Genomic DNA, 115,074 nt, shown 5'->3' with positions numbered 1-115,074 from the left:
ACATTTAGAAAATTATCTCGTAACAAGCGTTTCTATATTTCTCATATCACGGCGATTGGTCCAGATGGAATTACTCGTAAATTGCCTACAGCAATGGAAATTATTGTAAAATAATGAATAGATTTAAAATGAAAATGAAGAAACTCTTATTCATATTTCTGATGGGATGTACATCGATGACTGTCTGGGCACAGCCTACAGCTCGTCGTCAGGCTCAGCAGAAAACTCAGACGAATGCAAACAATATTACGACTCGTGCTCGTTTGGATTTCCCAACAGCTGCTCCAATGGAAGAAAATGTGGTTTGGCGTAGAGATATCTATCGTGAAGTAGACTTGATGCTCGATCCCAATGCTGGTCTTTACTATCCAACAGAGTCAATAGGTAATCAGATGAATCTGTTTACTTATATCTTTAAGTTATTTATGACGGGTAATATTAATGTTTATGAGTATCGTTTGGATGGTAATGAGTCTTTTGTTGATGCAGCAAAGGTGAATCCGAAGGCTTTTCTAGATAATTATCATATTTATTATGAGCGAACGGATAGAGGTATTCATATCGATGATAGTGATATTCCATCTAAGGAGGTTAAGGGATATTATGTGAAGGAAAGTGCTTATTTTGATCAGGTATCTGCTACTTTTCATACTAAGGTGTTAGCTTTGTGTCCTATTATGCAGCGTGAGGATGATTTTGGAGATGGCTCTCAGAAGTATCCTTTGTTTTGGGTGAGATATGATGATCTAGCTCCTTTTCTCGCTAAGCAGCAGATTATGACAAGTAATCTGAATAATGCTGCCACTATGAGCATTGATGATTTTTTTACAAGGAATCAGTATCGGGGTAAGATTTATAAGACCACTAATATGTTGGGCAAGACTCTGGCTCAGTGTTGCAATACAGACTCAGCTTTGACAAAAGAGCAAAAGCGTATCGAAGCAGAGCTTGTGGCTTTTGAAAAGAATATTTGGGGAGATCAAGCTAAGAAAGATTCTCTAGATAGCATTGCTAAGTCACGTGTAGATGTGAAAAAGAATAAGGTGGCAAAGTCTAAAAATAGAAGAGATAAAGTTAATTCTTCATCAAAGCGTTCTCGCGGAGAATCTTCTACTGGAAGTAGTGCTCGTGTAACAGTCCGTAGACAGCGTCATTAGTGTAAGTTTTTATTTAAAGATAAGGTATAATGAAAAAATTATTTTCTGCATTGTTGGTTGTCATGTGTTTGATGGCAACTTCAGTAAATGCTCAGACTAAGTTTGGTATAAAGGCTGGTATCGATGCTACGAGTATGAGCTTGAATAGTGAAGAAGTTTTTAAAGCTTCTAATAGAGCAGGCTTCTTTGTAGGTCCAATGGTTAAGTTCACGCTTCCTATTATAGGTTTAGGTGTTGATGCTGCAGCTTTGTATGATAACCGAACTTCAAAAGTAGCGAACGAATCAGCGGCATCTTCTGAGTCTATCAAGCAACAGTCTATATTGATTCCTGTAAATGTGCGTTATGGAGTAGGCCTAGGTGATGCAGCTAATATATTCCTCTTTGCTGGTCCTCAGTGGGCTATTAATGTTGGCGATTCTGAATTTAAATGGAATAGCACAGATAGCTATTCTTTGAAGAAGTCAACATTCAGTATTAATGTTGGTATTGGAGCAACTTTGTTGAGTCATATTCAATTGACAGCTAACTATAATATTGCTTGTGGCAAATCTGCTAATTTGGATGTATGGGATGCTGTATCTAATGCAACCAAGAGTTATAATAGTCGTAATAATACTTGGCAGATTGGTGCTGCTTATTTATTCTAGGAATTATAAGCATCCTCATATAAAATGCAGACAACCTCTTCGTTGTCTGCATTTTTTTGTTTACCTTTGTTCATTATGAAGTATGTTGATGTTATTTTACCACTTCCTCTAGAGGGGCTTTTTACCTATGGTATTCCAGAAGAAATGATGGATAGGATAGCCGTAGGTCAGCGTGTTTTGGTGCCATTGGGGAAAAGTAAAAAGTATATTGCTATAGCTTCTCGTTTGCATCATGATGATCCATCATTTAAGGTACGTCCAATACTTGATATTTTAGATGATCAGCCAATATTGTATCCAGAACAGTTAGATCTTTGGCAATGGATATCTTCATATTATATGTCACCGATAGGCGATGTTTATACCGCAGCGATTCCTGGTGGCTTGAAAAGCCTGGATAAGTATAAACCTAAAATGGAAACTTATGTGGGACTGGCTGAAAACTATCAACATGAAGAAACGCTACATATAGCTTTGCATACATTATCTCGTGCTTTTAAGCAACAAAAAGCCTTTATCGAATTTTTAGCCTTGAGTCATTGGGATTCTTTAGAAGGTGATCAGCCGCGTGAACCGATTAAAGAGATTACGCGTGAAGAATTGATGAATGCTTGTCCTTGTACTTCTACTGTTGTTAAAGCTTTATGTGATAGAGGAATTCTGCGTATTTATGAAAAGGAAGTTGGTCGACTAAATACTTCTTATTCATCTGCTTTATTACCATTAAAGCAATTGAGCGATGCTCAGCAAACAGCCTATCATCAGGTACTTCAGCAATTTGAACAGAAAGATGTCGTACTTTTACATGGCGTAACGTCAAGTGGTAAGACGGAATTGTATATTCATCTCATCCAAAAAGCTATTAATGAACACAAGCAAGTGTTATATCTTCTTCCTGAAATCGCATTAACCGTGCAGATTATGGAACGTTTGAAAAAGATTTTTGGCAATAAATTGGGTATTTATCATTCTAAATACAGTGATGATGAGCGAGTGGAAATATGGAAAAAGCAGATATCTGAACATCCATATGACGTTATATTGGGTGCACGAAGTGCAGTCTTTCTGCCATTTCAGCGTCTAGGTTTGGTTATTGTTGACGAGGAGCATGAAAGTTCTTTTAAGCAACAAGACCCTGCTCCTCGCTACCATGCTCGCAGTGTGGCAGTAGTGCTGGCAAAGCGGTGTGGAGCTAAAACTTTATTGGGAACAGCTACTCCTTCCATGGAGAGTTACTATAATGCTGTTCATGGTAAATATGGTTTTGTGGAGCTTAAAACACGTTTTCAAGGTATACAATTGCCTGAAATACAGGTGGTAGATATTAAAGATTTGCGTCACCGCAAGATGATGAATGGTCCTTTTTCTCCTCAACTGTTAGCGGCTGTAAGAGCCGCATTGCAGTCAGGACAGCAGGCTATTCTCTTTCAAAATCGAAGAGGATTTGCTCCGATGATAGAATGTAAGGTATGTGGATGGGTTCCTAAATGCTTGAACTGTGATGTGTCTTTAACATTGCACAAGAATCTGAATTTGTTGACATGTCATTACTGTGGTTCTACTTATCCTGTACCATCTGAATGTCCAAACTGTGGAAGTACAGAGATAAAAGGTAGAGGATATGGTACAGAGAAAATAGAAGACTATATCCGTGAAATATTTCCGGAAGCTAAGGTAGCCCGTATGGATCTTGATACTACGCGTACTCGAAATGCATATGAACGCTTAATAGGTGATTTTTCTGCTGGAAGAACCAATCTGCTTATAGGTACCCAAATGATTAGTAAAGGACTGGACTTTGATCGGGTCAGTGTGGTCGGTATATTAGATGCAGATAGTATGCTTAATTATCCTGATTTTCGTGCTTATGAACATGCTTTTATGATGATGTCTCAAGTTAGTGGTAGAGCAGGAAGAAAAGGAAAACAAGGATTGGTGATTTTACAAACCAGAAATACAGATCTGCCGATTATACAGCAAGTTGTGCATCATGACTATACTTCCTTTTTTAAAGGTCTTTTATCTGAGCGACAAATGTTTCATTATCCACCATTTTATCATTTAATTTATGTGTATATGAAACATAAGAAAGATAATGTTGTAGAAATGGCTGGACAGGAGATGGGATATACGCTCAAACAGTGGTTTGGTGAGCGTGTGTTAGGTCCAGATAAACCTTCTATATCTAGAATTAAGGATATGAATATCCGTAAAATCGTATTAAAACTCGAGAATGGTATTCATCTTAATAAAGTACGCGAGTACCTTCGGTTTGCTCAAGAGCACATGTTGAAGGACTCGCGTTACGGAGCTTTGCAGATCTTTTATGATGTAGATCCGCTATAAAAATCTTATCGTTGCAGTTTCGGGTATGGATTAGAATTTGAAGTCGACACCAACACCGAATACATGGTTGGTACGGGTGTAATCAGAATTATATGATAATTTAGTTGTACCCAAAGTCGATTCTTCACTAGTCTTCTCATGACCATATAGTGTTGTGAAGTAAGCCAGATTCAAATCTAATTTATTTGTAAGATGAAGGCAAACACCTGCACCAATGGAATTAGAACTGGTAACAAACGATTTGTCTTCCATATATTCTCGTGTGAGGCCGTAGTTTGTATTTTGCCAACCTGCACTTACTGTAACAAGTTTACTAGCATCATATTCGACACCTGCATTTAACTCAATTGTTCCACGAGAAAGTTTCTCGTTTTTATTGTTATATGCAGTAGCTTGCTTATCCCAAAAATAATGGTAACCAACATTGATGCGCAATGGATCTATAGGGCTATAGCCTACACCCAAGGTTAATAATGCCGGGATATCGCATGCTATGCTCTTGCCATCTGCATATTCACCGATAGCTTCATCCAGCTTTTGGTCAAACTGAGTCTTTAAACTTACCATGGCATCTGTTACGTTCTTACTATTTAATATTGCTGCACTTGTATTTTCATCGAAACCATTTGCAGAGAACGCTGAGGCTAGGTTTGCCGGTAAATTACCAATACTTGGAGTTCTGTTAACCGACTCATTTTTAAGTCGCATGCGAGTTTTAAACTCATATTTAGCACTAAAATTCCAATGACGGAGTTTGTAGTCAATAGCAATAATTGGTGTAAATCCCCAACCATTTTGATCACAATTCAATTCAATATCTGCTGAATTCGATTTGCTCGGATCTAATACTTGATATAGTGGCATATTACCAACTTTTATATCCTTTACGTATCCATAGTAGTTGCAGGATGCATAAACAGTACGAAGACCTCCATATACACTCCAATTAGAATTCAGCTTATAAGCTGCACCAACAGAAAGTCCAAAATAATATTGGCGACCACGCATATAACTGTTGAAACTGTATGTGCCTTTTGTGCCAAACATTGCGTCGTTCGTAAAAATTTGCATTCCTGTTGTTTGCAGTGCTTGGTTAATAGTGCCGTCAATAGCATTAGCTAGTCCAACTGCCCCCATGGCAGTTTCAGAAACTATCTTTTCAAAACTTCCTAAGCCATCATCGAATTTACATTTACCACCACCACCGGCTACTGCAAAGTTAGCTTGTAATGAAAGATTGTTTTTGTTATATGCAAACTGGAATGAAGGGAGTACAGGAGCAAATGCTTTTCCCTTAAATTGACGTTGTGCTGTAGGGTTATTGGTATTATTATTAAATAATGCGTACTCATTCTCTATGGTTCTGGTCTGTGCTACGGTCTGCCAGTTGATAGAAAAATATGTACCATCATCCATAAATGCTACACCGGCTGGATTATAATACACACCATCAATGCCTATAGAAGCCTCACGGCTCATCATACGATTAAATGCTATATGCTGATTGGTGTTAGTAAGTAATCCACCAGCAAAAGCAGGAGAACATGCTGCTATACTGATAGCAGTAAATGCCAATTTCATTTTATTCATCTTAAAATATCTATAACAAATTGGTCGCAAAGTTACTTATGTTGTTCGATTTTACCTAATTTGCTAATCCTATTTAAAGTATGTTAACAATAAACGAAAAGAATCTTGCACAAACTATAACAATTGTGCAAGATTCTTTTGTGAATTTATGTGATAATCTTATGCTCTTGTATTCTGAGCTTTTTTGAGTTCTGGATATTGGATTCTTGTGTGATAAATGGCCTTGAGACGGTCTATCAGTACGTTTTTGGCAAGATAAATATCGCGGAAAGTAATCGGACATTCTTTAAAGAAACCATCTGCTAATTGACCATCAATTAATTTATTTACAAGATTGCTAATGCTTTCTTCTGTGTATTCTGATAAAGAGCGTGAAGCAGCTTCTACAGTATCTGCAATCATTAATATAGCCTGTTCTCGAGTGAAAGGATTAGGACCTGGGTATTGGAATATAGTTTGGTCTATTTCTTCATCAGGATGCTCGTTTTTATATTTGATATAGAAATATTTGGTAAGTCCTGTTCCATGATGCGTAGTGATAAAACTCTTAATAATACTTGGTAAACCGTATTTCTCTGCAAGTTTTAAGCCATCTGTTACATGGCTGATGATGATACGTGCACTTTCTTGATAAGGAATGTTGTCATGTGGATTTACACCAGCTTGGTTTTCTGTGAAGAAAACAGGATTATTCATTTTACCGATATCATGATATAATGCTCCTGTTCTGACGAGCAAGCTGTTGGCTCCGATACGGTTTGCAATCTCTGCAGCTAAGTTACCCACGGTAATGCTATGCTGGAATGTTCCAGGTGCAATCTCACTCAAATCGCGAAGAACACCTTTATTGGTATTTGATAATTCAAACAAGGTGACATTTGAGATAAATCCGAATGTCTTTTCTATTAAGAACATAAGCGGATATGCAAGTAGCAGGAATATACCATTTATGGCAAAATACTTATACATATTTCTATCAAGTTCGCTCAAACTATTGGTTTGTATAAGTTGTAAGGCCAAGTAAATAGCTGAACTAGCCAGTGTTACATATATAGCAGTCTTAAATACTTGTGCTCTTCTGGAAAGATCCCGGAGTGAATAGATAGCAATAAGGCCAGATACTAATTGAACAGCAACAAATTCATACTGATATTTTACTGCCACTGCACTTATGAGAATCATAATGGCATGAGCTACAAATGCTGTTCTTGAGTCCATAAAGACACGTATAAAGATGGCACCCATAGCGAAAGGAATGATATATACGTTAAAGATGCTATGCTTCATAATGAGAGATACGAATATAGGGAAGATTGTTATCATCGCATAGATCATGGCTATGTTTCTGTTTTTTTCAAAGTAATCCTTCCTGAACAAAACTATGTAGATAGAGAATAATAAAACAAGTATGAAGACATACAGTGTTTGCCCCATGTATGTTGTGGTAATCTCTATTTGTGTTGACTCTCTTCGCTTCATCTCCTTCTCGAAAGAATTGAGGACGCGGTAAGTATATTCGTCGATAATTTCTCCTTGGTCTATAATCTTTTGGCCACTTAATACCATTCCGCTTGCTAGTGGTATACTACTTAACATATCGTTTCTTTCCGATTCTGTCCTGTTCTTTTCATAGATTAAGTTTGGCTCAATGTAGTCATTCAAATTACATCTCTGCAAAATCAGCTTCTGTTTCCCAAGAATAGAGTCTTTGAATAGTTTTTCATATGCACCCATAGTAGAGTAGAAGCAGTTCAGTTGTACACTTTGTGCTTTTTTCCCATTGACCACTCGTATCATGCTTGTGGTATCCTTATAAATAGTATTATATTCCGGTGTATACATGATACCCGCCGTATACAATTGATGTAAGCGATTGATAATCGTAGCTTTGTATTCTGGAGATAGGCCCGGGATTCCTTCCTTGAAATCTGAATTAAATTTTTCTATTTCTTTTTTTTCTACTGAAACGTCATATCTATAATATGGCTGAAATAGTTTGAGCATAGAATCACGTTCCTGACGAATGGTCTCATCGGTCTTATAAATAGGAAAGTCAAATTTGGCTATGAATGAGCCATACATCCATGGTTTATTGATATCGTAGTGAAAACGTTGTCCTTCTTCACGTGGCAAAAACCACACGATAATAAAAACCGTACCAAAGACAAGACCGATACGTGTGAAAAAATTACGCCAATAGTGTTCTTCTTTTCTTTTGAATGCGCTCATTTGCAGTGTTTTTATTTTTTGATATTGCGAAAATACGAAAAAATTGGGCTATAATGCAAAAAAATATGTAAATTTGCACAAAAATTATATCTTAAGCTATATTTTTTAGGATGGCAGAAAGAAAAGTTAGAGTGCGTTTCGCACCTAGCCCTACAGGGGCTTTGCATATTGGTGGTGTTCGTACCGCCTTGTATAATTATCTCTTTGCGCGCCAGCATGGTGGTGAACTGGTATTCAGAATTGAGGATACTGATTCGCATCGTTTTGTACCGGGTGCAGAGGAGTATATCATTGAATCTTTTAAATGGCTCGGCATAAAGTTTGACGAAGGTGTTAGTTTCGGAGGAAACTATGGTCCTTATCGCCAAAGTGAGCGTCGTGATATTTATAAAAAGTATGTAAAGCAATTATTAGATAATGGTAAGGCATACTATGCGTTTGATACTCCAGAAGAACTTAATGCTAAGCGTGAAGCTGTAAGCAATTTCCAATATGATGCACATACTCGTATGGAAATGCGTAACTCTCTTGCTTTGCCAAAGGAGGAAGTAGAGAAACTCTTGGCCGATGGTGCACAATACACAGTTCGCTTTAAAATTGAACCAGGAGAAGAGGTTCATGTTAACGATATGATTCGTGGTGATGTGTGTATCAAGAGTGATATCTTGGATGATAAAGTGCTTTATAAGAGTGCAGATGAACTTCCAACTTATCATCTAGCTAATATTGTTGATGACCATTTGATGGAAATCACTCATGTGATACGTGGTGAAGAATGGCTGCCTAGTGCACCTCTTCATGTCTTGCTATATAAGGCTTTTGGTTGGGAAGACACTATGCCTCGTTTTGCTCACCTTCCACTGTTGTTAAAACCTGAGGGTAAGGGAAAATTGAGTAAGAGAGATGGTGATCGTCTTGGTTTCCCTGTGTTCCCGTTGGAGTGGCATGATCCAAAGACAGAGGAAGTATCTTCTGGTTATCGTGAAAGTGGATATTTCCCAGAGGCTGTTGTTAATTTCTTAGCTCTGTTGGGCTGGAACCCTGGTACAGAGCAGGAATTATTCTCTCTTGACGAGCTTGTTCAAGCATTCGATATATCAAAATGCTCAAAGAGTGGTGCTAAATATGACTACAAAAAGGGTATTTGGTTTAATCATGAATATATTCTTCGTAAGAGTGATGAGGAAATTGCACAGTTATTTGCTCCTATCGTAGCTAATAATGGTGTTGATGCTTCTATGGAACAGGTTACAGCTGTTGTTCACATGATGAAAGATCGAGTTGATTTTGTTAAGGAACTTTGGCCATTGTGTTCTTTCTTCTTTATTGCTCCAACTGAGTATGACGAGAAGACTGTAAAGAAACGTTGGAAGGAATACTCTGCACAGCAGATGACCGAACTTGCTGAAGTTATCGAAGGAATCGATGATTTCTCTGTTGAAGGTCAGGAAACTGTTGTCATGAAGTGGGTTGAAGAAAAAGGATATAAGCTAGGTGATGTTATGAATGCTTTCCGTTTAACTTTGGTAGGTATTGGTAAAGGACCTGGTATGTTCGATATTACAGCCTTCCTTGGAAAAGAAGAAACACTTAAGCGTCTTCGTAGAGCAATAGAAGTGTTGCACTAATTGAATATTCATTGAAAAATAGAAAGTCGTGTATATTCTTTTTACCTATTTGTTAGAGCTGGGCGTTGCAATAGCAAGTCTGTTCAGTAAAAAAGTAAGAAAGATGTGGCGTGGTGAGCGTCACTCTTTTGAGATTCTACGGGAGAAGGTAGATCCCAATGCACGATACATTTGGTTTCATGCTGCATCTTTGGGCGAATTTGAACAAGGTCGTCCTTTGATGGAGCGTGTACGCCAAAATTATCCTGAGTATAAGATATTACTTACTTTCTATTCGCCTTCAGGATATGAGGTGAGAAAAGATTATAAAGGGGCGGATATCATTTGCTATATGCCTATAGATACACCGACCAATGCAATTCGTTTTTTGCGTCTGGTTCGTCCTGTTATGGCTTTTTTCATCAAGTATGAGTTTTGGTATAATTTCTTGCATATACTTCATCATCGAAATATTCCTACTTACAGTATATGTAGCATTTTTCGTCCTGATCAGATTTTCTTTAAGTGGTATGGGCGTCAATATGGAAGAGTCTTGAAGTGTTTTACACATTTCTTTGTGCAAAATGAAGAAAGTAAGCGGTTGTTGGCTGGTATAGGACTGAATAATGTCGATATTGTAGGTGATACAAGATTTGATCGTGTCTTACAGATAAAAGAAGCTGCAAAGCAATTGCCTATTGTTGAGGCTTTTGTTCATTCCGGTGATCCGATGCGGTCTAAGGTCTTTATAGCTGGTTCTTCTTGGCAACCTGATGAGGATATTTTTATTCCTTTCTTTAATAACCATAAGGATTGGAAAATGATTATTGCTCCTCATGTGATTAGTGAGAATCATTTGGCGCAGATTGAAAGTAAATTGCAGGGAAAATCTGTACGATATACTCAAACTTCTAAAGAACAGGCTGCTGAGGCTGATTGTCTAATCATCGACTGTTTTGGTCTTTTGAGCAGTATTTATAGATATGGAGATGTTTCATATGTAGGAGGTGGCTTTGGTGTTGGTATCCATAATACATTAGAGGCAGGTGTATGGGATATTCCGGTTATATTTGGTCCTAATAATAAAAAGTTCCAAGAGGCTCAGGGACTATTAAGGGACAAGGGGGGATTTGAAATTACTAATGCTAGTGATTTTAATCAAATTATGACTGGATTTATTCAAGATCAGAAGGCTATTTTACGTGCAGGTAGCCAAGCTGGTAATTATGTAAAGAAGTTGACTGGTGCAACGGATATTATTATGAATAGTATTCAGTTGTAGTGTACAGCGTTGATATAAAAAACACCGAATTTCTAAATGAAATTCGGTGTTTTTTATTTGATAATTCGGTAATAATTTTCTTTTCTTGGTTTTACTGTATTTGGATGGCTGGAAGCATAGCCTAAAGCTAAGGCTCCGATGCCAACAAGTCCGTCGGGAAGGTTCCATGTCTTCATAAGTTCTTTGCCTTCATCTGTAGCAAACATACTATCTTCTCGATTTATCCAGCAAGATGCTAACCCTATAGAATGAGCAGCCAACATCATATTGCCAAGAACTAAACTTCCATCACGGAAATTGTTAACATTATCTAGAGGTGCGAAAACAAGAACAATGGTAGGAGCATCGTAATATGGGTTTGAAGTTACTCCCATAACGGTGGCATTCATTCTGATGAGTTGCTCCTTTTGTTGTTCATTCTGAACAGCCACGATCCATGGTGCTTGTGTTCCATGTCCTGTTGCAGCCCATGTTCCGGCTTCTAAAACAGTTTGAAGTTCTTCGTCTGTTACTTGTTCTGGTTTAAACCTACGAATACTTCTTCTCTCTTTAATAGCTTTTAATACTTCGTTGTTCATATTTTCGTGTTTAGTATATTTCTGATTGCAAATATAGTAAAATAAAAGAAAAAATACTATTTTAATGCTGATACAATTCTTTTTAATCCTTCTTTTAATGTTTGTCTAGGGCAGGCCAAATTCAATCTTAAATATCCTTCACCAGAAGTTTCTCCATAAAGAGTACCGTTGTTAAGCATTACTTTACCTTGTAATAGTTTGTTGTAAGCTTCTTCAGAAGAAAGGTTGGTAGCTGTAATATCTATCCAAGCTAAATATGTGCCTTCTAACTTTAGTACTTCAATATTTGGAAGTTTTTGCTTAAAGAAGTCAACCAAATATTTATAGTTGTCTGCAATATACAAAATTAGTTGGTCAAGCCAGTCTGCACTGTTATTGTAAGCAGCCTCTAGCGCTAGAACACCAAACGGGTTGACATCACAGACTTCGTAAATATTGATATATCTATCAATTTTTCTTCTTCGCTCAGAATCTTTACATATGATATTGGCGATTTGTAGTCCTGCTATGTTGAAAGCCTTGGTAGGTGAGTTTAATATGATACTGTTTTCTGCACATGCTTCGGATACAGAAGCAAAAGGGATAAAGGTATATCCTGGCATAATGAGTTCACCATGAATTTCATCGCTGATAACTTTAACACCATGGCGTAAACAGATTGTATTTAATTTTTCTAATTCATCTTTACTCCATACTCTTCCTGCAGGGTTGTGAGGATTGCATAATAGAAATACGGTTGTTTTCTCGTCAGAACATTTTTTTTCAAAGTCGTCAAAATCAATAATATATGTATTTCCTTCACGTATGAGTTTGTTCTCAAGTACTTCACAGCCTTGGTTTTTAATGCTTGAATAAAAGCAGTTATAGACAGGGGTCTGTACTAGTACTTTCTCTCCAGGTGTCGTCAGGGCTTTTATACTACAGCTAATGGCAGGTATAACCCCTGATGTATAAATAATCCAATCTTTTTGTATATTCCAATTGTGTCGTGTTCTGAACCAATTGGTGATAGATTGATAGTACGAATCTGGTACTAGTGTATATCCAAAGATGCCATGGCTTACACGTTTTTGCAGTGCTTCAATGATGGCTGGTGCAGTTGCAAAATCCATATCAGCAACCCACATAGGGATAACATTATCCTCAGATATGATATCCCATTTATATGAGTTGGTTCCTCTTCTATTAATAATTTTATCAAAGTTGTATTTCATGAACTTTATCTTTCAGTGATTTCACAGTTGTTAGGAGCCTTAACATATTCATTAATTGTTACAGAGCCGATTTCGTCTGCGACAATTTTTCCAGAAATAGGATTTTTGATATTTGTAATTCTTCCTTTTATTGATGCGTTGATATTACTACATTCTTCGAAAGCTCGGTCACACTCCTGATCAAAGGTGCAGTCTTCAAGTATCACATTGTCCATATAACAGAGTGGCTGTTCGCCTGAGATATGGCAACGTACCAGTTTTACGTTAGTAGAATGCCATGCAAGGTATTCTCCGTTCAGTTCAGAATTGTAAATGGTAACATTGTTGCATTCCCAAAAACTATCTTTCGTAGTTATCTTAGCATGGTGTATTTCTACATTTTCGCAATATTGAAATACATATTTTGCATCACTGATTAAACCATCTACAAAAATATTCTTTGAGAACATAAATGGATATGTGCCCTCATGAAGTTCTACATCTTTAATTTTCAGGCCATCAATTTTCCAAAATGTTTCATCAGCATCATTGATTTTGACATTTTCCAGGGTCAGATTATTCATTTCTCTGAAAAATTTTGGACCATCTATGATACAATCTTTCATGGTCATATCATTGCTGTACCAAATAGCAGAGCGTGAGCCTGGTGCAAAATAACAATTGGTGATAAGACTTTTATTAACATGCCACCATGGATATTTTCCATAGAATTTAGAATTGTTGCATTCTAGGTTTTGACAGCATTTTATGCCAGATTCTCCATCAGTGATAGTTATATTTTCAAGTCTCAAATTTTGTGATCCAAATAGAGGTCTTTCACCTCCAAAGCTTTTATTCTTTATAATTTCCATCTTTTTTTTATACCTATTGTTTCTTATTTTTATTTATGTTGCAAATATACATACTGTATCGCAAACGTTAGGTATATTAATTACGGAAATGATAACCATTTTTGCAGTTTTATTTTTAGACTTTACAAAAAAAGCCTGAAAACAGAGTTTCAGGCTTTTTAAAATTATGTATAACAAATTTCAAGAATTAGAGATTTGCATTGTCATTTTTCCATGCTTCGATACTTGGAACGATATCTAGGTCAATAATCTCTTGACGCATCTTGCAAAGGTGCTCGTAAGATTTCTGAAGTTCTGCAAGTTCTTCAGGTGTACCCGTTGGCTCTGAATAGTGGACACCAGTCTTATCGATAGTAGTAGGCATTGCCATCATAACATTCTTGAAACCAAGTTTGTCATCGTTAACATAGCAACCTGCAGGAAGAGTAAATGGTTCGCCACCCATAGCAGCTTCAATCATCTTAACTGCATTGTAAGCTGGGCTCTGGAAAGAACTGCGACCACGAAGTTTGATGATGTTTGAACCACCTTGTACAGTCTTATGCTTGATTTCTTCCCAACGCTCTGCAGAAAGGCCCATTTCAGACAATGGCTTGCCGTCAATCTTAACCTGAGAAGCAAATACTGCCATCTGCTCACCATGGCCACCATAAGTATGTGCGCCTGTAACCTTATCCTGCTGTACACCAAATTCGTGAGCAAGAGCTTGCTGCAAACGAGTAGAATCAAGAGCTGCAAGTGAAGTCAACTGATTTGGTTTCAAACCTGAGTGGATAAGAGCTGTAAGAGCTGTAACATCGGCAGGGTTGAAAATTACAACAACGTGATTTACGTCAGGGCAATACTTCTTGATGTTCTCACCGAATTCAGCAGCAATCTTACAGTTACCTTTTAACAAGTCTTCACGAGTCATGCCCTCTTTACGTGGTGCACCACCAGATGAAATGATGAATTTAGCATTTGTGAATGCCTCTTCTGGATCTACTGTGTAAGTGATATTTGCACCAGGGAAAGCGCACTGCTGCATCTCGTCGTATACACCATGTACTCCTGGCTCATAGATGTCGTACAAGCAGATGTTTGGAGTAAGGCCGAGCATCAGAGCACTCTGAACCATGTTTGAACCAATCATACCACCGGCTCCGACAATTAAAAGTTTGTCATTAGTTAAAAATTCCATAACTGCGTATTTATATAAGATTTTTAATTTGTCTATCTTTATTTTCTAAACGATTTGTTTTCTCAAACAAATTATCTCTTAGAAGCACCGCAAAGTTACTAAATTAAAGTGTAATTTCTGCATTTACTTGTTATTTAATTCTTGAATTCAAATTGATAATGCAACAAATGTGTCAAAGAAGTAAGTGAGCAAGGAGCATGAAAAAAGGGACAAAAGTTCCACAAGATCTTTCGTCCCCAGCATTAAATGCTTACCTTTGCAGACAAACTTCCACATAAGTTGCAAATATGACAAAGCATCTAACTGCGCAGCAAAGGTACGAAATATCTTTCAGACTGCAAAAAAAAGAACGTTCAACAGACATAGCCAGGGCTCTTGGTGTGCACCGCAGCACCATTAGCCGAGAAATTAGGCGCAACAAGGCACCCCATGGCAGGTATAATGCGGAAAAGGCCCAGTGGCTGTCAGACAGGAGAATGAGCGCAAGAAAGCACTATACCGTCCTTACGGACGAAATAAAGGTTTACATTGACCATAAGCTCACACAGGAACAGTGGTCTCCCGAGCAGATATCCGGAAGACGGCGTGCACTGGGATTACCGCCCATCTCACACGAAACCATCTACAGATATGTGTGGGAGGAGAAGCACAAATGGGGGAAGCCTCTCTATAAGCATCTGCGCCACAGGGGCAGGCGCTATAACAAGCGCGGTTCATCGTATAAGTCAAGGGGAATACCTGGACGTGTCGGGATAGAGCAAAGACCTGCGGTCGTTGATGAGAAAGGAAGGTTCGGAGATCTGGAGATCGACACCATTGTGGGGAAGAACAGGCGGAGCGTCATCATGACAATCAATGATAGGGAGTCCGGGTTCCTAATCATGAGAAAGCTTCCTTCAAAAGAGGCAGAGCCTCTGGCGGAGGCAGCCATTGCCGCACTTAAGCCGATAAGAAAGGGATTGCATACCATGACCGCAGATAATGGTACAGAGTTCTCCAGGCACCAGCAGATTGCTAGAGCACTGAAAATAGACATCTTCTTTGCAAGACCATACCACTCATGGGAAAGAGGTGCTAATGAAAACACTAACGGTCTAGTCAGGCAATATTTCCTTAAAGGGAGTGATTTTACAAAGATAACAGATAAAGACATCAATATGGTACAGGACAGAATCAACAACAGACCTAGAAAGAGATTGAATTACAAAACGCCTGTCGAGTTTATCAGACAAAAATACGGAGAGAATAAAACAATTATAAAGTTGTTGCGTTATTAATGTGAATCCTGCATTTGTGATAATTTCTTAAAATTGCTATCTTTGTAAGGTCTAAATAGCAAAATAGATATGAAACAGAAAGTATATGAACGCTTGGAGGCTCTTCGTGAGTTGATGAGACGTGAACGAGTTGCGGCTTTTATTTTTTCTAGTTCAGATCCGCACAATAGTGAATATGTTCCTGATCGTTGGAAAGGTAGAGAATGGATATCTGGTTTTGATGGTTCTGCTGGTACTGTGGTTGTTACATTGAAGCATGCTGCCTTATGGACAGATTCTCGTTATTTTCTTGCAGCTGAAGTGCAGTTAAAAGATACGGGTATTGAATTGATGAAACTTAAAATGCCAGGCACGCCTTCTGTTTCTCAATGGATTGCTCAGGAAATTTACGATGAAAATGACGGTGGAATAACTGAAATAGGAGTGGATGGACGGGTAAACTCTCATAGTTTTGTAGAACAACTAAAATATGATTTGCAGCAATCTGGCATAACCGTACGTACGAATTGGGATCCTTTGGAAGAATTATGGTTGGATAGGCCTGATATTCCTAATGCTATTATACATATTCATCCTTTGAAATATGCAGGGGAAGATGCTATAAGTAAAATTAAACGTATTCGGCATGAGGTAAATTTACTGCATGGAGATGGAATTTTGATATCTTCTTTGGATGATATCGCTTGGACTTTGAATCTTCGAGGAACAGACGTTCACTGTAATCCTGTTTTTGTGTCTTATCTACTTATCGAACCAGATAAAGTTGTTCTTTTTGTTGATGCTAACAAATTAACATTAGAAGTCAAGCAATATTTATGCAAAATAGGTGTTAGTGTACTTCCGTATAATTCAATATCTTCCTATTTACATAAGGATTATTTAGCCTATAATATATTGCTTGATCCTGATGTAACGAACAGTTATTTGGTAAACTGTGTTGATCGTAAACGTGTAAAAATAGTATTTGGGCATTCACCTGTTCCTGCCATGAAAGCGGTTAAGAATTCTGTTGAAATAGAAGGATTTCATCAGGCAATGTTACGAGATGGTGTCGCAATGGTAAAGTTTTTGAAATGGCTTCAGCCTGCTATAGAGGCAGGTGGACAGACGGAAATTTCGTTAGATCGAAAGCTAACATCTCTTCGTGCTCAACAGGCTTTATTTAAAGATATATCTTTTGATACTATTGTAGGTTATGAGGCACATGGTGCTATCGTGCATTATGAAGCAACTCCGGAAACGGATGCTACTGTCGATGCAAAGGGGCTTGTCCTGATAGATAGTGGTGCTCAGTATGAGGATGGTACAACAGATATTACACGTACGATTGCCTTGGGACCTGTAACGGAAGAGCAGCGTCATATTTACACCTTAGTTTTAAAAGGACATATTCAGTTGGAATTGGCGAAGTTCCCAGTAGGAGTCAGTGGAACACAAATAGACGCTCTTAGCAGAGAGGCTATGTGGCGAGAAGGATTCAACTTCTTACATGGAACTGGGCATGGAGTAGGTTCTTATTTAAATGTTCATGAAGGTCCTCATCAGATAAGAATGGAGTTTATGCCAGCCCCACTACATGCAGGAATGATCGTAACAGATGAGCCTGGATTGTATCTTTCTAATAAATTCGGTGTGAGAATAGAAAATACTCTTCTTATCAAAAAATATATGAAGACCGAATTTGGGGAATTTTTACAGATGGAACCATTAACACTTTGTCCTATAGATTTGACCCCAGTGGATATAACAATGTTGTTACCGGAAGAAGTCATGTGGTTGAATAATTATCATCAATTAGTTTATGCAAAATTATCTCCGTATCTGTCTGTAGATGAGAGAGAATGGCTGAAAAATGCGACAAAAGCAGTAGAATTATAAATAAAATGCAAAAAAAAGGCTGAAAAGTTGTTTTTTTAATAAATAAGATGTAATTTTGCACCCGCAAATAGTGGCACTAGGTCACAAACGCTAAGTTTAACAAATTTAAAATTAAAAACAAAAAGTATGATTATTGTACCAGTAAAAGATGGTGAGAACATCGAAAGAGCTTTGAAAAAGTTCAAGAGAAAATTCGAAAAGACAGGTGTTGTTAAGGAGCTTCGTGCTCGTCAGCAGTATGACAAGCCATCTGTTTTGAAAAGACTCAAGATGGAACACGCTGTCTACGTACAAAAATTACGTGACGCTGAGGAATAAAAATTTTCCTCTTAAAATTTGGTAGTTTGAATTTTATTCCGTATATTCGTTGCTGAAAACGTAATATCAGTGCGATGATAATAGAAGATTTTTTGGACTACTTGCAATTTGAGCTTAATCGCTCAGAGCGCACGGTGCAAAGTTACGGTGATGACCTTCGGGCATTTCAATCGTACTTTGAAGGTTTAGATGATCATCTCTCGTGGGAATCTGTAGATTCTGACGTAGTACGTGGCTGGATAGAGCTGATGATGGATAAAGGAAATAGTGCAACTTCTATAAATAGAAGGTTAAGTGCACTTCGTACTTTTTATCGATTCGCCCTTTCTCGCAAAAGAGTTGAGTCAGACCCTGTTCATATGATAAAGGGTCCCAAAAGGGGAAAGCCTCTTCCTCAATTCTTGAAGGAGAATGAAATGAATGCTCTGCTGGATACGGCTATGCATGGAGAAAGTTTTTATGATGTTCGTGATCGTACGATTATAATGACTTTCTACGAAACGGGAATTCGCCTTTCAGAACTGATTGGATTAGACGATAATGATGTCGATTTTCAAAAAGGTGAACTGAAAGTTACTGGTAAGAGAAATAAACAGCGTATTATTCCGTTCGGAAACGAATTGGCAAGTGCGCTAACAATATATATGAAACTCAGAGATGAGTTTATTGGTAATACATCTCTTGCTCTGTTCGTGTCGAATAAGGGTTGCCGTTTGAATGGTAATCAGGTGAGGTATCTAGTTCAAAAAAATCTATCTAGGGTTAGCACGTTGAAAAAACGTTCGCCCCATGTGTTGAGGCATACATTTGCTACAGCTATGCTAAATCATGAGGCTGGATTAGAAAGTTTGAAAAAATTGTTGGGTCATGCTAGTCTGTCTACGACAGAGATTTATACGCATACAACCTTTGAACAATTAAAACGTATATATTCTAATGCCCACCCTAGGGCTTAACCTTTTAAAATTGGAGGTCACTATGGAAGTAAAAATTCAGTCGATCCATTTCGATGCTACCGAGAAGTTATTGGCATTCGTTGATAAGAAAGTTGCCAAGTTAGAAAAAACTTATGAAGATATTCAGAAAGTAGAGGTGCAATTAAAAGTCGTAAAACCTGCTACTGTCCTAAATAAAGAAGCTGGAATAACCGTAACGGTGCCAGGTAATACATTGTTCGTAGAGAAAGTGTGTGATTCTTTTGAGGAAAGTGTGGATCAAGCAGTAGATGCTTTGAAGGTTCAATTGACTAAATTTAAAGAAAAACAAAGAAAACACTAAAATTTTTTAGGAAAAAATTTGGTGATTCAAAATAAATTCGTAACTTTGCAGCCGTTTCACAACAACATGAAATCAGAAGCCGTGTACGGCTGCAAGATTTGCCTCTTTAGCTCAGTTGGCCAGAGCACGTGATTTGTAATCTCGGGGTCGTTGGTTCGAATCCGACAAGAGGCTCAAGAAACGAAAAGTTCGTGGTCCGGGTAGTTTCCAGAGTGGCCAAATGGGGCAGACTGTAAATCTGCTGCTTCTAGCTTCGGTGGTTCGAATCCATCACTACCCACATTTGCGGAAATAGCTCAGTTGATAGAGCACTAGCCTTCCAAGCTGGGGGTCGCGGGTTTGAGCCCCGTTTTCCGCTCTATTTTTGTTCGCTGTAATAGCTCAGTGGTAGAGCACTTCCTTGGTAAGGAAGAGGTCCTGAGTTCAACTCTCAGTTACAGCTCTTTTTGTATATTCCGATCTTGAATAAGAGAAGAAAATATTTAAATAGATTATTCATTTATATAAATAAAAAGTTTAAGCTATGGCTAAGGAAGAATTCGTGCGTACCAAACCGCATGTAAATATTGGTACTATTGGTCATGTTGACCACGGTAAGACTACATTGACTGCAGCTATCTCTAAGGTTCTTAATGAGAAGCTTGGTACTGCTGAAGATGTTAAGTCATTCGATCAGATTGATAATGCACCTGAGGAGAAAGAGCGTGGTATTACTATTAATACAGCTCACATCGAGTACGAAACAGAAAATCGTCACTATGCACACGTTGACTGTCCGGGTCACGCTGACTATGTAAAGAACATGGTTACTGGTGCTGCTCAGATGGATGGTGCAATCTTGGTTGTTGCTGCTACTGATGGTCCTATGCCTCAGACTCGTGAGCACGTACTTCTCGCTCGTCAGGTAAATGTACCTCGTTTGGTTGTTTTCTTGAACAAGTGTGATATGGTTGACGACGAGGAAATGCTTGAACTCGTTGAAATGGAAGTACATGAAATCCTTGAGCAGTACGGTTATGAAGAGGATACTCCAATCGTTCGTGGTTCTGCACTTGGTGCTTTGAATGGCGTTGATAAGTGGGTTAATAGCGTACTTGAGTTGATGTCAACTTGTGATACTTGGATTCAGGAGCCTACTCGTGACCTCGATAAACCATTCTTGATGCCAGTTGAGGACGTATTCTCTATTACTGGTCGTGGTACTGTAGCTACAGGTCGTATTGAGACAGGTAAGTGCCATGTAGGTGATGAGGTTCAGTTGCTCGGTCTTGGTGAAGATAAGAAGTCTACTATCACTGGTGTTGAGATGTTCCGTAAGACTCTTCCAGAAGGTGAAGCTGGTGATAACGTAGGTTTGCTTCTCCGTGGTATCGATAAAGAAGAAGTTAAGCGTGGTATGGTAGTTGTACACCCAGGTGCTATTACTCCTCACGATCACTTCAAGGCTTCTATCTATGTTTTGAAGAAGGAAGAGGGTGGTCGTCATACTCCATTCGGTAACCACTATCGTCCTCAGTTCTATCTTCGTACAATGGACTGTACAGGTGAAATCAAACTTCCAGAGGGAGTAGAGATGGTTATGCCTGGTGATAACGTTGAGATTGAGGTTAGCTTGATTTATCGTGTTGCATTGAACGAAGGTCTTCGTTTCGCTATCCGTGAGGGTGGTCGTACAGTAGGTTCAGGTCAGATTACAGCTTTGCTTGAGGATCTTCCTGAGAACTGGCAGAATAAGAAGTAATTATAGATAATTACATAGTCTCCGCATCTTGCGGTGCGGAGACACATACGGGTTTAGCTCAGTTGGTAGAGCACTGGTCTCCAAAACCAGGTGTCGAGGGTTCGAGTCCTTCAACCCGTGCTAAAAGAAGATAATATGTTTACAAAGATAGTTAATTATTGCAAAGCTTGTTATAATGAGCTAGCGCATGAAACTACATGGCCAACTGGACGCGAATTAACGCACAGTGCAATGGTTGTATTATCTGCTTCCCTTGTCATTGCACTTGTAGTATTCGCCATGGATTCTGTTTTTAGATTCATCATGACTGGTCTTTATTCAATTGGTAACTAAGGAAAATGGCAGAGACAATTAACAAATGGTATGTTCTTAAAGCTGTAAGTGGTAAGGAAGCTAAAGTTAAGGAGTATATTGATGCTGAGATCAAACATAATGATTTGTTAGCAAATAATATTTCTCAAGTACTGATTCCTACAGTTAAACAAGCAACTTTAAGAAATGGTAAGAGAGTAGTCAAGGAGAAAGTAAGTCTTCCTGGCTATGTTTTTGTTGAAGCTAATCTTAAGGGTGATGTTGCTCATACTTTAAGATTTATGCCTAACGTATTAGGTTTCCTTGGTGGATTGGATGAGCCTACACCTGTTCCACAGGCAGATATCAATCGTATGCTTGGTACTGCTGATGAAACAGAGTTGGAAGAGAGTATGGATGTTCCTTATGCAGTAGATGATACTGTAAAGGTTACAGACGGTCCTTTCAGCGGTTTCAGTGGTGTTATTGAAGAAGTTGATTCTCAGAAGCACAAACTGAAGGTGATGGTTAAGATCTTCGGACGAAAGACCCCGTTGGAGCTGAGTTTTATGCAAGTTGAAAAAGAATAATGCCTGTTACGAAGTATTGTTCTTTTTATAAATTCAAATTTTTAATATACAAAAAAAATGGCTAAAGAAGTTGCTGGATTAATCAAATTACAGATTAAAGGTGGCGCTGCAAATCCTTCACCTCCAGTAGGACCTGCTCTTGGTTCTAAGGGTATAAATATTATGGGATTCTGCAAGGAGTTCAACGCCCGTACCCAGGATAAGGCTGGAAAAGTTTTACCAGTTGTTATCACTTACTATACAGATAAGTCATTTGATTTCGTTATCAAGACTCCTCCTGCAGCAGTTCAGCTGAAGGAAGCAGCCAAGGTAAAGTCTGGTTCAGGTCAGCCTAATCGTAAGAAGGTTGCTGAAATTACTTGGGATCAAGTAAAGGTAATCGCTGAAGATAAGTTGAAAGATCTTAACTGCTTTACAGTGGAATCAGCTATGAGACTTATTGCTGGTACAGCAAGAAGTATGGGTATCACTGTAAAAGGGGATTTCCCTGGTCAATAATTTATAACTTCAATTAGAAAAATGAGTAAACTGACAAAAAATCAAAAATCAGTAGCTGATAAGGTTGAAGCAGGGAAAGCATACTCTTTGGAGGAAGCTTCAAAATTGGTAAAGGAAATTACAACAACTAAGTTTGATGCTTCTCTTGATATTGACGTACGCTTGGGTGTAGATCCACGTAAAGCTAACCAGATGGTTCGTGGCGTTGTATCTCTCCCTAATGGAACAGGTAAAACAGTTCGTGTTCTTGCTCTTTGTACACCTGATCAGGAGGAAGCTGCTAAGGCAGCTGGTGCTGATTATGCAGGTCTCGATGAGTATATCGATAAGATCAAAAGTGGATGGCTCGATATTGATGTCATCATCACTATGCCATCTTGCATGGGTAAAGTAGGTCCTTTAGGTCGTTTCCTTGGTCCTCGTGGTTTAATGCCTAACCCAAAGAGTGGTACTGTAACAATGGACGTTGCTAAGGCAGTTAAAGAAGTTAAGCAGGGTAAGATTGACTTCAAGGTTGATAAGGCTGGTATTATCCACACATCAATCGGTAAGATTTCAATGACTCCTGAACAGATCGCTGGTAATGCAAGAGAATTCCTCAATACAGTTATCCGTTTGAAGCCTGCTTCTGCTAAAGGTACATACATCAAGAGTATCTTTATTTCTAGCACTATGAGTAAGGGTATCAAAATTGATCCTAAATCAGTTGAATAACTCTAAAAGTATTGAAAAATGAAGAAAGAAGTTAAAGATACTATTATCGTAGATTTAGGTCAGAAGTTGAAGGAATATCCTCACTTCTATCTAGTTGACGTAACTGGTCTTAACGCAGAGGCTACTAGCAAGCTCCGTCGTGATTGCTTTAAGCAGGAAATCAAGATGGTAGTTGTTAAGAATACCTTGTTGCGTGAGGCAATGGAAGCTTCAGATGTAGATTTCGCTCCATTATATGGTAGTCTTAAGAATAACACAGCTGTTCTTTTTGCTCATACTGCAAATGTACCAGCAAAACTTTTGAAGGACTACGCTAAAGAGGGCATTCCTGCATTGAAAGCCGCTTACGCTGAAGAAGAGTTCTATGTAGGTGCTGATAAACTTGATGAACTTGTTTCTATTAAGAGCAAGAACGAAGTTATCGCAGATATCGTTTCTTTGTTGCAATCACCTGCAAAGAATGTTATTTCTTCTCTACAATCAGGCGCAAACACTATTCATGGTGTGCTTAAGACTTTGGGCGAGCGTGCTGAATAATCAAAAGTCACAATTATTTACAGTATAAACAAAATTAAATTTTAGAATAAAATGGCAGACGTAAAAGCTATTGCAGAAGAGTTAGTAAATCTTACTGTTAAGGAAGTTAATGAATTGGCAACAGTCCTGAAGGACGAGTATGGTATTGAGCCTGCTGCTGCAGCTGTTGCTGTAGCTGCTGGTCCTGCTGCTGCAGGTGCTGCAGCTGAGGAGAAGTCAGCATTCGACGTAGTTCTCGTTGAAGTAGGTGCTACTAAACTCCAGGTAGTTAAGGCTGTTAAAGAGGCTTGTGGTCTCGGTTTGAAGGAAGCTAAGGATCTTTGCGACGCAGTTCCTGCAACATTGAAGGAAGGTGTAGCTAAGGACGAGGCTGAAAACCTTAAGAAGGCTATCGAAGAGGCTGGTGCTAAGGTAGAGCTTAAGTAATCGAACTTAACTTTTTAAAATATGGTTAGAGTCCACCAAGTAGGTGGGTTCTAACCTTTTTGTGTCTTATATATTTAGATTAACAACACCCGTTAAAATCTTCTAATGACAACAAAAGTAGTAAATAATAGAGTAAATTTTGCCAGCGTGCATAATCCGTATCCATTCTCGGATTTTCTCGATGTGCAGTTGAAGTCTTTCCGTGACTTCTTACAGTTGGATACTCCGCCTGAGGAACGCAAGAATGACGGTCTTTTTAAGGTATTTGCAGAGAATTTTCCTATAACCGATACAAGAAATAATTTCGTTCTTGAGTTCTTGGATTACTATATTGATCCGCCTCGTTATACTATTGACGAATGTTTGGAGCGCGGCTTGACTTATAGTGTACCTTTGAAGGCTAAGATGAAGCTGTACTGTACTGATCCTGATCATGAGGATTTTGGTACTTTTATCCAGGATGTTTTCTTGGGTACTATCCCTTATATGACACAGAATGGTACTTTTATCATTAATGGTGCTGAGCGTGTTGTCGTTGCTCAATTGCATCGTTCTCCTGGTGTATTCTTTGGTCAGGGTGTTCATGCAAATGGTACTGTACTTTATTCTGCACGTATCATTCCTTTTAAGGGTAGTTGGATTGAATTTGCAACTGACATCAATAATGTCATGTATGCATATATCGATCGTAAAAAGAAATTGCCTGTAACAACATTGCTTCGTGCGATGGGTTTTGAACAGGATAAAGATATTCTTCAGATTTTTGATCTTGCCGAGGAGGTAAAGGTTAATAAGAAAAATCTTAAGGCAGCTATTGGATGCAAGTTAGCTGCTCGTGTCTTGAAGAGTTGGAATGAAGACTTTGTTGATGAAGATACAGGTGAGGTTGTTTCTATAGAGCGTAATGAAGTCATTATGGACCGTGAAACAGAATTGACTGAAGAGAATATTGAGGATATTCTGGATAGCGGTACACCTACAATCTTACTTCATAAAGATGCAGAGGCTGCTAATAAGTTCTCTATTATCTTTAATACATTAGCTAAAGATCCAAGTAACTCTGAAAAGGAGGCTGTTAATTATATTTATCGTCAGTTGCGTAATGCAGATCCTGCTGATGATACTAGTGCTCGTGAAGTATTCCAAAATCTATTCTTCTCTGATAAGCGTTATGATTTAGGAGAAGTAGGCCGTTATCGTATCAATAAGAAACTTGGCTTGGATACTGATATGGATACTAGAGTCTTGACTAAGGAGGATATTATTGCTATTATCAAGTACTTGATTAAGCTTGTTAATTCTCAGGCTACTGTTGATGATATTGACCACTTATCTAATCGACGTGTTCGCACTGTTGGTGAACAGTTAGCTAATCAGTTCTCTATTGGTCTTGCTCGTATGAGCCGTACTATTCGTGAACGCATGAATGTTCGTGACAATGAAGTATTTACTCCAACAGACTTGATTAATGCTAAGACAATTTCTAGTGTTATCAATTCTTTCTTTGGTACAAATCCATTGTCACAGTTTATGGATCAAACTAATCCATTGGCAGAGGTTACTCACAAACGTCGTTTGTCAGCATTAGGTCCTGGTGGTTTGACACGTGAACGTGCAGGTTTCGAGGTGCGTGACGTACACTATACTCACTATGGTCGACTTTGTCCAATTGAGAGCCCTGAAGGTCCAAACATTGGTTTGATTTCTTCACTTTGTGTATATGCAACTATAAACGAACTTGGCTTTATCGAGACTCCATATCGTAAGGTTAATAATGGAGTTGTTGATATGGACAATGAAGATGTTGTTTTCTTGTCAGCTGAGGAAGAGGAAGGCAAAATTATTGGACAGGGTAATGCTCCTTTAAATGTTGATGGTACATTTATTCGTAAAGTCGTTAAGTGTCGTCAGGATGCTGATTATCCTGTAGTTACTCCTGAGAATGTAGACTATATGGATGTCGCTCCACAGCAGATCGCTTCAGTTTCTGCTTGTTTGATTCCATTCTTGGAGCATGATGACGGTCACCGTGCTTTGATGGGATGTAACATGATGCGCCAGGCTGTTCCATTGCTTCACAATGAGGCACCTATCGTTGGTACTGGTCTTGAAAAGCAGGTATGTGAGGATTCACGTACTCAAGTTACAGCAGAAGGTGAGGGTGTAATCGATTACGTTGATGCTACAACGATTCGTATTTTGTATGATCGTACAGAAGAAGATGAGTTCGTAAGCTTTGAGCCAGCATTGAAAGAATATCGTATACCAAAGTTCCGTCGTACTAACCAGAACATGGTAGTCGATCTCCGTCCTATTTGTAGCAAGGGCCAGAGAGTTAAGAAGGGTGATATTCTGACAGAGGGTTATGCAACAGAAAATGGTGAATTGGCACTCGGTAGAAACCTCTTGGTAGCTTATATTCCTTGGAAGGGTTATAATTATGAGGATGCTGTCGTTATTTCTGAGCGTATGATTCGTGAGGATGTATTGACATCTGTACATGTTGACGAATATTCTCTTGATGTTCGTGAGACCAAGCGAGGTGTTGAGGAATTCACCAATGATATTCCAAATGTAAGTGAGGAAGCTACAAAGGATCTTGATGATAATGGTATCATTCGTGTAGGTGCTCGTGTTGAGCCAGGTGATATCTTGATCGGTAAGATTTCTCCTAAGGGTGAAAGTGATCCTTCTCCAGAAGAGAAGCTTCTCCGTGCGATTTTCGGTGATAAGGCTGGAGACGTTAAAGATTCTTCACTTAAGGCTAACCCTTCATTGAGTGGTGTTGTTATCGATAAGAAATTGTTCTCTCGTGCTGTTAAGACTCGTGAATCAAAGAAGCAGGATAAGATAATCTTAGCTAAGATAGACGAGGAGTATGAGGCAAAGAACGATGATCTTAAGGATATCCTTGTTGATAAGTTGTTGACTTTGACTGAGGGTAAGGTTTCTCAGGGAGTTAAGGACTATACAGGTGCAGAGATTATCACAAAGGGTAGTAAGTTTACTACTGTTGCTTTGAAAAATCTCGAGTATGATGGCGTAGAGTCTAATAATTGGACTGGCGATGAGCATACAGATAAGCTTATCCAAAAGTTGATTATGAACTATATCCGTAAGTATAAGCAACTTGATGCAGAATTGAAGCGTCGTAAGTTTGCAATTACTATTGGTGATGATCTTCCTTCTGGTATTTTGCAGATGGCAAAAGTATATATTGCTAAGAAACGTAAGATTCAGGTAGGTGATAAACTTGCTGGTCGCCATGGTAATAAGGGTATTGTTTCTAAGATTGTAAGAATGGAAGATATGCCATTCCTCGAGGACGGTCGACCTGTAGATTTGGTTTTGAACCCAATGGGTGTGCCTTCTCGTATGAACTTGGGTCAGATTTTCGAGGCTATCCTTGGTGCTGCAGGTAAGAAGTTGGGTGTTAAGTTTGCTACACCTATTTTTGATGGTGCCAAACTTGATGATTTGTCAGAATGGACAGATAAGGCTGGTTTACCACGTTTGTGCTCTACTCATATCTTTGATGGTGAGACAGGTGAGCAATTCGATCAGCCAGCTACCATTGGTATGACTTACTTCTTGAAGCTTGGCCATATGGTAGAAGACAAGATGCATGCTCGTTCTATTGGTCCTTACAGTTTGATTACTCAGCAGCCACTGGGTGGTAAAGCTCAGTTTGGTGGTCAGCGTTTTGGAGAGATGGAGGTTTGGGCACTCGAGGCTTTCGGTGCCAGTCATGTACTTCAGGAAGTTCTTACCATCAAGTCGGATGATGTAGTAGGCCGTTCTAAAGCTTATGAGGCAATTGTCAAAGGTGATGCCATGCCAACTCCTGGTATCCCAGAATCACTTAACGTGTTGCTTCATGAACTTCGTGGTCTTGGTTTGAGCATTAAACTCGATTAACAGTCAACCCCTTAACAAAAAGAAACATGGCTTTTAAAAAAGAGACAAAAGTAAAAAATAATTTTACGAAAATTACCATAGGTTTAGCTTCTCCTGAAGAAATCTTGGAAAATTCGTATGGCGAGGTTACTAAACCAGAAACCATTAACTATCGTACATATAAGCCTGAACGAGATGGTCTTTTCTGCGAGCGTATTTTTGGTCCTACTAAGGATTATGAGTGTGCTTGTGGTAAGTATAAGCGTATTCGTTATAAAGGCATTGTTTGTGATCGTTGTGGTGTAGAAGTTACAGAAAAGAAGGTTCGTCGTGAGCGTTGTGGTCATATCGAACTTGTAGTACCTGTTGCTCATATTTGGTATTTCCGTTCTTTGCCAAATAAGATAGGTTACCTTCTGGGTTTACCAACAAAGAAGCTTGACGCTGTTATCTACTATGAGAAGTATATCGTTGTCAAGCCAGGTGTTATGGAAGGTAAAAAAGATGCCGATGGTGTCGAATTAAATGGTTCTCATAAAATGGACCTCCTCAGTGAAGAGGAATATATCGATATTATCGATAATCAAATAGATCCTAATAATGATCGTTTGGCTGATGATGACCCAAATAAGTTTGTTGCTAAAATGGGTGCAGAGGCTATTTATGATCTCCTGACAGATATCGATCTTGATGGTCTTTCTTACAAGCTTCGCGACATGGCTAATAATGATTCTAGTCAGCAGCGTAAGACAGAAGCATTGAAGCGTCTTCAGGTTGTAGAAGCTTTCCGTACCAGCAAGGGTATTAACAGACCTGAGTGGATGATCATGAAGATTATTCCTGTTACTCCACCAGAACTTCGTCCATTGGTTCCACTTGATGGTGGTCGTTTTGCAACTTCTGACTTGAATGATCTTTATCGTCGTGTTATTATTCGTAATAACCGTTTGAAGAGACTTGTAGAAATCAAGGCTCCGGAAGTCATTTTACGTAACGAAAAACGTATGCTTCAGGAGGCTGTGGACAGTTTATTTGATAATTCTCGTAAGAGCTCAGCTGTTAAGAGTGAAAGTAATCGTCCTTTGAAGTCTTTGTCTGACTCTTTGAAAGGTAAGCAGGGACGTTTCCGTCAGAATTTGTTGGGTAAACGTGTTGACTATTCTGCTCGTTCTGTAATCGTTGTAGGTCCTGAGCTGAATATGGGTGAATGCGGTCTTCCTAAGTTGATGGCTGCTGAGCTATATAAACCATTTATCATTCGCAAGCTTATTGAGCGTGGTATAGTAAAAACTGTAAAGAGCGCTAAGAAGATTGTTGACCGTCGTGAACCAGTTATTTGGGATATCCTTGAAAATGTAATGAAGGGTCATCCTGTTATGCTTAACCGTGCTCCGACACTTCACCGTTTGGGTATTCAGGCTTTCCAGCCAAAATTGATTGAGGGTAAAGCAATTCAGTTACATCCATTGGCTTGTACTGCATTTAATGCAGACTTCGATGGTGACCAGATGGCTGTTCACCTTCCTTTGAGTAATGAAGCTGTATTGGAAGCTCAGATTTTGATGCTTGAGAGCCACAATATCCTTAACCCTGCTAATGGTGCTCCTATCACCGTACCTGCACAGGATATGGTGCTTGGTTTGTATTATATTACTAAATTGCGTCCTGGTGCTAAGGGTGAAGGCTTGACTTTCTATGGTCCTGAAGAGGCAATTGTTGCAAGTAATGAGGGAAAGTGTGATTTACATGCGATTGTAAAGGTTGTAGTAGACGATATTGTTGATGGCAAGCATGTTAAACATATGGTTGAAACATCAGCAGGTCGTGTTATTGTAAACCAAATTGTCCCTGATGAGGTTGGTTACTTCAATGATATTATCTCTAAGAAAACTCTTCGTGGTATCATTGCTGATGTGATTGGTGCTGTCGGTATGGCACGTGCATGTAGCTTCTTGGATGGTATCAAGAATTTGGGTTATCGTATGTCTTATGAGGCTGGTCTTTCCTTCAATCTTGATGATATTATCATTCCAGAAGAAAAGGTCGCTATCGTAGAAAAGGGTAATAAGGAAGTTGAGGAAATTACCAATAATTATAATATGGGTTTCATCACAGATACCGAACGTTATAATCAGGTAATTGATACATGGACTCACGTAAATAATGACTTGGGTAACATTCTGATGAAGGAGATGCGCGAGGCAGATCAGGGTTTCAATGCTGTTTATATGATGCTTGATTCTGGTGCTCGTGGTTCTAAAGATCAGATTAAGCAGCTGTCTGGTATGCGTGGTCTGATGGCAAAACCTCAAAAAGCAGGTGCAGAAGGTGCTCAAATTATTGAAAACCCAATTTTGTCAAACTTTAAAGAGGGTATGTCTGTGTTGGAATACTTTATTTCTTCACATGGTGCTCGTAAGGGTTTGGCTGATACTGCTATGAAAACTGCAGATGCTGGTTATTTGACTAGACGTTTGGTTGACGTAGCTCATGATGTTATTATTACTGAAGAAGATTGTGGTACATTAAGAGGCCTAGTTTGCTCGGCTTTGAAGAATGGTGATGAAATCATTTCAACGTTGTATGAGCGTGTTCTTGGTCGTGTATCTGTACATGATGTTGTAGATCCAACTACAGGTAATCTTATAGTTGCTGCTGGTGAAGAAATTACTGAGCCTAAGGCCAAAGCTATTGAAAATTCGCCAATCGAAAGTGTAGAGATACGTTCTGTACTTACTTGTGAAAGTAAGCATGGTGTTTGTATGAAGTGTTATGGTCGTAACTTGGCTACAGCTAGAATGGTACAGCTGGGTGAAGCTGTGGGCGTTATCGCAGCTCAGGCTATTGGTGAACCTGGTACACAGTTGACTCTTCGTACATTCCACGCTGGTGGTATTGCTGCTAACGCTGCTGCTAATGCTAATATTACGGCAAAGAATGATGCAAAACTAGAATTCGATGAACTTCGTGTTGTTCCTTTTGTAGAGGAAGATGAGGAAGGTAATGATATTAATTGTCAGATGGTAGTAAGCCGTTTGGCTGAGGTTCGTTTTGTAGATCCTAATACAGGTATTGTTCTTTCTAGCTTGAATGTTCCTTATGGTGCTTCTTTGTATAAAAAGCACGGAGATGTAGTTAAGAAAGGTGATGTTATCTGTAAATGGGACCCATTTAATGCCGTTATCGTATCTGAATATGCTGGTGTTCTGAAGTTTAATGATGTTGTTGAAGGTCAGACTTATCGTGCAGAGACCGATGAAACAACAGGCTTGACTGAAAAGATCATTACTGATTCTAAAAATAGATCTTTGGTTCCTACATGTGATGTAGTTGATGCTGAAGGTAATGTAGTAGGTACATATAACTTCCCTGTAGGTGGTCACGTTGTTGTTGAAGATGGTCAGACCATTAGTACAGGTACAACATTGGTTAAAATACCTCGTGCTGTTGGTGGTGCTGGTGATATTACCGGTGGTCTTCCTCGTGTAACCGAGTTGTTTGAGGCACGTAATCCTTCTAATCCTGCTATTGTTTCTGAAATTGATGGTGAGGTTACTATGGGTAAGGTTAAACGTGGTAATCGTGAAATCATCGTAACTTCTAAGACTGGTGACCAAAAGAAATACTTGGTTCCATTGTCTAAGCAGATCCTTGTACAGGAACATGATGCTGTTCGTGCAGGTACACCTCTTTCAGATGGTGTTACAACTCCAGGTGATATTCTTGCTATTAAGGGTCCTACCGCTGTACAGGAGTATATTGTTAACGAAGTTCAGGATGTTTACCGTCTTCAGGGTGTGAAGATTAATGATAAGCACTTTGAAATCATTGTTCGTCAGATGATGCGTAAGGTTCGTATCGATGATCCGGGTGATACAACATTCCTCGAGCAGGAACTTGTTGATAAACTCGACTTTGCTGATGAAAATGATCGTATTTGGGGCAAGAAGGTCGTTACAGATGCAGGTGATTCAGAATTGCTTAAACCTGGTCAGATTGTGACGGTTCGTAAGCTAAGAGATGAGAACTCTAGCTTGAAGCGTAGAGACTTGAAGTTAGTTCAGGTTAGAGATGCTGTTCCAGCTACATCTACCCAAATCCTTCAGGGTATTACCCGTGCAGCTTTGGGTACTAAGAGTTTCATGAGTGCTGCATCATTCCAGGAAACTACTAAGGTACTCTGTGAGGCTGCAATTCGCGGTAAGAGTGATTACCTTGAGGGTATGAAGGAAAATGTTATTTGTGGTCATTTGATTCCTGCAGGTACAGGTCTTCGTCAATGGCAGAAACTTGTTGTAGGTTCAAAGGAAGAATATGAGCGTATACAGGCTAATAGAAAGAATGTTCTTGACTTTGCAGATAACAATGTTGCAACAGAATAATCTTTAATATTATACTTTTAAAAAGGAGTTGTCATTTTAATAATGACAACTCCTTTTTTAGTTATAGATTTGTGTGTTCTATGTATTTTAAGTATCTTTGCAAAGTAAAATCCAATTATAATTATTACTTATGGCAGAAAATTCAGATAAAGAAAATGGTAAAGCGGTTCAAATAGATATTAAACCTGAGGTTGCTCAAGGTGAATATTCTAATTTGGTGTTGATAGCTCATTCAAGTTCAGATTTTATATTAGATTTTGCTAAAATACTGCCAGGGATGCAGCAGCCACAAGTCAAAAGTAGAGTGATTTTGGCTCCAGAACATGCCAAGAAACTTTTATTGGCATTGAAGGAAAACATTTTTAATTACGAGAGTGCTTATGGAGAAATTAATATTTCAGATCAGGCCCCTCGTACTATAGCTCCTTTTAATACTGGAGGTAATGAAGCTTGACGTAATTTATTTTGTGAATATATTCTTGCCCCATTAGAGCTTCTGATAGTAGTACTTTTGGTCTGTATTTGGAGTCTACAGCAAAGTCTTTGTACGCTCATTTGAAAGAATACTTGACTTTAAACTAGTTGCTATATGCTGTTTACTAAAGTTTTAGTCTTAGCTGGTTGTAATAGACTAGTGGATCTGTCTAATAAAACTTGATGTATTCCAATGGTGAACTTCGATAATGTTGCATGACAATATCATGTATCTGAAAGTTTATAATCAAATTGAAGAGTAGAGGTCTGTTTCACTCTCACACAGTTATTGAAACGTTTTCAGAACTATACTTATAATAGAGAAATTCTACTCAACTGCTAATTATATTTACTGCTATCTGTTTTTAAAGTCTTAGTTACTATAGAATACCACTTGCTGAACTTGTTGGATTTTAAAGTTAAACATTAAAAAAATATTAATAAAGACTATATTCTGCTAATTTTTGATTAATATGGTCTTTTTATTTTAGATAATAGATATCATATTGCGGGATTTTTTGTACCTTTGCAGCCCGAAACGGTTTGTGAAAAGTTGTTTCGTAACAGGTTGATAATAAACAAAATAAATATATAAATTAAAAAGTAAAATTATGCCTACTATTTCACAATTGGTTAGAAAGGGCAGAAAGGTATTGGTAGACAAGAGCAAGTCACCAGCTTTGGATAGCTGTCCACAGCGTCGTGGTGTTTGTGTTCGTGTATACACAACTACTCCTAAGAAGCCTAATTCAGCAATGCGTAAAGTTGCTCGTGTGCGTTTGACAAATCAGAAAGAGGTTAACTCTTATATTCCAGGAGAAGGTCATAACTTGCAGGAGCATTCAATTGTTTTGGTACGTGGTGGTCGTGTTAAGGACCTTCCAGGTGTGCGTTATCATATCGTACGTGGTACACTTGATACTGCGGGTGTTGCTAATCGTACACAGCGCCGTTCTAAGTATGGTGCAAAGCGCCCTAAGGCAAAGAAGTAATATCAACTTATTATTAAGCTGAAGGCTATTAGTTAGGATAAAAGGCTAAGTGCTAGATGCTTTTATGTTTTTTTTTAGTTTTGCTGGAGAAGTAACAGGTTGAGTAAACGCTCGAGTGAGAGCATTGAAGAACATTGAAACAGCCCCAGTCAAATAATTTTTATTAAAATGAGAAAAGCAAAACCAAAGAAGAGAGTGATCATTCCAGATCCTGTCTTCAACGACCAGAAGGTCTCTAAGTTCGTTAATCATTTGATGTATGATGGTAAAAAGAATACATCTTATGAAATTTTCTACAAAGCTCTTGATAATGTAAAGGCTAAAGCTGCAAACGAAGAGAAGTCAGCTCTTGAAATTTGGAAGGCAGCTTTGGATAACATTACTCCTCAGGTAGAAGTTAAGAGTCGCCGTATCGGTGGTGCTACTTTCCAGGTTCCTACAGAAATTCGTCCTGATCGTAAGGAAAGTATCGCTATGAAGAATCTTATTGCATTTGCTCGTAAACGTAGTGGTAAGTCTATGGCAGAGAAATTGGCTGCAGAGATTATGGACGCATTCAATAATCAGGGTGGTGCATACAAGCGTAAAGAAGATATGCATCGTATGGCTGAGGCTAACCGTGCATTCGCTCACTTTAGATTCTAATCATTTAGGAGGATTATAAGAAATGGCAAATCGTGATTTACATTTGACTCGTAACATCGGTATCATGGCTCACATTGATGCTGGTAAGACTACAACATCAGAGCGTATCTTGTTCTATACAGGAAAGACTCATAAAATTGGTGAGGTACACGATGGTGCGGCTACAATGGACTGGATGGCTCAGGAGCAGGAGCGTGGTATTACAATTACATCTGCTGCTACTACTTGTAACTGGAATTATAACGGTAATAGCTATAAAATTAACTTGATCGATACTCCGGGACACGTTGACTTTACTGCTGAGGTAGAGCGTTCTCTTCGTGTTCTTGATGGTGCTGTTGCTACATATTCAGCTGCAGATGGTGTTCAGCCACAGTCTGAAACAGTATGGCGTCAGGCAGATAAATATAACGTTCCTCGTATTGGTTATGTTAATAAGATGGACCGTTCTGGTGCAGATTTCTTTGAAACTGTACAGCAGATGAAGGATATCCTTGGTGCTCATCCAGTTCCTGTTCAGATTCCAATTGGTGCAGAGGAAAACTTCAAAGGTGTCGTTGACTTGATTAAGATGAAGGCTATCTTGTGGCATGATGAGACCATGGGTGCAGAATATGAAATTGAAGATATTCCTGCAGATTTGGTTGATGAAGCACAGGAGTGGCACGATAAGATGATCGAGGATGCAGCTAACTTTGATGATGAAATTATGGAACTTTATCTCGATGGTAAAGATATTCCAGAAGATAAGATTCTTGCTGCTCTTCGTAAGGGTTGTATTGCAATGGAGTTAACTCCTATGACTCTTGGTTCTTCTTATAAGAATAAGGGTGTACAGCCACTTCTTGATTATGTTTGTGCTTTCCTTCCATCACCTCTTGATACTCCTGCAATCGTAGGTGAAAATCCTGAAACAGGTGAAGAAGATAGTCGTAAGCCTTCAGAGACAGAGGCAACTTCTGCTCTTGCATTTAAGATTGCAACTGATCCATTCATGGGTCGTCTTGTTTTCTTCCGTGTTTATTCAGGTAAGATTGAGGCTGGTTCTTATGTTTACAACCCTCGTTCAGGAAAACGTGAGCGTATCAGCCGTTTGTTCCAGATGAACTCTAAGCAAGAGATTCCAATGGATTCAATCGATGCTGGTGATATTGGTGCAGGTGTTGGTTTCAAAGATATTCGTACCGGTGATACTTTGTGTGATGAAAATCACCCAATCGTATTGGAATCTATGTCATTCCCTGATACTGTAATTTCTATTGCAGTTGAACCTAAGAGTCAGGCTGATGTAGCTAAAATGGATAATGGTCTTGCAAAATTGGCAGAAGAGGATCCAACGTTTACAGTTCGTACTGATGAGCAGAGTGGTCAGACTATTATTTCTGGTATGGGTGAGCTTCACCTTGATATTATCATCGATCGTTTGAAGCGTGAGTTCAAGGTTGAGTGTAATCAGGGTAAACCTCAGGTTAACTATAAAGAGGCTATTACTAAGGCAGCTCAGAGCCGTGAAACTTATAAGAAGCAGTCTGGTGGTCGTGGTAAGTTCGCATGTATCGATGTTACTATCGAACCTAAGGATGAGGATTACACAGAGGGCGACTTGCAGTTCATTAACCAGGTTAAAGGTGGTAATGTGCCTAAGGAATTCATTCCTTCTGTAGAGAAGGGTTTCAAGGATTGCCTTTCTGCAGGTGTTCTTGGTGGCTTCCCAATGACAGGTCTTAAAGTTACATTGAATGATGGTAGCTTCCATCCTGTAGACTCTGACCAGTTGTCTTTCGAGTTAGTTGCACATCAGGCATTTAAGGTTCTTTGCCCTAAGGCAGGTCCTGTTTTGATGGAGCCTATCATGAAGGTAGAAGTTGTTACTCCAGAGGAGAACATGGGTGATGTTATTGGTGACTTGAATAAACGTCGTGGTTTAGTTCAGGGTATGGAAGAAGCTCGTAGTGGTGCTCGTATCGTTAAAGCTATGGTTCCATTGGCTGAAATGTTCGGTTATGTAACAGCTCTCCGTACAATCACTTCTGGTCGTGCAACATCTTCTATGGAGTATGATCATCATTCACCTCTTTCTTCTTCTATTGCTAAGGCTGTGCTTGAAGAAGTTAAGGGTAATTCAGAACTTCTGTAATAAGATATAAAACTAAGAAGAGACGCTGTTTAGCGAATGACTCTTAATCAGTGTTCTCTTCTTTCTATTTTTAATATATAATTTATTTTATCTAATGAGTCAAAAAATTAGAATTAAGCTTAAGTCTTATGACCACCAGTTGGTAGATAAGTCAGCTGAAAAGATTGTGAAGGCTGTTAAGGCAACAGGCGCTATTGTTAGCGGTCCTATTCCATTGCCAACACACAAGCGTATTTTTACTGTAAACCGTAGTACTTTCGTTAATAAGAAGTCTCGTGAGCAGTTCCAGTTGTCAGATTTCAAGCGTCTTATTGATATCTATAGCTCAACAGCTAAGACTGTAGACGCACTTATGAAACTTGAATTGCCTAGTGGTGTTGAAGTAGAAATTAAAGTTTAACTATTTATATTAAATTGAAATGCCAGGATTAATTGGAAGAAAAATCGGAATGACATCCGTTTTCAGTGCCGACGGTAAGAATGTACCGTGCACTGTTATCGAAGCAGGTCCTTGTGTAGTAACCCAGGTTAAAACCGTAGAAAAAGATGGCTACAAGGCTGTTCAGCTTGGTTTCGGTGAGGCTAAAGAGAAGAATACTTCAAAGCCTTTGATGGGAACCTTTAAGAAAGCCGGCACAACACCTAAGAAGCACTTGGCCGAGTTCAAGTTTGATGAGGAATTAAACTTAGGTGATACCTTGACTGTGGAAATCTTCAATGATGCTCAGTTTGTAGACGTTGTTGGTACCTCAAAGGGTAAAGGTTTCCAGGGTGTTGTTAAGCGTCACGGTTTCGGTGGTGTAGGTCAGTCTACTCATGGTCAGGATGACCGTGCTCGTAAGCCAGGTTCTATTGGTGCTTGTTCTTACCCAGCAAAAGTATTTAAGGGTATGAGAATGGGTGGCCAGATGGGTGGCGACAGAGTAACTACTCAAAACCTTAAGGTGTTAAAAGTAATTCCAGAGCATAATCTCATTCTTGTTAAGGGTTCTGTAGCTGGATGCAATGGTTCAACTGTTTTAATTGAGAAGTAATGGAAGTTAACGTATTAGATATTAAAGGTCAGGAGACCGGCCGTAAGGTAACTCTTAATGATGCTATCTTCGGAATTGAACCTAACGATCACGTTCTTTATCTCGATGTTAAGCAGTATCTCGCTAACCAGCGTCAGGGTACAGCTAAGTCTAAAGAAAGAAGTGAGATGTCTGGTTCAACTCGTAAGTTGGGACGCCAGAAAGGTGGTGGTGGAGCTCGTCGCGGTGATATCAACTCTCCAGTTCTCGTTGGTGGTGGTCGTGTATTTGGTCCTAAGCCACGTGATTATCGTTTCAAATTGAACAAAAAAGTTAAGGTTTTGGCTCGTAAGTCAGCTTTAACTTACAAGGCACAGGAAAATGCTATTGTTGTTGTTGAAGATTTCAATTTTGAAGCTCCAAAGACTAAAGATTTTGTAAATATTGCTAAAAATCTTAAAGTTGACAACAAGAAGGCGTTGGTAGTTTTGCCAGAAGTAAATAAAAATGTATATTTGTCCGCTCGTAACTTAAAGAAGGCTAATGTCGAGACAGCATCATCTATCAATGCATATAAAGTTTTGAATGCTGATGTTCTTGTTATTTCAGAAAGCTCACTTGAGACAATCGAGTCAATCTTAAATAAATAAAGGAGAGAAATATGTCAATTATCATTAAACCATTGGTCACAGAAAAGCAGGCCAAGATGACAGAGAAACAGCCTAACCGCTATGGTTTTGTTGTTCGCCCTGAGGCAAATAAGCTCGAAATTAAGAAAGAGGTTGAGAGTCTCTATAAGGTTACAGTCGTAAGTGTGAATACGGTTCGTTATGCAGGTAAGCGTCAAGCACGTTATACAAAGGCTGGTCTCGTAAAGGGACAGAAGAACGCATTCAAAAAGGCAATCGTTACCGTTAAGGATGGCGATCAAATTGATTTTTACAGCAATATTTAAATAAAAAATGGCAGTACGTAAATTTAAACCGGTAACTCCGGGACAAAGACACAAAGTTATTGGCACGTTCGAGGATATTACTGCATCCGTGCCAGAGAAGTCTCTCGTTTACGGCAAACGTTCTACTGGTGGTAGAAATAACACTGGTAAAATGACCGTTCGCTACATTGGCGGTGGCCATAAGCAGAAGTATCGTCTTATAGACTTCAAACGTGAGAAAGATGGTGTTCCAGCTGTAGTTAAGTCAATCGAGTATGATCCAAATAGATCTGCTCGTATTGCGCTTTTATACTATGCAGATGGTGAAAAACGTTACATTATTGCTCCTAATGGACTGCAGGTTGGTGCAACCTTAATGTCTGGTGCTGATGCTGCACCAGAAGTAGGTAATTCACTTCCACTTGCTAATATCCCAGTTGGTACTGTAATTCATAACATTGAATTGCGTCCAGGTCAGGGTGCTTTATTGGTTCGTTCGGCTGGTAATTTTGCTCAGTTGACTTCTCGTGAGGGCAGTTATTGTGTTATTAAGCTTCCTTCTGGCGAAACTCGTCAGATCTTGAGTGCTTGTAAGGCTACTATTGGTAGTGTAGGTAATTCTGATCATGCTCTAGAACAGTCTGGTAAGGCTGGTCGTTCTAGATGGTTGGGACGTCGTCCTCACAACCGTGGTGTTGTTATGAACCCTGTTGATCACCCAATGGGTGGTGGTGAAGGCCGTCAGAGTGGTGGTCATCCACGTTCACGTAAGGGCTTGTACGCTAAGGGTCTCAAGACTCGTGCACCTAAGAAGCTTTCTAACAAGTATATTATCGAAAGAGCTAAAAAATAAAGAGTAAATTATGAGTCGTTCATTAAAAAAAGGTCCATATATTAACGTATCACTCGAGAAGAAAATTCTTGCTATGAATGAGAGTGGTAAGAAATCTGTAGTTAAGACATGGGCTAGAGCTTCAATGATTTCCCCTGATTTTGTGGGTCATACTGTTGCAGTTCATAACGGAAACAAATTTATCCCTGTTTATGTTACAGAGAATATGGTTGGTCATAAGTTAGGTGAGTTCTCACCTACTCGTCGTTTTGGCGGACACTCTGGTAATAATAAGAAGTAAGGGTTAAATCCATTTAAAGTAAATAAATAATGGGAGCAAGAAAACATATCGCGGCTGAAAAATTAAAAGAGGCACGCAAAAATTTGTACTTTGCTAAGCTCAATGGAGTACCTTCGTCACCACGTAAAATGCGTTATGTTGTAGACATGATTCGTGGTATGGAAGTTAACAAAGCTCTGGGAGTACTTAGATTCTCTAAGAAGCAGGCTGCTGCTGATGTAGAGAAACTTCTCCGTTCAGCTATCGCTAACTGGGAAACAAAAAATGACCGTAAAGCTGAGGACGGTGAACTTTTTGTAAGTAAAGTCTTCGTTGATGAAGGTGTTACTATGAAACGTATGAGACCAGCACCACAAGGTCGTGGTTATAGAATTCGTAAGCGTTCTAACCATGTAACTATCTTTGTTGATGCTAAAACTAACGACGATAAATAAATAATAGAATGGGACAGAAAGTTAATCCAATAAGCAACCGACTTGGTGTAATTCGTGGTTGGGATTCAAATTGGTTCGGTGGTAAGAACTTCGGCGATAGTCTTGTAGAAGATCAGAAAATCCGTAAGTATCTTAACGAGCGTTTGGCTAAGGCTAGCGTTTCTCGCATTGTCATCGAACGTACCTTGAAATTGGTTACCATTACTATTTGTACAGCCCGTCCGGGTATCGTTATTGGTAAAGGTGGTCAAGACGTTGATAAATTGAAAGAAGAACTGAAGAATCTCTTTAAGAAGGATATTCAGATTAACATCTTCGAAGTTAAGAAGCCTGAATTGGATGCAACTATCGTTGCAACTAATATAGCTCGTCAGGTAGAGGGTAAGGTAGCTTATCGTCGTGCTATTAAGATGGCGATTGCTAATACAATGCGTGCTGGTGCTGAAGGTATTAAAGTTCAGATCACAGGTCGTTTGAATGGCGCTGAAATGGCACGCAAGGAGATGTTAAAGGAAGGCCGTACTCCTCTTCATACATTCCGTGCAGATATTGATTTCTGTCAGGCAGAAGCTCTTACTAAGGTAGGTTTGCTCGGTATTAAGGTATGGATTTGCCGTGGAGAAGTATATGGCAAACGTGATCTTACACCTAATTTTACTCAAGACAGTAAGAACAATCGTAATAACGGTCGTTCTAATCGCGGTAATGGTCGTAAGAGAAACAATAACCGTTAAATGTAAGAATTACAATGTTACAGCCTAAAAGAGTTAAATATAGAAGACCTCAAGATGGACGTGGTAATAAAGGTAACGCCCATAGAGGTACACAGTTAGCTTTTGGTTCTTTTGGAATTAAGACACTTGAAGCTAAGTGGATTGATAGCCGTCAGATCGAAGCTGCACGTGTTGCATTAAACAGATACATGAATCGTCAGGGACAAGTTTGGATTCGTATTTTCCCTGATAAACCAATTACTCGTAAACCTGCTGATGTGCGTATGGGTAAGGGTAAAGGTGATCCAGCTGGATGGGTTGCTCCAGTAACTCCAGGTCGAATTCTTTTCGAAGTTGAGGGTGTATCTTTTGATATTGCAAAAGAAGGCCTTCGCCTTGCAGCACAGAAGTTGCCTGTTAAGACTAAGTTTGTTGTTAGACGTGATTTCGATAAAAACGCTTAATTATGAAGATTAAAGAAGTAAGAGAACTCGAAACCAAGGAATTGGTAGAGAAATTAGAAGCTGCAGAGGCTAATCTTAAGAAGATTAAGCTTAATCATCAGATTACTCCTCTCGTAAATCCATCTCAGATTAAGGCCGCTCGTCGTGATATTGCGCGTATGAAAACCGAACTTCATCAGAGAGAACTTAACAAATAATAATGGTCCAGATGGAAACAAGAAATTTAAGAAAAGTAAGACAGGGTGTTGTTATCAGCAACAAAATGGATAAAACCATTGTTATTGCAGCTAAGTTCAAAGAGATGCACCCTATTTATGGTAAATTCGTTCAGAAGACGAAGAAATATCATGTACATGATGAAAACAATGAAGCTAATGTTGGTGACACTGTTATGATCATGGAGACTCGTCCTTTGTCAAAAACAAAGAGATGGAGATTAGTACAAATTGTTGAAAAAGCTAAGTAATTATGATACAAACAGAATCAAGACTTACAGTGTGTGATAATAGCGGCGCACGTGAAGCAAAATGTATTCGCGTTCTCGGTGGTACCGGTCGTCGCTATGCTAGCGTTGGTGACGTTATCGTAGTTGCTGTTCAGAACGTTATTCCTTCTAGTGATTTGAAGAAAGGTGCTGTTTCTAAAGCATTGATCGTTCGTACCAAAAAGGAAATCCGTCGTGCGGATGGTTCTTATATTCGTTTTGATGATAATGCTTGTGTATTGTTGAACAATGCCGGTGAGCTTCGTGGTAGTCGTATCTTCGGTCCAGTTGCACGTGAACTTCGTGCAGTTAACATGAAGGTTGTTTCATTAGCACCTGAGGTTCTTTAATTTAAATAAGAAATTTAGTAATGAGTAAATTACATATTAAAAAAGGCGATACCGTAATTGTTCTTACTGGTAAAGATAAGGGCAATAAGGGTAAGGTGCTTCAGGTTCTTGTAGATGAGAACCGTGCTATTGTTGAAGGTATTAACTTGGTATCTAAAAGTACCAAGCCTTCTGCAAAAAATCCTCAGGGAGGTATTGTTAAGCAGGAAGCTCCTATCAATATTTCAAATTTGAGTTTAATCGATCCTAAGAGTGGTAAGGCTACTCGCGTTGCTATCAAGCATGATGGTAAAAACGTTATCCGTATTGCTAAAAAATCAGGGGAGGAAATTAAATAATGGATACAGCACAGTTAAAGAAGGTTTACAAGGAGACTATCGCTCCTGCGCTGCAGAAGCAATTTAATTACTCTTCTGCAATGCAAACTCCTGTATTGAAGAAAATTGTGATTAATCAGGGTCTCGGTGATGCAACTCAAGATAAAAAAATCATTGATGTTGCTATCAACGAAATTACAGCAATTACTGGTCAGAAGGCTGTTGCTACATATTCAAAGAAGGATGTTGCGAACTTCAAACTTCGTAAAAAGATGCCTATTGGTGTAATGGTTACATTGCGTCGTGAGCGTATGTATGAGTTCCTTGAAAGACTTGTACGTGTTGCTTTGCCTCGTATCCGTGACTTCAAGGGAATTGAATCTAAGTTTGATGGACGTGGTAACTATACTTTAGGTATCACAGAGCAAATTATCTTCCCTGAAATCAATATTGATCAGGTAGATAGAATTCAGGGTATGAATATTACTTTCGTAACATCAGCTAAGACTGACGAAGAGGGTTATGCTCTCCTAAAGGCATTTGGTCTTCCATTCAAGAACGCTAAAAACGATTAAAAGATATGGCAAAAGAATCAATGAAAGCTCGCGAAGTTAAGCGTGCAAAACTTGTTGCTCGTTATGCTGAAAAACGTGCAGCTTTGAAAAAGATTATTGCAACTTCTAATGATCCAGCTGAGGCTTATGAGGCATCTCGTAGGCTTCAGGCTATTCCAAAGAATGCTAATCCTATTCGTCTGCATAATCGTTGCAAGATAACTGGTCGTCCAAGAGGTTATATGCGCCAGTTTGGTCTTTCACGTATTCAGTTCCGTGAGATGGCATCTTCAGGTTTGATTCCTGGTGTTAAGAAAGCAAGTTGGTAATATTATTACCGTTCATTTTATATTTTTAATATTGTCGGGGATGTCCCGATTAATTAAATTTTTTTTTATGACAGATCCAATAGCAGATTATCTGACAAGACTCAGAAACGCGATCATGGCTCATCACAGAGTTGTTGAGGTTCCTGCGTCAAATTTGAAAAAAGAGATTACTAAGATTCTCTTTGAAAAGGGTTATATCTTGAACTACAAGTTCATTGAGGATGGTCCTCAGGGTACTATTAAAGTAGCTCTTAAATATGATCCAGTTACTAAAGCAAATGCAATAAAGAGTTTGAAACGTGTTTCTACTCCAGGTTTGCGTAAGTATACTGGTTATAAAGATATGCCAAGAGTTATTAATGGTTTAGGTATCGCAATCTTGTCTACATCTAAGGGTGTAATGACTAATAAGGAAGCTGCTGACCTGAAAATCGGTGGTGAGGTTCTTTGCTACATTTATTAATTGGAGGGATTTATATGTCAAGAATAGGAAAATTGCCAATTAGTATTCCATCAGGAGTTACAGTTAACTTCGATGAAAAAGCAAATGTTATCTCTGTTAAGGGTCCTAAAGGTGAACTTTCACAGGATATCAACGAATCAATCAAGGTAAAGATTGAAGATGATAAGGTTATTTTTGAAGTAGATGAAAATAGCCCAGTAAATTATAAGCAGAAACAAGCTTTTCATGGTTTATATCGTTCACTTGTTAACAATATGGTTGTTGGTGTAAGTGAAGGATTTAAGAAAACTATGGAACTTGTAGGTGTTGGTTACCGTGTTTCTAATCAGGGTAATATCATCGAGCTTTCTTTAGGTTATACTCACCCTATTTTTATTCAGGTTCCTAGCGAAGTTAAGGTAGAGACAAAGTCAGAAAGAAACCAGAATCCTATATTAACTTTGGAGTCATGTGACAAGCAGTTACTTGGTCTCATCTGTGCTAAAATTCGTTCTTTCCGTATGCCAGAACCTTATAAGGGTAAAGGTATTTTGTTCCAGGGTGAAGTTATTCGCAGAAAGTCTGGTAAGACAGCTGCTGCTAAGTAATTTTTTATTTTTACGATTATGACAACAAAGAAAGTAGAAAGACGAATTAAGATAAAATTCCGTATTCGCAAGAATGTAAATGGAACTGCAGAACGTCCTCGTTTGAGTGTTTTTCGTTCTAATAAACAGATCTACGCACAGGTTATTAACGATTTGACTGGTAAGACATTGGCTTCTGCTTCTTCACTTGGTTTGGAGAAGTTGCCTAAAGTAGAACAGGCTAAGAAAGTTGGTGTATTAGTTGCAGAAAAGGCAAAAGCTGCAGGTGTTGAATCAGTAGTTTTTGATCGTAATGGTTATCTGTATCATGGTCGTGTTCAGGCATTAGCTGATGGCGCTCGTGAAGGTGGTCTTAAATTCTAAACGATAATGGCAATGAATAAAGTAAAAGTAAATAATGATGTTGAATTAAAGGATCGCCTTGTTGCAATTAATCGTGTAACAAAGGTAACTAAAGGTGGTCGTACTTTCACATTTGCTGCTATCGTCGTTGTAGGTGACGGTAACGGTGTTATTGGCTGGGGTCTTGGTAAGGCTGGTGAAGTTACAGCTGCTATATCTAAGGGTACTGAAGCTGCAAAGAAGAATCTTATTAAGGTTCCTGTTTTGAAGGGAACTGTACCTCATGAAGTCGAAGTAAAGTTCGGTGGAGCACAAGTTTTGCTTAAGCCAGCTGCTGCAGGTACTGGTTTGAAGGCCGGTGGTGCTATGCGTGCTGTTTTGGAGAGTGTTGGTGTTAAGGACGTTATTGCTAAGTCAAAAGGTTCTTCTAACCCTCACAATCTTGTAAAGGCAACTATCCTTGCACTTTCTGAGATGCGTGATGCTTATCAGGTTGCTGGTGAGCGTGGAATCTCTATGGATAAAGTTTTTAATGGTTAATTAGGATATAACGATGGCAACAATCAAGATTAAACAAATTAAAAGTAGAATTGGAGCACCTGTAGATCAGAAGAAAACACTTTTGGCTTTAGGTCTTCATAAGATTTCTCAAGTTGTTGAAGTTGAGGATAATCCTAGTATGCGTGGTATGATTCGTAAAGTTCATCACCTTGTAACCGTAGTTGATTAATTTAAACTTAAAATTGAACAATTATGAAATTAAATAATTTAAAACCAGCAGTAGGTTCTACACATTCACGTCGTCGTATTGGTCGTGGTCCTGGTTCAGGATTAGGTGGTACTTCTACTCGTGGTCACAAAGGTGCTAAGGCTCGTTCTGGTTATAAGAGAAAAATCGGTTTTGAAGGTGGTCAGATGCCTTTGCAGCGTCGTATTCCAAAAGCTGGATTTAAAAATATTAACCATAAAGAGTATTTTGCTGTTAACTTGTCAACTCTCCAGAGTTTAACAGAGGCTAAAGGTTTTACAAAGATTGGTATCGCAGAACTTAAAGAAGCTGGTCTTACTAATGGTAAGGAGCTAGTTAAGGTTTTGGGTAATGGTGAGTTAAAAGCTAAAATCGATGTAGAAGCTAATGCATTCTCAAAAACTGCAGAAGAAGCAATCAAGGCAGTTGGTGGCAATGCAACAATAATCTAAATAAATGAAAAAGTTAATCGAGACACTGAAGAATTGCTGGAAGGTTGAGGATTTGCGTCAGCGACTCCTTATAACTCTTCTTTTTACGGCTATTTATCGTTTTGGCTCATTTGTTGTCCTTCCGGGCATCAATCCGGGCATGTTGGAAAAATTACAGTCGCAAACTTCAACAGGTCTTATGGCCTTGTTGAATGCATTCTCCGGTGGAGCATTTTCCAATGCGTCTATTTTCGCTTTGGGAATTATGCCTTACATCTCGGCTTCTATCGTTATGCAGCTTCTAGCTATTGCTGTACCTTATTTTCAGAAGATGCAGCATGAAGGTGAAAGTGGTAGAAAGAAAATTAATTGGTATACAAGGATCCTGACTGTAGCTATATTGCTCTTTCAGGCTCCTTCTTACTTACTTAATTTAAAGATGCAGGCAGCTGGTGCCTTAGCTTCAGGTATTTCTTGGACAGTATTTATGATTCCTGCTACTATTATTCTTGCAGCAGGAAGTATGTTTATCCTTTGGTTGGGTGAGCGTATTACTGACAAGGGTGTAGGTAATGGTATTTCTCTTATCATTATGATTGGTATCATTGCTAGATTACCTCAGGCTTTTGTTCAGGAGGTTACTTCTAGATTACAGGCTATTACTAGCGGTGGTCTAATTATGTTTATTGTGGAGCTACTTATCTTATATGGTGTAGTTTGCGCTTCTATACTTCTTGTTCAAGGTACTAGAAAAGTTCCAGTTCAATATGCAAAGCGATTGATTGGGAATAAGCAATATGGTGGTGCTAGACAGTACATTCCATTAAAGTTGTTTGCTGCTAATGTAATGCCAATTATTTTTGCGCAAGCATTGATGTTTATCCCTTTGGCTATTGTACAGTATCAATCAGACGGAGCTAGTTCTGTTGTACGTCAGTTGTTGGATAATAGAAGTTTGCTTTATAATATAATTTATGTTGTATTGGTTATAGCATTTACTTATTTTTATACTGCTATTACTTTGAATCCTACACAGATGTCCGAAGACATGAAACGTAATAATGGTTTTATTCCTGGTGTAAAGCCAGGTAAGGATACTGCAGAATATATCGACACCGTTATGTCTCGTATAACTTTACCGGGTTCTTTTTTTATTGCATTTATAGCTATCATGCCAGCTCTTGCTGGACTTCTTAATGTTCAACAGGAATTTTCACAGTTCTTTGGAGGTACTTCTCTTTTGATTCTTGTGGGTGTTGTTATTGATACATTGCAGCAAGTTGAAAGCTATTTGCTTATGAGACATTATGATGGATTGTTAAATTCAGGTCATACTCGTCAAGGGAGCGTTTCTGCATATTAAATTTTCGTCATGAGTTTTATTCTTAAGACGAATGATGAAGTTGGTTTAATGCGCAAAGCCAATCAATTAGTTGGTGCAACGTTATTTGAACTTGGTAAACATATAAGACCAGGTATATCGACCTTCCAATTGGAACAATTAGCTAGGGATTTTATATTAAAACATGGAGGTACTCCATTTTTTATTAATTTTCTTAATCCTCTTGGAGGGTCTTTTTCTGTTTCTGAAAATTATTCAGGACATGATTTGAACAAGAAAACAGTTACTCTTAGTGAGGGTGATATTATATCTATAGATTGTGGCGTTAGTTTCTGTGGCTTTTGTGGTACCTGTTCTCGCATTTTTTTCGTGGGGAATGTATCAACTGGTCTAACGGAGTTGGTTCATGGTATTGAAGTTGCTCTCATTGATGCAATTAATTCAACTATTCCTGGTAAATATATTTGTGATATAGGATATTCTATTGAACAGGTATTTGAATCATTAAAAGGTGTTAGAGTAAGACAGATTTTTGGGAATAGCATCGGACAAGAGTTTGCAGAATCAACAAGATTATCTTTCAATTCAAAAAGAGGTAAAAGAGTTCTTTTAAAAAATGGAATGTGTTTTACTATTAATTGTATAGTAAGTTTAGAGAAAGGTTATTTAACCCAGCATAATATCAGTAGTGGTTTTGCAGGGAATAATGCACAGTTATCACTCCATTTTAAGCATACTTTTTCTGTTGGTATTGATCATGTGGATATTTTATCAAGTTTTGATAGTATAGAACGAATTGACAGTTAGATAGTATTTTATGGCAAAACAGTCAGCAATTGAACAGGATGGTACAATTTTAGAATCTCTTTCTAATGCCATGTTTAGAGTGGAATTAGAGAATGGAGTTCAGATTGTAGCTCACATCTCTGGAAAGATGAGAATGCATTATATAAAGATTCTCCCAGGAGATAAAGTAAAAGTGGAAATGAGCCCATATGATTTAACAAAGGGTAGAATAGTTTTCCGATATAAATAAACAATTAAAATGAAAACAAGAGCATCATTAAAGAAGCGTACACCAGATTGTAAAATCGTACGTCGTAAAGGTCGTTTGTTTGTTATTAACAAAAAGAACCCTAAGTTTAAATTGCGTCAGGGTTAATTAAAAAATGTGAATTCTTTGGTAGTTATTTATTTTTTATTAAATATTTTGACTACCTTTGCTTTCCATTTTAGTTAAACACATTTTATATTTATTATTTCAAATGGCAATTAGAATTGTTGGAGTAGATTTGCCCCAGAATAAGCGTGGCGAAATCGCATTGACTTATATCTTTGGTATAGGTCGAAGTAGTTCAGCAAAGATATTGGATCAGGCAGGTGTAAACCGTGACTTGAAGGTCAGTGAGTGGACTGATGAGCAAGCAGCTAAAATCCGTGAAATTATCGGCGCTGGTTTTAAAGTTGAAGGTGATCTTCGTTCTGAGATCTCCATGAATATTAAGCGTCTGATGGATATCGGTTGTTATCGTGGTATCAGACATCGTAATGGTCTTCCTGTTCGCGGTCAAAGCACTAAGAACAATGCTCGTACTCGTAAGGGAAAGAAGAAGACTGTTGCTAATAAGAAGAAGGCTACTAAGTAATTTTGAAGGAGTTAAATTATTATGGCAAAGACAAAAGCAACATCTAAAAAAAGAAATGTAAGAGTTGATGCAATTGGACAACTTCATGTTCATAGCTCTTTCAATAACATTATAGTTTCTCTTGCTAATAATGAAGGTCAGATTATTTCTTGGTCTTCTGCTGGTAAGATGGGTTTCCGTGGTTCTAAGAAGAATACACCTTATGCTGCTCAGATGGCAGCTGAAGACTGTGCAAAGGTCGCTTTCGATCTTGGTCTTCGTAAAGTAAAGGCTTATGTTAAAGGTCCTGGAAATGGTAGAGAATCAGCTATCCGTGCTGTACATAGTGCAGGTATTGAGGTAACTGAGATTGTAGACGTAACACCATTGCCACATAATGGTTGTCGCCCTCCAAAGCGTCGTCGTGTTTAATCAATATTACAGATCCTTTAATAATTAGCATTTTAAATTATGGCAAGATATATAGGTCCAAAGTCTAGAATTGCACGCCGTTTTGGTGAGCCAATTTTCGGCGCAGATAAAGTTTTGAGTAAACGCAATTTCCCTCCAGGTCAGCATGGTAATAACCGTCGTCGTAAGCAGTCTGAGTACGGTGCACAGTTGGCTGAGAAGCAGAAGGCAAAATACACTTATGGTGTATTAGAGCGTCAGTTCCGTAACATGTTTGATAAGGCCGCTAAATCTGATGGTATTACAGGTGAGGTTCTGTTGCAGGAACTCGAGAGCCGTCTTGATAACGTGGTCTTCCGTTTGGGTATTGCTCCAACACGTGCTGCTGCTCGTCAGCTTGTTAGTCATAAGCACATTGTTGTTGATGGCGCTGTTGTAAATATTCCTTCTTATTCTGTAAAACCTGGTCAGGTTATTGGTGTTAGAGAGAAAGCTAAGTCTCTTGAGGTTATCGAAGGTGCTTTGGCAGGTTTCAATCATAGTAAGTATCCTTGGATCGAATGGGATGAAAACACTAAGAGTGGTAAGTTCCTTCACAGACCTGAGCGTGCAGATATTCCTGAGAATATTAAGGAACAGTTAATAGTTGAGTTGTACTCTAAACAATAAATCATTGAATTAATGGCGATATTAGCATTTCAAAAACCTGACAAAGTCGTAATGCTGGAGGCTAACGATAAGTTCGGAAGATTTGAGTTCCGTCCTCTCGAGCCTGGATTTGGTGTTACTGTAGGTAATGCCCTCCGTCGCATGCTTCTTTCCTCTCTTGAAGGATATGCTATCAATACTGTTAAAATTGCAGGTGTTGAGCATGAATTTTCTTCAGTTCCGGGTGTTAAAGAAGATGTAACCAACATTATCTTGAATCTCAAACAAATTCGATTCAAGCAAGTAGTAGAAGAATTCGAGAACGAGAAAGTTAGTATCATAGTAGAGAATTCAACAGAATTCAAAGCTGGTGATATAAGTAAACATCTGACTGGATTTGAAGTGTTAAATCCTGAATTAGTGATTTGTCATTTAGACCCTAAGGCTTCGATGCGAATTGACCTTACAATCAACAAGGGACGTGGCTATGTTCCTGCTGATGAGAATCGTCAATTTTGTACTGACGTTAATGTCATTCCAATCGATTCTATCTACACCCCTATTCGTAATGTTAAATATTCAGTTGAACCTTATCGTGTTGAACAGAAAACAGACTACGATAAATTAACAATTGAAGTTACTACTGATGGTTCCATTCATCCAAAGGATGCGCTTAAGGAAGCAGCTAAGATATTGATTTATCACTTTATGTTATTCTCTGATGAAAAGATTACACTTGAAAATCCTGATCAGGATGGTAATCAAGAGTTTGACGAAGAGGTTCTTCATATGCGTCAGTTGTTGAAGACTAAGTTGGTAGACATGAATCTTTCAGTTCGTGCTCTTAACTGTCTGAAAGCTGCGGATGTAGAAACTTTAGGTGATTTAGTTCAGTATAATAAGACTGATTTGCTTAAGTTCCGTAATTTTGGTAAGAAATCGCTTTCTGAGCTTGATGATTTGCTCGAGAGTCTGAATCTTTCGTTTGGAACTGATATTTCAAAGTATAAACTTGATAAGGAGTAATCTTCTTATCTTAATTAAAAAACAATAATGAGACACAATAAAAAATTCAACCATTTGGGTCGTACTGCATCTCATCGTGATGCCTTGCTTTCAAACTTGGCTATCTCTTTGATTATGCACAAAAGAATCACTACGACTCTTGCAAAAGCTAAAGCTCTTAAAAAATATGTAGAGCCTTTAGTTACTCGAGCTAAGAATGATAGTACAAATTCTCGTCGTGTAGTTTTCCGTTATTTACAGAATAAAGAGGCTATCAAGGAATTGTTTGGTACTGTTGCAGCAAAGGTTGGTGATCGTCCAGGTGGTTATACTCGTGTAATCAAATTGGGTACTCGTCAGGGTGATGCAGCTCCAATTGCTTTTATCGAGTTGGTTGACTTTGATGAAAACATGTCTAAAAGCGCTAAATCTGCTGCTAAGAAGACTCGTCGTTCACGCAAGTCTACAAAGGCAGTTGAAGAAGTTGTTGAGACTCCTGAAACCGAAAATAATGCAGCTGAGTAAGTTTTAGCATTTTATATTAATCTCCATCCCGAAAAGGATGGAGATTTTTTTTGCTCTATTTAAAATTTGATTGCTTCAGGAAAGTTCTTGTAGCATATATAAGTTTGTCATTTATGAATGGTTATATGCTTTCTATAAGTAATTTTCAATCCTATGGTCTTTGTTTCCTTATTAGATTATGCCTCATTTTGCTTTTATTGCCTTTTTGCTCTGTTATTGTGCAGTGATAGCGGATTCATTTTTATCACATTAGTGTCTTTTCAAGATGCCTTTTGTTTTTTTTGAATAATTATCTATTATGGATTTTCGCTTTTGTAATTGTGGATGACTTCTTGTATCCAGTTTTTCTTGTGTAAGTTTTTCAAATCAACCAACTACGTTAAGTAGTTCTTTCATTGGGAATTTACGTTGTATTTGTTTCTTTCTAATCTTTGCTTTTGTAATGTGAATTTAGCAAAATCTATTTTCATACTTATGATACTGAATTAATCGCCTTTTTAAGTTCCTTTATGCACTAAAAAAGTTACATTCTTTTTTGAAAAGCCAGAAGAAAATACTATTTTTGCAATGGTTTCAGTGGTTTAAAAATTATTCATTTTAAATATAAAAAATATTATGGCAGTAAATTACAAGGATTTAGGCTTGGTAAACACTCGTGAGATGTTTAAAAGAGCTATCAAAGGTGGTTGGGCAGTGCCAGCATTTAACTTTAATAACCTTGAGCAGCTGCAAGCTATTGTTAAGGCTTCATCTGAGTTGAAATCACCTGTTATTATTCAGGTTTCAAAGGGTGCTCGTAACTATGCCAATTCAACTCTTCTTCGCTATTTGGCAGAAGGTGCAGTTGCTTATGCAAAGGAATTGGGTTGCAACCATCCTGAGATTGCTCTTCATTTGGATCACGGTAGCAGTTTTGAATTGTGTAAAGACTGTATAGATCTCGGTTTCTCATCAGTAATGATTGACGGTTCAGCTCTTCCTTATGAAGAGAATGTTGCTTTAACTAAGAAGGTGGTAGATTATGCTCATCAGTTTGATGTAACCGTAGAAGGTGAGCTTGGTGTATTAGCTGGTGTTGAAGATGATGTAGTTGCTGAGGAATCTCATTATACTAAGCCTGAGGAAGTTGTTGATTTCGCTACTCGTACAGGTTGTGATTCTTTGGCTATATCAATTGGTACTTCACATGGTGCTTATAAGTTCAAGCCAGAGCAGTGTACACGTGATCCAAAGACAGGTTTACTTGTACCACCACCATTGGCATTTGATGTTTTGGCTGGTGTAGAAGAGCAGTTACCAGGTTTCCCAATTGTTCTTCATGGTTCATCTTCAGTTCCACAGGAATATGTTAAGATTATCAATTCTAACGGTGGTAAGCTTCCTGATGCTGTAGGTATTCCAGAGGAGCAGCTTCGTAAGGCTTCTGAGAGTGCTGTTTGCAAGATTAATATTGACTCAGATTCACGTTTGGCATTTACAGCTGGTGTGCGTGAAACATTGACTCAGCATCCTGAATATTTCGATCCTCGTCAGTATTGTGGCGCTGGTCGTGAGTATATGGAGCAGATGTATCGTCATAAGATTATTGATGTATTAGGTTCTGATAACAAGTTGGGTCAGCTTGATTAATAGATTAAGTTTATTTTAATTTTATAGTAGAGGATGGGGCAGAATTGACTCATCCTCTTTTTTGGTTAATTTGGGTTGATATTATGAGCAATGCGTAGCAGGTGATCGTCTGGAGCGAGTTGTAATATGCTGATATTCCTTTTTAATTCTTGTGTAAGTAGCTCTAATAGCAATTAATAAGTGTTTAATTTAAAACGTGTAAGAGGTATGCAATTAGAATGTCATACCTAGAAATATTATAATTCGCACAGAGAATAATACAAGTCTTAGTGGAATTATAATATTTTGCTATACAGTATCATCTTTATCAGATAGCTTTCTGATACCGATACCTTCTAGTCTTCTAAGCGTAAAAATGCTTGAGGTAAATACTTAATTATATCACTTGCAATCAAACTTTCTTTGCCTAAATCTTTTACAGCTAAATCACCAGCTAATCCATGCAAATACATGCCAAGTTTGCATGCTTCTTCTTGCTTATATCCTTTTGCCAATAATCCTGTAATAATACCAGTAAGAACATCGCCACTACCTGCTGTAGCCATTCCGCTATTTCCAGTTGTATTGAAGAAAATATGTCCATCGGGAAGACAAAGCGCAGAATAGTGTCCTTTTAAAATGATATAGACTTGGAAATGTTCAGCTAGCTCTTGTGCTTTCCGAAGTCTGTCGTAGGAACCATTATTGATGCCATTATTAAGTCTATCCATCTCTTTAGGATGAGGAGTTAGTATAGCACCTGGAGGTAATTGTTGCATCCATGCACGATGATTGGCAAGAATATTTAAGGCATCAGCATCAATGACAATCGGGCAGGTAGCTCTTCTTATTTGAGCAATTAGTGCAATAGCAGTATTTTCTAAAGAACCTAATCCTGGGCCAATTCCCATTGCATTATATTTTTCAGTATCTATTGGTTCTGAAAAATATAATTCATCCTTGTCCATTTGGAGAACAGCCTCAGGTACAGAAATCTGCATAATTTCATAGTTTCTTCTAGGCGTAACGGCAGTAACTTTACCAACTCCAGCTCGTAAACAAGCTTTAGTAGCTAGAACAGATGCACCAGCCATGCCGTAGCTGCCAGCTATGATAAGTGCGTTTCCCATATTTCCTTTATGTGCAAAGTCATTGCGATGGTGGAGAAGTGAACGAATATCGTTTTCTTCAACCATTTGATATGGGCTATCTGTGTTTTGTATAAATTCTTGAGACAATCTGATATCCAGTACTTTAATCTTACCAAGAAATATTTGATTGTCAGCCAAGAGCATAGCTAATTTTTTCTGTTGGAGTGTAAATGTTTGATTTGCTTTAATGATATTCGTAGGTATATTGTAAGTATTGTCTTCACACATCAAACCAGAAGGTAAATCAATACTTATAACCTTACAAGCAGATGCATTAATATATTTTACTAAAGAAGCAAATCCGCCAGAAAGCGGCTTATTCAGTCCGCTTCCAAATAGTCCATCAATGACAACAGTATTTTCGTCTAGTGTAGGAGGATCAAAATTTACAGTTATTTCAGTAAATTTCTTGATCTTTTTTCCATCTAGAATTCTTTGTTTGTTAGTCGCACATTCTTCAGAAAGGTGATTGTGAATATTAAAGAGGAAAACAGACACGTTGTATCCATTTTCAGCTAGCATTCGTGATACAGCTAGCGCATCACCACCATTATTGCCCGGTCCTGCAAAAACTACAAAAGAGATACGATTATCATACTCTGCAGAAATCGCATGGTATATCGCTTTAGATGCGCGTTCCATTAAGTCTATAGATGATATAGGTTCGTGCTCTATAGTGTATTTATCAAGTTCGTGGATTTGGTTGCCAGTAAATATCTTCATACATGCAAAAATACGAAAATTATGCCAATGAGTATGTTATGTTTGCTATATTTTTCGTAATTTTGCTCCAAATTTAAAAATCATATCAATGAGTATCGTAAAAATCAAGGATTTAACGTTTAAAACGTTCATTCCGGAAGATGAAATCCAAAAGAATGTCAAGCAGGTAGCAGATAAAATCAATCATGATTTAGCTGGAAAAAATCCATTGTTTCTTGCTGTTCTTAATGGGTCTTTTGTATTTGCAGCAGATCTCATGAGATATATTACTATCCCATGTGAAATCTCTTTCGTTAAATTGGCCTCTTATCAGGGTACTACTTCTACAGGTACAATCAAGGAAGTAATTGGTCTTAATGAAGATTTAGCTGGGCGTACAATTGTCATAGTAGAGGATATTGTAGATACAGGTTTTACGATGAAGCGTATGGTAGAGTCTTTAGGAACTCGTGGACCAAAGTCTATCCATATTTGTACATTATTGTTAAAACCTGGAAAACTTCAGGTACCTTTGAACATTGAGTATGCTGCCATGTCTATTCCAAATGACTTTATAGTCGGTTATGGTTTGGATTATGATCAGCAAGGTCGAAATTTAAGAGATATCTACACCCTTGTAGATGATAAATAATTACTTGTAAAGCGAATAATCAAAAACAAATCTATAAGAAAACAAATGAAAAATATTGTAATTTTTGGTGCCCCTGGTGCTGGAAAAGGAACACAGAGTGACAAAATGATAGAAAAATATGGTTTAGGTCATATTTCTACAGGTGATGTGCTCCGTAGTGAAATCAAGAATGGTACAGAACTTGGTAAGATTGCTAAAGGATTTATTGATAATGGTCAGTTGATACCAGATGAACTGATGATTGATATCTTGGCTAATGTATATGATTCTTTTGGTAAAGAGCATAAAGGTGTGATCTTTGATGGCTTCCCTCGTACTATACCACAGGCAGAGGCCTTGAAAAAAATGCTTGCAGAGCGTGGGCATGTTGTTGCTGCAATGATAGAATTGGCAGTTCCTGAAAAGGAGTTGATGAGTCGTCTTATTAATAGAGGTAAAATCAGTGGTCGTTCTGATGATAATGCGGAAACTATTCAGAAGCGTTTGAATGTATATCATGAGCAGACTTCTCCGTTGATAGATTGGTATAGTAAAGAAGGAATTCATCATCATGTAGAGGGTCTTGGTACAGTAGATGAAATCTTCAGCCGTATCGAGTCAGTGATAGATGCCCTCGAAGATTAATTTTAACATATAATATAACGTTATATTGAATGGCAGAATCTAATTTTGTAGACTACGTAAAAATTTATTGCCGCTCTGGAAAGGGTGGTAGAGGATCTATGCATTTAAGGCATGTTAAGTATCAGCCTAATGGTGGACCTGATGGTGGTGATGGCGGTCGTGGAGGTAGCATTATTCTTCGTGGCAATCACAATTATTGGACTCTGCTTCATTTAAAATATCAACGTCATATTAAAGCTGAGCATGGTGGAAATGGCGGGCGTGACAAGTGTCATGGTACTGATGGTAAAGACATGTATATTGATGTTCCTTGTGGAACGGTGGTATATAATGCTGAAACAGGAAAGTATATCTGTGATGTTACGTATGATGGCCAGGAAGTTGTGCTGTTGAAAGGTGGTAGAGGTGGTCTTGGTAATTTTCAGTTTCGTACTTCTACAAATCAAGCTCCTCGTTATGCACAGCCAGGAGAACCTGCTCAGGAATTGAATGTCATTATGGAATTGAAGCTCTTGGCAGATGTTGGCTTAGTTGGTTTTCCAAATGCAGGAAAGTCTACTTTGCTTTCATCTTTGTCAAGTGCTCGTCCAAAGATTGCAAACTATCCATTTACTACATTGGAGCCTTCACTTGGTATAGTCAGTTATCATGATCATAAGTCTTTTGTGATGGCTGATATTCCTGGTATTATAGAAGGTGCTAGTGGTGGAAAAGGGTTAGGACTTCGTTTCTTGCGTCATATCGAACGTAACTCATTGCTTCTTTTCATGGTGCCTGGAGATACAGATGATATTAAGAAGGAATACGAAATCTTACTGAATGAGTTAAAAACCTTTAATCCAGAGATGCTTGATAAGCATCGAGTTCTGGCTGTTACCAAGTGTGACTTGCTTGATGAAGAATTGATGGAGATGTTAAAAACGACTTTACCTGATGATTTGCCAGTTGTTTTTATTTCATCTGTAACAGGATTAGGTCTGAATGAACTGAAAGATGTATTGTGGCGTGAGCTCAATAGTGAAAGCAATAAGCTTCAGGATATCATGTCGGAAGATACATTGGTTCATCGTGATAAGGATATGTTAACGTTTGCTGAAGAGTTGGATGCTGAGCATGTCATTGATGACGATGAAAATGCAGAGTATGAGGCTGACGATATTGATGATCTTGATGATTTTGAATATGAATAAAAAATCATAATCTTTGAGTTTTGCAGAAACTTGATTTAACATATTATCATTTTGGTGATGATGTAGTTGCTTTTTCCTCTACTCGTCATGGCGGTTATGGTATAGGAAATTATAGTGACTTTAATATCAATCCTTACAGTGGTGATGATACAACCCATATAAAGGCTAATCGGGAATTATTATGTAGCTTATTACATATTCCTGATAGCCGTCTTATATTGCCTCATCAAACGCACGGGATTGTATGTCGCCAAATAACCCAGTCTTTTTTAGATAGTCCTTCAGAACTCCGTGATGCTTTATTAAATCAAGTAGATGCCGTTATGACAAACTTGAAAAATGTGTGTGTAGGAGTTTCTACTGCAGATTGTATTCCCGTTTTACTTTATGATAGTCATCGGAAAGCAGTTTGTGCTATTCATGCTGGCTGGCGAGGAACGTTGAATAGAATAGTACAACATTGTATATTAGAATTTACGCGTGCCTATTCGGTGAAAGTTTCAGATATACGTGCAGTGATAGGACCTGGCATTTCATTGCAGAATTTTGAAGTTGGACAGGAGGTTTTTGATCAATTTCGTTTAGCAGGTTTTGATATGTCTAAAATAGCAAAGAAGTATACCAAATGGCACTTAGATCTTTCTGAGTGTAATCGTATACAACTTATAGAGTCTGGCCTGTTACCCGATAATATTCATTTAAGTGGTATTTGTACTTATCAAGAAGTGAAGCATTATTTTTCTGCTCGTCGATTAGGAATATTGTCCGGGCGTATCTATACAGCTTTGATGCTTCGTTAATCTTCTAACCTTGATAATCTAAAATTATGAAATTAAAACATTTGTTTATAGGCTTGCTTACTTTCGGAAATAGTTTTTTGGTGTGTTATGCTCAGCAGTCTGGTTTTTCAGTAGCTGAGCAGGAACAAATCAGTATCCCAACACCACATCTTTTTTCACATAGTAATGTACTCACTATAGACTTTAGTACTTATAGTAATCAGGATTATTCTTTTCCTTTACCAATAGGTAAGGCTACATTGCAGAATAATCAGGCACTAGAAATTACGACGAGAAAAGGTGACGCTGTTCGAGCGATGTTTGCAGGAGTAGTTCGTTTAGCTCGAAAGACTTCTAAGTATGGAAATGTTATAGTCGTGCGTCATGATAATGGTTTGGAAACGGTTTATGCCTATAATCTTCAGAATGTTGTCAAAGTGGGACAGCGTGTTAAGGCGGGGCAGACTTTGGCTATTGTTGGTGGAAATGATAATCGTTTTTTTTGTCTTTTTGCTATAATGATTAATGGAGGCTGGCTTAATCCTTCAATTTTTGTAGAGGTTAATAGTCATAAATTGAGTAAAAGGGCTTTTTCGTTTAAGAGATTCGGAAATCATGTTGATATTATTCCATCATCATCTTCTTCAAATGGAAGTTTATTACAAGAAAGTTCAGATAAAAAAAATAATTCGCCAGTGAAATTGACATTGGATCCAGAAGAAGCCTCAGATCCTTTCTTGAATAGTATGACGTTCAAACTTGATTTAGAAGGCATTCAGAAGGAGCATTGGGCTTATCCTTTACCTGGAAGTCATGTTATAAGTTCATATGGCGGTAAAAGAAATCATTCTGGTGTTGATATCAAAACAAAGCCTAATGATAATATCTTAGCGGCTTTTGATGGTTTAGTGATTAAGTCTTCACCCTTTTCGGGTTATGGTAATTGCATTGTTATTAAGCACGCTTATGGATTTGAAACTCTCTATAGTCACCAAAGTAAAAATTTGGTCAAAGTAGGTCAAAAGGTTAAAGCTGGTCAAGTTATAGGTTTGACAGGACGAACGGGTAGAGCAACTACAGAGCACTTACATTTTGAAGTTCATTTTAAGGGTAGAACAATTAATCCAGCTACTATTTTTAATCATGTGGCACGTCGATTGCAGGCATTTACTCTAATACTTTCCAAGAGCGGAAATGTGAAAACTCTGAAGAAGTAAAAATAAAAAACTCATACCAAACATCATGTTGGTATGAGTTTTCTATTTTTACTTCTTTTTCTGTGATTTCCTATTTGCTCTTTGCTGGCGGTATTTCGCCTTTTGTTTAGCAGATCCGGAACCATGAGAACCGGTGATGTATTTCTTCTTTTTGGCTTTAGTTTTTACTTTGCCATCGTCATTATGTCCTCCCTTTGGAGCACTTTTAAATACCAGACCACCACCGGAAATGATCTCGTCTATTTCGTCTTCGTTGGGCATAATTTTTATTATATATTAATGGTGGAACAAACGGACACCAGTCATTGCCATGGTGATGCCGTATTTATCACAAGTTTCAATAACATTGTCATCTCGGATAGAGCCTCCTGCTTGTGCTATATATTGTACACCGCTCTTATGTGCACGTTCGATGTTGTCACCAAATGGGAAGAATGCGTCACTACCGAGAGATACATTTGTATTTTTGGCAATCCATTCCTGTTTTTCTTCACGTGTGAAAACTTCCGGTTTTTCGGTAAAAAACATTTGCCAAGTACCATCACGTAAAACATCTTCGTATTCATCACTAATGTATACATTGATAGTGTTGTCTCTGTCAGCGCGGCGTATACCTGGCTTAAATGGCAGCCCCATCACTTTTGGGCTCTGGCGAAGCCACCATTCATCAGCTTTACTTCCTGCAAGTCGTGTACAGTGTACGCGGCTTTGTTGTCCAGCTCCAATACCAATAGCTTGTCCGTCTTTGACGTAGCATACAGAGTTACTTTGAGTATATTTCAAAGTGATGAGGCTTATCATCAAATCTCTGATAGCTTCTTTAGGAAACTCTTTTGATTTAGTTGGGATATTTTCAAACAATTTTGGATCATTCAGTTGGATATTATTTCTTCCTTGTTCGAAAGTGATGCCAAATACTTGCTTGTGTTCTATCTCATCTGGAATATAATTTGGATCAATCTTAATGACATTGTATGTGCCTTTACGCTTTTCTTTCAAAATTTCGAGGGCTTCTGGTGTATAATCAGGTGCAATAACACCATCGCTAACCTCACGTTTGATAAGAAGTGCCGTTTCTTTATCACAGGTATCGCTTAGGGCACAAAAGTCTCCATAAGAGCACATACGGTCAGCTCCACGTGCTCGAGCGTATGCACTAGCAAGTGGTGTCAATTCGAAATCAACATCATCAACAAAATAAATTTTCTTGAGTGTGTCAGATAATGGAAGTCCTACAGCAGCACCAGCAGGTGAAACGTGCTTAAAACTTGCAGCAGCAGGTAATCCGGTAGCTTCCTTCAATTCTTTTACCAATTGCCAGCTGTTTAGGGCATCCAAAAAGTTAATGTACCCAGGACGACCGTTAATGACTTCGATAGGTAATTCCTTACCACCTTCCATGTAAATTTTAGAAGGCTTCTGGTTAGGATTACATCCATACTTTAAAGCTAATTCTTTCATTATTGAGGGATTAATAAAATAGTATTGCAAAGGTACAATTTTTCGATGATATTTGCTTATCGTATTTCAAAAATTAATATCTTTGCAGTAGATTTTAAAAATACGTTAGGTTATGAAGCGTGATTTTCATCTTCTTATTCAAGCTGTAGAGAAGAAACTAGGTAAAAAGATAACTTTGGCAAATGAAGTGGGCAAGTTATGTCAGCGTTTGAAAGAAACAGGTAAATTAACTCCGTCTTCTTTAGATAAATTGGCTTTATTCGTGGGTTTTCAGAACTGGAAAGAATTTCAGAATGCCTTGCATGGAGATGAAGATGGTCAAGTTAATTATAATGGTTAAAACAAAAATAAAGAGAGATTCCTTATATGGAGTCTCTCTTTATTTTTGTTTTGGTTGAATTGCTTAGTCTGCCTTAACAACAGTTCTCTTCTCAGCAATACGAGCCTTTTTACCGGTGAGTTTACGAAGGTAGTACAATTTAGCACGACGTACTTTACCACGTTTGTTCACTTCGATGCTATCAATAGCAGGAGACTCGATTGGGAATATACGCTCTACACCTACTGTGCCTGACATTTTACGAACAGTAAAACGCTTTTTGTCACCATGACCAGAAATCTTGATAACAACACCACGATAGAGCTGGATACGCTCTTTAGAACCCTCGATAATCTTGTAAGCTACAGTGATTGTATCACCTGCACTGAACTTAGGGAATTGCTTACCTGTTGCAAATGCTTCTTCAGCAACTTTAATTAAATCCATGATTTAAAAAATATTTTAAATGATTTGTATTACGATGCAACGTGACACGCAACTCTTCTGCTGTCAGCGGTTACACCATAAAGCGGTGCAAAGTTACTACAAAAAATGTAAAGAACCAAATTTTGGTACCTTTTCTTTGCCTTTTTATCCTTTTTAACTACCTTTGCAGCAATCAATTATAATTATAATGTGTAGTAAGTATTTTGTTTTAGGTCTAATTAGTGCTTCTCTTTTTACAGAGTCGTGCAGTTCTCATTACGAATTACTGTCTGTAAAGCGCAATCGAATAATCATAGATGAAAGATATGATGCTAATCCAGATGAGGCTGCGATTCGTTTTTTGGCTCCTTATCAGCATACTGTTGATAGCTTGATGAGCCCTATTGTAGGTCAGGTTGCTTATGATTTGTCTGCAAAGAGGCCAGAAAGTAGTTTATCTAATTTATTAGCAGATATTTTGGTGTGGGGTAGTTCAAAATTTCAGGAGCATCCTGATTTTTCGGTTTATAATGTTGGCGGTATTCGTGCTGCTTTTGCAAAGGGGACAGTAACCTATGGTGATGTCTTAGATGTTTCTCCTTTTGAAAATAAAATATGTTTGCTTTCTTTATCAGGTGAAAAAGTTTTAGAGTTGTTTCGTCAGATAGCAAGTCGTGGTGGAGAAGGGGTTAGTCATGGTGTTCAGCTCAAAATTACAAAGAGTGGAAAACTAGTTGAAGCTATTTTGAATGGTAAGCCTATTAATCCACAAGCAACTTATCGTGTAGCCACTTTAGATTATTTGGCTCAAGGTAATGATCAACTTGTTGCTTTTAAATCAGGAGTGAATGTTCTTTCACCTAAATCAAAGGATAATAATGCTCGTTTTATTATAATGGATTATTTCCGTGAAAAATGTTCAGGAGGCCGTGCATTGGCACCAATAGTTGAAGGTAGAATTAAAGTGGTTGAATAATATGAAAATCAAGAATATTTTATTAGGTTGTCTTTTCTTGTTAGTGTTACCTTCTTTTGCACAGAAGCATTTGGAGATTTTGCATACAAATGATACTCATAGTTGTATAATGCCGTTGAGTAAAAATTTGGCTGATACGATGCTTGCTGATCGTGGTGGTTATATTCGTCGAATTTCTATGTTAAAAGAAGAGCGTAAAAAGAACCCTTATATTCTACTTTTTGACAGTGGCGATTTTTCTCAAGGATCTCCTTATTATACCCTATATAAGGGTGATGTGGAGATTGGTTTGATGAATCAGATGGGCTATGATGCTGTTACTATAGGCAACCATGAGTTTGATTTTGGTCTTGAAAATATGGCTCGTCTTTTTAAAAAGGCTAATTTTCCGATTATTTGTTCGAATTATGACTTTACAGGAACCCCTCTTCAAGATATTGTTAAACCTTATATTATTTTGAGGCGTAATGGAATCAAAATAGGAGTTTTTGCTTTGTGTCCTAAGTTGGATGGTTTGGTCTCAAAAAATAATTATGGTTCAGTTGTTTACTTATCTCCTATAGAAGTTGGCCAAAAAATGGCATCCTTCCTTAAGAAAAGTAAAAAGTGTGATGTTGTTATTCTGTTGTCTCACCTTGGTTGGAATATCGAGGGTGATGATGATAATGCGCTCATATCACAAACAAATAATATTGATTTGGTCTTGGGTGGACATTCTCATTCTTTTTTAAAAGAGTTAGAGTATGTACCTAATAAAGATGGCAAACTTATTCCTGTAGATCAGAATGGTAAGAGTGGTTTGTTTATTGGTAAAGTATTTTTAGATTTTCAAAAGAAATAAAATTTTTGAATGAAACAAGAAATGCACTCATATTAGAGTGCATTTCTTGTTTCATTCAAAATAAAATGTTAATGCGATTATTTTACTTTTAGCTTGATCTACTGAAGTTGTGTATGGGCGCAGTGCTCCATCTTTTACTTTATTTGCGTGATTTTTATCGAGACAATTTGTTAAGCCGAACATGAATTTAAGTTCTGGTCTTAGCTTAAAATATGGAAGGTAGAAATCGCAACCTAATCCTGCTTCAAAAAAGACATCAGAACTTTTAAGTTTTAATATATCATCATCGTTGCCGCTTAAATTGATCATTGGATTAATGCCAAACATCAAATAAGGTCTATGATTATTAAATCTTGGAGCTGCTGCGATTAATTCGATAGCTGTAGATATATAAGCAGTTTTCATATCCTGCTGCTTTGTTGAAAGTTCTTTGTTGTTTTGATCAGCTGTTAAGTCTCTGAAATTATAATGTCTAGTACCGAAATAAAGCGTAGGTGCAATTCTTAGTTGGAAGTGTGTGTGTAGTCGTATTTCGCCTAATACGCCAATGTTGAATCCTGGTTCCCATTGGTTTTGATCACAAGTAATTAATGCTTCTTGTTTGTTTCCATTTTCATCAGTATACGTATGTAATCCCACATTATTGAATTCTATATCTTGCATGTGAGTTCCTACTAATATTCCAAAATGGAATTTTCTTAGATCTGTATAGGGTCTATTTTCTACAACTTTTTCTTGTGCTTGGCAAGTACAACAGAGTAGAATATGTAATATTATGATTGTTATAGTATTCTTCATTGATTTTATAACGGGTTGTTATCACTTTTATTATATATACTATTTCGACTTCGTACAAATAAAAAAAAATCTATCATCATTTTTAGGTATTTCAAAAATATTTTATAACTTTGTAGCCATAAGTAGGTATTTCTACTTTATTATACAAACATTATATTAACAATAAATATTTTTATTATGGCTTACGTTATTGGTGACGATTGTATCGCATGTGGTACATGTATTGATGAGTGCCCAGTTGGTGCTATCTCTGAAGGTGAAAAGTATTCAATTGACCCAGACGCTTGTACAGAATGTGGTACATGTGCTTCTGTTTGTCCTAATGAAGCTATTGCTCTTCCTGAGTAAGAAAATACTTTTTAGTTACATAAAAAGGAAAAAGGCGTTCTTTTTAGAACGCTTTTTTTGTTTTATGTTGATGTGTTCTTGTTGGTGCAATTACCTTTCCACGCCCTGTGGTAAAAAAATAAAATTTCAGGAGGTAATAGTATTATGAATATGATGTAGTTATGTAGTCAGTATTTGAAGTAATGGAGGATCATTTTTCGATGTTTGATTTTATATAAAAAAATGAGGTGAACAAAAATGTTCACCTCATTGAATATTTTTTTGTCGATTTTTACTGAGCTGATTCATCTGTGATACCTAATGCTGCTTTAGCATTTTTATCATTTGGATCCAGTTTATACAATTTTTCGTAATATGGTTTAGCTTTTTCTAAATCATTCTTTGTACCCCAGTAGTAGTAGCCAATATTACTATAAGCTGATTTCAAATAGCCTGTTTCGTCATTGTCACGGCCTTCTTTGTTCTCAAGTAAGTCTATAACTTTCTGGAAGAATGAAGCTGCTTTCTCATCGTATCCAGCTTTAGAAGCTTGGAAACCAGCTTGTAGACCAGCCCAACCTGCTATTGATGGAAATTTTTCTGCAATTTTATTGTATATGCTAAATGCTTTATCGTATGTTGCATCTTTTGCAGCACCTGTTAGTTTTTCAGCTTTAGCCAAATATACACCAGCTAATTTAGCGTAGTCTGATGGTGCAGCTGCAGTGTTTGCACTCATATATTTTTCATTATACTCGAGTGCTTTATCTTCGTCGCCCATTGCAGTATATACGTCCGAAATGTACTGTAATGGTTTAATGTCATCAGATTTCATTTCAAGAGCCTTGTTATACTGTGTAATAGCTTCGTTATATTGTTTGTTACCAGCTAAAGCCATGCCATAGTAAACGATATCACGCTGTGTTTTTTCTATAGAGTCTGTATTGACGATTACATTTGCAAATTTGATAGCCTCTTCAAATTTTTGTAGGTCATCAGCACTCCATAAAGCTACACGTTGGAATGCAGCACTTTTAGGGAATTTGTTGATACCAAATTTTGCAAGTTCTAAACTTTGTTCTTTTTTGTTCTGCAAGTAGGCAGATACTGCATATTCATTAAGCTGGAATTCTTTCAGCTTGTTCTTATCAGCTTTGTCGAAATTCTCCAAAGCCTTATCATATCTACCGCCACTATAGTATGTGTGTGCAGCTTCAGCTTCAATAGGGAAATCTGGACGTTCCTGTTTTAATTTATTAAGTGCTCTTTCTGCTTCTTCTGGAAATTTTCTGTTTACAGCAGCATAGCTCATATATCCTTGTGGATTTTTAGGGTCCATAGTCATAGCCTGTTCGAACCACATAGCAGCGTTACCACCATCATCTTTAAGAGCAGCGATATTTCCAAGAAGTATATATGCGTCGCCAAAGTTCTTGTTTTTCTGAATTACAATATTAGCAATTTCTTCTGCTTCTGCGTATCTTTTAACGCTTACCAAAGCATTTCCTAATGCAATCAGAGCTTTAGGATCTTTCTTATACTCTTTTTTATAAGTCTTGATGAGATCTTTTGTTGCCTCGACATCTTCAGGCTTATCTTTTAACACATTTACGATTGACTTCAAAGGTGTTTCAAAATTAACATCTTGAGCGCAAACTGGTGCAGTCATACTCAGTACGAGAGCACCTATCATAACATATCTTCTTGTATTCATAATTCTAACATTAATAGTTGTTAATTCTAAGACTCTTTATTATTTCAAAGGTTTAATTTAATTTTTTACATCAACAGTTCTAATATTAATTTCTCCTCTGTATGGTAAAAGTCCTGATTTAAATATTATTAGCTGTCCAGTTGGACTTGTAATATAATTTGCAAAACTCCATGGTAATGCTTTGCTACCGTCTGCAACATTAGCCCATAATGTTCTTACAAATGGGTATCTTCCATCTAATAAATATGCTTGGTAAGGTTTCCAGCTATTCATGACGGTAGCTTTATCCCTTGTTGATATTGACATTACATGGATATTTTTATTAAATGTTGTATTGGTAGTATCTCGTTTGTCGTTCAACCAGTTTGATCCAATAATGCCAATGGCATTTGGCGTCTTATGAACGTATTCGATAACTTCTTTACTTGTTTTAGCTGCGAAGATATTTTTTCCTTCAAGCTTCTTTCCACCAAGAATAGAATCTACAACGAAATTGGTTGTTGCGGATCTTACGTTATCAAGAACGACTTCAATATTTCCTCTTTTTGAGCCTGGATTAATTTGATTCCAGTTTGTAGCTTTTCCTGTCAGTATTCTTTTGATATCATTTACAGTGATGCATGTATCGTTATTTTCTTGATTTACAATAAAAGCAACACCATCATATCCGATAGGAAAACTTTGAGCTATGATATTAGAATTGGTTTTAATGTATGCCAATTCACTATCCTTTAGTTTTCTAGAGGTGATTAAAAGACATGTTTTGAAGTCTTTCAACATTTGAAGTCCCGTAACTTCATCTGTGTATTTAGGTTTAAGATGAGCTTTAGGATATTCAAATTCAAATTGTTTTCTCTCTTCTTCTACTATGGGAGAAAAACTTTCGTCAGAGACGAATTCAATCGTCCCTGACGTCGGTGTATCAGTTCTCTTAACCTTACTATTTTTCCCACTGCATGAGAAAAGTAGTAAGGGTAGAGATAATCCTATAATCCTATAAGATACGGTCTTTTTCATATAAATTATTGCAATCTGAATGAAACAGGTACGTTGTATTTAACACGTACTGCGGAACCATTCTGCTTACCAGGATTCCACTTAGGCATGCTCTTAACAACACGAGCTGCTTCGCGGTCAAGTGAAGGGTCTACAGAACGAACGACTTTAACGTCAGAAATTGAACCATCACGTTCTACAACGAATGATACAATGACACGTCCTTGAACACCATTCTCTTGTGCTACAACTGGATATTTTACGTTGCTGCTGAGATATGACATCAAAGCACCATTACCTCCAGGGAATGAAGGCATAACTTCTACAACGTCGAATACCTTGTTAGTAACAACCTCAGTAGGAGCCGCTGCTGGTGGAGGTGGAGGTGTATTGACAGCAATGTCATTTCTTACAGCCTCTACAGTACGGTTCTTAGAACCTTCCACATCCTGATTACCTACAGCTGCTTTATCATCCAATTTATCCATCTGCTTCAACTGGTTGTCCTCTTTTACGAGTTCATCCTTTTTGATGACAGGGGCAGTAAACTTCTGAGTTTCGCGAGCTACAGGTATTTCCTTTTTAGGCTCTACTTTTGGTTTAACAGGTTCCTGTTTCTTCTTGTCTTCTTTCTTAGCCATCTCCTGAGCCTTAGCAAGCTGCATAGCTTCCATATAGGCCTGCTGTTCTTCCATCTGCTTCTGCTGAATAACCTTCCATGCAAGGAAGCCACCGATGAGAGCTGCAGCTATGACCAAGATAACAATAGCTTTGATATTTCGCGAAGAAGTACCTTTTCTAAGCTGGTAAGCTCCGTACTCCTTGTTTTTGTTGGCGAATACCATATCTACCCATTTAGGGTCGTATAGATCTATTTTAGCCATTTTTTCTTGTTTTAATTAAGTTGTAAATCATTACTCCTTAACACCTGCAGATTTGAGAAGTTTCTCGTCGTCAGGGTTAAGTTTGTCAATGACATACGTACCAATGTTCAAAATCTGCATTTCATCGAGCGCATCGACAAGGTTCTTGTAAGAAGCATTGTCAGTTGGTTTGATGACAATAGTCAGAGTTGGTATCTTCTCGCCACCTGGGAGTTCACCACCTTTGATATCAGCAAGTTTCTTCTGATAGATGCTGTCTGGCATCATTTTAGGATTCTTTGCTCTCTCTTGGTTCAACTGCTTTACGGCAAGACTGATACGTGTTACAGGACGAGTTCCATCTTCTGTTGCGTGATCTCTCAAGGCTTTACGGATACCATCGTTACCCCAAGTTGTCTTTTTCAGCCAAGCTGGGTTGTCATATTGTGGTACACCTTCGCCATAATAGATCTGATTGTCAGCAGCAACATAAAGAGTAACTGTCTGAGAAGCCTTAGCTTCATTTTTCTGATCTTCTCTTGTATTTTCGTCATTGCTAGGCATGGTTAACTCCATGGTCTGAGGCTTGCTCAGAGTGGTACAAAGCATGAAGAATGTGATCAGAAGCATAAGCATATCCACCATAGGCGTAAAGTCTACGCGGACATTCATCTTCTTTTGTTTACCTTCTTTCTTAGCCATTATTCATCCCCCTCTTGTTTAAGCTGTGTGATCATGTAGTAGTGGCTCTCATCCATATCCTGAAGCTCGTTCATGACGCGTTTAACTGTTTTGTAAGGAGTCTTAGCATCTGCCTTAAGAGCGATTTTAATATCCTCGTTTACAGTACGTGCCTGATTTACCCAGTTTTGGAATTCACTCATACCACCATCGATACTATCCAATGGAATACCCTTAGTTGCGAGTACCTTATCGCGCTGCTTTGAAGGCATTGCGAGGTATGCTGCTAATTCCTTCATTGGAACACCGAATGTACCTTCAGTCTTGAAAACATCTCTCAACTGTGGAGCAATATTTATACCAAACTGACTTGCCATTCCGTCCAATGTACTACCTAGCTGGTCCGTATTATCAATACTCATAAATACCTGGCCTTCACCTGTAGGTTTGCCTGTGGCATCCTTTTCAGGGCTAACCAGAATTGTCAAAACGCCGTTCTCTGGCACCTTTATTTCAGATACAGATCCTGGTGTATTTACCTTAACTGGCTCATTCTTAACGAATGTAGATGTCAGCATAAAGAAGGTAAGCAACAGGGTCATTACGTCTGACATAGGCGTCATATCGATCCAGACGTCACTCTTCTTAATTTTTACTTTACCCATAGCGATAAAATTTTAAAGGGTTAGCAAAAATTAAGCCTCTTCTGTGTGGTTTGCTTCGTATGTCTGAGCAATAGAATAACCTACCTCGTCAAGAGCGTATGTCAATTTATCAACCTTGTTTGTGTAGAAGTTGTAAGATACAACAGCACACCAAGATGTAGCGATACCGAATGCAGTATTGATCAAAGCCTCAGAAATACCGGCAGAAAGAGCAGCTGAGTCAGCACCACCACCTGCAGACAAAGCAGAGAATGACTTGATCATACCAGTTACAGTACCAAGAAGACCGGTCAAAGTACCCAATGTTACGATAGTAGCGATGATAGGAAGGTTCATTGTCAGAGTTGGCATCTCAAGCTGAGTTGCTTCTTCGTGAGCCTGCTGAATCTTAGCTACCTTCTGAGCCTTTTTCAAGTTAGCGTTAGCGCCTGATTCCATGTCTGCATAAGCGTTCAAAGAAGCTTTTACAACATTAGCTACAGAACCTTTCTGCTTGTCGCAGAGCTCGTTAGCCTTTTTGAAATCGTTAGCATCAAGAGCAGCCTTAATGTTTGCAACGAACTTAGGAAGTGAACCCTTACCGAAAGCTGTCTTCAATGCGAAGTAGCGCTCGATAGACATAGCTAAAACGGTGAGCAACAATGTGTGGATAACTGGTACGACTACACCACCTTTGAAGATTGTACCCCAAACGTCAGCTGGTGTTGTCATAGCTTCACCATCCTGGAAGTGCATTGGGTTACCGAACCATGTGTAGAACAATGTAAATGCGATACATGCGCAAACAACGATGATCCAGAATGCACCTCTTACTCCCTGAAAGCCCTCAGATTTCTTAGGGCTGGCTTTTTGATTTGTAGTTGCCATAATTTTAAACTTTTAATTTTTAGTTATTTGATAAATTTAAATTGTTATTTTCTGATTTAACGCCAACAATTTACATATATTGTTTATGTTAGGTTTGCAAAGGATCTAATATTCCCTTTTAAATGTTTCCCGCAAAGGTAATCATTTCATCAAAATTATGAAACTAATTAATAAGTTTTAACGGGACTTGAATTCAAATTGATAATGCAACAAATGTGTCAAAGAAGTAAGTGAGCAAGGAGCATGAAAAAAGGGACAAAAGTTCCACAAGATCTTTCGTCCCCAGCATTAAATGCTTACCTTTGCAGACAAACTTCCACATAAGTTGCAAATATGACAAAGCATCTAACTGCGCAGCAAAGGTACGAAATATCTTTCAGACTGCAAAAAAAAGAACGTTCAACAGACATAGCCAGGGCTCTTGGTGTGCACCGCAGCACCATTAGCCGAGAAATTAGGCGCAACAAGGCACCCCATGGCAGGTATAATGCGGAAAAGGCCCAGTGGCTGTCAGACAGGAGAATGAGCGCAAGAAAGCACTATACCGTCCTTACGGACGAAATAAAGGTTTACATTGACCATAAGCTCACACAGGAACAGTGGTCTCCCGAGCAGATATCCGGAAGACGGCGTGCACTGGGATTACCGCCCATCTCACACGAAACCATCTACAGATATGTGTGGGAGGAGAAGCACAAATGGGGGAAGCCTCTCTATAAGCATCTGCGCCACAGGGGCAGGCGCTATAACAAGCGCGGTTCATCGTATAAGTCAAGGGGAATACCTGGACGTGTCGGGATAGAGCAAAGACCTGCGGTCGTTGATGAGAAAGGAAGGTTCGGAGATCTGGAGATCGACACCATTGTGGGGAAGAACAGGCGGAGCGTCATCATGACAATCAATGATAGGGAGTCCGGGTTCCTAATCATGAGAAAGCTTCCTTCAAAAGAGGCAGAGCCTCTGGCGGAGGCAGCCATTGCCGCACTTAAGCCGATAAGAAAGGGATTGCATACCATGACCGCAGATAATGGTACAGAGTTCTCCAGGCACCAGCAGATTGCTAGAGCACTGAAAATAGACATCTTCTTTGCAAGACCATACCACTCATGGGAAAGAGGTGCTAATGAAAACACTAACGGTCTAGTCAGGCAATATTTCCTTAAAGGGAGTGATTTTACAAAGATAACAGATAAAGACATCAATATGGTACAGGACAGAATCAACAACAGACCTAGAAAGAGATTGAATTACAAAACGCCTGTCGAGTTTATCAGACAAAAATACGGAGAGAATAAAACAATTATAAAGTTGTTGCGTTATTAATGTGAATCCTGCGGATATTTGCTAAAAAATCACAAATACCCCGCTAATCCTATAATTTTTTTGCCTTATTATTTTAGTTTGCTTACGGCTTCTTTGATTCTTCTAAGAGCTTCTTTAATGTTTTCATCGCTAGTTGCATAGCTCATTCTGAAGCATTCAGGGCTTCCAAATGCATCACCTCCAACTGAGGCTACGTGTGCATTTTCTAGCAAGTAAAGTGCAAAGTCTGTAGAATTATTAATTGTCGTTTTTCCATCGCTTTTTCCGAAGAAACTTGATATTTTAGGGAAAAGATAGAATGCACCTTGTGGCATATTAACTTCGAAACCAGGAATGTCTTTGGCCAGTTCAACAATCAGATTTTTGCGTCTTTCAAATGCTTTACGCATTTCTTCCACACAGTCTTGTGGACCTTCGTATGCTGCTACTGCGGCCATTTGACTTACATCACATGTACCACTTGTGTATTGGCCTTGAAGTTTGTTGATTCCTTTGATGATCCATTCTGGTCCAGCAACCCAACCTAATCTCCAACCGGTCATGGCGTAAGCTTTTGATACGCCATTACAGATAATGGTACGTTCCTTCATGCCAGGGAATTGAGCAATACTTTCATGTTTGCCTACGTAGTTAATATGCTCATAGATTTCATCTGCTAAGACGAATAGGTCTTCATGCTTTAGTACAACATTGGCAATTTCCTTCAATTCTTCTTTGCTATATACGCTACCTGTAGGGTTGCTTGGTGAACAAAGAATCAACATTCTTGTGTTAGGAGTAATAGCTGCTTCTAGTTGTTCTGGGGTTATTTTGAAATCTTGCTCAATAGGAGCATCTATTATAATAGGTGTTCCTGCTGCTAATTTTACCATTTGTGGATAGCTTACCCAATATGGTGCTGGTACGATTACTTCGTCACCTTCATCAATCAGAGCCATAATAGTGTTGCAAACTCCTTGTTTGCCACCTGTTCCACAGATAATTTCGCTAGAAGTATAGTTCAGGTTGTTTTCTTTTTTGAGTTTGGCTACAATTGCATTTCTCAGAGCCGGATATCCAGGTACGGGAGAATATTTGGAATAATTGTCAGTTATTGCTTTTTTTCCAGCTTCCTTGATGTGCTCAGGGGTCATGAAGTCTGGTTCACCAACACTCATGTTGATAACGTCTATGCCTTGAGCCTTCATTTCATTACTCTTCTGTGACATCGCCAGTGTTGCTGATGGTGCCAATCTGTTTAATCGATTAGATAATTGTGCCATATTTCAATACTACTGATTGTTATTTTTGCAAAAGTAATCATTTTATTCTTTAATAGAAAAGAAAAGTGGCAATATTTCGCAAATTATATAGAAATTGTGAAATATTGCCACTTTTGTGGGATTATTTTTTACTTTTATTTTATGTGTAGTCTATGCCCCATACGGTCTCTTTTGGTTTTTAGATAGCGTTCGTTGTAGCGATTTGGTGCTACTTCTATAGCTACGATTTCTGTTATCTCTAAGCCGTAGGCTTCTAGTCCAACTCGTTTAACAGGATTATTTGTCAGAAGTCTCATCTTATGTATACCAAGGTGTCTTAGCATTTGGGCTCCACATCCGTAGTCGCGTTCATCAGGCTTGAATCCAAGGTGTACGTTAGCATCTACGGTATCATAACCTTCTTCTTGGAGTTTGTAGGCTGCAATTTTGTTCATAAGGCCAATGCCTCTTCCTTCTTGTTGCATATAGATGATAGCACCTTTCCCTTCTTTTTCTATCATTTCCATGGATTTATGAAGTTGGTCGCCACAGTCACAACGTTTACTACCCATGATATCACCTGTTGCACATGAAGAATGTACACGTACGAGAATTGGTTCATCTTCTTTCCATTCTCCTTTTATTAGTGCCATGTGCTCAAGTCCATTGTTTTGGCGGAAAGGTATGAGTCTGAAGTGTCCCCATGCGGTTGGCATATCTACTTCTTCACCGACTTCTATGCATGATTCTTTGCGAAGTCTGTATGCGATAAGATCTTTGATACTGATGAGTTTCATGCCCCATTCTTTAGCCTTTTCGGCTAGTTGTGGAAGTCTAGCCATGGTTCCATCTTCGTTCATGATTTCAATGAGGGCACCTGCTGGATATAATCCTGAAAGTTTACAGAGATCTATGGCTGCTTCTGTATGTCCAGAACGACGAAGTACTCCGTTATCTTGTGCGTAGAGTGGGTTAATGTGCCCAGGTCTTCCAAAAGTCTGAGGAGTAGATGTTGGATCAGCCAATGCTTTTATCGTTTCCGCCCTGTCGTAAGTAGAAACACCAGTACTGCATCCTTCCAACTTATCTATTGTTACAGTGAATGGAGTACCCAACATGGATGTATTATCTTCTACTTGATGGGGTAAACCGAGTTCATCTGCTCTAGATATAGTTATAGGGGCGCATAATACACCTCTAGCATTCTTGAGCATGAAATTCACTTTGTCAGGAGTTATTTTTTCGGCAGCAATAATGAGGTCCCCCTCATTTTCACGGTCTTCATCATCAACGACGATGACAAAATTACCATTTTTGAAGTCTTGCAAAGCATCTTCGATGCGGTCAAGTTTGATTTCTCCCATGTCTTTATACTTTTTAGTTACATTTCTTGTATTCGTGCAATCACCTGTTCGTTGGTTTTAGAGGTGATCTTTAAGTCTCTTAGTAGGCGTAGTCTGAATCGCCACATTCTCATGTAGAAAAATAGGCCTGCTGGTATGATGATAGCGGCAATAATATTTTTCCATTTCTTTTCAAAGGGACGAGTATGGGCCTTTACAGCCATAATGGGGTATTGATTGATATATCTGAGAATTTGTTGATCTTTGGTATTTGCCAAATTCTCAATAATCTTTTCTAGTTCCTCATTAATCATTTCTATGGCATGATCAGGTTTGTATTTGAAGAATACACGGATAGGATTTGGTGCCTTTTTCAAGCGATGTACAGTATTGTATTCTGCTATTTGTTGTGATATTTTTTGCAACTGTAATGCATCAGCTTGATAATTAGGTTCTTCTATGATAACTTCTTTGCTTGGGATGTGACGCTTAAGTCTTAATCCAAGTGCTTTCATAAGCAAGTTTCGGTAGACGTCAACGTTAAAGACTACAGAATCTTTATTGGCCTTATAAGTTACAAAAATAGCTATCGGGGTTAATACACCTGGTGCAAGACCCTTTCCGAACCAAATAGCCCAGATGCCTTCTCTGGCCATTCTGAATCCCGAGTTGTCAAGAATGTAATATATTATGAATACTAAGACTGAAATAATTACAGGTACACCTAATCCACCTTTTCTGATAATGGCACCTAAAGGTGCACCGATAAAGAAGAAAATGAGACAAGATAGGGCAACGGTGAATTTGTTGACCATTTCTATTTTATGTCTTCTTATGTTCTTATCACCATCACTTGTAAGAAGACTCTTAAATTCTAAATCGCTCATCTCATTTTGAGCTTTGGCTAAAGCTGAAGCTACAGTTTGCTGTTTTTGTTCTGTCGATAATTTGCCGAAAATACTATCTATATTATAGCCTTGGGTATATGCAAGCTGTAGTGCTTTTAAGGAATCTCTTCTCTCTGTATGTGGTATGTTATAATACAGCATATTGAGATCTCGTAAATAATTTCTACCAATGCTGTCATATACTAAATTAATAGAGTCTAAGTCATTTCGTATTTTTGCAAGACTTTTACCTTGAGCATTATTAGACAAAGCTGCAGCATCGGTAAGGTTAAAATCACCATCAAAATCAAGGACGATTTTTTTGTATGTAAAGGTTTCGCGACGATATGGTACGGCTGCACTGTTGCCTAATTCGTCAGAACGCATATTTTCAAACCATTCTCCACTCCAGAGTTTTAAAATTAGGTGTTTTTTTTCAGCGGTAGATTGCATCATACCAGAATCGGCAAGGATAATGGCTGCATCCTCGTAACTTTGTGTCATACGGTATATCATGATACCATATAGTTTTCCTGATTTTAAGTCTTTTTTTTGAACGTAAATGTTACTGTTAGGTATTCCGTCATAAAAAACACCTTCAGGAATTTCTAGTTCTGGACTTTTTTGCTTCATAGAAATCAGCAATTGACTGAGTTTCATGTTCGCATCCGGACCGAGATTGTTCTCAAAGTAGAAAGAGGCCATCATGATGATACAGGTAATTACAATCAAAGATCGTAAAGCCTGTAATAATGATATTCCTGCGGCCTTGATAGCTGTAAGTTCTGAACTTTCTCCTAAGTTTCCCAATGTAATCAAAGAGGAAAGAAGAATTGCTAGAGGTAAAGCTTGTGGAACCATCATTAACCCCATGTACCAAAAAAATTGTGCAAGGGCTGTCATTGGGATACCTTTACCGATAAGATCGTCAACGTATCGCCATAAAAATTGCATCATCAGCACAAATTGGCAAATGAAGAAGGTTCCTGCAAAAAGTAGTCCAAACTGTTTGGCAAGGAATATATCTAATTTCTTTATGCGGAGCATATTTGAATAATTGCTTATAAACTAGTTTGCAAAAGTAACACAAAAATATCAAAATCTTTGCTTTTTACGGAATTTTATTATTTTTGTACGAGTGTGTAATGTGGTGTAAGATTATTGATACAAAAAGTGAAATTTTGATTTTTGATATTAATATAATAAGGTGTAAAAATTGTATAAAGGATGCTTTTATTATTATTTGAAAATAAAATAGCAAAAATCTCTCAAAATATTTGGTGGGTTTAAAAAAATATATTACCTTTGCACCCGCAATCGAAAACAAGATTGAATGTGATGGCGGGATAGCTCAGCTGGTTAGAGCGTCGGATTCATAATCCGGAGGTCGTGGGTTCGGGTCCCACCCCCGCTACTTGATAATCAAGCACTTACGAACTTCCGTAAGTGCTTTTTTCATACACGCGAAAACTATGCGAAAACCATAGTCGTTCAGTTCAGTTCGCCCATGATATTTAGTGGCGTATCAGCCCAAAAATAGTCCGATGTCTTGTGTCATTGAATATCACACCGTTTCAAAATCTTGACAAAACGCACAATCTATTCTCTCCCAGAATAAGCTGTGAGCATAACAGCCTCTCATTGTACGTCCCTCCTTTTCACATTTCCCATCGCTGAAAGTAGACATTAGGCTATCACCCATTTCCAATAGGGCAACACCTCGATCTTTCCATTATTATCCTCGATGGTCGCATCCTCATCGTAAGTGATGATGAGACGGCGCTTGCACTCCAATGCAGAAGGAAGTTTCTTCAGGGCAGACACCTCTCTCTCATAAGCGCCATCGCTATGACTAAGATTATAGCAAACCTGAATGGCTAACCCCCTCGTCAGGGACAAAGAAATCGACCTCCACACCCGAGTTGTAGTAGACATCCTGACGTATCCTTATTCAAAATTTTATTAAGCGGTACTTTATAAAATACTGCAAATTTATAAAATACCATTTAATAAAACAAGGAACAAGTGTACTTTAACGTTTACCAGCTCCCGTTAACATGGCAAAAAAAGAATACGCCGTTCAAGATCTCTTATGGGGGGCTGCTCGTCCCCTGGCCCCTCGGGGTTTTCAGGTATAGATTATTTAGCTTAAACCTGTCAACCGATTGCACTTCTATGTTGAGCTTGCCTTATTACTTTACCTACTTCAAGGTATTGCAAATATAAACCGAAATTCGTACTTTTACAGTCATTTTTGAATATTCAAACCAAGAATGAAGGTACGATATGCTTATGTGTCTGTGCTTTTGCTCATGTCCTTCTCAACAATAGCAAATGTATGGGCATCGTCTTCCCTTTCTCCTGACGGAAGGGCTTTCTCTTATGCTGTGTCGAGTGATACAGTAAGGGAGAGTCGTGCCTTGTCAGAGGGCGATGGCGACTCTGCGGAAACGCAAAAAGAAGATTCCATCTTTAAGACGCTCAACCTCGGCGAAGTGGTGGTTACTGCTGCCATGAAGGAGGTGGAGATGAAGGGCGATACCACGGTTATCAATGCCAATGCTTTCCAGACTCCCGAAGGAGCATACCTCGAAGAACTCTTGAAGCGAGTTCCTGGATTGGAATACGAAAAGCAGAACAAGACGATGACCTACAACGGTCTTCCCATCCATGAAATCAATGTCAATGGCGAGAGTTTCTTTGGCGGCAACAGCACCCTTGCCCTCGAAAACCTGCCAGCCAAGTTGGTGAGCAAAATCAAGGTGTATGACAAGCGGAGCGAACTGGAGAAAATCACCAAGGTGCGCAAGGGCGGCGAAAACTATGTGCTCGACTTGCAGACCAAGCGAGAGTTCAACGGCACGCTGATTACTTCGGCAGGCATCGGCATAGGCAACAACGACAAGAAGGAGACAGAGTTGATTTCCAACTTGTTCCGTCAGAAAGGCGACAACATCTCCGTGATAGCTCGAAGTGGCAACCGATATATGACTTCTCGCTATCCCGACAACCGACAGGACAACGTGGCGATGAACTTTGCCAAGAAGTTCTCCAAGCGATTCACCCTCTATGGCAACATGATGTACAACCATTATGCCAGTGGCAACGAGAGCACCCTATATAGCGAGCAATATCTCACCACAGGCAACCGTTACCAGAACTCGGCATCCACTAGCACCAATCGCAACACGATGGGCAATGGTTCGTTGGGCATGCGGTGGAGCTTGGATGACAAGACCTATTTTAATATAGGTGGAAACTTCAGCAAGTCGAAGAGCGACAACACCAGCGACAGCCAGCAATCCACCTCTTCAGAAGGCGATGAGCGTATCAACAGCATCACGAGAAATTCGGATTCGAAGAGCGACAGCCATTCGTTCTCCGTCAATGCCGACATCACCCGAGTGTTCAACGACAAGGGTACGAGCATCAGCCTCACGGGTAGTTACTCCGACAGCAAGAGTACCAACGAGTCACATTCCCTTTCCGAGACCACTTTCTATCAGTTGGAGAGCAGTCTGGGTGGCGATTCCGTGCTTTATCGCAACCAATACCAGCACTCCCCCTCCACCAATCGTGCCTATTCCGTAAGCATCAACTTGACGCAACCCTTGGCTGAGAACTTGCGCCTGCAACTCGGTTATCGCTATTCTGCCAACCGACAGGTGAGCGACAGGATTACTTACGAGAGCGAAGTATATCAAGACAGTTTGAGCAACTATACCCAGAGTCGGACTTATTCCCACGAACTCTGCCTTTATTTCAATTATAATGGCAAGCGATGGCAGGTGAATACGGGTGTACAGATGCATCCAGAGCGGAGAAGTCTTGACCAGAAGACTGGGCTGCTCTATGCCGATACGGTGAGGACGAGCGTGAATTGGAACCCACAGTTGAATGTGTCATGGCATCAAGGCAAGATTCACTTCGAACTGAATTATGATGGCAGCAGCCGACAGCCAGACCTTGGCAGTTTGGTTTCGCTGACCGACAATAGCGACCCATTACACGTTACTCATGGCAATCCTTCGCTCAAAGCGGCTTATAGCCAGAACTTTCGGTTGATGGGAAGGAACACTCGCCTCGGTCTTTCGGGCGATGTTAATTTCTGCAACACCTATAACAGTCAGACGCAAGCCGTCTTTTACAACCTTGCCACTGGTGGCACGGAGACTTATCCTGTGAATGTGAATGGCAACTGGAATATGCGCACTAGTCTTCGTTATCAGAAGCGATGGAAGAAGCGGTTCAATCTCTCTGCTTGCACAGGAGCCAGCTTTGCCCAAAGTGTAGCTCTTGTGAATGAGGGAAAGAGCGAGGAGCCAGACCGCAGCCTCACCCACAATACTTCGTATAATGCCAACCTTCGTTTGGGTTATCAGCCGAAATGGGGAGGCTTCGACTTGCAGGGCGATTGGCGTTACCGCCATGCCACCAACCAGCTTCGTAGTACGTCCAACTATACCCGAAGTTACAACTTTTCGCTGAATACCTATGCAGAGCTTCCTCTTGGTTTCCTGGTCAAGAGCGATGCTGCATACTCTTTCCGTAACGGCACCAACATCAAAAAAGGCGAAGACGACCAAGTGGTTTGGAACTTGGGGGCATCTTGGCGATTCCTCAAAAAGAAGCAAGCCGAGCTTTCGCTCTATTGGTCAGATATTCTCAGCGACAAGAAAAACTATTATCGCAATGTTACGGCGACAGGATTGACGGAAAGCCGTACCTCACAAATTGGCAGCTACTTCATCATCAGTTTTAAGTATCGGCTGAATAAGCAACTGTGAAAAACAATTGAAAATCTTAGATATGTTATGATTTCTCAACAAGACAGATGAGAAACCCTATAAATCATAACAAATTACTATTGTAAATTTCATTATTTTTAGGTATTACACATTATTTAACAAATATGTACCTTTGTATCCACAAATTAAGGGTAATATTTTTGATTAATTATAAACATTTAAAAAAATAATAAAACAATGAAAATTTTAAAGAATTTCATCGGTCTCGCTGCAATAGCTCTCTGCCTCGGCTTCGCTTCTTGCAGCAGCGATGATGATGCGCCTTCTTATAGTGAGGTGGCAGTTGACAATTCTCAGCTCAAAACCCTTCTCGAAAGCAAAGGATATACATTCGATGAGAACGGCAAGTTGCTCCTTGACGACAAAGCAACCAGCACCACATCTCTCGACCTTTCAGGCACAAAGGTTGATACCGATGCCTTGAAGGAACTTTCTGTTTTTCCTAATTTGAAAGAGTTGAACCTTAGTAACAATGGCTATGGTCCACTTTTCCATATCGCTTCACTTCCTTCACAGATTACAGGTCTTGACTTGCAAGGCAATGACATCTACGACTTCGACGGCTTGGTAAGTGCTCAGGTCGTAAATGATGAAGTGAAAGCTACCATCCTTCATGAGTTTACAAAGCTTTATCTCCCTGCTTCTTGCAAGTATAATGTAGAGGACTTGATGCCTTTCTATACAGAGAATGAGGCAGAGAATAAGACTGTTGACATGCAAATGGTAAATGATAAGGGTTCTTTGGAGAAGTATAATACTTTGAGAAAAATTCCAGATACTTACTTTGCAGCTTATTTGAAGATGAACTTTAGTTCGGTTTTCACTTCTGACGGAAAGTTGGACATCAGCAAACCTCTCGGTCTTGAAGACAGAGGACGCAATATTTTCTTGCAATATGACACACAATATGCAGATATTGAAAAAATTGCTTCTATCGAAGGAATAGAATATTTTGTGAACAATCCTTTTTATGAGTCTTTTTATGTGTTCATTGATGTTCAGACAAGTACAGAAGAAACTAAGCAATTTGAATGTCACAGATTATCTCCAAGACAAAATATCAAAGGCTTGGTCGTAGAAAATACAAATTTTATTGGAGGGCTAGATTTGAGCGACGCAACTGCTCTTTCTTCTTTAGGAATAAGCAACAATCAGTCTGTAACATCTTTGGATTTGACAAATACGGCATTTCTTAATCAAGACACAAAGGATTTTGATGTAACAATGTCTAATTTCTTGGATTGCAGAGATTGTGAAAATCTTGAAGAAATAAAGATAAAAGCAGATAATAAAAAAGTCACAAATCAGGTAATCTTGGCAAATCTTCCAAAGCTAAAATCTATTGATTTGCAAAGCATTGAAGCTATTGGAGCATTCGTTCTTTGTCAACTTCCTAATTGTGATATTACTTACCCAAGTAATTTGATAGCTTCTTTTCGTAATTCAGATAACAAGGTATTTGATTTTGCTTCAAATCCTAAGCGAAAGGTTAGCTTTACAATATCGCAGGATGTTTTAGACAAAGCAGGAACACAAGAGTTTATCAATAAGTACTCTGCGCATCTAAGAGACGATTCAAGTTCATTTTCGAAATACAATCCAGTTAAATGGAAATAATTTTAATAATAATTTAAAATTTTAATAATTATGTTTAAAAGAACGTTTTTAATGGCGATTGCCTTCATCAGCATGATGGTTTTCGCAAGTACTGCATCAGCTCAGACAACTATCTATGGTTGCTTGGACAAAGTTTACATGAACAAGGACAAGAATCCTGTACATCAGAATGATGTTTCTCCTGCTCTTAACACAACCTTGACTCCAAATGGAGATGGTTCGTACAAATTGGTGTTGTCTGAGTTTAAGGTTGGCAATATGCCAGCCAAGTTGAAAGTAGTAGCTGATGATGTAGTTCTTGATGGTACAACAGTGAACGATTGCCCTGATGCCATTATCTTGAGTTTCGGTAGCGGTTTGAAGTTTGACGCTACTATCCAAGGTAGCTATGATGCTACAACAGGAAAGTTGGAGTATACTGTTAAGAGTGTTGATGCAAAATTCTTAGGTGTTGCTTTCGATACTGAGGTTCATTTCACAACAGAATGTACAATAAAATAAATTAACTTAGGTCTTTCCCTTAAAATATAAGGGAAGACCTTTGTTTGTTACATGATGAAAGCAAACTTCAAGAAAAACATCGCCTTCCTATCTTTGCTTTTTTTCGCTGTTTTTGCATTTTGTTCTTGTTCTTCTGATGAAGAAATCATTAACTCTGATGCAAATTCTGAACTTGTGAAAGAGGCAACAAACTATCTCAATGGCGAGATTGTACTTAGTACAAACGCAACGATGAATGGCGTGAACAAGACCCTTTTACCGGAGGGATGTCCTACAAAGTTTAAGTTTGAATGGAATAAGACTGACGCACAAACTTTCACCATTTCTTTGCTTGACTTCACGGTCGGAAACATGGGAATGATTATCAATTTTAAGTGTGATGTCAAGACCATGGTTCTCAACTCTTGGGAGCAGAAAGAATATACAGGTGATGGTTGGATAAAGTTTAAGGGTGAAGACGGTGCTGTATGGGGAACAGATACAGACGGTTCTGCATCAAGTGCCAAAGGCAGTAGCGTGCAAGGTTATTACAATGCCAAGACCCACGAAATACAATTTATCGTCAACTACAATATGATGAATGTACGTTCTGAGTGCTTCAAGCAGACCATTGACAAGTCTCGCCTCGCTACTTTTGAGGCAGACAAGAAAAAGTACGAGGTAGACTTGGCTGCGTATAAAAAGGAGCACGGAATCAAATAAGAGACTGTAGCTTATATATAAAAGGAAAGAGTGATATGCCCAGACATGTCTCTCTTTCTTTTTGCAAGTAAAAAATGAAGGGAAGAGAAACAAGCCATAGCGAGGCTGAAATCGTGTAAGAAATTGGAAAAAATAGAATAGCAATATAAATGAAGACAATTAGAAATGTAATGCTCATTGGCTTACTGCTGATACTCGTCCTCCCTGTCGCTGCACAGCGAAAGGTGAAGTTCGGTATCTTCGACAAAGCCACTGAGCAGCCAATCATCGGCGCAGTCATCACTTACGCCGACAATGAGAAATTGAAATCGCCACAGCGTGTTGTTACCAACATGGATGGTGAGGCTACTATCTCGGTGCCTCAGAGTGACAAGTGTTATTACCAGGTGGTATCCGTGGGTTACAACCCTCTGAATGGAACCATCGGAAGCGACAGCTCCCTCAAGCTCTTCATGACCGAGGACGTGATGAAGGTGAACGAGGTGGTGGTTACAGGTTCCCGCACCGCCCGACCTATCAAGCTCTCGCCAGTGAGCACGCAGGTGCTCGGCGGTAAGGAACTGGTAGATGCAGGCTATGCTGACCTGGCCAAGGCTTTGCAACAGGAGACCCCGGGTATGAACATCCAGAAGGTGGGTTTCGGCAACGAAATCTCCATGCAGGGCTTGGATGCCCGCCACGTGCTCTTCCTACAGGATGGTGAGCGATTGACGGGCGACATGGCAGGCAACCTTGACTATGAGCGATTCAACCTCCATGCCATCGACCGCATCGAAATCGTGAAGGGTGCCAGCAGTACCCTCTATGGAAGCCGTGCATCGGGTGCCGTCATCAATCTTATCACCAAGAAGACCACCAAGCCTATCGACATTCAGGCTGGTGTACGCTGGGGACAGATGAACGAGCGCAACTACAAGAATCCATCCAAAAAGGATTTCTTGTATATGTTTGAGAAGAATGCCGACCGCCCGAACCTGCAGAGCTGGGTATCGGCAGGATTCAACGCTGGCAAGGTGACCTCGCAGACCGATGTGTGGTATTCTTCGAGCGATGCCTTCTACATGTACCAGGCGGAGAACGACAAGAAGGTCTATACCCAAGAGGCGAACCCTTGGCTCGACCACGACGTGACCATTACCAGCGTGGCTTCCCGTCCGCCAATGGGCATCGAGGGCACAGAGCATATCTCGGTATCGCAGAAGGTTTTCTACGACCCTTTCAAGAATCTAGAGATTCTTGCCTACGGTAGTGCGTTCTATATGAATACCTACGACCTCATTCAGGATATGACCTTCAGTCAGGCACGTGACTGGACGGCTGGAACCAAGGTTAAGTACTCCTTCAAGGATTGGTTCAAGATTACCGCCTCCCTTCATGGCGACTTCTACGACCGCTTCAAGCGACACGAGCGTATCGACGAGCGTACCAAAGTGTATAAAAGCCGTATCTTCCAGCCTCGCCTCTCCATCACCTCGCAGAAGTTCGAGGGCCACGACCTCATCCTCGGTATCGAGCACCTGAGCGATGACCTGACGAGCGACCGATTCAACGGCGATGCCTCCCACATCATGCGCACCCGTTCGCTGAAGGAAACGGAGGCTTTCCTGCAAGACGAGTGGACGATGAACGACCACTGGATGGTTTCGGCAGGTGTGAGAACCAACTTCAGCCGTGCCTTCGGACTGATGGCGATGCCTAAGATTGCCTTCAAGTGGAGTCCTTCGGATCACTGGGCGTGGAGAGCCAACTACTCGATGGGCTACCGTTCGCCAAGCATCAAGGAGCTGTTCTTCAACTGGGATCACCTCGGCATGTTCATGATTAAGGGTAACGAGGACCTGAAGCCTGAGAAGAACAACTACGTGAGCCTGGGTACAGAGTACTCGAACGATAACTTCTTCATCTCGGGCAATGTGTATGGCAACTTCTTCCGCAAGAAGATAGAGGGCGTATGGCGCATCTACGACATGCAGTATAACTTTGAATACACCAACCTCGCCAAGCAGAACCTCATCGGACTGGAGACCATCATGCGCTGGCACTTCCTCAACCACTTCACGATGAATGCCACCTACAGCTACGTGAACGTGAGCAAGACGGATGGCATCCAGGTGAACACCACTTCGCCTCATGCTGCTACAGCGAGCCTCGACTATAAGTACAACAAGAAGAACTACCGACTGGGCGCCACCTTCTCGGCAAGCTACATGGGTGAGAAGAAATTCGATGTGCAGGACCGACTCTCTGTAAATGGTGAGAGCCACGATGCCTACTTCCGCTGCCAGTTGCCTCAGTATGTATTGTGCAACCTGTCGGTGATTCAGACCTTCTATAATAAGGTGAAGGTGACGGTGGGTGTGGATAACATCTTTAACTATGTGCCAAAGACCCTGGGTTCGGGCATCACCATATTTAACGTGCCAGCCACGGCAGGAGCCAAGGCGCATGTGCAGGTGGAAGTGTTGGTAGATGAATTGGTAAAAGCATTTAGAAAGAAAAAATAATGAAGAAAGCATTACTATATATAATAGGTATGGCAGCTGCAATGACGAGCTGCGTATCTTATGAGGCTGAGGATTTTACGGGCCATACCCTTCCCCGAAAGACAGGATATAGCACAGGCGTTACGAACGACTGGCTCTATTTTGACCTGAAGACGGGACATCGCTATAATGTGCTGAATCCTAACCAGAGTGTCATCGCCTTTATTGACGGCAAGCCGATAGAGGAATATTTCCATTATAAAGGTACTGCCAAACTCGTAAAGTATTGGAGCGAAGGTGTGCAGAAGAACATCTTCGAGGATGCAGAGCGTGATGAGAACGGCGATACCATCTTTACCAAGAATCAAGCTACAGGCAAGTTTACCTATAAGACGGTAAAAAGACAAGCCAGCAGCATTATGGTGATGGAGAACAAGGAGGATGACCCCAACACGATGGCTTATCCTGCTACGGAGTGGGACCTTGCCTTTGATGGTTACCAGCTGCGAACCAACAGTGGAACAAGCGGCATAGGCAAGGGCGGTGCTGCCGACCTGGGCTATGCCGAATATGACAAGTGGACGAGCAAGGCGCAGGTGGATGCTTATCTGTCTGAACACAATATGACCTTTGCCGTGGATGATTCAGCAAGCGTCTATGTCACCATGTCACAGAACGACTGGAACAAGTATTGCATCGCGAACAAACTGGATATGAAAGAGAACCCTTGGTTCGACCCGAACAACGGACCTGCCAAGCAGTTGGTAAGCGGCAATCCGGTGCTCGAAAAGGCAATGACCTTCTCTGGTCCACCTCCAGTATATACTCCTTCTTTCCATACCTACGTAATCCGTTCGTGGGATGGTGAAAGATATTACAAACTCCAGATTATCTCCTGGTATGATGCCAATGTGCAGATAGGTGATGAAGGAGGAAGAATCAGTTATTACTTAGATGAATTAAAATAAGTATTAAACATTATGAAACAATTGAATTGGTGGAAATCCATCGCTTCGTTCCTCGTGGTACTCTTTACCATGCCGTTGGGACATGCGCTGATGATGATAATGGATAAGACGATGACTCCTGAAGCTGTGCATTACTCAGCCTTCTTCATGGGGTTGGCAGGTCTTATCATGGTAGTAATCGGTGTCTTCGTAAAGGGAGACACCAAACAGACTCTTTGGGGACTTTTCGGAGGTCTGCTCTTCTGGACCGGTTGGATAGAATTTCTGTTCCAGTACTATGCTACCCGCTGGGGTACACAGCCGGAGATGGAGAATGGTGAAGTTGTGACTCGTCCTGAATACCTCATCCTCCCTGCCACCTTCGGCATGTGGATGATGATTATGGTGCTCTACATCTTCTCAACCAAGAACGGATGTAACTTCATCAACTGGTGGCAGCGTGTTCTTTTCCGTTCCCGCAAGAACGAGATTGCCGCCCGTCCGATGACACATCATACAAGTATCGTCACCTTCATGGAACTGAACATGATTCTCTGGACTAGCTATCTCCTGTTGATGTTCTGCTACGACAAGAACTTCCTAGGCGACCATCATCCTGTAACTTCGGTTGTTGCCGCAGCTTGTCTGATAGGTAGTTTCTTCATCTTCCGAAAGCAGTTGCGTTTGAGCACATGGGGAGCCAATATCCGTATGGCTATCGCAACGGTTGTCGTGTTCTGGGTACCTGTGGAAGTGCTTGGTCGCTTGGACTTTTTCAAGGAGATTTGGATTGAGCCGGAGAAGTATACTACCCAGATGATTTGCATCCTCGTGGCATTCGTGGCATTGCTTGTGTATATCATGATAGCTGCAAGAAAGAAGAAGACACATGAGTAACAGAAAACTAGATTGGTGGAAATCCATAGTATCGATGGGCGTGATTTTAGGAAGCATGCCCATCGTTCATTTGGTGGCACGAGTGCTGAAGGACAATTACGACGGCACGCAGTTATTGGGTGCTGGGATGGCTGTGGGCTTCGTGGGTATGATGATGGTAGTGGTCGGTGTCTTCGTCAAGGGTCAGACTCGCCAGACCTTGCTCGGACTCATTGGTGGTATGTTCTATTGGACAGGCTGGGTGGATTTTCTCTTCATGTATTATGCCCATCGTTGGGGAACACATGCCGAGATTGACCCCACAACGGGAGAGGTGTTGAGCCGACCTGAATATCTCTTGCTCCCTGCCACATTCGGCTTGTGGGTAATGGTGATGCTGCTCTACATCTTCTGTTCTCGCAATGCCTGCAACTTCCTCAACTGGTGGCAGACGCTCTTCTTAGGAAAGAATAAGCGACTAATAGTCGCTCGTCCTATGACCCGCCACACCAGCATTGTTACCTTCATGGAAATCAACACAATGCTCTGGACTTGCTATCTCCTGCTGATGAACCTCTACGATCCTCAATTGTTTGGTCGTGAGAGTCCAGTCACCTTCGGTGTAGCCTTCGGTGCCTTGCTTTCCGCCCCATACGTATTTCGCAAGCAACTCCACTTGCAATCGTGGGGAGCAAACATCAGAATGGGTACGGCAACGGTCATCGTGTTCTGGATAGCGGTAGAGGCATTTAATCGCACGGGCATCATCGGGAAGCTCATTGCACATCCGAGCGAATATCCTTGGCATTGGGTAGTGATGGGGATAGAACTTTGCTTCTTGGCAGGAAAGATTGTCAAGGATACAAGGGCAAAGAAACAAGATAGATAATAAAAAAAGGAAATCAATGAAGAAAGGAACTTGGAGAAAACAACATAAATGGCTTGGTATCGGCTTGAGCTTCTTCATGCTGATGTTCTGCGTGTCAGGCATCCTGCTCAATCATCGTTCACTCATCAAGGAGGTGAACGTGAGCAGGAAGTACCTGCCAAGTCGTTATGAGTTTCGGAATTGGAACGGTGGATTGCTACGAGGCACGCTTGACATTGGCAAGGATTTAATGGTAGATTTCATGAGGAATGTGGATTCTTGTCGCCAACTGTTGCTTTATGGCAATGGTGGCATCTGGCTTACCGACTCCAAGGCTTCCTACTTCAAGGATTTCAATGAGGGGTTGCCAGAAGGTGCAGACTATCGTCAAATCAAAAATGTCATAAGGCTTGATAATGGAAGGATATTTGCTGTCTCACCTTTCGGGCTTTATCGCTATGGAGTGCATAACAAATGGCATGAGGTGAATATGTCACAGGATGATGAGGAGAAATTTACGGACATCGCTTCGCATGGCGACACCCTTGTAGTGCTCAGTCGTTCCTTTGTCTATACCTCGCTTCCTCCTTATAAGACTTTTAAGCACATTCAACTTCATGCGCCAAAGGTTTATGACGGCAAAGTAACTGCCTTTCGTACCGTTTGGCTACTCCATAGTGGAGAACTTTTCGGAATAACAGGAAAGATTGTGGTTGATGCCATAGCCATTATTCTTGTGGCTCTCTGTATTACGGGTATCGTCTTTTGGCTGAGACCGAAGCGAAAGGCATTACTGCAGACCTCGCTTCATCTGCATGACAGAATCGGGCGATATACTATCATACTTGCGCTCTTGATTGCACTGACGGGTTGGTGTCTCCGCCCTCCTGTGATGATAGCATTAGTGTTAAGCAAGATTCCGTCTATCCCAGGCACAACACTCAGAAGCAAGAATCCTTGGAACGACAAGCTCCGCATAATTCGTTATGATGAGAGCTGCCATGATTGGCTATTATCCTCATCGGAAGGATTCTATTCATTGAACATCAAAAATGCTACAGTGAAAGTTATTACTTCTGTTCCACCTGTCAGCGTGATGGGATTGAATGTATTACAGAAAGATGCAAATGGTAGATGGCTTTGCGGTTCATTTAGCGGCTTGTTTGTTTGGGACAGACGACAAGGAACTGCTACCGATTACTTTACGAACAAACCTACACCGAATGAAGCAGGAGCACCATTCGGAAAGAAAGCTGTCGCAGGTATGAGCCAAGACTTTTCCACCCCTGTCGTAGCGGAATATTACGAGGGAACAAACTTTGCCCCTCAACCTTCGAGCATGAACCAACTTCCGATGTCGCTTTGGAATGTGGCATTAGAGGTGCATAGTGGCAGAATTTTCATTGGAACGATAGCCACATACATATTCATCTTTGTTATGGGCATTCTTGCGTTTTGGTGCTTGTGGTCGGGCTATAAAATTAGGTTAAAAAAGAAATAACATTGCATAAAATCCGATTCTCATTAAATGCGAAAACAAACTGATGGTGGCGAGGTAATATTTTAAAATTCTTGATTGTGACATTTTAACTTTTTTTCTGAATATAAATTTACACGAATTCCACCAGCAAGTGCAAATTTAGTTTATATTCTTCATAAAGCACTCTTTTGGTGTTGAAAAGTTGAGTTTTGCTCTTGGTCTATTGTTAATTTTCTCCATAATCTTTGTAATTTGCTGTTGGCTTATGTGTTCAAACGTTGTTGATTTTGGTATGTACTGTCTGATTAATCCATTTATATTCTCAATAGCTCCCTTCTGCCATGAAGAGTATGGATCAGCAAAATAGACAGGCGCTCCAATACTCTTGGTTAGCTTCTCATGTGAAGCAAATTCCAAACCATTGTCGGTAGTGATAGTTTTGATTACATCCTTATATGGCCAAAGTAAATGTATGACAGCTTCAGCCAGTTTATCAGCGTTCTTGCCATGCTTCTATTTTCGCATAAGCAGCAGATTGGTACTGCGTTCTGTAAGAGTAACAATCGCTCCATGATTACCTTTTCCCACAATAGTATCCATTTCAAAGTCTCCGAAGCATTTCCCGTCAGCTTCTACAGGCCTTTCACTAATGCTTACTCTATTTGGAATAGTTTGTCTCTTACCTCCAACTGGTCTAGTTCGATGCTTCAGCCTATGACGGCAATTCTTGTACAATCTTCCACCATTCCGTTTGTCATTCCGAATGATACGGTAAATGCTTTCATGAGAGATAAATATCTCATATTTAGCAAGATGTCCTGAAATCTGCTCGGGAGACCATTGCTCTTACGTTTCAATTCGCGTGAAATGGTACTTGGACTCACTTTTATTGCAGTTGCAAACTGCTTTTTATTCATTCCGTTTTGGAGTAAGATAAAAATTGTGTACCTTTGCTCCGAGTTTAACTGTTTGTACATAGCAATGCAAAATTAGTTATTCTTGGGGAGATTTCGGTCTTTCTTTTTTATGCATTGCTTGTTGAAATTCCAAGTTCATGCTATCATGGGGGCTGCTCGCCCCCAAAACCCACGGTGTTTTCAGGTATTAAGTTTTCATACCACTACACCTTAGAAAATTGCACTTCTATTGTGAACTTGCGAGAGATTCGGACTATTTTACCCCATTTTCATAGACGCGAAAACTATGCGAAAACCAAATAGGTTGAGTTTTGGGGTATTTTGGAGTCTCATCAACTATCGTAAAGTTACTAAATTGTTGAATATCAACCAAATAACTAATCATTAAATATCAATAAAAATTAATTTTTCAGATTCATAATCCGGAGGTCGTGGGTTCGGGTCCCACCCCCGCTACAAATAACGAGATTATATCTTAATTAGTAGATATAATCTCTTTTTTTGTTTGCAAGTTTCTTCAAAGAAGAAATGTTCGTTTCAGTCTTTTGGGTATAGTACAAAAGTTTCCGTTCTTATAGAATTTTAATAGCATTCAGTAAGATAATCGACGCCGCTACTAAGAAATTAGTGGTTGATTTATTTTTAGTAACCAATAAAAAAGGTGTAAAAAATCCTTTTTTTTAGTAGCTATTCGTAAGATTTTCGTAACTTTGCAATCTCAAAATATATAATGTACATAATATATGGCTGAAAGAAAACAAATCAAGACTGCATTAATCTCAGTCTTTCACAAGGATGGTTTGGAAGAATTGCTTGCCAAACTAAATGAAGAAGGTGTTAAATTTCTGAGTACTGGTGGTACGCAGCAATTTATAGAGTCTTTAGGGTATGATTGTCAGAAGGTAGAAGATGTTACCACCTATCCTTCTATTTTGGGTGGTCGTGTAAAAACTCTGCATCCAAAAGTGTTCGGAGGAATTTTGGCACGTCGTGATAATAAAGGCGACCAGGAGCAGATGAAAGAATATGAGATACCTTCAATCGACCTTGTTATTGTAGATCTTTATCCATTTGAACAAACTGTAGCCAGTGGTGCATCTGAGGCTGATATAATTGAGAAAATCGATATAGGTGGCATCTCTTTGATTCGTGCAGGAGCAAAGAATTTTAAGGATGTCGTTATCATTCCAAGTAAGGCAGAGTATTCAGTTCTTCTTGATATATTGAAGGAGAAAGGCAATGCTACGGATATTGAAGATCGTAAGATGTTTGCGGAGCGTGCATTTGGCATAAGCAGTCACTACGACACAGCTATTCATGCTTGGTTTGCTAAATAAACAATTTAAAAAATAGTAAGAAAAATGGGATTTTTTTCTTTTGTTCAAGAAATTGCAATGGACTTGGGTACAGCCAATACGATTATTGTCAGTGATGATAAGATCGTAGTTGATGAGCCTTCTGTTGTAGCCCTTGATCGCCGTACAGACAAAATGATAGCTGTTGGTGCCAAGGCTAAGATGATGTATGAGAAAACGCATGATAACATTCGTACAATTCGTCCTTTGCGAGATGGTGTGATTGCAGACTTTACAGCTTGTGAGCAGATGATGCGTGGTTTGATCAAGATGGTTCACACAGGTAATCGTCTTTTCTCACCTTCACTTCGTATGGTAATAGGTGTTCCTTCTGGCAGTACAGAAGTTGAGCTTCGTGCTGTTCGTGATTCTGCAGAGCATGCTGATGGCCGTGATGTATATCTCATCTTTGAACCAATGGCTGCTGCTATCGGTATAGGTATCGATGTAGAGGCTCCTGAAGGAAACATGATAGTTGATATTGGCGGTGGTAGTACCGAAATAGCTGTTATCTCTTTAGGTGGTATTGTTTCTAATAACTCTATTCGTACTGCAGGTGACGATTTGACAGCTGATATTCAAGAATATATGAGTCGTCAGCACAATGTAAAGGTCAGTGAGCGTATGGCCGAACGTATAAAAATACATGTTGGTAGTGCGCTGACGGATTTAGGTGATGAGGCTCCAGATGATTTCATCGTTCATGGTCCTAATCGAATAACAGCTCTTCCTATGGAGGTACCTGTTTGTTATCAGGAGATTGCGCATTGTCTTGATAAGACTATTGCAAAGATTGAAAATGCTGTATTGAGTGCGTTGGAAAATACACCACCAGAGCTTTATGCGGATATTGTTAAAAATGGTATTTATTTATCTGGTGGCGGTGCTTTGCTTCGTGGTTTGGACAAGCGACTTACAGATAAAATCAATATTCCATTCCATATTGCAGACGATCCATTGCATAGTGTGGCTAAGGGTGCTGGTATCGCATTGAAGAATGTAGACCGTTTTTCTTTCTTGATGAGATAGTATTATGCACAACCTTATAGAGTTTTTGGCGAAATATAATCATTGGTTCGTCTTCATACTCCTTGAGGTCATCAGTTTTGTGCTGTTATTTCAATATAATAGTTATCAGGGTAGTGTATGGTTCTCCTCTGCCAATGTGGTTTCGGGAAAAATATATGAGTGGAACTCTGAGATCGAGGCTTTCTTCTCGTTGTCACAGGTAAACGAAAAGCTTGTTTTGCGAAATGTTTATTTGGAGCAACAGGTGAGAGCCTTATCTGATAGTTTGACTTCTAAAACCCAAGATTCTTCTTATTTGAGGAAATCGCAGATGGCTTTGCTCCAAAATTATCGGTTAATATCAGCAAAAGTAGTCAGCAATTCTATTACAAAAGCAGATAACTTTATTACGTTGGATAAAGGCTCAGCTGATGGAGTGAAAAAGGATATGGGTGTAATCAGTGGAACTGGTGTAGTAGGTATTGTTTATCTAGTATCTACACATTATTCTATTGTTATCCCGGTTTTGAATACCAAGTCGAATATCAGTTGTTGTATTCAAGGGAGAGATTACTTTGGTTATCTCCATTGGACGGGGGGTAATTCCAAAATGGCTTATGTTGATGATATTCCACGTCATGCTCATTTTAAACTGTATGATAAGATTGTAACCAGTGGTTATTCTTCTGTTTTTCCTTCTGGTGTTTTAGTTGGAAAAATTATGCATGTGTATAATTCTAGTGATGGATTATCGTATCGTCTAAAGATTGAATTGTCAACAGATTTTGGCAATCTGCGTGATGTTTGTATTATCGATAATAGTTTGATTCAAGAGCGTATAGAATTATTCCATGCTGCTCAGGATTCTATTAAACCAAAAGAGGAATAATATTATGAATATAGTAATGATTCGTGGGGTTGTTACCTTTATTATTCTGTTATTAGCACAGGCTTTGGTATTAAATCATATCCATTTTTTTAACTGTGCGACTCCTCTTCTGTATGTCTATATGGTACTTCATTTTCGAAGAAACTCTCCAAGGTTTGCTTTGTTAATATGGAGTTTCACCATGGGATTGTTAATAGATGTATTTTCTAATACACCAGGAATAGCAGCTAGTGCGATGACCTTTATCGGTTTTGTCCAGCCTTACCTCTTGGAATTGTTTGTACCTCGAGATAGTGCAGATGACCTTGTTCCTTCAGCAAGAACCTTAGGAGGTGCTTCTTTCTTTTATTATACGCTGATATTAGTTTTCTTATACTGTTTGCTGTTTTTTACTTTGGAGACGTTTAATTTCTTTAATTGGTTGCAATGGCTTTTCAGTATTTTAGGCAGTATGCTATTAACAATAGTACTATTGTATGCAATAGAGAATGTTAGAAGGAAGTAAATGAAAGATTTTAATATCGAAAATCGTCGGTTTGTTATAGGTGGAGTGGCTATTACTATAGTCACTCTTTATATCATTCGTCTTTTTACATTGCAGATAGTGAGCGATGACTATAAGAAAAATGCCGATAGTAATGCTTTTTTAAAAAAAATAGAATTTCCTTCGCGAGGTGTTATTTTTGATAGAACTGGTAAACTGATGGTTTACGATCAGCCTGCCTACGATATAATGGTTGTCATGAATGAAGAAAGTGGTAGGTTGGATACGTTGGATTTTTGTCAAACTCTTGGAATAACTAAGGAGTATTTTATTCAGCGTATGAATGATATCAAAGATCGTAGTAAAAATCCTGGATATTCTCGTTATACACAGCAGCTTTTTATGAGCCAAATTCCAGCTAAGGATTTTAGTATTTTTCAGGAGAAAATGTTCCGTTTTCCCGGTTTTTATGTACAGAAAAGAAGTATACGTCAATATACTTATCCATATGCAGCACATATATTAGGAGATATTGGTGAAGTCTCTGAGAGTAATATAGAGGAAGATGATTATTATCAGCCCGGTGATTATATAGGGAAACTGGGTATTGAAAAGTATTACGAGAAGCAACTTCGTGGTGAAAAAGGTATTCAGATACTTCTTCGTGATGCTCATGGGCGTATTCAAGGGCATTATCAGCATGGTAAGTTTGATACCAAACCAGTTCCCGGTAAGGATCTTACATTGAGTATCGATGTTCAATTACAAGCATTAGGGGAACGCCTTCTTGAAGGTAAAATCGGTAGTATTGTAGCCATCGAACCTTCCACAGGAGAAGTGTTAGCATTAGTTTCTTCTCCAACTTATGATCCGCGTCTTTTGGTGGGACATAATCGTGGTAAGGTACATAAGGCATTGGCTCGCAATGTGTGGAAACCGTTGCTCAATCGCGCTATTATGGGACAATATCCTCCGGGGTCAACCTTTAAAACTACTCAGGGACTTACATTTCTGTCTGAGGGTGTAGTTAATTCACATACGTTGTTTCCATGTAACCATGGATTCCGTTATAAAGGTCTTCATGTAGGCTGCCATGGTCATGCTTCACCTGTTAATTTGAATTTTGCTATTGAGACATCTTGCAATGGTTATTTCTGTTGGGGACTTTATTATATGATGGCAAATCGAAAAAAATATCCTTCTGTTCAAGTTGCCATGGATACGTGGCGAGATTATATGGTTAGCATGGGTATGGGGTATAAGCTTGGTATTGATTTGCCTGGTGAGAAGCGTGGTCTGATACCTAATTCTGCTTATTATGATAAGGCATATCATGGTTCCTGGAATGGGCTAACAATTATTAGTATAGCCATAGGACAAGGTGAGGTAAATATGACACCTCTTCAGATTGCTAATTTAGGAGCAACTATAGCTAATCGAGGCTTTTTTTATGTGCCTCATGTCGTAAGAAAAGTGCAAGATGAGCCATTGGATACAATGTATACTCGTCGCCATTATACCAAAGCTACACCTAATGCATATGCTCAGATCGTTAATGGTATGCGTAGTTCTGTATTAGGTGGAACTTGTAAATATCTTGGTCATCTTGATTTCCCTGTTTGTGGAAAGACGGGTACGGCGCAGAATCGTGGACAGGATCACTCTATCTTTATGGGTTTTGCACCAATGAATAACCCCAAAATAGCCATCGCTGTATATGTAGAGAATGGTGGTTTTGGTGCTGACTTTGCTGTTCCTATGGCAGCATGTTTATTTGAGCAGTATATGAAAGGTAAATTGTCGCCTTCTATGGAAAAGGAGGCTTTAATGTTACAAAAACGAAGAATTGGTTATGGAAAGGCGAATCGATAGGCAACCAAGTGTATTACGATCTCTTGATTGGTGGACGATAGGAATCTATCTTTGTCTACTTGCTTTTGGCTGGATTAGTGTCTGTGGAGCCAGTTTTAGTTTTGGCGATACAGATATTTTTAGTTTGAGTAGTCGTTCGGGCATGCAAATTATTTGGATTGGTACGTCTATCGTATTAGGTTTTGTTCTGTTGATGCTGGATGATCGTTTTTATGATACCTTTGCTTATGTGCTTTTTGCGGCTATGTTGCTCTTGTTGTTTGTGACGATTTTCAATCCACATCAAATAAAGGGCTCTCGATCATGGCTTGTATTAGGACCTTTACGATTGCAGCCAGCAGAGTTTGCTAAGTTTGCAACAGCTCTTGCTATAGCCAAGTTTATGAGCACATATGGATTTGATATACATCGTTGGAAGCATCTTTTTGCAGCAGCTGCATTTATCTTTTTACCAATGCTTTTTATTATAGGTCAGCGAGAAACTGGTTCTGCATTGGTCTATTTGTCTTTCTTCTTGATGCTTTATCGTGAGGGAATGCCTGGTAGCTTCCTTTTTACAGGAGTTGCTATGGTGATATACTTTGTGGTAGGTATTAAGTATGAGCAAGTTTTTTTGTGGGATACGCCTACATCTATTGGAAAATTTGTTGTATTGCTACTTGTTCAAATTTTTACGGCAGTGATGGTACAAGTATATTGCAATGATAAAAAGAAAACATGGCTCATGATAACTTATGCGATTTGTACAACACTTATATTCTTATTATTCTCAGAGTTTGTCATTCCTTTTGATATCGTGTGGGTTCAATTGATGATTAGTGCGGGGGTTATAGGTTATGTATTTTATTGTGGATTAAGTACGCGTATCAATAATTATTTCTTTATCGCATTATTTGCTATAGGTAGTATAGTATTTTTCTATTCTGCAGATTTTGTGCTTAATAATGTGATGGAACCTCACCAGCGGGTGCGTATTAATGTTTTGTTGGGTCTTGACGAAGATTTGTCCGGAGCCGGTTATAACGTGCATCAAAGTGAGATTGCTATCGGTTCTGGTGGATTACAAGGTAAAGGATTTCTTAATGGTACACAGACAAAGCTAAAGTTTGTGCCAGAGCAGGATACCGACTTTATATTCTGTACAGTTGGAGAGGAAGAAGGCTTTATGGGATCAGCAGGTGTATTGCTTTTATTTTTAGCTTTAATATTACGACTGGTTTATTTGGCGGAGCGTCAACCTTTTAAATTCGGTAGGATTTATGGTTACTGTGTGCTGAGTGTTTTTCTTTTCCATGTCTTTATTAATGTTGGTATGGTATTAGGTTTGACACCTGTTATTGGCATCCCTTTGCCGTTTTTTAGTTACGGTGGCTCCTCATTATGGGGCTTTACTTTCCTCCTCTTTATATTTTTACGAATAGATGCTGGTCGAAATCTGATTAGAGCATAATAAAAAAGTAAAACAGCTAATTAACTAATAATTAGCTGTTTTACTTTTTTATTAATGTTTAGTGTATTGTATGCCAATATCGCTTATTCCAGGAAGAATTTCCCTTTTCATATCATGTCTTACTCGTACCACAATAGAATCTCCTTGTTGTAGCTCTATAGGATGAAGAGGAAAATTGTACTGGTAGTAGCTTATTCCTTGTCCTTGTGCTGTACCATTTTTGTCGATTAAGTTACAGTTTAGAGTATCTATGTATGTTCTATCACCAGGGATAATTATTTGCTCAACAATAAGAGATAGCCCCATGAAAGGGTATGCACCATTGATTCTCAGGCCTAGTTTTGGGCGATATGTACCTTTATCGGCCAGTTTAGGTACCTCAAAGAATAGGGTATCGTTCTTTTCCCATCCAGATATTGGTGTATGACTATATTTGTCGTACACCTTTTTACTATTGCACGATGTGAGCAGCAGTATTATTACTGTATAAAGGAAAGTTATTTTTTTCATTATTATTTATCTTCCTCCCACTTGGTGTTATTGATTTCCTTCAGTCTTTGGCTTTTTATTATTGTTGTTTGGTCTTCTTCGATGATTTTTTTTGTTACGATTTGTATTTGTTGAATCACTTTGAACTGTATTATTATTCCTGTTTGGTCGATTATTATTTTCTTTAGCATTACGATTTACAGGAACATTTTGTTTACCTTGCTGTTCGTTTTGTAGATTATCATTTTGAGTTTGCTGCTGAGGCTTATTCTGACGGTTATTGTTTACATTGCTGTTGTTTCCAGAACGATTGCGTGATTTTTTCTTTTTTGCTTTGTCAAATCTGCTGATATCAGCATTAGCCAAAAGGTCGATAGGTTTAGAAGGTTCTTTGATTTTATCTTCTTCGAGCAGTGATACTGGTTTTTCGCCACGTTTATTCATGGCAATAATTTCGTTTGCTCGTTCTGCGCTGATAGTTTCCAAATTTGCTGCAAGATTCTTGTCTGTGGAGTATGTCAGCTGGTGTGACAGAATATCAATTTTAAATTGATAGTAGTCGCTATCCATAGTTTGTAAGACAATTTCTTTTCCTGGAATACTCTGTCGTGCCTCTATATATTCATCTACCTCATAGTTTAGACAGCATTTTAATTTGGCACACATACCAGCTAGTTTCTGAGGGTTAAGAGAAATATCTTGATGGCGTGCTGCATTAGTGCTTACCGAAACAAAGTTTTTCATCCATGTGGCACAACATAGTTCGCGTCCGCAAGGTCCTGTACCTCCAATGCGCCCAGCTTCTTGACGAGTACCAATTTGTTTCATTTCGATGCGTACGTGGAAAGTTTCAGCTAGAACCTTTATTAACTGTCGGAAGTCTACACGCTCATCTGCGATATAGTAGAAAATGGCTTTGTTGCCATCACCCTGATACTCTACGTCACCGATTTTCATTTGTAATCCTAAGTCTTTAGCAATTTGTCGACTTTGAATCATTGTGTCATGTTCACGGCTCTTTGCTTCTTCGTATTTTTCCATATCAACAGGCTTTGCAATACGATAGATGCGTTTAATATCATCGGCTGATTTTAGATTTGCCTTCTTAATTTGAAGTTTAACTAGTCTTCCTGTGAGACTTACTACACCGATGTCGTGCCCAGGATTGGCTTCTACAGCAACAATATCTCCCTTTTTGAGTTCCAGGTTATTGTCGTTGTGGTAATATCCTTTTCGGGTGTTTTTGAATTGCACCTCGACAAGGTCAGTGCTACGGGAGTTTCCTGGTACGCCAGCTAACCAGTCGTATGTGTTGAGCTGTCTGTCCTGACGACCAACAGCACAAGAGCACAGACCTCGGTCGCATCCGTTGCACATTCTGTATTTCATATCATTGTAATCCATATTTTATTTTCGAATTAAAAGTACTATCATTTTAAGTGCCATATCAAAGAAGACGATTTTGGCATTGGCATTTTGTCCGATATCGTGGTGAGCTCTCTCAAGTAATTCTGTGATATCAATCACATTGGCTTCATTAATGAAACGAGCGAAGTTTTTGGAGAAATTTTCCTCATCCTGTGTCATGTAATTGAGATCAGGTTGTTGAAAATTAAACATGAAATTTTCTCTAATCATTCTCATGAAGTAGGTAAGCATGCGACGCTGTTTTTCTCTACCGAAGAGCGATATAGTTTCACTCCATTTTTTAAGATCGTGTATGTTCCTCATGTATGCTAATCGCATGAGCATGATAAACATGTCTAAGAATTGTCTGTTTTCGTTACCGGCATCCAATTCTTCTAAAGCTTTATTCCAGTTGCCGTTGGCAACTCGTGCTACTCTTCGAGCAATATCTTCATCAAGGCCTCTTTGTTGTATGAGAGCCTGCTGAATAGCATCATTGTGTATCTTCTTGAAATCAAATCGTTGAGTACGGCTTCTAATGGTTTCCAAAAGATGCTCAGGTTCTTCGCTTACAAGTATAAATACTGTTTCGTGAGGTGGCTCTTCAAGTATTTTCAACAGTTTATTTGCACTTGTCAGATTCATACGTTCAGGAAGCCAAATGATGCTTACCTTATATCCACCTTGGCTTGATTTTAGACTTAGGTTTTTGGCGATAGCATCACTTTCTGCTGCTGTAATAATAGCCTGTTGGCTGGTAGCTCCCATTTGTTGCATCCACTGGTTAACCGTAAAGTATGCACCCTGTAGGAGCATTTCGTGCCAAGGTTTGGCAAAATCATCACTTATCGGCTGATGGTCTGCACCCATACCTGGCAGTTTTATGGTAGGGTAGGTGAAGTAGAGGTCAGGATGTTCCCATTTCTTTAGCATCGGACTGTCATTGAGCAGGTGTGATGCAAAAGCTAAAGCCAATGCCATTTTTCCACATCCTTGTGGACCACAGAAAAGCATAGCATGGGGTATTCTGTTTTCTTCGGCAAGTTGGAGCAGATGTTGAGCTGCTTCCTCTTGGCCAATAACTTCACTAAACTTCATCTCGTATTATAATAATCTTCTTGCTACTTCTTTTACGCTGTCTACTGCAGAAACGGTATAGAAATGTACATCATTTACACCATTGGTATATAGTTCTTTTACCTGGTGGGTTGTCCATTCTATCCCAAGTTGCTTAGCCTCTTCGTCATTCTTGCATTTCATAGCTTCGTTAGCCAACTCTTCAGGAAAATCGATGTGGAAGACACTAGGAACAACTGATAATTGTGATAATTTGGCAAATGGTTTGATACCAGGAATGATAGGTATTGTGATGCCCATTTCGCGTGCTTTCTTCACAAAATCGAAGTATTTCTTATTGTCATAAAACAGCTGGGTTACGGCATAAGTCGCACCAAGATCCTGTTTTTCTTTTAAATATTTTAAGTCGATATCCAGATTTGGAGCTTCGTTATGCTTTTCAGGATAGCATGCTACTCCGTATTCGAATTTTTTTCCTGGATGCTTGATGGGAGTACCATCTACAAAGTAGCCATTGTTAAACTGATTTACCTGTTTAATCAATTCTGTAGCGTGATCGTATCCACCTGGTACTGCTTTAAATCTATTGTCTTCGTGTGCTTTGTCACCGCGAAGCAAGAATAATGTCTCAATACCCAAAAATTGTATGTCGAGCAGTTCGTATTCTATATCCTCTTTAGTAGCTCCGCTGCAGATCAAGTGTGGAATGACAGGAATGTTATATTTGTTCTGAATAGCAGCAGCTATAGCTACAGAACCCGGACGTCTGTGGATTCTGCTTTTCTCAATGAGTCCGTTTTCTAGTTCTTGATAGATATATTCAAACGAGTGGTTTGTAATGTTGATAAATAGAGGATTGAATTCTTTCAATTTATCGATTGTGCGAAACAAACCATCTGTTCCGTTTCCTTTTAGAGGTGGTAGTACCTCAAAAGAAAAATGCTTTTGCGCATTACTGCTATTTAGTATTTCTGAAATATTCATATATGTTAAAAGGGTATTTGGTTGCAAATTTACTAAAAAAAAGTGTCAATAAAGCACGATTTATTGCTTTTTCAAGGGCTTTTTCGTTATTTTTTTAGGGCTAAATAATAAGTGTAAATCATTATTTTAGATTTTGGTGGTTGTATTGATGATTTCTGTCATATCTTGAAACGGTACATTATATTCAGCAAGAAATCGTGTGAAACAATTGGTGCTATCAGTTTGCTCATGATGAAGTGTGCATTGAAAGCAGAGATTCATTCCCAAGTATAAATTTCCGTTATTCTATGCTTTTTGCTATTTAATAGCACTATCATTATATAGAATACTCTTGTTGGGTTTATGAATTATTTCAAAGGATTATATTTTGGGCAGTTAAAATATGAAATAAGTTTTGTTAGAATATTGTAAAGTCATATTGGAATATGCTTTTAGATAGTTGTATATGTTGCTAAAAATATTGGTAGAGTAGAATATTGCAATCAAGTTTTTATAAAAAAAAGGAGTTACAATATTGTAACTCCTTTTGTGATCCGTTTGGGGCTCGAACCCAAGACCCCAACATTAAAAGTGTTGTGCTCTACCGACTGAGCTAACGGATCTCCGTAACTTTGTATCTCAAAAGCGAGTGCAAAGGTAATGCATTTTTTTGAAACTCCAAAATAATTTCGCACTTTTTTTTGAAAAATCTTCATTTTTTTTGTTTTAGGGCTGTTTTTGTGGGGTTTCTTCATGTTCTCGGGTGACATATCTTTGCCAATAAGCCATAATGAGAGTCGTGAGTGGAAGCGCAATAATTAACCCAATGAAGCCTAAAACTGCTCCCCAAACAGACAAACTGAGCAATAGAACTGCAGGATTTAGTCCCATAGCCTTGCCCATAACCTTAGGAGTTACTATAAAATCAGTGATAATTTGTACAATAATGAATACCAGAACTGCAGAACCAAAGACAATCCAAAAGTTCTCACCTGTGTCTGCTGCTTTGAGCATAGCAAGGAAGGCTGTTGGAATCAGAGCGAAAGTATGCAAGTAAGGTACGAGATCTAGAATACCAATCAAAATACCTAGACCAATTCCCATAGGGAAACCGATAATTGTAAAGCCGATGCAGAACATGATACCCATAATAAGGGCAACAAGTCCCTGTCCTCTGATATAGTTATTGAGCGCATGTTCTACGTCCTGTGCTAATTCTTGCCAAAATGGACGATTCTTCTTAGGGAATATCTTAATCCAGTTTTGGGTAAGGTATTCGTAATCTAGAAGAATGAAGAACATATATAATAACGTAATCATGGAGGCTATTATACTGATTACAATGCTCGCTGTTTGTCCTAAAACATTAAAGACTTTGGGCATTGTAGTCTTTACAGCATCGTTAAAGTCCTTGCTTTTTAAGAAATGTTCTATCTCAACTTGGTTGTTAACAAACCAATTTTTTATAAGTGTTGTTAGTGAATTACTATGTGTAGTTTGCCCCAACCACCTATTTAGTACATCTTCGAAGCGAGCAAACTGGTCAAGCATTGGAGGAATGATAGCATAATATAAGGCTCCGATAACAACGACAACAAGAATAAGAGTCAAAATGATAGCTAAAGCCCTCACTTTAACATGCATATTGTATTGGATAAACTTGACGATAGGATAAAGTAGATAGGCAAAAAGCCATGCTATGAAAAACGGGAGCAGTACACTGCTCAGATAGTTGACGACATAAAATGTAGTCAGGATAAGCAATATAATGCCTATCCAACGAGCTGCTTTATCAAAGGTTATTTCCTGTTTCAGAAATTGTGGCTCTTGCATGTTTCTTTTCCTCCTTTAACTTATCCTCTTCAAGCACTTTGCGATAACATTCTCGGCAAAGAGGTTCATATTCTTCTTTTTCACCAAGAAGAACACGGTTGTTGTTATGTACAAGACGATGACTGACATATGCTAAAGCACCACAACGTACACAGATAGCATGTACCTTGGTTACTTCATCGGCAATGGCACAGAGTGCTGGAATAGGACCGAAAGGTATCCCCTTGAAATCCATGTCAAGACCAGCAATGATAACACGAACTCCCGAATTGGCTAGTTGATTGCAAACATCTACAAGTCCCATATCGAAGAATTGGGCTTCATCGATACCTACTACATCAATTTCGTCAGCCATAGCGAGCAAATGTAATGCTGCAGATGATTCAACTGGGGTAGAATGGATCACATTTTGATCATGGCTAACGACATCCTCTTCAGAATATCGTGTATCCATAGCAGGCTTAAATATTTCCACTTTCTGCTTTGCAAATTTCGCACGCTTCATACGGCGAATCAGTTCCTCTGTTTTTCCAGAGAACATAGACCCGCACACAATCTCGATTCTTCCAGGGCGACGTGTTTCGCCAATTAAATTTTCAGTCATTTGAATGCAAAAGTACAAAGACGTTTTAAAAATTGCAAAGAATTAGTCCCTTTTTTTGTTGTCGAAGATAATTTAACTATATTTGTATCAATTATGGGCATATTATATATTGTACCTACACCTGTAGGCAACATGGAAGATATGACGTTTCGTGCCATTCGTATATTGAAGGAGGCAGATGTCGTCTTAGCAGAAGATACTCGTACTTCAAGTGTCTTACTGAAGCATTTTGAGATTAAAAATCATTTGATAGCTCATCATAAATTTAATGAGCATGGTACTTCGGCTCGCATTGTTGAGGAATTAAAGGCTGGTCGTACAGTTGCGTTAATTAGTGATGCTGGTACTCCAGGTATTAGTGATCCAGGTTTCTTTTTAGCACGTGAGGCTTCTAAAGCGGGTATTACGGTGCAGACTCTTCCTGGACCAACTGCTTGTATTCCTGCTATTGTAAATTCGGGACTCCCTTGTGACCGTTTTTGCTTTGAGGGGTTTCTTCCACAAAAGAAAGGACGTCAGACTTTCTTAGAATCGCTGAAAGAGGAATTCCGTACGATGGTATTTTATGAGTCTCCTTATCGTGTTGTGAAAACCTTACAGCAGTTTGCTGAATATTTTGGTGGTGATAGAAATGTTAGTGTAAGCCGTGAAATTTCCAAAATGCATGAAGAAACGGTAAGAGGTTCCCTTAATGAGGTTATTACTCATTTTAAGGAAGTCGAACCACGAGGTGAATTTGTTATTGTGCTTGCAGGTAAAGAAAGAGTCAAAAAGAGTGCTAAAAACAAAAAGCTAAAAGACGAAGAAAAATGAGAAAGTTATTGATGGTGGCAGTGTTAGTTACTTTAGTTGTGACAGGCTGTCAAGATAATAAAAAAGAGGCCCCAGCTTTAGTTCGTTTAGAGCAGACAGATTCGCTTCAAAAGATAATTACCCAAAAAGACAATGAAATGAACGACTTGATGGGTACGCTCAACGAAATAGAAACAGGGTTTCGTGAAATCAACGAAGCTGAAAATCGAGTGGAGTTGGTTAAAGATGGTGAAGGCGCCAATCGTTCTCAGCAGTTGCGTGAGAATGTCCAGTTTATCTCAAATCGTATGAAGCAGAACAGAGCTTTGATAGCTAAACTGAGGCAACAGTTGCGCGAAAGTAGTTTTAAAGGTGATGAGTTTAAGAAGACTATCGAAAACCTTGTGAAACAGATGAACGAGAAAGACCAGCAGCTGCAGGAACTTCGTGTAGAATTAGATGCTAAAGATATTCATATAACAGAGTTAGATGAAACAATCAATACCCTCAATTCTGATGTTAATAATTTGACTGCAGAGAGTGCACAGAAGACAGAGACTATAACGAATCAGGATAAGCAATTAAATACAGCGTGGTATGTTTTTGGAACAAAGAAAGAATTGAAAGAGCAGCGTATCCTTGTTGATGGTAAAGTGCTTCAGGGGAATTTCAATAAAAGCTATTTTACCAAGATTGATATTCGCGTAAGCAAAGAAGTAAAGCTTTATTCCAAGTCGGTTCGGCTATTGACCATGCATCCTTCTTCTAGTTATACGCTGACGCAGGATAATAATAATCAGTATATTCTACGAATATCTAATCCTCAGCTTTTCTGGAGTACTAGCAAGTATTTGGTCGTTTTAGTCAAGTAAAAGAGAATTTCTATATGCTAGAATCGGGCAACTTTTTTCATGATGAAAAGGTTGCCCGATTTGTTTTATCTTCGATGTTGAAAGAAACGCTGCATCAGTTCTTTGCATTCATCTTCAAGTATGCCACAAGTTGTTGAGGATTTGGGATGCATAGTCTGTGGAGCATATTTACGATATCCTCGTTTTTCTTCGGAAGCACCGTATACAATTCGTGGTATTTGTGCCCATCCTATGGCACCGGCACACATCGTACATGGTTCGATAGTCACATATAGTGTGCAGTCTTTTAGATACTTCCCACCAAGTGTATTGGCAGCTGCAGTTATAGCTTGCATTTCAGCATGAGCCGTAACGTCATTCAGTGTTTCGGTTAGATTGTGTGCTCTTGATATGATTCTTCCTTTGCATACAATAATAGCACCGATGGGTATTTCGCCCTCCTCGAAAGCTTTTTGGGCTTCAATGAGTGCTTTGCGCATAAAGTTCTCGTCTTCTTTTCGTATTTCTTCTGTTGTCATAAACCTATTTTTAGTGAGACAAATTTACAAAGAAAAGTTTGAAGATGTAGAATAAAAATCGTAATTTTGCATTAGTAATAGTGAATAATAATGGCAGAACATAACGATTTAGGTGCTTGGGGGGAGGATAAGGCTCAAGAATACCTGGAAAGTGAAGATTATGTAATTCTTGAGCGAGATTGGAAGGACGGTAAGCGTGATCTTGATATTATTGCAGAGACTCCTGATGGTGAGCTAATTGTTTTTGTAGAGGTTAAGACAAGAACGGTTAATGATGGACAGATGCCTGAAGAAGCTGTTGATCTTGCTAAAATAAAAAATTTACGATCAGCTGCTAATGTCTATGTTAAGACTTATGAGGTTGACAAACCGCTTCGCTTTGATATCATCTCAATTACTGGTTCTGATGGTATAGTCCAAAGGTTTAAACATATCGAGGATGCTTTTAACCCATTATTGTTTTAAAAATGAATATAAGGGCAATACATTTAAAGGAAACGGATTCAACAAATCGTTGGTTAGCAGATTATACACCAGCGAGTGGTGAAGATATGACCGTTGTTGTTGCTGACTATCAGACGGCAGGTAAAGGACAGGGTACCAATACGTGGGAGAGTGAAGTTGGTAAAAATTTGCTTTTTAGTATATTGATACATCCGACAATGGTCCCTGTGGCTCGACAGTTTCTATTATCAGAAATGGGGGCTGTTGCTATTAAGTCTGTTTTAGAGAAATATACGGATGGTATTACTCTTAAATGGCCGAATGATGTTTATTGGAAGGATAAAAAATTATGTGGTACACTTATTCAAACTTCGATAGCTCAGCATCATATCAAAAATTGTATTTTTGGTATTGGCCTTAATGTTAATCAAACAGAATTTAGAAGTGGTGCCCCAAATCCCGTTTCGCTTGTTCAGATACTAGGTTATGAATTGGATTGCGAAGAATTATTGCTTGAAATTGTTGAGGCTTTCAAAAAAACAATGGAGTTAGTTTTACGAGCTGATTATAATTCGATAGTTGCTTTGTATCATTCTGCGTTATATAGATCGCATGGTTTTCATACCTATCGAGATGCTTATGGAGAATTTGAAGGTGCTTTGGTAGAAGTAGAAGATGATGGTCATTTAATTCTGAGGGATCGGAAAGGAGTGATGCACTCTTATGCTTTTAAGGAGGTGCAGTTTTTGTTAGATTAAAATGTAAACTTATTAATATATGGCAAGATTCAAGAGAATACTGCTCAAGTTGAGTGGTGAAAGTTTAATGGGTAATCAAGGTTTCGGTATTGATCCAGATCGTTTATCTGACTATGCAAAACAGATTAAGGAAGTTCACGAAATGGGTGTACAGATAGGTATTGTTATCGGAGGTGGTAACATTTTCCGTGGGCTTAGTGGTAGTCAGAAGGGGTTTGATCGTGTAAAGGGTGATCAGATGGGTATGTGTGCAACTGTTATTAACTCTCTTGCTTTGAGCAGTGCCCTGGGTGCTTTGGGAGTTAAAACAAAAGTATTAACTGCTATTCGTATGGAGCCTATCGGTGAATTTTATAATAAGTGGAAAGCAATAGAGTCAATGGAAGCAGGATATGTATGTATATTCTCTGCTGGGACTGGTAGTCCTTACTTCACTACAGATACTGGCTCTTCTCTTCGTGGTATAGAGATTGAAGCTGATGTGATGTTGAAAGGTACACGTGTAGATGGTATTTATACAGCTGATCCTGAGAAAGATCCAACAGCTACCAAGTTTACTGATATTACTTATGATGAAATATATACTCGTGGCTTAAAGGTGATGGACCTTACTGCTACTACGATGTGTAAGGAAAATAATCTTCCTATCTATGTATTTAATATGGATATCTTTGGTAATCTTAAAAAAGTAATGGAAGGTGAAGAGATAGGCACACTTGTGCATAACTAATTTCTGTAAGAATGTTATATATAAACAATAAAAGGATACCTCTTTGCAGGTGTCCTTTTATTGTTTTTATTCTTCTGTAAAGTCTACATATTCTCCTTCGTCCTTTGGAATAATCTTCTTATTTACTTCTCTAGAATTGTGCACGTCGAAAATAATTTCTTCGTCCGAAGAACAATCCTTTGATTTATTCTGCTTAGAAGTGTAAGAACCATTACTATGTTGATTATTACCAAAAGATTCATTCATCTGCTGTTTAAAGCGATTAGCATGTTGGCGTATCCGTGTATAAATACGAAAAGCGACCATGCCCACAATCAGAAGGAATGCAATGATGATAATTAGCAGAAAATGAAGAATTGTTACCATATAATTATACTCTCTTACGGTTGAGAATAATTGAAAGAATTACGTACCAAGCTATAATGAATGCAAATGAAGCAGTCAAGTAGCCGATGCATAAAAAGAGAGTAAAGAAGATAATGCATGTAATGATAAAAGAATATTTTACTTTGTTTTCTTTCCATCCCCAATGTTTGAATTTCAAAGCGAACATTGGTATCTCAGAAATGAGTAGCCAACTGCTCAGACAAATCATGAATAGTAGAAAGTATACACTATACGTAGAATGTTCAAAGAAAGGAGTGCCTCCTATAATTAATGACCCCCAAAAAAGGGCATTAGCAGGTGTAGGTAATCCGATAAAAGAGGTAGTCTGACGCTCATCCAAATTAAATTTCGCTAGTCTTAAAGCAGAAAAAGCAGCCATAATATATGCGAAATATGGAATATATGCTCGATAAGTGTCTAAGAACTCAGGATACTCTATAACATTTAGTTGCCAAAAAATGATGGTAGATGGGGCGACACCGAAGGTGATATCGTCTGCAAGTGAGTCTAGTTCTTTTCCAATAGGAGAAGACACTTTGAGTAAACGAGCACTCATTCCATCGAAGAAATCAAATATGGCACCAATGATAATCCATGCCAGGGCCATGGATGTGTTTCCTGTAAACGCATAGGTAGTGGCAATGCAGCCAGAAACCAGATTACAGCACGTAATAGTATTTGGAATATGTTTCTTGATAGACATTACTTCAATTTTGCAAGAATTGTTTGATCGCCAGTCGTCTTCTGTCCCATTTTTACCAAAATTTCAGAATCGACAGGAAGGAATACGTCTACTCGTGACCCTAATTTGATAAAGCCGAGGTGTTCATCAATGAAGCAATCTTCTCCGTCTTTAGCGTAAGTAACAATACGACGAGCTGCTGCACCGGCAATTTGACGACACAAAATATCAACACCGTCTGGTGTAGTAATCATTGTATCTGCTCGTTCGTTTTCCTCACTGGCTTTTGGGAGCCATGCTTTATGAAAATTACCATTGCGATGACGTACAAACTTTACTTTTCCATCAACAGGAAACCAGTTAGCATGAACATTAAAGAGGCTCATAAAAATGGAAACCATAATGCGTTTGTCGTGGAAGTATTCATTTTCTTGAACTTCCTCGATAACAACGATTTTACCATCTGCAGGAGCAACAACAAGTTTGCTGGTATCGTCTACATTAATATAGCGGATAGGACATTGGTAAAAGTTTGTTACAATACCATAGACTATACCGAAAATAACTACAAAACTCCAAAATGGAATTTTTGTTTCAAAGACATACCATAGCAGTCCCGCAACTGCTATTAATAAAATACCGCTATACAATAAGGTGTTTGTTCCTTCTCTATGTATTCTGATTTTTTTAAATTTCTTGATTCTATTTCCCATTCTGCGGATTAGGTTTTTATCATTCTGTGCAAAGGTAAACCTTTTTTGGTAATTTTGCAAATTTTTTCTCTTTCTTTTGGCTATTCGGAGTTTTACTCGTATCTTTACCAACGTTTTTCTAAGGAGAGAACTATATAAATGGAAGATTTTGTTCATTTACACGTCCACACTCATTATTCTATTCTTGATGGTCAGTCTAAGATACCTCGTCTTGTTGATAAGGCTATTCAGGATGGCATGAAAGGTATGGCTATTACCGATCATGGCGTCATGTTTGGTATTAAGGAGTTTGTAGATTATTGTAGTGGTGTTAACAAGGGACGGAAAAAGGAAGGTTTAGAACCATTTAAGCCGATAATTGGTTGTGAGATGTATGTGGCTCACCATCGTCTTGAAGACAAGGTTAAAGAAAATGGTGATCAGAGTGGTTATCATCTTATAGTTTTAGCAAAAAACTATGAGGGATATAAAAATCTCATTAAGTTGGTATCCCGTTCTTGGGTTGATGGTTATTATTATCGTCCTCGAACAGATCGCGTAGATCTAGAAAAATATCATGAGGGTCTTATTGTTTGCTCAGCCTGTATTGCGGGTGAAGTCCCTGCTAAAATTATTAAAGGTGATATTGCTGGTGCTCGTGAAGCTTTAGAATGGTATCATCGTGTTTTTGGTGAGGATTATTATCTGGAACTGCAACGCCATGAGGTAAAGGATCCAGTGATTATGGCTAACCGTGAGGCTTTCCCTTTACAGCAAAAAGCTAATAAGGTCTTAATAGATTTTGCTAAGGAATATGGTATCAAATTGATTTGTTCCAACGACGTTCACTTTGAGGATAAAGAAACGGCGGAGGCACATGACCATTTGCTTTGTTTGTCTACTGGTAAGGATTTGGATGATCCGATGCGTATGCGATACAGTAAGCAAGAGTGGTTTAAAACACGTGAGGAGATGAATGAAGTTTTCTCTGATGTTCCAGAAGCTCTTTCAAATACATTAGATATACTGGACAAAGTAGAAATGTACAGTATAGATCATGGTCCTATTATGCCTTTCTTCCCAATTCCTGAATCGTTTGGTACAGAGGATGATATCCGAAAAAAGTTTTCTACAGAAGACTTGTTGAAGGAATTTTCTTCTGATGAAAATGGGGATAATACTCTTCCTCGTGAGGATGGTTTGAAGAAGATAGAGTCGTTAGGAGGATGGGATAAAGTTTATCGTATCAAGTATGAAGCTGAATATTTAGCAAAACTAGCTTACGATGGGGCTAAGAAATTATACGGTGACCCACTGCCGCAAAATGTAAAAGAACATGTAAATTTCGAGTTGCATGTCATGAAGACTATGGGTTTTCCTGGCTACTTCTTGATCGTCTCTGATTTTATTCGAGCAGCTCGTGAGGAGTTAGGGGTTATGGTCGGTCCAGGTCGTGGTTCAGCTGCGGGTTCTGTGGTTGCTTATTGTTTAGGTATTACGAAGATAGACCCACTAAAGTATGATTTACTGTTTGAACGTTTCTTGAATCCTGATCGTGTAAACCTTCCTGATATTGATACAGACTTCGATGATGATGGCCGCGGTAAGGTGTTGAGATGGGTAATGGATAAGTACGGTCATGAAAACTGTGCTCATATTATTACCTATTCGAGTATGGCTACCAAAAACTCTATAAAGGATGTTGCTCGAGTAGAAAAGTTGCCTCTTGATCGTTCAAATGCTTTATGTAAAGCCATTCCTGATCGTCTCCCTGATGGTCTGAAGATGAATTTGACTAATGCAATCAAGTGTACTCCTGAATTACGTGAGGCAGAATCGTCTTCTGATCCAAGAGAGCGTAATACTATAAAATATGCTAAAATGCTTGAGGGTACAGTCAGAGGAACAGGTATTCATGCTTGTGGTTTTATTATCTGTCGTGACCCGATTAGTAATTGGGTTCCGGTATCTACTGCTGATGACCCAGATTTTCCTGGTCTCAAAACGGCAGTGACTCAGTATGATGGTCATGTGATTGAATCTACCGGTTTGATCAAGATGGACTTCTTGGGTTTGAAAACACTTTCCGAGTTAAAAGAGGCTTGCAAAGTTGTTAAGCAAACTACTGGTGTTGAAGTAGATCTAGATAATATTCCTATTGATGACGAACTGACTTATAAGTTGTATCAAGAAGGAAGAACCATTGGTACCTTCCAGTTTGAATCAGCAGGTATGCAGAAGTATCTTCGTGAACTAAAGCCTACCGTCTTTGAAGACTTGATAGCCATGAATGCCCTGTATCGACCAGGACCTATGGATTATATACCTTCATTTATTGCTCGTAAAAACGGCAGGGAAGAGATAAAGTATGACATTCCTTGTATGGAGAAATACTTAAAGGATACGTATGGTATTACTGTGTATCAAGAGCAAGTGATGCTTCTTTCTCGTCAGTTAGCTAGTTTTACTCGTGGTGAGAGTGATGCCCTTCGTAAGGCAATGGGTAAGAAGAAAAAAGCGATTGTAGACCAAATGAAGCCAAAGTTCTTGAAGCAGGGACAAGAAAATGGTCATGATCCAAAAGTGCTTGAAAAAATTTGGGGTGACTGGGAGAAATTTGCTTCTTATGCTTTCAATAAATCTCATGCTACTTGCTATTCATGGGTAGCTTACCAGACAGCCTATATGAAGGCTCACTATCCTGCAGAATTTATGGCCGCGTTGATGACCCGTCGTTTTAGTCAGATTACAGAAATCACCAAATTGATGGAAGAATGTAAGTCGATGGGTATACAGACATTAGGCCCTGATGTTAATGAGAGTTATTCAGGATTTGGTGTTAATGATAAAGGAGAAATTCGTTTTGGTCTTTCTGCTATTAAGGGTATGGGTGGTAATGCTGCTGCATCTATAGTAGCTGAACGCCAGAAAAATGGGCCATATAAATCAATATTTGATTTTGCAGAACGAGTAGATTTTGGTTCTGTCAACCGTAAGGCTTTTGAGAGTCTTGCACTGAGTGGTGGTTTCGATGGCTTTGGTCTTCGTCGTGAACAATATTTTGGTACTAGTGCCAAGGGGGAAGTTTTCCTTGATACACTTGTAAAATATGGTCAGTTGTTCCAGGCTGAGCAAATGGAAGCGCAGACATCACTCTTTGGTGGAGCTGATGCTATTGAAATTGCAACTCCTCCGATACCAGAGGGAGAGCAGTGGAGTACAATCGAAAAGCTAAACAGAGAGCGTGATCTTGTCGGTATTTATATATCAGCTCATCCTCTTGATGATTATAGTATCGTGTTAAATAGCATGTGTAATACGCATTGTACAGAAATTGAGGATAAGGCTGAGCTTGCAAAGAAGGAAGATATTGTTTTAGGTGGAATCGTTACAGGCGTAAAATCTAAATTTACCAAGAATGGTAAACCATGCGGCTTTGTGACAATCGAAGATTTTGAAGGCTCAGGAGAACTTGCTTTTTTTGGTGAAGATTGGGGTAAATGGAGAGGTATGTTGACAGAAGGCTGTTCGGTATATATAACTGGTAAATGTGTTCCCAAATATCGTGATTCTAATTATTACGAATTTCGTATCTCTGATATACAATATTTACAAACGGTAAAGGATACTAAAATAGACAAAATTACGATAGAAGTAGAAAGTGATGTACTTGACGAAGCAACAGTAAATGATATGAATATCATATTGGCAAACCATCCTGGTAAGACTGCGGTTTACTTCCAGATACACGACAAAGATACACATAGTGTAGTTTTGCTTCGTGCTAAGGATATGATGATTGATATTCCGAAGGAGTTGATTCATCTGATAGACAGTAATGCAGATATGAATTATCATATCAATTAATTATGGCATAAAGTTTGCGGATTCCGTATTTATTAATTAAATTTGTGCACATTATAAACTAAACGAAAGGAATAAAGATGGAAGTAACAATTACAACTGACAATTTTGAGTCTTATAAAAATGGTGAATTACCTTTGGTAGTAGATTTGTGGGCAACATGGTGTGGTCCTTGTCGTATGGTAGGTCCTATTGTTTCAGAACTTGCTAATGACTATGATGGCAAGATTGTTGTAGGTAAATGTGATGTAGAAGAAAATGATGAAATAGCTATGGAATATGGTATTCGTAATATTCCTACTATTTTGTTTTTCAAGGGTGGTGAGCTAGTTGATAAGTTCGTTGGTGCTGCTTCAAAGGCTACTATCGAAGAAAAATTCAAGGCTTTGCTGTAAGATTCATAGTTTCATGATATATAAAAAATGAGAATGTCAAAATGGCATTCTCATTTTTTATATGCTTATGTTTAGTATTCGATGTTTCTAGTACCATCTTCGTTGGCGGTTATAGTAACTTTAACAGCATCTTCAGGAAGCAGGTCTTCTATGAGTTCAGGCCATTCTAGGAAACATAAATTACCACTGTAGAAATAATCTTCATACCCCATGTCGTATACTTCATCTAACTTTTTAATTCGGTAGAAGTCAAAATGGTATATTGGCTCACCTAATTTGTTAGATGTATATTCATTGACGATTGCAAAAGTTGGTGATGTAATCACGTCGTCAACATCTAGTGCTTCACAAATGGCCTTAATGAAAGTAGTCTTTCCAGCTCCCATTTTACCATAAAACGCAAAAATTTTGTTGTCGCCTAAATTATTTAAAAATTCTTGAGCGGCTTCCTGGATATTATCCAGTGATGTAATCGTAATCTTCATATTTTATCTATTTATCTCTTTCTTGGTTTTAAAGTAATCAGTGGAATGAGCATTTCCTCCATTGAAATGCCACCATGCTGAAATGTATCCTTATAGTAAGATACGTAATAATTGTAATTGTTTGGATAAGCAAAGAATGATTCACCTGTGGCAAATACGTAAGACGTGCTAATGTTAGGTGATGGTAACTGTGCTTTAGCAGGCTCTTTTATGGCAAAGACTTCCTTGGAATTATAAGCTAAGTTCTTTCCTAATTTATATCGCAGATTGGTATTGGTGTTTCTGTCTCCGATAATTTTTACGGGTTTAGAAGCACGTATGCAGCCATGGTCAGTAGTTAGAATAATTTTAAAATCTTCTTTGGCTAGTTGTTTAAATAGTTCGGATATGACAGAATGTCGCAGCCAACTTGTGGTAATACTTCGATATGCCGATTCGCTATTAGCGAGCTCTCTAACCATTTTGGATTCTGTTCGGGCATGAGATAACATATCAATGAAGTTGATAACAACGACATTGAGATCTTTTGATCTAAGATTATCAAAATGCTCTAAAAACCTATC

The 115,074-nt window shown here is 38.9% G+C and carries 121 protein-coding genes, 7 tRNA genes and 1 pseudogene (2 of these 129 cut by a window edge); 93 read left to right on the top strand and 36 right to left on the bottom strand.

What is annotated here, in order from left to right; all coding sequences use genetic code 11:
- From gldM to priA, 4 genes are all read left to right on the top strand, one after another.
- Positions 1-114, top strand: the 3' end of a protein-coding gene (gene gldM, locus L6469_RS08180; protein ID WP_006281541.1) for a gliding motility protein GldM. 1,443 nt of this gene lie to the left of the window's left edge; 114 of the gene's 1,557 nt are visible here — the last part of the coding sequence; the start codon falls outside the window, past its left edge; it ends in the stop codon at positions 112-114.
- Positions 115-134: 20 nt separating this feature from the next.
- Positions 135-1,157, top strand: a complete 1,023-nt coding sequence (gene gldN / locus L6469_RS08175; protein WP_039869713.1) for a gliding motility protein GldN — start codon at positions 135-137, stop codon at positions 1,155-1,157.
- Between the two features lie 29 nt (positions 1,158-1,186).
- Complete coding sequence (locus L6469_RS08170; RefSeq protein WP_006281539.1) at positions 1,187-1,807, top strand: porin family protein; 621 nt, start codon at positions 1,187-1,189, stop codon at positions 1,805-1,807.
- Positions 1,808-1,882: 75 nt separating this feature from the next.
- Entirely contained in the window at positions 1,883-4,153 is a 2,271-nt protein-coding gene (priA, locus tag L6469_RS08165) for a primosomal protein N' (protein ID WP_039869676.1), read from the top strand.
- A gap of 30 nt (positions 4,154-4,183) precedes the next feature.
- On the opposite strand, the gene L6469_RS08160 is transcribed toward priA, so the two are convergent.
- A complete protein-coding gene (locus L6469_RS08160; protein WP_006281537.1) occupies positions 4,184-5,743 on the bottom strand; it encodes an OmpP1/FadL family transporter in 1,560 nt (519 codons plus the stop codon).
- Positions 5,744-5,902: 159 nt separating this feature from the next.
- A complete protein-coding gene (locus L6469_RS08155) occupies positions 5,903-7,972 on the bottom strand; it encodes an HD family phosphohydrolase (protein WP_237851067.1) in 2,070 nt (689 codons plus the stop codon).
- Positions 7,973-8,082: 110 nt separating this feature from the next.
- Between L6469_RS08155 and gltX the strand changes: the two genes are divergently transcribed.
- A complete protein-coding gene (gene gltX / locus L6469_RS08150; RefSeq protein ID WP_006281535.1) occupies positions 8,083-9,600 on the top strand; it encodes a glutamate--tRNA ligase in 1,518 nt (505 codons plus the stop codon).
- 28 nt (positions 9,601-9,628) lie between these two features.
- A complete protein-coding gene (locus L6469_RS08145) occupies positions 9,629-10,861 on the top strand; it encodes a 3-deoxy-D-manno-octulosonic acid transferase (protein ID WP_006281534.1) in 1,233 nt (410 codons plus the stop codon).
- Between the two features lie 53 nt (positions 10,862-10,914).
- Here the strand turns inward: L6469_RS08145 and L6469_RS08140 are convergent, their stop codons facing one another.
- From L6469_RS08140 to L6469_RS08125, 4 genes are all read right to left on the bottom strand, one after another.
- Complete coding sequence (locus tag L6469_RS08140) at positions 10,915-11,439, bottom strand: nitroreductase family protein (RefSeq protein WP_006281533.1); 525 nt, start codon at positions 11,437-11,439, stop codon at positions 10,915-10,917.
- A gap of 56 nt (positions 11,440-11,495) precedes the next feature.
- Positions 11,496-12,653: a MalY/PatB family protein gene (locus L6469_RS08135; RefSeq protein ID WP_006281532.1), complete on the bottom strand. Its 1,158-nt coding sequence runs from the start codon at positions 12,651-12,653 to the stop codon at positions 11,496-11,498.
- A 5-nt stretch (positions 12,654-12,658) separates the two neighbouring features.
- On the bottom strand, positions 12,659-13,504 hold the full coding sequence (locus L6469_RS08130) for a DUF3737 family protein (RefSeq protein ID WP_006281531.1): 846 nt from the start codon (positions 13,502-13,504) through the stop codon (positions 12,659-12,661).
- Between the two features lie 187 nt (positions 13,505-13,691).
- On the bottom strand, positions 13,692-14,684 hold the full coding sequence (locus L6469_RS08125; RefSeq protein ID WP_006281530.1) for a malate dehydrogenase: 993 nt from the start codon (positions 14,682-14,684) through the stop codon (positions 13,692-13,694).
- A gap of 287 nt (positions 14,685-14,971) precedes the next feature.
- Between L6469_RS08125 and L6469_RS08120 the strand changes: the two genes are divergently transcribed.
- From L6469_RS08120 to L6469_RS07855, 54 genes are all read left to right on the top strand, one after another.
- Positions 14,972-15,961, top strand: a complete 990-nt coding sequence (locus L6469_RS08120; protein WP_006282587.1) for an IS30 family transposase — start codon at positions 14,972-14,974, stop codon at positions 15,959-15,961.
- A 69-nt stretch (positions 15,962-16,030) separates the two neighbouring features.
- Positions 16,031-17,839, top strand: a complete 1,809-nt coding sequence (locus tag L6469_RS08115) for an aminopeptidase P family protein (protein ID WP_006281529.1) — start codon at positions 16,031-16,033, stop codon at positions 17,837-17,839.
- A 126-nt stretch (positions 17,840-17,965) separates the two neighbouring features.
- Positions 17,966-18,157 carry a 30S ribosomal protein S21 gene (rpsU, locus tag L6469_RS08110; protein WP_006281528.1) on the top strand — a complete coding sequence of 64 codons (192 nt, stop codon included), beginning with the start codon at positions 17,966-17,968 and terminating at the stop codon, positions 18,155-18,157.
- A 74-nt stretch (positions 18,158-18,231) separates the two neighbouring features.
- Positions 18,232-19,113, top strand: coding sequence for a tyrosine recombinase XerC (locus L6469_RS08105; RefSeq protein WP_006281527.1), 882 nt, complete (start codon positions 18,232-18,234; stop codon positions 19,111-19,113).
- A 22-nt stretch (positions 19,114-19,135) separates the two neighbouring features.
- Complete coding sequence (gene hpf / locus L6469_RS08100; protein ID WP_006281526.1) at positions 19,136-19,435, top strand: ribosome hibernation-promoting factor, HPF/YfiA family; 300 nt, start codon at positions 19,136-19,138, stop codon at positions 19,433-19,435.
- A 100-nt stretch (positions 19,436-19,535) separates the two neighbouring features.
- Positions 19,536-19,609: transfer RNA gene (locus L6469_RS08095), tRNA-Thr, on the top strand.
- Between the two features lie 24 nt (positions 19,610-19,633).
- A tRNA-Tyr gene (locus L6469_RS08090) sits at positions 19,634-19,715 on the top strand.
- 5 nt (positions 19,716-19,720) lie between these two features.
- A tRNA-Gly gene (locus tag L6469_RS08085) sits at positions 19,721-19,793 on the top strand.
- Positions 19,794-19,805: 12 nt separating this feature from the next.
- Positions 19,806-19,877, top strand: a tRNA-Thr gene (locus tag L6469_RS08080).
- Between the two features lie 81 nt (positions 19,878-19,958).
- The gene (gene tuf, locus L6469_RS08075) at positions 19,959-21,176 is read left to right on the top strand and encodes an elongation factor Tu (protein WP_074803322.1); all 1,218 of its coding nucleotides are present in this window, start codon (positions 19,959-19,961) and stop codon (positions 21,174-21,176) included.
- 47 nt (positions 21,177-21,223) lie between these two features.
- Positions 21,224-21,296 (top strand) — tRNA-Trp (locus L6469_RS08070).
- A gap of 15 nt (positions 21,297-21,311) precedes the next feature.
- Positions 21,312-21,509 carry a preprotein translocase subunit SecE gene (gene secE / locus L6469_RS08065; RefSeq protein WP_036858065.1) on the top strand — a complete coding sequence of 66 codons (198 nt, stop codon included), beginning with the start codon at positions 21,312-21,314 and terminating at the stop codon, positions 21,507-21,509.
- Between the two features lie 5 nt (positions 21,510-21,514).
- The gene (gene nusG / locus L6469_RS08060; protein WP_027453359.1) at positions 21,515-22,057 is read left to right on the top strand and encodes a transcription termination/antitermination protein NusG; all 543 of its coding nucleotides are present in this window, start codon (positions 21,515-21,517) and stop codon (positions 22,055-22,057) included.
- Positions 22,058-22,114: 57 nt separating this feature from the next.
- On the top strand, positions 22,115-22,555 hold the full coding sequence (gene rplK / locus L6469_RS08055) for a 50S ribosomal protein L11 (RefSeq protein WP_027453358.1): 441 nt from the start codon (positions 22,115-22,117) through the stop codon (positions 22,553-22,555).
- Between the two features lie 21 nt (positions 22,556-22,576).
- Complete coding sequence (gene rplA, locus L6469_RS08050; RefSeq protein WP_027453357.1) at positions 22,577-23,269, top strand: 50S ribosomal protein L1; 693 nt, start codon at positions 22,577-22,579, stop codon at positions 23,267-23,269.
- A gap of 18 nt (positions 23,270-23,287) precedes the next feature.
- Positions 23,288-23,806, top strand: coding sequence for a 50S ribosomal protein L10 (rplJ, locus tag L6469_RS08045; RefSeq protein WP_027453356.1), 519 nt, complete (start codon positions 23,288-23,290; stop codon positions 23,804-23,806).
- Between the two features lie 51 nt (positions 23,807-23,857).
- Entirely contained in the window at positions 23,858-24,232 is a 375-nt protein-coding gene (rplL, locus tag L6469_RS08040) for a 50S ribosomal protein L7/L12 (protein ID WP_027453355.1), read from the top strand.
- 105 nt (positions 24,233-24,337) lie between these two features.
- Complete coding sequence (gene rpoB / locus L6469_RS08035) at positions 24,338-28,150, top strand: DNA-directed RNA polymerase subunit beta (protein WP_027453354.1); 3,813 nt, start codon at positions 24,338-24,340, stop codon at positions 28,148-28,150.
- Positions 28,151-28,176: 26 nt separating this feature from the next.
- Entirely contained in the window at positions 28,177-32,511 is a 4,335-nt protein-coding gene (gene rpoC / locus L6469_RS08030) for a DNA-directed RNA polymerase subunit beta' (protein ID WP_006283663.1), read from the top strand.
- A 130-nt stretch (positions 32,512-32,641) separates the two neighbouring features.
- The gene (locus L6469_RS08025) at positions 32,642-32,965 is read left to right on the top strand and encodes a DUF3467 domain-containing protein (protein WP_006283662.1); all 324 of its coding nucleotides are present in this window, start codon (positions 32,642-32,644) and stop codon (positions 32,963-32,965) included.
- A 631-nt stretch (positions 32,966-33,596) separates the two neighbouring features.
- Positions 33,597-33,977 carry a 30S ribosomal protein S12 gene (rpsL, locus tag L6469_RS08020; RefSeq protein ID WP_006283661.1) on the top strand — a complete coding sequence of 127 codons (381 nt, stop codon included), beginning with the start codon at positions 33,597-33,599 and terminating at the stop codon, positions 33,975-33,977.
- A 168-nt stretch (positions 33,978-34,145) separates the two neighbouring features.
- Positions 34,146-34,622 (top strand): 30S ribosomal protein S7, encoded by a 477-nt coding sequence (rpsG, locus tag L6469_RS08015; RefSeq protein ID WP_006283660.1) that lies wholly within the window; start codon positions 34,146-34,148, stop codon positions 34,620-34,622.
- 22 nt (positions 34,623-34,644) lie between these two features.
- Positions 34,645-36,759 carry an elongation factor G gene (gene fusA, locus L6469_RS08010; protein ID WP_074803329.1) on the top strand — a complete coding sequence of 705 codons (2,115 nt, stop codon included), beginning with the start codon at positions 34,645-34,647 and terminating at the stop codon, positions 36,757-36,759.
- Positions 36,760-36,853: 94 nt separating this feature from the next.
- The gene (rpsJ, locus tag L6469_RS08005; RefSeq protein ID WP_006283658.1) at positions 36,854-37,159 is read left to right on the top strand and encodes a 30S ribosomal protein S10; all 306 of its coding nucleotides are present in this window, start codon (positions 36,854-36,856) and stop codon (positions 37,157-37,159) included.
- 19 nt (positions 37,160-37,178) lie between these two features.
- Positions 37,179-37,793 (top strand): 50S ribosomal protein L3, encoded by a 615-nt coding sequence (gene rplC, locus L6469_RS08000; RefSeq protein ID WP_006283657.1) that lies wholly within the window; start codon positions 37,179-37,181, stop codon positions 37,791-37,793.
- Positions 37,793-38,422 (top strand): 50S ribosomal protein L4, encoded by a 630-nt coding sequence (gene rplD, locus L6469_RS07995; protein WP_006283656.1) that lies wholly within the window; start codon positions 37,793-37,795, stop codon positions 38,420-38,422. The genes rplC and rplD overlap by 1 nt, the downstream gene beginning before the upstream one ends.
- Before the next feature lie 11 nt (positions 38,423-38,433).
- Positions 38,434-38,727 (top strand): 50S ribosomal protein L23, encoded by a 294-nt coding sequence (gene rplW / locus L6469_RS07990; protein ID WP_006283655.1) that lies wholly within the window; start codon positions 38,434-38,436, stop codon positions 38,725-38,727.
- 7 nt (positions 38,728-38,734) lie between these two features.
- On the top strand, positions 38,735-39,559 hold the full coding sequence (gene rplB, locus L6469_RS07985) for a 50S ribosomal protein L2 (protein WP_006283654.1): 825 nt from the start codon (positions 38,735-38,737) through the stop codon (positions 39,557-39,559).
- 10 nt (positions 39,560-39,569) lie between these two features.
- Positions 39,570-39,839 (top strand): 30S ribosomal protein S19, encoded by a 270-nt coding sequence (gene rpsS, locus L6469_RS07980; protein ID WP_006283653.1) that lies wholly within the window; start codon positions 39,570-39,572, stop codon positions 39,837-39,839.
- A 29-nt stretch (positions 39,840-39,868) separates the two neighbouring features.
- On the top strand, positions 39,869-40,273 hold the full coding sequence (gene rplV / locus L6469_RS07975; RefSeq protein WP_006283652.1) for a 50S ribosomal protein L22: 405 nt from the start codon (positions 39,869-39,871) through the stop codon (positions 40,271-40,273).
- 8 nt (positions 40,274-40,281) lie between these two features.
- Complete coding sequence (gene rpsC / locus L6469_RS07970) at positions 40,282-41,007, top strand: 30S ribosomal protein S3 (protein ID WP_006283651.1); 726 nt, start codon at positions 40,282-40,284, stop codon at positions 41,005-41,007.
- A 14-nt stretch (positions 41,008-41,021) separates the two neighbouring features.
- Positions 41,022-41,450 carry a 50S ribosomal protein L16 gene (rplP, locus tag L6469_RS07965; RefSeq protein ID WP_006283650.1) on the top strand — a complete coding sequence of 143 codons (429 nt, stop codon included), beginning with the start codon at positions 41,022-41,024 and terminating at the stop codon, positions 41,448-41,450.
- 2 nt (positions 41,451-41,452) lie between these two features.
- On the top strand, positions 41,453-41,647 hold the full coding sequence (gene rpmC, locus L6469_RS07960) for a 50S ribosomal protein L29 (RefSeq protein ID WP_006283649.1): 195 nt from the start codon (positions 41,453-41,455) through the stop codon (positions 41,645-41,647).
- A gap of 2 nt (positions 41,648-41,649) precedes the next feature.
- Positions 41,650-41,916, top strand: a complete 267-nt coding sequence (gene rpsQ, locus L6469_RS07955) for a 30S ribosomal protein S17 (protein WP_006283647.1) — start codon at positions 41,650-41,652, stop codon at positions 41,914-41,916.
- Between the two features lie 2 nt (positions 41,917-41,918).
- Positions 41,919-42,284, top strand: a complete 366-nt coding sequence (rplN, locus tag L6469_RS07950) for a 50S ribosomal protein L14 (protein WP_006283646.1) — start codon at positions 41,919-41,921, stop codon at positions 42,282-42,284.
- Positions 42,285-42,304: 20 nt separating this feature from the next.
- Positions 42,305-42,622 (top strand): 50S ribosomal protein L24, encoded by a 318-nt coding sequence (gene rplX, locus L6469_RS07945; protein WP_006283645.1) that lies wholly within the window; start codon positions 42,305-42,307, stop codon positions 42,620-42,622.
- Positions 42,622-43,176 (top strand): 50S ribosomal protein L5, encoded by a 555-nt coding sequence (rplE, locus tag L6469_RS07940; RefSeq protein WP_006283644.1) that lies wholly within the window; start codon positions 42,622-42,624, stop codon positions 43,174-43,176. Before rplX ends, rplE begins: the two co-directional genes overlap by 1 nt.
- Before the next feature lie 5 nt (positions 43,177-43,181).
- A complete protein-coding gene (rpsN, locus tag L6469_RS07935; protein ID WP_006283643.1) occupies positions 43,182-43,484 on the top strand; it encodes a 30S ribosomal protein S14 in 303 nt (100 codons plus the stop codon).
- A gap of 67 nt (positions 43,485-43,551) precedes the next feature.
- Positions 43,552-43,947, top strand: a complete 396-nt coding sequence (rpsH, locus tag L6469_RS07930; RefSeq protein ID WP_006283642.1) for a 30S ribosomal protein S8 — start codon at positions 43,552-43,554, stop codon at positions 43,945-43,947.
- 14 nt (positions 43,948-43,961) lie between these two features.
- The gene (gene rplF / locus L6469_RS07925) at positions 43,962-44,534 is read left to right on the top strand and encodes a 50S ribosomal protein L6 (RefSeq protein WP_006283641.1); all 573 of its coding nucleotides are present in this window, start codon (positions 43,962-43,964) and stop codon (positions 44,532-44,534) included.
- An 18-nt stretch (positions 44,535-44,552) separates the two neighbouring features.
- Positions 44,553-44,897, top strand: coding sequence for a 50S ribosomal protein L18 (rplR, locus tag L6469_RS07920; RefSeq protein ID WP_006283640.1), 345 nt, complete (start codon positions 44,553-44,555; stop codon positions 44,895-44,897).
- 6 nt (positions 44,898-44,903) lie between these two features.
- A complete protein-coding gene (gene rpsE / locus L6469_RS07915; protein WP_027453351.1) occupies positions 44,904-45,416 on the top strand; it encodes a 30S ribosomal protein S5 in 513 nt (170 codons plus the stop codon).
- Positions 45,417-45,429: 13 nt separating this feature from the next.
- Complete coding sequence (gene rpmD, locus L6469_RS07910; RefSeq protein ID WP_006283638.1) at positions 45,430-45,606, top strand: 50S ribosomal protein L30; 177 nt, start codon at positions 45,430-45,432, stop codon at positions 45,604-45,606.
- Between the two features lie 23 nt (positions 45,607-45,629).
- Positions 45,630-46,076, top strand: a complete 447-nt coding sequence (gene rplO, locus L6469_RS07905; RefSeq protein WP_006283637.1) for a 50S ribosomal protein L15 — start codon at positions 45,630-45,632, stop codon at positions 46,074-46,076.
- A gap of 4 nt (positions 46,077-46,080) precedes the next feature.
- The gene (secY, locus tag L6469_RS07900; RefSeq protein WP_006283636.1) at positions 46,081-47,418 is read left to right on the top strand and encodes a preprotein translocase subunit SecY; all 1,338 of its coding nucleotides are present in this window, start codon (positions 46,081-46,083) and stop codon (positions 47,416-47,418) included.
- A gap of 9 nt (positions 47,419-47,427) precedes the next feature.
- Complete coding sequence (locus tag L6469_RS07895; RefSeq protein WP_006283634.1) at positions 47,428-48,204, top strand: M24 family metallopeptidase; 777 nt, start codon at positions 47,428-47,430, stop codon at positions 48,202-48,204.
- A gap of 10 nt (positions 48,205-48,214) precedes the next feature.
- On the top strand, positions 48,215-48,433 hold the full coding sequence (gene infA / locus L6469_RS07890; protein WP_006283633.1) for a translation initiation factor IF-1: 219 nt from the start codon (positions 48,215-48,217) through the stop codon (positions 48,431-48,433).
- A gap of 9 nt (positions 48,434-48,442) precedes the next feature.
- Positions 48,443-48,559, top strand: a complete 117-nt coding sequence (gene ykgO / locus L6469_RS07885) for a type B 50S ribosomal protein L36 (protein ID WP_004350205.1) — start codon at positions 48,443-48,445, stop codon at positions 48,557-48,559.
- 103 nt (positions 48,560-48,662) lie between these two features.
- Positions 48,663-49,043 carry a 30S ribosomal protein S13 gene (rpsM, locus tag L6469_RS07880; protein ID WP_006283631.1) on the top strand — a complete coding sequence of 127 codons (381 nt, stop codon included), beginning with the start codon at positions 48,663-48,665 and terminating at the stop codon, positions 49,041-49,043.
- Between the two features lie 21 nt (positions 49,044-49,064).
- Entirely contained in the window at positions 49,065-49,454 is a 390-nt protein-coding gene (rpsK, locus tag L6469_RS07875) for a 30S ribosomal protein S11 (RefSeq protein WP_006283630.1), read from the top strand.
- A 39-nt stretch (positions 49,455-49,493) separates the two neighbouring features.
- On the top strand, positions 49,494-50,102 hold the full coding sequence (gene rpsD / locus L6469_RS07870; RefSeq protein WP_006283629.1) for a 30S ribosomal protein S4: 609 nt from the start codon (positions 49,494-49,496) through the stop codon (positions 50,100-50,102).
- A gap of 12 nt (positions 50,103-50,114) precedes the next feature.
- Positions 50,115-51,107 (top strand): DNA-directed RNA polymerase subunit alpha, encoded by a 993-nt coding sequence (locus L6469_RS07865; protein WP_006283628.1) that lies wholly within the window; start codon positions 50,115-50,117, stop codon positions 51,105-51,107.
- Between the two features lie 27 nt (positions 51,108-51,134).
- Complete coding sequence (gene rplQ / locus L6469_RS07860; RefSeq protein WP_006283627.1) at positions 51,135-51,611, top strand: 50S ribosomal protein L17; 477 nt, start codon at positions 51,135-51,137, stop codon at positions 51,609-51,611.
- 615 nt (positions 51,612-52,226) lie between these two features.
- Positions 52,227-53,240: a class II fructose-bisphosphate aldolase gene (locus L6469_RS07855; protein ID WP_006283626.1), complete on the top strand. Its 1,014-nt coding sequence runs from the start codon at positions 52,227-52,229 to the stop codon at positions 53,238-53,240.
- A gap of 335 nt (positions 53,241-53,575) precedes the next feature.
- Here the strand turns inward: L6469_RS07855 and L6469_RS07850 are convergent, their stop codons facing one another.
- Entirely contained in the window at positions 53,576-55,093 is a 1,518-nt protein-coding gene (locus L6469_RS07850; protein ID WP_006283625.1) for a bifunctional ADP-dependent NAD(P)H-hydrate dehydratase/NAD(P)H-hydrate epimerase, read from the bottom strand.
- An 88-nt stretch (positions 55,094-55,181) separates the two neighbouring features.
- Between L6469_RS07850 and hpt the strand changes: the two genes are divergently transcribed.
- From hpt to L6469_RS07825, 5 genes are read left to right on the top strand one after another with little or no spacing between them, the layout of a single operon-like run.
- Positions 55,182-55,724, top strand: coding sequence for a hypoxanthine phosphoribosyltransferase (hpt, locus tag L6469_RS07845; protein WP_006283624.1), 543 nt, complete (start codon positions 55,182-55,184; stop codon positions 55,722-55,724).
- 45 nt (positions 55,725-55,769) lie between these two features.
- The gene (locus L6469_RS07840) at positions 55,770-56,348 is read left to right on the top strand and encodes an adenylate kinase (protein ID WP_006283623.1); all 579 of its coding nucleotides are present in this window, start codon (positions 55,770-55,772) and stop codon (positions 56,346-56,348) included.
- A gap of 29 nt (positions 56,349-56,377) precedes the next feature.
- A complete protein-coding gene (obgE, locus tag L6469_RS07835) occupies positions 56,378-57,538 on the top strand; it encodes a GTPase ObgE (protein WP_006283622.1) in 1,161 nt (386 codons plus the stop codon).
- A 20-nt stretch (positions 57,539-57,558) separates the two neighbouring features.
- Positions 57,559-58,338 (top strand): peptidoglycan editing factor PgeF, encoded by a 780-nt coding sequence (gene pgeF / locus L6469_RS07830; protein ID WP_006283621.1) that lies wholly within the window; start codon positions 57,559-57,561, stop codon positions 58,336-58,338.
- A 26-nt stretch (positions 58,339-58,364) separates the two neighbouring features.
- Positions 58,365-59,534 carry a M23 family metallopeptidase gene (locus tag L6469_RS07825; RefSeq protein WP_006283620.1) on the top strand — a complete coding sequence of 390 codons (1,170 nt, stop codon included), beginning with the start codon at positions 58,365-58,367 and terminating at the stop codon, positions 59,532-59,534.
- Positions 59,535-59,582: 48 nt separating this feature from the next.
- Here the strand turns inward: L6469_RS07825 and L6469_RS07820 are convergent, their stop codons facing one another.
- Both L6469_RS07820 and L6469_RS07815 read right to left on the bottom strand, forming a co-directional pair.
- Positions 59,583-59,795, bottom strand: a complete 213-nt coding sequence (locus tag L6469_RS07820) for a hypothetical protein (protein WP_006283619.1) — start codon at positions 59,793-59,795, stop codon at positions 59,583-59,585.
- 15 nt (positions 59,796-59,810) lie between these two features.
- Positions 59,811-60,998, bottom strand: coding sequence for a phosphoribosylaminoimidazolecarboxamide formyltransferase (locus L6469_RS07815; RefSeq protein WP_256208013.1), 1,188 nt, complete (start codon positions 60,996-60,998; stop codon positions 59,811-59,813).
- Between the two features lie 109 nt (positions 60,999-61,107).
- Here L6469_RS07815 and L6469_RS07810 point away from each other — a divergent pair, with 109 nt between their 5' ends.
- Positions 61,108-61,335: a hypothetical protein gene (locus L6469_RS07810; protein ID WP_006283617.1), complete on the top strand. Its 228-nt coding sequence runs from the start codon at positions 61,108-61,110 to the stop codon at positions 61,333-61,335.
- Between the two features lie 63 nt (positions 61,336-61,398).
- Here L6469_RS07810 and rplS read toward each other — a convergent pair whose 3' ends face one another.
- Positions 61,399-61,761 carry a 50S ribosomal protein L19 gene (gene rplS / locus L6469_RS07805; protein ID WP_006283616.1) on the bottom strand — a complete coding sequence of 121 codons (363 nt, stop codon included), beginning with the start codon at positions 61,759-61,761 and terminating at the stop codon, positions 61,399-61,401.
- Between the two features lie 187 nt (positions 61,762-61,948).
- Between rplS and L6469_RS07800 the strand changes: the two genes are divergently transcribed.
- Entirely contained in the window at positions 61,949-62,716 is a 768-nt protein-coding gene (locus tag L6469_RS07800) for a 5'-nucleotidase C-terminal domain-containing protein (protein WP_006283615.1), read from the top strand.
- A gap of 1 nt (position 62,717) precedes the next feature.
- A complete protein-coding gene (locus L6469_RS07795) occupies positions 62,718-63,557 on the top strand; it encodes a bifunctional metallophosphatase/5'-nucleotidase (RefSeq protein WP_027453344.1) in 840 nt (279 codons plus the stop codon).
- A gap of 51 nt (positions 63,558-63,608) precedes the next feature.
- On the opposite strand, the gene L6469_RS07790 is transcribed toward L6469_RS07795, so the two are convergent.
- Entirely contained in the window at positions 63,609-64,355 is a 747-nt protein-coding gene (locus L6469_RS07790) for a porin family protein (protein ID WP_006283613.1), read from the bottom strand.
- A 177-nt stretch (positions 64,356-64,532) separates the two neighbouring features.
- Here L6469_RS07790 and L6469_RS07785 point away from each other — a divergent pair, with 177 nt between their 5' ends.
- Complete coding sequence (locus tag L6469_RS07785) at positions 64,533-64,703, top strand: DUF362 domain-containing protein (RefSeq protein ID WP_006283612.1); 171 nt, start codon at positions 64,533-64,535, stop codon at positions 64,701-64,703.
- A 271-nt stretch (positions 64,704-64,974) separates the two neighbouring features.
- On the opposite strand, the gene L6469_RS07780 is transcribed toward L6469_RS07785, so the two are convergent.
- Genes L6469_RS07780 through L6469_RS07755 form a run of 6 tightly spaced genes read right to left on the bottom strand, consistent with a single transcriptional unit; the run spans position 64,975 to position 70,468 of the window.
- Positions 64,975-66,396, bottom strand: a complete 1,422-nt coding sequence (locus L6469_RS07780; protein ID WP_027453342.1) for a tetratricopeptide repeat protein — start codon at positions 66,394-66,396, stop codon at positions 64,975-64,977.
- Between the two features lie 57 nt (positions 66,397-66,453).
- Complete coding sequence (locus L6469_RS07775; protein ID WP_006283610.1) at positions 66,454-67,413, bottom strand: PstS family phosphate ABC transporter substrate-binding protein; 960 nt, start codon at positions 67,411-67,413, stop codon at positions 66,454-66,456.
- Between the two features lie 5 nt (positions 67,414-67,418).
- Complete coding sequence (locus L6469_RS07770) at positions 67,419-68,276, bottom strand: energy transducer TonB (protein ID WP_006283609.1); 858 nt, start codon at positions 68,274-68,276, stop codon at positions 67,419-67,421.
- A gap of 30 nt (positions 68,277-68,306) precedes the next feature.
- A complete protein-coding gene (locus L6469_RS07765; protein ID WP_006283608.1) occupies positions 68,307-68,957 on the bottom strand; it encodes an ExbD/TolR family protein in 651 nt (216 codons plus the stop codon).
- Positions 68,957-69,601: an ExbD/TolR family protein gene (locus L6469_RS07760; protein WP_027453340.1), complete on the bottom strand. Its 645-nt coding sequence runs from the start codon at positions 69,599-69,601 to the stop codon at positions 68,957-68,959. The genes L6469_RS07765 and L6469_RS07760 overlap by 1 nt, the downstream gene beginning before the upstream one ends.
- Before the next feature lie 30 nt (positions 69,602-69,631).
- A complete protein-coding gene (locus L6469_RS07755; protein WP_006283606.1) occupies positions 69,632-70,468 on the bottom strand; it encodes a MotA/TolQ/ExbB proton channel family protein in 837 nt (278 codons plus the stop codon).
- Positions 70,469-70,801: 333 nt separating this feature from the next.
- On the opposite strand from L6469_RS07755, the gene L6469_RS07750 reads away from it, so the two are divergent.
- Positions 70,802-71,791, top strand: a complete 990-nt coding sequence (locus tag L6469_RS07750) for an IS30 family transposase (RefSeq protein ID WP_006282587.1) — start codon at positions 70,802-70,804, stop codon at positions 71,789-71,791.
- Positions 71,792-71,859: 68 nt separating this feature from the next.
- Here the strand turns inward: L6469_RS07750 and L6469_RS07745 are convergent, their stop codons facing one another.
- The 3 genes from L6469_RS07745 to L6469_RS07735 form a co-directional block, all read right to left on the bottom strand.
- Complete coding sequence (locus L6469_RS07745) at positions 71,860-73,053, bottom strand: pyridoxal phosphate-dependent aminotransferase (protein WP_006283605.1); 1,194 nt, start codon at positions 73,051-73,053, stop codon at positions 71,860-71,862.
- A gap of 134 nt (positions 73,054-73,187) precedes the next feature.
- Positions 73,188-74,396: a bifunctional 3,4-dihydroxy-2-butanone-4-phosphate synthase/GTP cyclohydrolase II gene (locus tag L6469_RS07740; RefSeq protein ID WP_006283604.1), complete on the bottom strand. Its 1,209-nt coding sequence runs from the start codon at positions 74,394-74,396 to the stop codon at positions 73,188-73,190.
- Positions 74,397-74,413: 17 nt separating this feature from the next.
- The gene (locus tag L6469_RS07735; protein WP_006283603.1) at positions 74,414-76,309 is read right to left on the bottom strand and encodes an LptF/LptG family permease; all 1,896 of its coding nucleotides are present in this window, start codon (positions 76,307-76,309) and stop codon (positions 74,414-74,416) included.
- A gap of 293 nt (positions 76,310-76,602) precedes the next feature.
- On the opposite strand from L6469_RS07735, the gene L6469_RS07730 reads away from it, so the two are divergent.
- Positions 76,603-76,676 (top strand) — tRNA-Met (locus L6469_RS07730).
- Positions 76,677-76,948: 272 nt separating this feature from the next.
- On the opposite strand, the gene L6469_RS07725 is transcribed toward L6469_RS07730, so the two are convergent.
- A complete protein-coding gene (locus L6469_RS07725; protein ID WP_039871218.1) occupies positions 76,949-77,197 on the bottom strand; it encodes a hypothetical protein in 249 nt (82 codons plus the stop codon).
- Positions 77,198-77,685: 488 nt separating this feature from the next.
- The gene (locus L6469_RS07720) at positions 77,686-78,354 is read right to left on the bottom strand and encodes a hypothetical protein (RefSeq protein ID WP_223918710.1); all 669 of its coding nucleotides are present in this window, start codon (positions 78,352-78,354) and stop codon (positions 77,686-77,688) included.
- A gap of 120 nt (positions 78,355-78,474) precedes the next feature.
- Between L6469_RS07720 and L6469_RS07715 the strand changes: the two genes are divergently transcribed.
- The 9 genes from L6469_RS07715 to L6469_RS07675 all read left to right on the top strand — a co-directional run bounded on the left by L6469_RS07715 (position 78,475) and on the right by L6469_RS07675 (position 89,565).
- Positions 78,475-80,049, top strand: a complete 1,575-nt coding sequence (locus tag L6469_RS07715) for an outer membrane beta-barrel protein (RefSeq protein WP_223918711.1) — start codon at positions 78,475-78,477, stop codon at positions 80,047-80,049.
- A gap of 198 nt (positions 80,050-80,247) precedes the next feature.
- A complete protein-coding gene (locus L6469_RS07710; RefSeq protein WP_006283600.1) occupies positions 80,248-81,687 on the top strand; it encodes a hypothetical protein in 1,440 nt (479 codons plus the stop codon).
- A 30-nt stretch (positions 81,688-81,717) separates the two neighbouring features.
- Complete coding sequence (locus L6469_RS07705) at positions 81,718-82,188, top strand: hypothetical protein (RefSeq protein ID WP_143067211.1); 471 nt, start codon at positions 81,718-81,720, stop codon at positions 82,186-82,188.
- Positions 82,189-82,239: 51 nt separating this feature from the next.
- The gene (locus L6469_RS07700; protein WP_006283598.1) at positions 82,240-82,890 is read left to right on the top strand and encodes a DUF4903 domain-containing protein; all 651 of its coding nucleotides are present in this window, start codon (positions 82,240-82,242) and stop codon (positions 82,888-82,890) included.
- A 149-nt stretch (positions 82,891-83,039) separates the two neighbouring features.
- Complete coding sequence (locus L6469_RS07695; RefSeq protein ID WP_006283597.1) at positions 83,040-85,394, top strand: TonB-dependent receptor; 2,355 nt, start codon at positions 83,040-83,042, stop codon at positions 85,392-85,394.
- Positions 85,394-86,341, top strand: a complete 948-nt coding sequence (locus L6469_RS07690) for an HmuY family protein (protein WP_006283596.1) — start codon at positions 85,394-85,396, stop codon at positions 86,339-86,341. The genes L6469_RS07695 and L6469_RS07690 overlap by 1 nt, the downstream gene beginning before the upstream one ends.
- 12 nt (positions 86,342-86,353) lie before the next feature.
- Positions 86,354-87,217 carry a hypothetical protein gene (locus L6469_RS07685; protein WP_006283595.1) on the top strand — a complete coding sequence of 288 codons (864 nt, stop codon included), beginning with the start codon at positions 86,354-86,356 and terminating at the stop codon, positions 87,215-87,217.
- Entirely contained in the window at positions 87,210-88,085 is an 876-nt protein-coding gene (locus tag L6469_RS07680) for a hypothetical protein (protein ID WP_006283594.1), read from the top strand. The genes L6469_RS07685 and L6469_RS07680 overlap by 8 nt, the downstream gene beginning before the upstream one ends.
- A complete protein-coding gene (locus L6469_RS07675; protein WP_256208014.1) occupies positions 88,078-89,565 on the top strand; it encodes a PepSY-associated TM helix domain-containing protein in 1,488 nt (495 codons plus the stop codon). Before L6469_RS07680 ends, L6469_RS07675 begins: the two co-directional genes overlap by 8 nt.
- A 138-nt stretch (positions 89,566-89,703) precedes the next feature.
- On the opposite strand, the pseudogene L6469_RS07670 reads toward L6469_RS07675, so the two are convergent.
- Positions 89,704-90,521, bottom strand: a pseudogene (locus L6469_RS07670) (IS30 family transposase).
- A gap of 683 nt (positions 90,522-91,204) precedes the next feature.
- On the opposite strand from L6469_RS07670, the gene L6469_RS07665 reads away from it, so the two are divergent.
- From L6469_RS07665 to rodA, 6 genes are read left to right on the top strand one after another with little or no spacing between them, the layout of a single operon-like run.
- Positions 91,205-91,798: a phosphoribosylaminoimidazolecarboxamide formyltransferase/IMP cyclohydrolase gene (locus tag L6469_RS07665; RefSeq protein WP_006283590.1), complete on the top strand. Its 594-nt coding sequence runs from the start codon at positions 91,205-91,207 to the stop codon at positions 91,796-91,798.
- 24 nt (positions 91,799-91,822) lie between these two features.
- Positions 91,823-92,845, top strand: coding sequence for a rod shape-determining protein (locus L6469_RS07660; RefSeq protein WP_006283589.1), 1,023 nt, complete (start codon positions 91,823-91,825; stop codon positions 92,843-92,845).
- A gap of 4 nt (positions 92,846-92,849) precedes the next feature.
- Complete coding sequence (mreC, locus tag L6469_RS07655) at positions 92,850-93,713, top strand: rod shape-determining protein MreC (protein WP_027453337.1); 864 nt, start codon at positions 92,850-92,852, stop codon at positions 93,711-93,713.
- A gap of 4 nt (positions 93,714-93,717) precedes the next feature.
- On the top strand, positions 93,718-94,218 hold the full coding sequence (gene mreD, locus L6469_RS07650; protein WP_006283587.1) for a rod shape-determining protein MreD: 501 nt from the start codon (positions 93,718-93,720) through the stop codon (positions 94,216-94,218).
- Positions 94,219-96,069 carry a penicillin-binding protein 2 gene (mrdA, locus tag L6469_RS07645; protein WP_006283586.1) on the top strand — a complete coding sequence of 617 codons (1,851 nt, stop codon included), beginning with the start codon at positions 94,219-94,221 and terminating at the stop codon, positions 96,067-96,069.
- Positions 96,050-97,519: a rod shape-determining protein RodA gene (gene rodA / locus L6469_RS07640; RefSeq protein WP_006283585.1), complete on the top strand. Its 1,470-nt coding sequence runs from the start codon at positions 96,050-96,052 to the stop codon at positions 97,517-97,519. Before mrdA ends, rodA begins: the two co-directional genes overlap by 20 nt.
- A 51-nt stretch (positions 97,520-97,570) precedes the next feature.
- On the opposite strand, the gene L6469_RS07635 is transcribed toward rodA, so the two are convergent.
- The 7 genes from L6469_RS07635 to L6469_RS07605 all read right to left on the bottom strand — a co-directional run bounded on the left by L6469_RS07635 (position 97,571) and on the right by L6469_RS07605 (position 103,892).
- Entirely contained in the window at positions 97,571-98,029 is a 459-nt protein-coding gene (locus L6469_RS07635) for a gliding motility lipoprotein GldH (protein WP_006283584.1), read from the bottom strand.
- 27 nt (positions 98,030-98,056) lie between these two features.
- Positions 98,057-99,412, bottom strand: a complete 1,356-nt coding sequence (locus L6469_RS07630) for a stage 0 sporulation family protein (protein WP_036858049.1) — start codon at positions 99,410-99,412, stop codon at positions 98,057-98,059.
- A 3-nt stretch (positions 99,413-99,415) separates the two neighbouring features.
- Entirely contained in the window at positions 99,416-100,513 is a 1,098-nt protein-coding gene (locus tag L6469_RS07625; protein ID WP_006283582.1) for an ATP-binding protein, read from the bottom strand.
- 6 nt (positions 100,514-100,519) lie between these two features.
- Positions 100,520-101,476, bottom strand: coding sequence for a methylenetetrahydrofolate reductase [NAD(P)H] (metF, locus tag L6469_RS07620; RefSeq protein WP_006283581.1), 957 nt, complete (start codon positions 101,474-101,476; stop codon positions 100,520-100,522).
- Positions 101,477-102,005: 529 nt separating this feature from the next.
- Positions 102,006-102,078 (bottom strand) — tRNA-Lys (locus L6469_RS07615).
- Between the two features lie 103 nt (positions 102,079-102,181).
- Positions 102,182-103,288, bottom strand: coding sequence for an AI-2E family transporter (locus L6469_RS07610; protein ID WP_094448070.1), 1,107 nt, complete (start codon positions 103,286-103,288; stop codon positions 102,182-102,184).
- Entirely contained in the window at positions 103,248-103,892 is a 645-nt protein-coding gene (locus L6469_RS07605) for a thymidine kinase (protein WP_051214646.1), read from the bottom strand. Before L6469_RS07605 ends, L6469_RS07610 begins: the two co-directional genes overlap by 41 nt.
- A gap of 93 nt (positions 103,893-103,985) precedes the next feature.
- On the opposite strand from L6469_RS07605, the gene rsmI reads away from it, so the two are divergent.
- Together rsmI and L6469_RS07595 are read left to right on the top strand one after the other, a co-directional pair.
- Positions 103,986-104,705: a 16S rRNA (cytidine(1402)-2'-O)-methyltransferase gene (rsmI, locus tag L6469_RS07600; protein ID WP_027453333.1), complete on the top strand. Its 720-nt coding sequence runs from the start codon at positions 103,986-103,988 to the stop codon at positions 104,703-104,705.
- A complete protein-coding gene (locus tag L6469_RS07595) occupies positions 104,702-105,556 on the top strand; it encodes a hypothetical protein (protein ID WP_027453332.1) in 855 nt (284 codons plus the stop codon). The genes rsmI and L6469_RS07595 overlap by 4 nt, the downstream gene beginning before the upstream one ends.
- Positions 105,557-105,621: 65 nt before the next feature.
- On the opposite strand, the gene L6469_RS07590 is transcribed toward L6469_RS07595, so the two are convergent.
- Complete coding sequence (locus L6469_RS07590) at positions 105,622-106,074, bottom strand: nucleoside deaminase (protein ID WP_074803191.1); 453 nt, start codon at positions 106,072-106,074, stop codon at positions 105,622-105,624.
- 90 nt (positions 106,075-106,164) lie between these two features.
- Here L6469_RS07590 and L6469_RS07585 point away from each other — a divergent pair, with 90 nt between their 5' ends.
- Genes L6469_RS07585 through pyrH form a run of 3 tightly spaced genes read left to right on the top strand, consistent with a single transcriptional unit; the run spans position 106,165 to position 108,006 of the window.
- Entirely contained in the window at positions 106,165-106,539 is a 375-nt protein-coding gene (locus L6469_RS07585; protein WP_027453330.1) for a YraN family protein, read from the top strand.
- A gap of 2 nt (positions 106,540-106,541) precedes the next feature.
- Positions 106,542-107,276 carry a biotin--[acetyl-CoA-carboxylase] ligase gene (locus L6469_RS07580; RefSeq protein ID WP_074803193.1) on the top strand — a complete coding sequence of 245 codons (735 nt, stop codon included), beginning with the start codon at positions 106,542-106,544 and terminating at the stop codon, positions 107,274-107,276.
- 19 nt (positions 107,277-107,295) lie between these two features.
- Positions 107,296-108,006 (top strand): UMP kinase, encoded by a 711-nt coding sequence (gene pyrH / locus L6469_RS07575; RefSeq protein ID WP_027453328.1) that lies wholly within the window; start codon positions 107,296-107,298, stop codon positions 108,004-108,006.
- Positions 108,007-108,072: 66 nt separating this feature from the next.
- Here pyrH and L6469_RS07570 read toward each other — a convergent pair whose 3' ends face one another.
- The 3 genes from L6469_RS07570 to L6469_RS07560 are packed head-to-tail and all read right to left on the bottom strand — an operon-like array spanning position 108,073 to position 109,788.
- Positions 108,073-108,372, bottom strand: coding sequence for a DUF4834 family protein (locus tag L6469_RS07570; RefSeq protein WP_006282133.1), 300 nt, complete (start codon positions 108,370-108,372; stop codon positions 108,073-108,075).
- 4 nt (positions 108,373-108,376) lie between these two features.
- Complete coding sequence (gene pssA / locus L6469_RS07565; protein WP_006282132.1) at positions 108,377-109,096, bottom strand: CDP-diacylglycerol--serine O-phosphatidyltransferase; 720 nt, start codon at positions 109,094-109,096, stop codon at positions 108,377-108,379.
- Positions 109,096-109,788 carry a phosphatidylserine decarboxylase family protein gene (locus tag L6469_RS07560; protein ID WP_039870200.1) on the bottom strand — a complete coding sequence of 231 codons (693 nt, stop codon included), beginning with the start codon at positions 109,786-109,788 and terminating at the stop codon, positions 109,096-109,098. The genes pssA and L6469_RS07560 overlap by 1 nt, the downstream gene beginning before the upstream one ends.
- 138 nt (positions 109,789-109,926) lie before the next feature.
- Between L6469_RS07560 and dnaE the strand changes: the two genes are divergently transcribed.
- Both dnaE and trxA read left to right on the top strand, forming a co-directional pair.
- Positions 109,927-113,634, top strand: a complete 3,708-nt coding sequence (gene dnaE / locus L6469_RS07555) for a DNA polymerase III subunit alpha (protein ID WP_006282130.1) — start codon at positions 109,927-109,929, stop codon at positions 113,632-113,634.
- A gap of 77 nt (positions 113,635-113,711) precedes the next feature.
- A complete protein-coding gene (gene trxA / locus L6469_RS07550; RefSeq protein ID WP_006282129.1) occupies positions 113,712-114,026 on the top strand; it encodes a thioredoxin in 315 nt (104 codons plus the stop codon).
- A gap of 71 nt (positions 114,027-114,097) precedes the next feature.
- Here the strand turns inward: trxA and tsaE are convergent, their stop codons facing one another.
- Both tsaE and L6469_RS07540 read right to left on the bottom strand, forming a co-directional pair.
- Positions 114,098-114,511 carry a tRNA (adenosine(37)-N6)-threonylcarbamoyltransferase complex ATPase subunit type 1 TsaE gene (gene tsaE, locus L6469_RS07545; protein ID WP_006282128.1) on the bottom strand — a complete coding sequence of 138 codons (414 nt, stop codon included), beginning with the start codon at positions 114,509-114,511 and terminating at the stop codon, positions 114,098-114,100.
- Between the two features lie 11 nt (positions 114,512-114,522).
- Positions 114,523-115,074 carry the 3' end of a bifunctional response regulator/alkaline phosphatase family protein gene (locus L6469_RS07540; RefSeq protein ID WP_006282127.1) on the bottom strand. The gene runs 1,017 nt beyond the window's last position, so only the last 552 of its 1,569 coding nucleotides appear in the window; its start codon lies beyond the right edge, outside the window — the gene reads right to left on this strand; its stop codon occupies positions 114,523-114,525.

It is taken from the genome of Segatella baroniae B14 (genome assembly GCF_022024235.1).
Classification (GTDB): domain Bacteria; phylum Bacteroidota; class Bacteroidia; order Bacteroidales; family Bacteroidaceae; genus Prevotella; species Prevotella bryantii.
The sequence above is the reverse complement of the archived record's forward strand: the minus strand, read 5'-3'. Positions and strand labels throughout refer to the sequence as shown.

Excerpts from the sequence above, each read along its gene's own strand:
- gldN (WP_039869713.1), top strand. The coding sequence starts at position 135 with ATGAAGAAACTCTTATTCATATTTCTGATGGGATGTACATCGATGACT.
- L6469_RS08170 (WP_006281539.1), top strand. The coding sequence starts at position 1,187 with ATGAAAAAATTATTTTCTGCATTGTTGGTTGTCATGTGTTTGATGGCA.
- priA (WP_039869676.1), top strand. The coding sequence starts at position 1,883 with ATGAAGTATGTTGATGTTATTTTACCACTTCCTCTAGAGGGGCTTTTT.
- L6469_RS08160 (WP_006281537.1), bottom strand. The coding sequence starts at position 5,743 with ATGAATAAAATGAAATTGGCATTTACTGCTATCAGTATAGCAGCATGT.
- L6469_RS08155 (WP_237851067.1), bottom strand. The coding sequence starts at position 7,972 with ATGAGCGCATTCAAAAGAAAAGAAGAACACTATTGGCGTAATTTTTTC.
- gltX (WP_006281535.1), top strand. The coding sequence starts at position 8,083 with ATGGCAGAAAGAAAAGTTAGAGTGCGTTTCGCACCTAGCCCTACAGGG.
- L6469_RS08140 (WP_006281533.1), bottom strand. The coding sequence starts at position 11,439 with ATGAACAACGAAGTATTAAAAGCTATTAAAGAGAGAAGAAGTATTCGT.
- L6469_RS08135 (WP_006281532.1), bottom strand. The coding sequence starts at position 12,653 with ATGAAATACAACTTTGATAAAATTATTAATAGAAGAGGAACCAACTCA.
- L6469_RS08130 (WP_006281531.1), bottom strand. The coding sequence starts at position 13,504 with ATGGAAATTATAAAGAATAAAAGCTTTGGAGGTGAAAGACCTCTATTT.
- L6469_RS08125 (WP_006281530.1), bottom strand. The coding sequence starts at position 14,684 with ATGGAATTTTTAACTAATGACAAACTTTTAATTGTCGGAGCCGGTGGT.
- L6469_RS08120 (WP_006282587.1), top strand. The coding sequence starts at position 14,972 with ATGACAAAGCATCTAACTGCGCAGCAAAGGTACGAAATATCTTTCAGA.
- L6469_RS08115 (WP_006281529.1), top strand. The coding sequence starts at position 16,031 with ATGAAACAGAAAGTATATGAACGCTTGGAGGCTCTTCGTGAGTTGATG.
- rpsU (WP_006281528.1), top strand. The coding sequence starts at position 17,966 with ATGATTATTGTACCAGTAAAAGATGGTGAGAACATCGAAAGAGCTTTG.
- L6469_RS08105 (WP_006281527.1), top strand. The coding sequence starts at position 18,232 with ATGATAATAGAAGATTTTTTGGACTACTTGCAATTTGAGCTTAATCGC.
- hpf (WP_006281526.1), top strand. The coding sequence starts at position 19,136 with ATGGAAGTAAAAATTCAGTCGATCCATTTCGATGCTACCGAGAAGTTA.
- tuf (WP_074803322.1), top strand. The coding sequence starts at position 19,959 with ATGGCTAAGGAAGAATTCGTGCGTACCAAACCGCATGTAAATATTGGT.
- secE (WP_036858065.1), top strand. The coding sequence starts at position 21,312 with ATGTTTACAAAGATAGTTAATTATTGCAAAGCTTGTTATAATGAGCTA.
- nusG (WP_027453359.1), top strand. The coding sequence starts at position 21,515 with ATGGCAGAGACAATTAACAAATGGTATGTTCTTAAAGCTGTAAGTGGT.
- rplK (WP_027453358.1), top strand. The coding sequence starts at position 22,115 with ATGGCTAAAGAAGTTGCTGGATTAATCAAATTACAGATTAAAGGTGGC.
- rplA (WP_027453357.1), top strand. The coding sequence starts at position 22,577 with ATGAGTAAACTGACAAAAAATCAAAAATCAGTAGCTGATAAGGTTGAA.
- rplJ (WP_027453356.1), top strand. The coding sequence starts at position 23,288 with ATGAAGAAAGAAGTTAAAGATACTATTATCGTAGATTTAGGTCAGAAG.
- rplL (WP_027453355.1), top strand. The coding sequence starts at position 23,858 with ATGGCAGACGTAAAAGCTATTGCAGAAGAGTTAGTAAATCTTACTGTT.
- rpoB (WP_027453354.1), top strand. The coding sequence starts at position 24,338 with ATGACAACAAAAGTAGTAAATAATAGAGTAAATTTTGCCAGCGTGCAT.
- rpoC (WP_006283663.1), top strand. The coding sequence starts at position 28,177 with ATGGCTTTTAAAAAAGAGACAAAAGTAAAAAATAATTTTACGAAAATT.
- L6469_RS08025 (WP_006283662.1), top strand. The coding sequence starts at position 32,642 with ATGGCAGAAAATTCAGATAAAGAAAATGGTAAAGCGGTTCAAATAGAT.
- rpsL (WP_006283661.1), top strand. The coding sequence starts at position 33,597 with ATGCCTACTATTTCACAATTGGTTAGAAAGGGCAGAAAGGTATTGGTA.
- rpsG (WP_006283660.1), top strand. The coding sequence starts at position 34,146 with ATGAGAAAAGCAAAACCAAAGAAGAGAGTGATCATTCCAGATCCTGTC.
- fusA (WP_074803329.1), top strand. The coding sequence starts at position 34,645 with ATGGCAAATCGTGATTTACATTTGACTCGTAACATCGGTATCATGGCT.
- rpsJ (WP_006283658.1), top strand. The coding sequence starts at position 36,854 with ATGAGTCAAAAAATTAGAATTAAGCTTAAGTCTTATGACCACCAGTTG.
- rplC (WP_006283657.1), top strand. The coding sequence starts at position 37,179 with ATGCCAGGATTAATTGGAAGAAAAATCGGAATGACATCCGTTTTCAGT.
- rplD (WP_006283656.1), top strand. The coding sequence starts at position 37,793 with ATGGAAGTTAACGTATTAGATATTAAAGGTCAGGAGACCGGCCGTAAG.
- rplW (WP_006283655.1), top strand. The coding sequence starts at position 38,434 with ATGTCAATTATCATTAAACCATTGGTCACAGAAAAGCAGGCCAAGATG.
- rplB (WP_006283654.1), top strand. The coding sequence starts at position 38,735 with ATGGCAGTACGTAAATTTAAACCGGTAACTCCGGGACAAAGACACAAA.
- rpsS (WP_006283653.1), top strand. The coding sequence starts at position 39,570 with ATGAGTCGTTCATTAAAAAAAGGTCCATATATTAACGTATCACTCGAG.
- rplV (WP_006283652.1), top strand. The coding sequence starts at position 39,869 with ATGGGAGCAAGAAAACATATCGCGGCTGAAAAATTAAAAGAGGCACGC.
- rpsC (WP_006283651.1), top strand. The coding sequence starts at position 40,282 with ATGGGACAGAAAGTTAATCCAATAAGCAACCGACTTGGTGTAATTCGT.
- rplP (WP_006283650.1), top strand. The coding sequence starts at position 41,022 with ATGTTACAGCCTAAAAGAGTTAAATATAGAAGACCTCAAGATGGACGT.
- rpmC (WP_006283649.1), top strand. The coding sequence starts at position 41,453 with ATGAAGATTAAAGAAGTAAGAGAACTCGAAACCAAGGAATTGGTAGAG.
- rpsQ (WP_006283647.1), top strand. The coding sequence starts at position 41,650 with ATGGTCCAGATGGAAACAAGAAATTTAAGAAAAGTAAGACAGGGTGTT.
- rplN (WP_006283646.1), top strand. The coding sequence starts at position 41,919 with ATGATACAAACAGAATCAAGACTTACAGTGTGTGATAATAGCGGCGCA.
- rplX (WP_006283645.1), top strand. The coding sequence starts at position 42,305 with ATGAGTAAATTACATATTAAAAAAGGCGATACCGTAATTGTTCTTACT.
- rplE (WP_006283644.1), top strand. The coding sequence starts at position 42,622 with ATGGATACAGCACAGTTAAAGAAGGTTTACAAGGAGACTATCGCTCCT.
- rpsN (WP_006283643.1), top strand. The coding sequence starts at position 43,182 with ATGGCAAAAGAATCAATGAAAGCTCGCGAAGTTAAGCGTGCAAAACTT.
- rpsH (WP_006283642.1), top strand. The coding sequence starts at position 43,552 with ATGACAGATCCAATAGCAGATTATCTGACAAGACTCAGAAACGCGATC.
- rplF (WP_006283641.1), top strand. The coding sequence starts at position 43,962 with ATGTCAAGAATAGGAAAATTGCCAATTAGTATTCCATCAGGAGTTACA.
- rplR (WP_006283640.1), top strand. The coding sequence starts at position 44,553 with ATGACAACAAAGAAAGTAGAAAGACGAATTAAGATAAAATTCCGTATT.
- rpsE (WP_027453351.1), top strand. The coding sequence starts at position 44,904 with ATGGCAATGAATAAAGTAAAAGTAAATAATGATGTTGAATTAAAGGAT.
- rpmD (WP_006283638.1), top strand. The coding sequence starts at position 45,430 with ATGGCAACAATCAAGATTAAACAAATTAAAAGTAGAATTGGAGCACCT.
- rplO (WP_006283637.1), top strand. The coding sequence starts at position 45,630 with ATGAAATTAAATAATTTAAAACCAGCAGTAGGTTCTACACATTCACGT.
- secY (WP_006283636.1), top strand. The coding sequence starts at position 46,081 with ATGAAAAAGTTAATCGAGACACTGAAGAATTGCTGGAAGGTTGAGGAT.
- L6469_RS07895 (WP_006283634.1), top strand. The coding sequence starts at position 47,428 with ATGAGTTTTATTCTTAAGACGAATGATGAAGTTGGTTTAATGCGCAAA.
- infA (WP_006283633.1), top strand. The coding sequence starts at position 48,215 with ATGGCAAAACAGTCAGCAATTGAACAGGATGGTACAATTTTAGAATCT.
- ykgO (WP_004350205.1), top strand. The coding sequence starts at position 48,443 with ATGAAAACAAGAGCATCATTAAAGAAGCGTACACCAGATTGTAAAATC.
- rpsM (WP_006283631.1), top strand. The coding sequence starts at position 48,663 with ATGGCAATTAGAATTGTTGGAGTAGATTTGCCCCAGAATAAGCGTGGC.
- rpsK (WP_006283630.1), top strand. The coding sequence starts at position 49,065 with ATGGCAAAGACAAAAGCAACATCTAAAAAAAGAAATGTAAGAGTTGAT.
- rpsD (WP_006283629.1), top strand. The coding sequence starts at position 49,494 with ATGGCAAGATATATAGGTCCAAAGTCTAGAATTGCACGCCGTTTTGGT.
- L6469_RS07865 (WP_006283628.1), top strand. The coding sequence starts at position 50,115 with ATGGCGATATTAGCATTTCAAAAACCTGACAAAGTCGTAATGCTGGAG.
- rplQ (WP_006283627.1), top strand. The coding sequence starts at position 51,135 with ATGAGACACAATAAAAAATTCAACCATTTGGGTCGTACTGCATCTCAT.
- L6469_RS07855 (WP_006283626.1), top strand. The coding sequence starts at position 52,227 with ATGGCAGTAAATTACAAGGATTTAGGCTTGGTAAACACTCGTGAGATG.
- L6469_RS07850 (WP_006283625.1), bottom strand. The coding sequence starts at position 55,093 with ATGAAGATATTTACTGGCAACCAAATCCACGAACTTGATAAATACACT.
- hpt (WP_006283624.1), top strand. The coding sequence starts at position 55,182 with ATGAGTATCGTAAAAATCAAGGATTTAACGTTTAAAACGTTCATTCCG.
- L6469_RS07840 (WP_006283623.1), top strand. The coding sequence starts at position 55,770 with ATGAAAAATATTGTAATTTTTGGTGCCCCTGGTGCTGGAAAAGGAACA.
- obgE (WP_006283622.1), top strand. The coding sequence starts at position 56,378 with ATGGCAGAATCTAATTTTGTAGACTACGTAAAAATTTATTGCCGCTCT.
- L6469_RS07825 (WP_006283620.1), top strand. The coding sequence starts at position 58,365 with ATGAAATTAAAACATTTGTTTATAGGCTTGCTTACTTTCGGAAATAGT.
- L6469_RS07820 (WP_006283619.1), bottom strand. The coding sequence starts at position 59,795 with ATGCCCAACGAAGACGAAATAGACGAGATCATTTCCGGTGGTGGTCTG.
- L6469_RS07810 (WP_006283617.1), top strand. The coding sequence starts at position 61,108 with ATGAAGCGTGATTTTCATCTTCTTATTCAAGCTGTAGAGAAGAAACTA.
- rplS (WP_006283616.1), bottom strand. The coding sequence starts at position 61,761 with ATGGATTTAATTAAAGTTGCTGAAGAAGCATTTGCAACAGGTAAGCAA.
- L6469_RS07800 (WP_006283615.1), top strand. The coding sequence starts at position 61,949 with ATGTGTAGTAAGTATTTTGTTTTAGGTCTAATTAGTGCTTCTCTTTTT.
- L6469_RS07795 (WP_027453344.1), top strand. The coding sequence starts at position 62,718 with ATGAAAATCAAGAATATTTTATTAGGTTGTCTTTTCTTGTTAGTGTTA.
- L6469_RS07790 (WP_006283613.1), bottom strand. The coding sequence starts at position 64,355 with ATGAAGAATACTATAACAATCATAATATTACATATTCTACTCTGTTGT.
- L6469_RS07785 (WP_006283612.1), top strand. The coding sequence starts at position 64,533 with ATGGCTTACGTTATTGGTGACGATTGTATCGCATGTGGTACATGTATT.
- L6469_RS07780 (WP_027453342.1), bottom strand. The coding sequence starts at position 66,396 with ATGAATACAAGAAGATATGTTATGATAGGTGCTCTCGTACTGAGTATG.
- L6469_RS07775 (WP_006283610.1), bottom strand. The coding sequence starts at position 67,413 with ATGAAAAAGACCGTATCTTATAGGATTATAGGATTATCTCTACCCTTA.
- L6469_RS07770 (WP_006283609.1), bottom strand. The coding sequence starts at position 68,276 with ATGGCTAAAATAGATCTATACGACCCTAAATGGGTAGATATGGTATTC.
- L6469_RS07765 (WP_006283608.1), bottom strand. The coding sequence starts at position 68,957 with ATGGCTAAGAAAGAAGGTAAACAAAAGAAGATGAATGTCCGCGTAGAC.
- L6469_RS07760 (WP_027453340.1), bottom strand. The coding sequence starts at position 69,601 with ATGGGTAAAGTAAAAATTAAGAAGAGTGACGTCTGGATCGATATGACG.
- L6469_RS07755 (WP_006283606.1), bottom strand. The coding sequence starts at position 70,468 with ATGGCAACTACAAATCAAAAAGCCAGCCCTAAGAAATCTGAGGGCTTT.
- L6469_RS07750 (WP_006282587.1), top strand. The coding sequence starts at position 70,802 with ATGACAAAGCATCTAACTGCGCAGCAAAGGTACGAAATATCTTTCAGA.
- L6469_RS07745 (WP_006283605.1), bottom strand. The coding sequence starts at position 73,053 with ATGGCACAATTATCTAATCGATTAAACAGATTGGCACCATCAGCAACA.
- L6469_RS07740 (WP_006283604.1), bottom strand. The coding sequence starts at position 74,396 with ATGGGAGAAATCAAACTTGACCGCATCGAAGATGCTTTGCAAGACTTC.
- L6469_RS07735 (WP_006283603.1), bottom strand. The coding sequence starts at position 76,309 with ATGCTCCGCATAAAGAAATTAGATATATTCCTTGCCAAACAGTTTGGA.
- L6469_RS07725 (WP_039871218.1), bottom strand. The coding sequence starts at position 77,197 with ATGTCTACTACAACTCGGGTGTGGAGGTCGATTTCTTTGTCCCTGACG.
- L6469_RS07720 (WP_223918710.1), bottom strand. The coding sequence starts at position 78,354 with ATGGTTGTACATCATGTTGCCATAGAGGGTGAATCGCTTGGAGAACTT.
- L6469_RS07715 (WP_223918711.1), top strand. The coding sequence starts at position 78,475 with ATGCGGTGGAGCTTGGATGACAAGACCTATTTTAATATAGGTGGAAAC.
- L6469_RS07710 (WP_006283600.1), top strand. The coding sequence starts at position 80,248 with ATGAAAATTTTAAAGAATTTCATCGGTCTCGCTGCAATAGCTCTCTGC.
- L6469_RS07705 (WP_143067211.1), top strand. The coding sequence starts at position 81,718 with ATGTTTAAAAGAACGTTTTTAATGGCGATTGCCTTCATCAGCATGATG.
- L6469_RS07700 (WP_006283598.1), top strand. The coding sequence starts at position 82,240 with ATGATGAAAGCAAACTTCAAGAAAAACATCGCCTTCCTATCTTTGCTT.
- L6469_RS07695 (WP_006283597.1), top strand. The coding sequence starts at position 83,040 with ATGAAGACAATTAGAAATGTAATGCTCATTGGCTTACTGCTGATACTC.
- L6469_RS07690 (WP_006283596.1), top strand. The coding sequence starts at position 85,394 with ATGAAGAAAGCATTACTATATATAATAGGTATGGCAGCTGCAATGACG.
- L6469_RS07685 (WP_006283595.1), top strand. The coding sequence starts at position 86,354 with ATGAAACAATTGAATTGGTGGAAATCCATCGCTTCGTTCCTCGTGGTA.
- L6469_RS07680 (WP_006283594.1), top strand. The coding sequence starts at position 87,210 with ATGAGTAACAGAAAACTAGATTGGTGGAAATCCATAGTATCGATGGGC.
- L6469_RS07665 (WP_006283590.1), top strand. The coding sequence starts at position 91,205 with ATGGCTGAAAGAAAACAAATCAAGACTGCATTAATCTCAGTCTTTCAC.
- L6469_RS07660 (WP_006283589.1), top strand. The coding sequence starts at position 91,823 with ATGGGATTTTTTTCTTTTGTTCAAGAAATTGCAATGGACTTGGGTACA.
- mreC (WP_027453337.1), top strand. The coding sequence starts at position 92,850 with ATGCACAACCTTATAGAGTTTTTGGCGAAATATAATCATTGGTTCGTC.
- mreD (WP_006283587.1), top strand. The coding sequence starts at position 93,718 with ATGAATATAGTAATGATTCGTGGGGTTGTTACCTTTATTATTCTGTTA.
- mrdA (WP_006283586.1), top strand. The coding sequence starts at position 94,219 with ATGAAAGATTTTAATATCGAAAATCGTCGGTTTGTTATAGGTGGAGTG.
- rodA (WP_006283585.1), top strand. The coding sequence starts at position 96,050 with ATGGAAAGGCGAATCGATAGGCAACCAAGTGTATTACGATCTCTTGAT.
- L6469_RS07635 (WP_006283584.1), bottom strand. The coding sequence starts at position 98,029 with ATGAAAAAAATAACTTTCCTTTATACAGTAATAATACTGCTGCTCACA.
- L6469_RS07630 (WP_036858049.1), bottom strand. The coding sequence starts at position 99,412 with ATGGATTACAATGATATGAAATACAGAATGTGCAACGGATGCGACCGA.
- L6469_RS07625 (WP_006283582.1), bottom strand. The coding sequence starts at position 100,513 with ATGAAGTTTAGTGAAGTTATTGGCCAAGAGGAAGCAGCTCAACATCTG.
- metF (WP_006283581.1), bottom strand. The coding sequence starts at position 101,476 with ATGAATATTTCAGAAATACTAAATAGCAGTAATGCGCAAAAGCATTTT.
- L6469_RS07610 (WP_094448070.1), bottom strand. The coding sequence starts at position 103,288 with ATGCAAGAGCCACAATTTCTGAAACAGGAAATAACCTTTGATAAAGCA.
- L6469_RS07605 (WP_051214646.1), bottom strand. The coding sequence starts at position 103,892 with ATGACTGAAAATTTAATTGGCGAAACACGTCGCCCTGGAAGAATCGAG.
- rsmI (WP_027453333.1), top strand. The coding sequence starts at position 103,986 with ATGGGCATATTATATATTGTACCTACACCTGTAGGCAACATGGAAGAT.
- L6469_RS07595 (WP_027453332.1), top strand. The coding sequence starts at position 104,702 with ATGAGAAAGTTATTGATGGTGGCAGTGTTAGTTACTTTAGTTGTGACA.
- L6469_RS07590 (WP_074803191.1), bottom strand. The coding sequence starts at position 106,074 with ATGACAACAGAAGAAATACGAAAAGAAGACGAGAACTTTATGCGCAAA.
- L6469_RS07585 (WP_027453330.1), top strand. The coding sequence starts at position 106,165 with ATGGCAGAACATAACGATTTAGGTGCTTGGGGGGAGGATAAGGCTCAA.
- L6469_RS07580 (WP_074803193.1), top strand. The coding sequence starts at position 106,542 with ATGAATATAAGGGCAATACATTTAAAGGAAACGGATTCAACAAATCGT.
- pyrH (WP_027453328.1), top strand. The coding sequence starts at position 107,296 with ATGGCAAGATTCAAGAGAATACTGCTCAAGTTGAGTGGTGAAAGTTTA.
- L6469_RS07570 (WP_006282133.1), bottom strand. The coding sequence starts at position 108,372 with ATGGTAACAATTCTTCATTTTCTGCTAATTATCATCATTGCATTCCTT.
- pssA (WP_006282132.1), bottom strand. The coding sequence starts at position 109,096 with ATGTCTATCAAGAAACATATTCCAAATACTATTACGTGCTGTAATCTG.
- L6469_RS07560 (WP_039870200.1), bottom strand. The coding sequence starts at position 109,788 with ATGGGAAATAGAATCAAGAAATTTAAAAAAATCAGAATACATAGAGAA.
- dnaE (WP_006282130.1), top strand. The coding sequence starts at position 109,927 with ATGGAAGATTTTGTTCATTTACACGTCCACACTCATTATTCTATTCTT.
- trxA (WP_006282129.1), top strand. The coding sequence starts at position 113,712 with ATGGAAGTAACAATTACAACTGACAATTTTGAGTCTTATAAAAATGGT.
- tsaE (WP_006282128.1), bottom strand. The coding sequence starts at position 114,511 with ATGAAGATTACGATTACATCACTGGATAATATCCAGGAAGCCGCTCAA.